Source organism: Saccharopolyspora rectivirgula DSM 43747 (assembly GCF_000497205.1).
In the GTDB taxonomy this organism is placed as follows: Bacteria; Actinomycetota; Actinomycetes; order Mycobacteriales; family Pseudonocardiaceae; genus Saccharopolyspora; species Saccharopolyspora rectivirgula.
This window is the reverse complement of record NZ_AYJW01000007.1, coordinates 1-90043: the sequence shown is the minus strand read 5'-3', so window position 1 is coordinate 90043 and position 90043 is coordinate 1. Positions and strand designations below refer to the sequence as shown.

Sequence of the window (90043 nt, the reverse complement as noted above, 5' to 3'; positions counted from 1 at the left end):
TCGGTGCCGATGTAGTTGTGCCCGAGCTGCAGCGCCTCGCGCAGCGACAGCTCCAGCACCTTCTTCGCCCGTGGGGTGAACGGGATGTGACCGCTCGGGGCCTGCTGACCCTGGCCGATGATCTCCTCGACCTGCTGGCGCACGCCCTCAAGCGCTATACCCAGCGACTCCAACGCCTTGGCGGCGACACCCTCACCCTCGTGGATCAAGCCCAGGAGAATGTGCTCGGTGCCGATGCAGTTGTGGTTGAGCATCCTGGCCTCCTCCTGGGCCAGGACAACCACCCGCCTCGCGCGGTCGGTGAACCTTTCGAACATTCGCACTCCCTGACTGCTGCGCCGGCGGTCCAGTACCGGGACACGGCTCCTGTTCGCCGATGCCCACGACGGGTTTCAGCACTCTCTGGACCACTCTAGTAGCCCCACCCGGTCGCAGTCTGTGCCCGCTGATGACCTACTGCACACATTCTTGTCTGACGCCAGCTGCAACAATGCGCTGGCCTGCGACATTCCGGCCGACTCCCCCTCCGAACGGGTATTCCGCTCAGCGCGAACAGGAGCCCGCCGCCGGTCAATCGGCCTTGTCCAGGACCCTGCGGCCGCCGACCGGCACCACCATCGGGGTACCCGCCACCGGATCCGGGACAACCTTCGCGGACAGCCCGAACACCTCCGCCAGCAGGGCCTCGGTGAGCACTTCTCCCGGCTCTCCCTCGGCCACGACCGCCCCGTCCTTCATCGCGACGAGCCGATCGGCGTAGCGGGCCGCCAGGTTCAAGTCGTGCAGCACCATCACCACCGTACGACCGTTCTCCGCGTGCAGCTGGTTCACCAGCTCCAGCACGTCCACCTGGTGGGAAAGATCGAGGTAGGTGGTCGGCTCGTCCAGCAGCAGCAGGTCGGTGCCCTGCGCCAGCGCCATGGAGATCCAGGCCCGCTGGCGCTGGCCGCCGGACAGCTCGTCCAACGCCCGGTCGGCCAGTTCGGCGATGCCGGTCAGCTCCAGCGCGTCGGCGACCGCGCTCTCGTCGTCCGAGGACCACTGCCGGTACCAGGCCTGGTGCGGGTGCCGTCCGCGGGCCACCAGGTCGGCGACGGTCAGCCCCTCCGGCGCCACCGGCGACTGCGGCAGCAGCCCGAGGACCTTGGCCACCTGCTTGGTCGGCATCTTGTGGATCTGCTTGCCGTCCAGCAGCACGCTGCCCCGGGTCGGCTGCAGCAGCCGGCCGAGCGCGCGCAGCAGCGTGGACTTCCCGCACCCGTTCGGCCCGATGATCGCGGTGACCGTGCCGTCGAGCACCTCGAGGTCGAGGTCGTCGACGATCACCCGGTCGCCGTAGGAGAGCTGCAGCCCCTGCGCTCGCAGGCGCTGGCGCCGGGCGTCACCGGTGGCCTCCGACGGCCTGGTGGAAGCGGCGTGAGCGGTCATGCGCGGACCTCCCGGTACCGACGGACGAGCAGGTAGATCAAGTACGGGCCGCCCAGGATCGCGGTGACGACGCCGACCGGCAGCTCCAGCGCGCCGAAGGCGGTGCGGGCGATCACGTCCGACGCCACCACCAGCACGGCCCCCAGCACCAGCGAAGCCAGCAGCGGCGGGCGGGAAGTGCGGGAGAGCCGCAGGGCGATCTGCGGCGTGGCCAGCGCCACGAACTGGACCGGCCCGGCCGCGGCGGTGGCGATCGAGGCCAGGGCGACCGCGCTGAGCAGCATCGCCGCGCGGGCCGCGGTCATCCGCACGCCCAGCCCGCGGATGGTGTCGTCGTCGAACTGCAGGGCCCCCAGCACGTGCGCGCCGAGCAGCGTCAGCGGGACCACCACCAGCAGCGCGACCGCCACCGGCCCCACGTGCTCCCAGCCGCGGGCGTTGAGGCTGCCGGTGAGCCACACCATGGCCCGCCCGGCGTCGTTGACGTCCCCCACCGACAGCAACCAGTACGTCGCGTTGCCGGCCAGGGCGCTGACCCCGACGCCCACCAGGACCAGCCGGTAGTTGTCCACTCCCCGCCGGTAGGCCAGCAGGTAGACCGCGAGTCCGGTGAGCAGCCCACCGAGCAGCGCGACCAGCGGCAACCCGAGCTGGGCGAGCATCCCGGCGGCGCTGCCGGCAGCGCCGCCGAACACGATGACCGCGGTCGCCGCGGTGCCCGCACCCCACGTGATCCCCAGCATGTCCGGGCTGGCCAGCGGGTTGCGGGCCAGCGTCTGGGTGAGCGCACCGGCCAGTCCCAGCGCCGCTCCCACCAGCAGCGCGGTCAGCGACCGCGGCATCCGCAGTTCCCAGACGATCACGTTGTCGGCGCGGTCCCCGGACCCCAGCAGGGTGGCCAGCACCTGGGCGGGGCTGATCGGGTACTCGCCGAGACCGATGTTGACCACGAACGCGGCCAGCAGCACCACCAGGCTGCCCAGCAGCACCAGCAGCGGCCGCCACCGCAGCACCGCGGACGCCGGCCCGACCCGCAGCGGACGACGGGTGGGTACTTTCACCTGGCTCACAACCGCACCAACTTCCGGCGGCGCACCAAGGCGATGAAGAACGGCGCCCCGACCATCGCCAGCATCACCCCGACCTGCACCTCCGACGGACGAGCGACGACCCGGCCCAGCACGTCCGCCAGCAGCACCAGCGAGCCGCCGGACAACCCGGCGAACGGCAGCAGCCAGCGGTAGTCGGCGCCGGTGAAGAACCTGGCCACGTGCGGCACGATGAGCCCGACGAAACCGATCGGCCCGCAGATGGCGACGGTCCCGCCGACGAGCACCGAGATGGCGAGGATGCCCGTCCGGCGGGCCCACTTCACCCGGTGCCCCAACGACCTGGCGACGTCCTCCCCCAGCGACAGGGCGTTGAGGCTGACCGAGTTGGCCAGCGCGAGCACCAGGCCGACCAGCAGGAACGGAGTCACCTGGGCGATCACCTGGGTGTCGGTGATCGCCACCGAACCCACCTTCCAGAACCGGTAGGTGTCCAGGCTCTGCTGGTCGGTGAGCACCAGCGCGGAGGTGATCGCCTGCAGCAGGTAGCTGATCGCCATGCCGGCGAGGGCCAAGGTCACCGGGGTCGGTCCGCCCCGGCCGCCGAGCGAGCCGATGGTGAAGACCGCCGCAGCGCCGAGCAGCGCGCCGGCGAAGCCGAACCACACATAACCCAGCAGGGTGGTCACACCGGCGGTGTAGACGGCGAGCACGACCGCGACGGCAGCACCGTGGGTGATGCCGAGGATGCCGGGGTCGGCGATCGGGTTTCGGGTGTGGCCCTGCATCAGCGCACCGGCCACGCCCAGGCAAACCCCGGCCAGCACCCCCACCGCGGTGCGCGGGATGCGCAGCTCGCGCACGATCAAGTCGTTCTCGGTGCCGGTCGGTGCCGTCAGGGCGGCCCAGACATCGGCGAGCGGGATGCTCTTCGCGCCCACCGCCACGCTCAGCAGGCAGCTGATCACCAGCAGCGCCAGCAAGGCGCCGAGCCCGGCCAGGCGGCGGCGACGGCGCTGTTGCAGCCGAGTCACACCGGTGGCCGCCGGGTGCCCGCGGTCGGGACGGACGGTCCCGCTGCGACTCACGTTCCTCTCCCTTGCTCAAGCCAGGTTCGCCGTACTTAGGTTAGGACCACCTAAGCTCGAGCGACAGAGGTTCGTCGAATGGCCGGTATCACAATGCGCTGCGCAACCTTCGGCGGAAAACCGAAGAATGTCTTTCCGCCCGCTTAACCGCGCGCAAAAAGTTCGTCCAGCGGGAGAAAACCGAACAAATCACAGCGAGAGGCGCCCGCGCACCCGCCGCGGAACGCCTCCCGCCGAATGCCCAGGACCTCAGCGGGCCTTGTGGTACTTCTCGACGATATCCGCCGGGATGCGGCCGCGATCGGAAACTTTCAGCCCCTGCTTGCGCGCCCATTCCCGAATAGCCTGATTCTGCTCACGGTCCGCAGCCGTGGAGCCGCCGGAACGCGCAGTCCCCTGCCGCGGACCCGGCTTCTTGCGGCCACCGGCCCGCCGCGCGTGAGAAACGTAGTCGGCCAAAGCCTCCCGCAGCTCAGCGGCATTCTCGGCGGAGAGGTCAATCTGATAATTGACCCCGTCCAAACCGAACTCGACAGTTTCGTCGGCCTGGCCACCGTCCAGATCGTCGACAAGGGTTACGGTTACCTTCTGCGCCATCTTCGAGATCCTCCCCGGAGCGAATTGTGCATTAACGGGACAGCGACCATCTCCCGGGAGCACACTCCCTTGCGAGTACGCCAATAGCCGTCACCAAGAACATTCTCGAGTTCAGGCTAGCGCAGCAACTACATTAACGCACTCACCGCTGTCGAGAATTTCTCGGTGACGGCCACGACTCATTCCGGCCGAACAAGCGGGAACAGGATCGTCTCCCGGATACCGAGGCCGGTCAAAGCCATCAGCAACCGGTCAATCCCCATTCCAACTCCACCGGAAGGTGGCATTCCGTACTCGAGGGCACGCAGAAAGTCCTCGTCAACCGGCATAGCCTCCTCGTCCCCGGCCGCCCCCAAACGGGCCTGCTCCTCCAGCCGGGCACGCTCCACCACCGGGTCCACCAACTCCGAGTAGCCGGTGGCCAGCTCAACACCGCGGACGTAAAGGTCCCATTTCTCGGCCACTCCGGGCTGCTCGCGGTGCTGCCTGGTCAGCGGGCAGGTCTCGACCGGGAAATCGCGCACGAAGGTCGGAGCGTGCAAATGATTCCCGACGAGGTGTTCCCAAAGCTCTTCGACGAGCTTTCCGTGGCCGAACGACGAATCGACCTGCACACCGTGCTCGTCGGCGTACTTGCGCAAAGTCTCGACCGGAGTTTCCGGAGTAATCTCCGTCCCCAGCGCCTCCGACAAGGAGCCGTACATGGTGATCGAAGCCCACTCACCGGACAAGTCGTACTCGGTGCCGTCGTACCAGGTGACGACTTGCGATCCGGTGACCCTTTCCGCGGCTTCCTGAATAATGCGCCGGGTCAGTTCGGCCATGTCGTTGTAATCGGCGTAGGCCTCGTAGAACTCCAGCATCGCGAACTCGGGGGAGTGCGATGAATCACTTCCCTCGTTGCGGAAGTTCCGGTTGATCTCGAATACCTTCTCGATACCGCCGACCACGCAGCGCTTCAGATACAGCTCCGGCGCAATGCGCAAATACAGGTCGATGTCGAAAGCATTCGAGTGCGTGACGAATGGCCGCGCCGCAGCACCACCCTGCAAGGTCTGCAGCATCGGTGTTTCCACCTCGACATAACCGCGACCGTTGAGCGAATCCCGCAGCGAACGCTGAACGGCGGCGCGAGTGCGCACCGTCTCCGCGGCCTGCTTGCGCACGATCAGGTCGACGTAGCGCTGCCGGACCCGGGTTTCCTCGCTGAGCTCCTTGTGCATGACCGGCAGCGGGCGCAGCGCCTTGGCGGCCATCCGCCACTCGTCGGCCATCACCGACAGCTCACCGCGCCGCGAGGTGATCACCTCGCCGGCCACGAAGACGTGGTCACCGATGTCGACTTCGGTCTTCCAGGACGCCAGAGACTCCTCACCGACCTGCTTCAGGCTCAGCATCGCCTGGAGCTCAGTACCATCTCCGGCGCGCAACGTGGCGAAGCAGAGCTTCCCGGTGTTGCGCAGGAACATCACCCGGCCGGCCACCCCGACCCGCTCACCGGTGCTCGTGTCCGGCGGCAGATCCGGGTGAGCGGCCCGGACCTCCGCCAGACTGTGCGTGATCGGCAGTTTCACCGGGTAGGGCTCGATACCGGCGGCCAGCAGGCGTTCCCGCTTCTCCCGCCGAATCCGCATCTGTTCCGGCAGGTCATCGGGAGTGTCAACGGTGTTAGGACGGTCCTGGTCTGTCACGGCCACCAAGGGTACGTTTCGTTCCACCGACCCTTGCCACCAGGCTTGTTCATCAGCGGCTCCCACCACGCGATGGGGTCATCGCCGGAAATTGCGCTCGAAGACCAGCCGCAACCCCAGCAGGGTCAGGTCCGGCACGTGGTGCTGGATCGTTTGCGACTCGGCGACCACCAGCGGCGCCAACCCCCCGGTGGCCAGCACCGCCGTCGGCCCGCCGTGCGCCTCCTCCAACTCGGCGACGATCCGCCGCACCAAGCCGTCGACCTGCCCGGCGAAGCCGAACACGATCCCCGACTGCAGGCACTCCACCGTGTTCTTGCCGATCACCGAACGCGGCCGCAACAACTCCACCTTGCGCAGCTGAGCGGCCCGCGCGGCCAGCGCGTCCAGGGAGATCTCGATGCCCGGCGCGAACGCCCCGCCCAGGAACTCGCCCTTGGCCGAGATCGCGTCGACGTTCGTCGACGTGCCGAAATCCACCACCACGCAGTTCGTGGCGTGCAGGTGGTGCGCGGCCATGGTGTTGATCACCCGGTCCGCGCCGACTTCCTTCGGGTTGTCCACCAGCAGCGGAACCCCGGTGCGCACCCCGGGCTCGACCACCACGTGCGGCACATCGCTCCAGTAGCGGGACAGCATCACCCGCAGTTCCCGCAGCAGCGTCGGCACCGTGGAAAGCGCAGCGACCCCGGTGACCTGGTCGACGTAGTCGCCCAGCAGCCCGCGCATCGCCAAGGCCAGCTCGTCGGAGGTCATCCGGGGCTCGGTCCGCATCCGCCAGTCGCGGACCAGCGTCGTGCGCAGGGATCCGCCGGAGGCCTCGGGGCCGTCGTCGTACAGCCCGAGCGCCACATTGGTGTTACCGACGTCAATGGCCAGCAGCACCGCTCCGCCCTTCCGCTCGCAGTTCCGTCAGTGCTCGGGCTGCTGCAGCAGCGCGTCCAGCTTCGCCGCGTCGTCGGTCTCGGCGGCCGAGTCGGCGCTGCCCGCGCTGACCAGGCCGCTCCCCTCGGGAGCCGTGCCGGGGTGGTGCCCGCGCTCCACGATCCTGTTGTCCTCGTCCACGAAGACGACCCTCGGCTTGACCGAGCGGGCCTCCAGCTCGTCCATCACGCCGTAGGACAGCAGGATCACGATGTCGCCCGGGAACACCAGGTGGGCTGCGGCGCCGTTGATGCCGATCACCCCGGAACCGCGCTCCCCGGCGATCACGTAGGTCTCCAGGCGGGCCCCGTTGGTGACGTCCACGATCGTGACCTGCTCGCCTTCCAGCAGGTCAGCAGCGTCCATCAGATCAGCGTCCACCGTCACCGACCCCACGTAGTGCAGGTCCGCCTGGGTCACCGTGGCGCGGTGGATCTTGGACTTGAGCATGGTGCGGAACATCGCAGATCCCTCCGTTTCGCTGCGTCCGCCGCTGATCAGGACGCGTCGGCCGGGCCGAGCAGCACCGCGGCGTTGTCGATCAGCCTGGTGGAACCGAGCCGCGCGGCCACCAGCAAGCGGGCCTTGCCGCCCTCCGGCGGCACCGGGCCCAGCTCCGGGTCGCGCAGCTCGAGGTAGTCCAGTTCCAGCGCCGGTTCGGCGTCCAACACCTCGCGCGCCGCCCGCAGCACCGCGTCAGGACCGCCCGCAGCGGCGTGGGCCCCGGCGGCCAGGGCGGCGGACAGCGCCCGAGCCGCTTCGCGCTGCTCGTCGGTCAGGTACGCGTTGCGCGACGACATCGCCAGCCCATCGGGTTCGCGCACCGTGGGAATGCCCTGGACCTTGGTGTCCAGGTTCAGGTCCCGCGCCATCCGGCGGATCAGCACCAGCTGCTGGTAGTCCTTCTCCCCGAAGAACGCCAGGTCCGGGCGGACGATGTTGAACAGCTTCAGCACGACCGTGAGCATGCCGTCGAAGTGCCCGGGGCGGAACCTGCCCTCCAGCTCGTCGCCCAGCGGACCGGCGTGCACCTTGACCATCGGGTCGGAGCCGTACATGTCCTCCACGCTGGGCGCGAACACCAGCTCGACCCCCGCCTCCCGGCAAGCGGCCAGGTCTTCCTCCAGCTGCCGCGGGTAGCGGTCGAAGTCCTCGTCCGGACCGAACTGCAGCGGGTTGACGAAGATCGACACCACGGTGACGGCGTTGATGTCCCGGCGGGCCCGGCTGATGAGCTCCAGATGCCCCCGGTGCAGCGCCCCCATCGTCGGCACCAAGTGGATCGGGCGGCCGGTGGCCCGCAGCGCGCGGGTCACCTTCGCCAGTTCGGCAGGTTTGCGGTGCACCGTCAACTCCCCGGCCCGGAAACCGGGGCCCGCCCCGACCTGACCGAACGCGTTCATGATCCCTCCTGGTCTATGACCGAGCGGACCTCGACAGCAGCATCGGGGCGGAGGATCCCCGCCCGCTCCGCGCGGTCCGCGGTTCGCCTCGCCATCGCCCGGTAACCGGGCACGGTCTCCGGGCTGGTCCGGTGCAGTTCCTGCAGGTGAGCCGCCACCGTACCGGCGTCACCGCGCATCACCGGTCCGGTGATCGCCCGATCCCCCAGCCGCAACGCGTTGTCCAGCGAAGCGGACAAGATCGGCGCCATGACCCGGTCGGGAACTTCCACCCCGGCCTGGGAGAGCAGCTCAGCGCACTCGTTGACCAGCGTGATCAAGTGGTTCGCCCCGTGCGCGAGTGCCGTGTGGTACAGGCGCCGGTGCTCCTCCCGGATGCGCACCGGCTCCATGCCGAGCTCCAGGGTCAGCGCCTCGGCGACGCTCCAGCCCGCCTCGTCCTGCTCGGCAGCGGTGATCGCCATGCAGGCCGTCGCCAGCCGCTGCACGTCCTCGGAACGACCGGTGAAGGTCATCGCCGGGTGCATGGCGACCGTCAACACCCCGATCTCAGCGGCCGGCTGCAGCACTCCCACCCCGTGAGCACCGCTGGTGTGCACCAGGATCTGGCCGGATCGCAGCGACTGCGTGGCGACCAGGCCGCGCACCAAACCGGAGATCGCGTCGTCCGGGACCGCCAGCAGCACCAGGTCGGCCTGGGCCGCCACCTCGTCCGGCGGTCGCACCTCGACATCGGGCAACAGCGCCTCGGCCCGCCGCAGCGACGCGTCCGAGACCGCGGAGACCGCGGTGACCCGATGTCCCGCACGCTGGAACGCCGCACCGAGCACCGCCCCGACACGACCGGCGGAGATCACGCCGATCCTCAGCCTGGGGCGGGTGCGGCCAGCAGACACCGCCACGTCGTCCTCCCAACCGTTCCAGTCCCGCTCCTCGGGTACCGGACAGCAGCGCGAGAGTAGCTCGCCCGGAGCAGCGCCGGGACACGCAGGTGGCCAGCGCCACGGAACCGGGTCCCCGTCAGGAGCGCGGCGGTCGGCGCACCGCCCGCGTCAACTCGTTGATCTTTATCCGCGCGGTCTGAATGGCCTGCTCGTTCCCCGTGGCAGACCGGCGGGCCTGCTTGAGCTCCTCGATCAGCTGTTCCCGGCGGGCCCGGCGCGCGGCGCTCGTGGTCAACCCGTTCTGCGCCCGGTGCTGCAGGAACGCCAGCTCGGTCACCGCGATCTGGTAGTCCCGCACCGCCCGGGCCGCCTCCGCGCCCGCGCTGCGCCGCACCTTGCGCAGCCAGCCCCGCCGCCCGGCCAGCGAGGTCAGCATCTCCATCTCGCTGCGCACGATCAGACCGGCCCGCAGCAGCACCGGCAGCTGCTCGGCGACGATCTGCTGCTCCCGCTTGCGCTGCCACACCACCAGCCAGCCGGTGCCCAGGAAGATCGGCACCATGATCAGGAAGTAGACGTTGAGGAACTCCGTGCCGCCGAGCAGCGTCGCCGCGTTCCACACCCCGTGCAGCAGCACCGCGGAGAAGTATCCGGCCACCGGGTACAGCACTCGCAGCCTGTTGTCCCGGGTGCGCGCCGCCAGACCGATGCCGATGCCGATCATCGCGCTGAACAGCGGGTGGGAGAACGGCGCCAGCACGCCACGCAGCAGGAAGACCGCCACCACGCCGCCGCTGACCCCGCCCAAACCGCCTTCGGCGAAGGCTTTGCCGAAGTACAGGATGTTCTCGGTGAAGGCGAACCCCGCGGCGGTCAGCGCGGCGTAGACGATGCCGTCCACCAGGCCGTTGAACTCCGAACGGCGCCGGAACCACAGGGCCACCACGAAGAGCGCCTTGGCCGCCTCCTCCACCAGCGGAGCCATCACCGCCCGGGAGAAGAACTGCTGGCTGGTGCCGCCGAGCAGGAAATCGCTGATCCCGGTGACCGCGTCGTTGAGCAGCAGCGCGCAGGCCGTCGCCCCGCCCACGCCCCACAGGAACGCGCCGAGCAGCAGCAGCGGTGGTTCCGGCTCCCACCGGTCGAGCCAGACGATGGCGGCGAACACCAGCCCCACCGGGAGCAAGGCCACCGCCGCCCCCACCAGGGCCGGCAGCGCCCCCACTTTGGACGTGGTGACCCCGACCATGGCCAAGCCGCAGATGCCCAGCACGATCAGGCCTGCGACCGGCCAACCGACAGCGTGGTGCTTGCGCGTCTGGAGCCGACGGGCACCGGAAAGGTCGGCTGCGGCCCCCGGGAGATCGCTCGTCACAACCAGAACCCTAAAGAAGTAGCAGCGCGCCCGCCCGAGAGACCCTGGGGAACTCAGGCCCGTCGACGACGACGGCGTTGCCCGCTCGACGTCGCGCCGTAGGCGGCGAGCAGTTCCCGCACCGAGGTCCCCGCGGTGTGCGCACCGGCTTCCACGTCCAACTCGCCCGATTCGCTCGAATCGGACTTCGGGCGGGCCGGAGACTGCACCGGTCCAGTTTGGACATTTCCGGCGAACGAGGCAGAACGTACTTGTTGCCCCGTCCGGTAGTTGGCCCGGTCCGGCCGGTTCGGCTCCGCCGACTGCGCCACCGCGGACTGCTGCACCGGCGAAATCCGCTGCGTCACCGGCTCCTTCGGACGCTGCGGAACACCGGCGGTCATCCGGCCAACCGCTTGCGCCGCGGGCGGAACGGCCCGAGCACCGCTGGCGGAGAGCGCTTCCTGCTCCGGACGCTGCGCGAACACGTTGCCGCGGGGCTGACCGTGCTCGGCGAGGGACCGCACCCGGGTCGACTCGGCGCGCAGCGCAACGCGTTCGAAGAGGACATCTCCACCGAGGACCTGCTCCAGCACAGAGCGCAACCGCCCCAGCTCTTCCCGCAGTTCCTTCAGCTGCGCGTCGTGCTCCTCAGCGACTTCCCGCCGCGCCTGGGCTTCCGCTTCCGCCTCGAATTCCCGACGGGCCGCGATTTCCTTTTCCAGCTCCAGCTGGTAAATCCGCTGGCGCTCCGCTACCACCCGGTCCTTTTCCGCCAGTCGCTGCCGCAGGTGCGCCACCGCGAAAGCACCTGCCATCGCCGCCCATAACGCGGCCACCAATCCGAGCCGGAGCAGCCGAGCGTCGTTGCTGAGCACCAGGACCGCCGTGGCCGCAGCGGCCAGCACAACAGCCCCAATCCACAGAATTCTAGAGCGCAATGAGGTGTTTTCAGTGCCGCCGCTTTCGGACATGCCACTACGGTACCTTTTCTTTATCTTGTTGAGACCTGAAAAGCAGTGACGTACCTCCACTTTCGTCAGAGAGCACCACGATCCGGGAGTGAATGGCGGAAAACCGAAACCGATCGTGGCTACAGCGCCACACTTCGGAGCGATCGATCAAAAATTGCGGCGATCAGCCAACACGAATAGTGATCACTATTCCTCTTCTTCGTCCTCGTCCTCGGGCTCGTCCGGATTGCGCAGGCAGTTCTCCAACCACAACCCCGCGCCGATCAACGCGCCCGCCGACACCAGACCGATCCCCGCAGCCGCCGCGTCCGACTGCGCCACCACGACCCGCCCCAACAGCGGCAGCAGGTAGATCAGCAGGCCGATCCACGCCCCGGCCATGATCGCGCCCACCATCGAAGAGGCCTTCGCCAACGCCACCGCTCGCGCGGCCGTGAGCGCGTTCACCGGCTCCGTCCCCGGGCGACGCTGGATCCGCGGCCGGAAGTTCAACGCCAGCACCAAGTCGATCGCCGCGATCAGCAACAACGTCACCCCGGCCAGCAGCGGCAGCGGCGGCAGCCCGCCGTAGGCGAACCGAGCGCCCAGGTGCCCCAGCACCAGGGCGACGACCCCGGCCGCCAACAGGTGTCGGGGCTGGGTGAACTGCATGCGCTGTACCTGTCGAGGTGCCACGTCCCCAGCATCCCATTCGGAACGCGGCCGGCCACCGGTGGCCGCGGCCGATCACGCCACCGGCCACCCCGATCACCGGGTGGAAGACCGCCGGCGGTTCAGCGCAGCACCAAGTCCTCGCGGAGCCGCACCGCATCGATGTCCGCAGCGGGCAACCGGTCCACCAAATCGGCGACCCGACCGTGCCCCGGCAGCTCCGCCTCCGGGTCCACCGCCAACCAGGGGATCAGCACCGTGGCCCGGCTGGGCGTGCCCGGGTGGGGCAGCAGCAGCTCGGGGTCATCGCTGCGGACGTCGTCCACCGTCACCACGTCCACGTCGAGCGTGCGCGGGCCCCAGCGCTTCTCCCGGCGCCGACCGGCCTGCTGCTCGAGCTCCTGCCCGCGGCGCAGCCAACCCCAGTGGTCCAGCTCGGCCGACTCCACGACGATCACCGCGTTGAGGAAGTCCGGTTGGTCGGTGACCCCCCACGGCTCGGTCTCGTACACGGGGGACGCCGCGACCAGCTCGGCGGCGAATCCGGAAACGGCCAGCCGCAGATGACCGAGCCGGTCCCCGAGGTTGGACCCGAGGGAAAGCACAGCCCTGCTCATACCGACCCCTCCGCCGTCAACAGCCCGTCAAGCCGGGACGACATTACCGCGCCCGCCCCGGCGCGACCGCCGGATGGTGACCGCCACGTCCGCGAACTCCAGCGGGATCGGCGCAGCCGGCTTGTGAATGGTGACCTCGGTGGCGAAGACCCGCTGATCGGTCATGATCTCGTCGGCCACCTCCGCCGCCACGGTCTCGATCAGGTCCCGCGGCGGACCGGAGACGATCTGCGCCGCGCGCTTGGCGAGCTCGCCGTAATCCACGGTCTTGGACAGGTCGTCGTCCCGAGCCGCGTCCCCCAGGTCGATCCACAGCGTCAGGTCGACGACGAACTCCTGGCCGTCCCGCTTCTCGTGGTCGAAGACCCCGTGGTTGCCGCGGACCTTCAACCCGGTCAACGTGATCCGGTCAGCCAACCGGGCCACCCCCGCTGCGCCACGCGGCCGTGACCGCCACCGCGTCCAGGGAACCGCGCACGTCGTGCACCCGCACGCCCCACGCCCCGCGGTCCGCCGCCAGCGCGGAGACCACCGCGGTGGCCACGTCCCGGCCCAACGGGGGCCGCGGGGTCCCGTCCAGGCCCTCCAGCAGTCGGCCGAGGAAGCGCTTGCGGGACGCCCCGACCAGGACCGGGAAGCCCAGCCCGACGAACACCTCGAGGTTCTGCAGCAGCTTCCAGTCGTGCTCGGCGGTCTTGGCGAACCCCAGCCCCGGGTCCAGCACGATCGCCTCTTCGGACACCCCGGCCGCCAGCGCCGCGTCCACCTGCTGCATCAGCTCGTCGCGGACCTCGGCCACCACGTCCTGGTAGGTGGCCAGCTCGTTCATGTTGCGGCTGTGCCCGCGCCAGTGCATCAGGATCCACGGCAGGCCGGTCTCCGCGGCGACCCGCACCATGTCGGGATCGGCCCGACCACCGGAAACGTCGTTGATCACCGCGGCGCCAGCAGCGGCGGCGGCTTCCGCCACCTCGGCCCGGGTGGTGTCCACGCTCACCGGCACGCCCGCCGCCGACAGCTCCTGCACGACCGGGACCACCCGCTTGATCTCGGTCTCCGCATCGACCCGCTCCGAGCCCGGACGCGTCGACTCACCACCGACGTCGATGATGTCCGCACCCATCCGGTGCATTCCCACGCCGTGCGCGACCGCATCCGCCCGATCCAGGTAACGCCCCCCGTCCGAGAAGGAATCGGGGGTCACGTTCAGCACGCCCATCACGGCGCACCGGGGTGGGTTCGGCAGCAGTGCGTGCATTACTTCCCTCTAATCAGTGACAACGCCTCGGCGCGGGACGACGTGGAGCTGCGGAAAATACCGCGCACCGCCGAAGTCGTGGTGATCGCCCCCGCCTTCCGCACACCGCGCATCCCCATGCACAAGTGCTCGGCCTCGATGACCACGATGACACCCCGCGGCTGCAGCCGGCGCACCAGCGCATCGGCGACCTGCGAGGTCAGCCGCTCTTGAACCTGCGGACGCTTGGCGTACAGATCCACCAACCGGGCCAGCTTGGACAACCCGGTGACCCGGCCCTGGTCGTTGGGAATGTATCCGATGTGCGCCATCCCGTGGAAGGGCAGCAGGTGGTGCTCACAGGTCGAGTAGACCGGGATCTCCCGGACCAGCACCAGCTCCTCGTGGGACTCGTCGAAGGTCTTGTCCAACACGCGGTCCGGATTGGTGTGCAGCCCGGCGAACAGCTCCCGGTACGCCCGCGCCACGCGCGCAGGCGTCTCCTGCAAACCCTCCCGGTCCGGGTCCTCGCCCACGGCGAGGAGCAGCTCGCGAATCGCTGCCTCGGCACGCTGCTGGTCGAATTCGCGCACGTTTGCCGAGCCGTCCGGCTGGAGTTCGTCCTCGTCGTCCAAACCGAACGGCTCTCCGACCACGCTGGTCAATTTGTTGTTCCTCCCCGGCTCACGGCCCCACTGACCCTGGTCCTACGACGCCGGAGTCAGCGGGTGGTGCCGTCGCCGCTGTCCTTGGGCGAATCTGCGTTCTGCTCAGCCCCCGACGAACCACCCTGGGATGTCGACGACGGGCCGGACTGGTCACCGCCCTCCGGCTTGGCCTGCTGCGCCTGCTGCTGGCCGCGTTCCCAGGACGGCACCCAGTTGTACTGGCCGCCCTGGTAGCCGCTGGGCTGCGACGGGGAGGTCGCCGGAGTCCACCCGGGCGGCGCACCGTAGTTCGGCGGAACCGCGTGCGGTAACTGCTGCCCGGAAGCCGGGTTCTGGAACTGGATGGTTCCCGGAGCCCCAGTCCCGGTCGGCGTCGGAGCCTGGCCCTGGCTCGGCTGGGCGCCGTTCTGGCTGCCCACCTGAGCCGGTTCGGGCTGAGCGGGTTTCTCCTCTTCCTTCTTCTCCTCCGGCGGCCACGGTTCTCCGCGCTCCATGGCCAGCTCACCCGGGGTCTTGATCGGGGGCTTGTCCGACGGCGTACGACCGCCGAAGTCGTTGAACGCGGTGATCCGGGGGCGCTTCTTGACGCCGGCGAAGATGCGCTCCAGGTCCTTGCGGTTGAGCGTCTCCTTCTCGATCAGCTCGAGGACCAGGTTGTCGAGCACGTCGCGGTAGGTGTTGAGGATCTCCCACGCCTCGGTGTGCGCCGCCTCGATCAGCCGGCGCACCTCCTCGTCGATCTCGTGGGCCACCTCGAGCGAGTAGTTCGGCTGCTGGCCGGCGGTGCGGCCCAGGAACGGGTCGCCCTCCTCCTTGCCGTACTTGACCGCGCCCAGCCGGGCGGTCATGCCGTACTCGGTGACCATCGCCCGGGCGATCTTGGTGGCTTGCTCGATGTCGCTGGAGGCGCCGGTGGTCGGTTCGTGGAAGACCAGCTCCTCGGCGGAGCGACCGCCGAGCGCGAACACCAGCCGGGCGATCATCTCCGAGCGGGTCAGCATGTCCTTGTCGTCCTCCGGGACGACGAGCGCGTGCCCGCCGGTGCGACCGCGCGGCAGGATCGTCAGCTTGTACACCGGCTCCAGGTCCGGCATCGCCCACGCGGCGAGCGCGTGCCCGCCCTCGTGGTAGGCGGTGATCTTCTTGTCGCGCTCCGAGATGATCTTCGTCTTGCGGCGCGGACCACCGATGACCCGGTCCACCGCCTCTTCCAACGCCGCGGCGGTGATCAGCTGCCCGCCTTCCCGGGCGGTCAGCAGCGCGGCCTCGTTCACCACGTTCTCCAGGTCGGCACCGGAGAAGCCGACGGTGCGCTTCGCCAGCGCGTCCAGGTCCACGTCCTGCGCCAGCGGCTTGCCCTTGGAGTGCACGCCGAGGATGGCGCGACGGCCCCGCAGGTCCGGTGCGGACACCGGGATCTGCCGGTCGAAGCGGCCCGGGCGCAGCAGCGCCGGGTCCAGGATGTCCGGCCGGTTCGTCGCCGCGATGAGGATGATCCCACCGCGCGAGTCGAACCCGTCCATCTCGACCAGCAGCTGGTTCAGGGTCTGCTCGCGCTCGTCGTGGCCACCGCCGAGACCAGCACCGCGCTGGCGACCGACCGCGTCGATCTCGTCCACGAAGACGATGCACGGCGCGTTCTGCTTGGCCTGCTCGAACAGGTCGCGAACGCGGGAGGCGCCGACACCGACGAACATCTCGACGAAGTCGGAACCGGAGATGGAGTAGAACGGCACACCGGCCTCGCCGGCCACGGCGCGGGCCAGCAAGGTCTTACCGGTGCCGGGCGGACCGTAGAGCAGCACACCCTTGGGGATCTTCGCGCCGAGCGCCTGGTAGCGACCGGGGTTCTGCAGGAAGTCCTTGATCTCTTGCAGCTCCTCGACCGCCTCGTCGGCGCCCGCGACGTCCGAGAACATGGTCTTGGGCATGTCCTTGGTGAGCTGCTTGGCCTTGGACTTGCCGAAGTTCAGCACCCGGTTCCCGCCGCCTTGGACGTTGTTCATCATCCACATCAGCAGCAGCACGAGCAGGCCGATGGGGACCAGGTAGAACAACATCTGCACCCAGAACGAGTCCTGGGTGACGCGGGTGTTCCAGTTGTCGATGCCAGCGTTGCGGATCTCGGTGACCACCTGGTCGGTCGCCCCAGCCGGGTACTGGGCGATCAACCGGTTGCTGCCTTCGAACTGCTGACCTTCCCTGAGAGTCAGCCGGACCCGCTGCTCCTTGTCCTCGATGGTGGCCTCGGCCACCCGACCCTGGGCGATCTGCTCGAGGGCCTGCGAAGTCGAGACCTCGCGGTAGGCGCGGGTCTCGTCAAAGAGCACGCTGAAGCCGTAGATCAGCAGGAACGCTGTCAGGATCCACAGCAGCGGGTTTCGGAGCAGGCGCTTTCGGTCCATTCACTTGCGGCCGCGGGCGGCCTCGACCCTCCCTGAGTGCTACTTCGGCCAACGGCATGCTCGGCTCCGGCCGTCAACCCCTTCCGACCAGCGTACCGGGCCGGCGGACGGCTACACCACGGGCGAGCAGCGCGCGAACGCCAGGTTACATGCAACTCGACCGGCAAAACCGGGCACACCGCAGCAAAACCACCACTGATCTGCAGCGCTGGGTGTTCATCCGGACACGTCGGGCGACCGCCGACGTGCCCGACCCCTCAGACACCAGACGTGTAGACCTTGGGGTCGAGTGTGCCGATGTAAGGCAGATCACGGTAGCGCTCGGCGTAGTCGAGCCCGTAGCCGACCACGAACTCGTTGGGGATGTCGAAACCGACGTACTTCACCGGCACGTCCACCTGCACCGCGTCGGGCTTGCGCAGCAGCGTGCACACCTCCAGCGACGCCGGGTTGCGCGAGCTCAAGTTCTTCAGCAGCCACGACAGCGTCAGACCGGAGTCGATGATGTCCTCGACGATCAGCACGTGCCGGTCGGCGATGTCCCGGTCCAGGTCCTTGAGGATCCGGACCACCCCGGAGGAAGAGGTGGAGGAGCCGTAGGAGCTGACGGCCATGAACTCCAGTTGCGCCGGCTGCGGTAAGGCCCGGGCGAAGTCGGTCATGAACATGACCGCGCCCTTGAGCACACCGACCAGCAGCAAGTCCCCCGTGACGTCCTGGTAGTCGTCGGCAACCCGCTTCGCCAGTTCAGCAACCTTGTCCTTGAGCTGCTGCTCGGTGATGAGCACCGAGGCAATGTCGCCGTCATACACGGCCCGGCTTCCCCTCTCCCGACTGAACTCGACATCTGGCGCTCGCACGCCCGGACCCCGCAACCGGTCAAGCAGCCATCGAGCCTACCGGGGCTCCGCCACTCGCAGTAAGAGCGTGCCACGGGACCTGTGCAGCACAAACCCGCCCGGGAGGGCGTGCCCGCCCTGACCACGCCACGCCGCCACCAAGCGGTCCGCGCTCCGCAGGTGCGCGTCCGAGACCTCGGTGACGCCGCGGGCCAACAACCAGTCCCGCAGGACTCTACGCCGGACGGCTGCTGGCGACTCAGCCAGCATCCCGGCGTCCAACCCCTCCCCGGTCTCCACTTCCGACCGCACCCGAGCGGCCACAGCATCCAGCGCTTCCTCGTCTTCTTGCAGTTGACGAGCCGTGCGGGCCAGCGCTTCGCGGACCCCGCCCTGCAGCACCTGCTCCAGCAGCGGCAGCACCTCTGTGCGCAATCGCACACGGGTGAACCGGAGGTCGGAGTTGTGCGGGTCCTGCCACGGCCGCAGCCCCAACGCCCGGCAGGCCTCCAACGTGGTCCGGCGCCGGACCCCCAGCAGCGGACGCGCCCACGGCGGATCCAGCGGGCGCATGCCGGCGATCGACCGCGGACCGGACCCCCTGCCCAGTCCCAACAGCACCGTCTCCGCTTGGTCGTCGAGGGTGTGGCCGAGCAGCACCAGCCCGTTCTCCGGGCGGTGCTGGCGCAGCGCCGCGTAGCGGGCCCGCCGGGCAGCGGCCTCCATCCCGCCGTTCCCGGTGACCGAAACCCCGATGACCTCGACCCCGTCGCAGCCCAGCCGCTCCAGCTGCTCCGCCGCGGCGGCCGCCACCTCGGCGGAGCCCTCCTGCAGCCCGTGGTCGACCACCAAACCGCGCACCTCGCCCCCGCGCCGGTGCGCGACGTGCACGGCAGCGGCCGCCAGTGCCAGGGAATCAGCACCACCGGAGCAGGCCACCGCCAGCGGAGCGCCCCGGAACGGGGCGGCTTCCGGGGAGTCCAGCAACCGCCGCACGGCGGTGCGGATTTCGCTCACAGCACGCTCAGGAGGCACCCCGCGATTCTCGCCCCCGCTCCACCGCTGGCCGCGGCCGGGCGTTCAGCCGTGCACCCGCCGCAGCCACACCGCGGGCTGCTGGATCTCCGCGCGGGTGGGCAGGTGCTCGGGCGAGGTCCACACCGCGTTGAACCCGTCCATGCCGACCGCTTCGACCACCTTGCTGGTGAAAGCAGCCCCCTGCGCGTACTGGCGGATCTTGGCGTCCACCCCGAGCAGGCTGCGCAGGATCCGGTCCAGCAACCCGCCGCCCTTGCGCCGGTCGGTGAAGCGCGAGCGGATGGTGGCCACGCTGGGCACCACCTTCGGGCCCACCGCGTCCATCACGTGATCGGCGTGCCCCTCCAACAGGGTGGAAAGGGCGATCACCCGGTCCAGGGCAGCCCGCTGGCTCGGCGTCTGCAGCAGCTCCACCAGGCCCAGCATGCCGGGGCTGGTGCTCCCCTCCAGCCGGGACGCGCGCGCCTGCCGGAACATCTGGGGCACCCGGGCGAGCAGGTCGCCGGTCGTCCCCTCCATCTCGGCCAGCAGCGTGCCCAGCGATTCGGTGAAGTGCGCGCGCAACCACGGCACCGCGTTGAACTGCAGCCGGTGGGTGGATTCGTGCAGGCACACCCACATGCGGAAGTCGTCGCCCGGCACGCCCAAGGCCCGCTGGGCGGCGACGATGTTCGGGGCCACCAGCAGCAGTCGGCCCACCTGCCCGTCCTGGTGGGGCGGGCCGTACGGGTCGAACTGCCCGAGGACCTTGGTGCCCAGGTAGGACAGCACCACTCCCGCCTGCATGCCGGCGCTGCGCGAGCTGAGCGCGCCGAAGAGATCGCTCTGGCGCAGCTCCGCCGCCCCCGCCGTGAGCATGGCGGCGTCGGTGAGGTCGGCCAGGCCCTGCGCGGCTCCCCGCACCCAGGCCGGCCGGTCCACCACGTCTCCCTGGACGACGGGCAGGTGCTCGCCGAGCCCGGTCACTTCCCGGACGTAGGTCTCGGCTTCCGCGCTGAACCGCCGCAGGGACCGCACGGCCTCCGCGGCTTCTCCGCGCGGCACGTCCGGTCCGGACGGCATCAGCCGGACCGCGGTGCCGACCGCGACGTCCCAGTCCAACGGCAGCTGCCGGGAAGATGCGGCAGCTGGGGCAGGCGATGGAGTGGTGAGGCGGGCGTTCACACGACCGACGGTACCCCACAGCCCGGCCGATTAGCCTGCTCAACGCGGCTGAATCCGGCGCTTCACCGACAGCCGCACTGCTGGATCGCGCTGACCAGGTCGTCCAGTGCGGCCCGGGATGCGTCCCTGCTGGTCCCGTTGGAGATCAGGGCGAACACCAGCAGCCGCCCGTCGGCGGTGACCAGCATTCCGGCCAAGCTGTTGGCGCCTTCCAGCGTCCCGGTCTTGGCCCGCACCCAGCCCTTGCCGGGTTCGTCGGTGAACCGGCCGGCGAGGCTTCCGGTGCCGCCGGCCACCGGCAGCCCGAGCAGCAGCGCACGCAGCTTCGCCGACTCCTCCGACAACCCGCCTTCCGGACTGGCCGGTTCGGTGGCCACCGACAGCAGGTTCCCGAGCACCTTCGAGGACATCCGGTCGTCGAGCGAAAGCCCGCTGCCGTCCACCATCGAGGTCTGGCCCAGCTCGATGCCGTGGCGCTGGAGCACCTGCCGGATCGCCTTGGTCGCCCCTTCGAAGGTCGGTGCGTTCCCGTTGGCGATGGCCACTTCCCGCGCCAAGGTCTCGGCGAGCACGTTGTCCGAGCGCTGCAGCATGACCTCGGTCAGCTCCCGCACCGTCGGGGACTGGACCTCGGCGAGCACCTCGGCGTTCTGCGGTGCCTCGCCCTCGGAGACCTGGGTCGTCCCGAACGCGGCGGCGACCCGCTTGGCGACGTCCAGCGCTGGGGTCTGGCTGCGGGGGCTGGTGTCCAGCTGCGGGTCCTGCCGCGCCCCGTCGAGCATCACCGGTTCGATCGGGGCGATGTAGCCGGCCGGGACGTCCTGCGGCAACCACCCGGGGGCCAACTTGGGGCCCGCGTACCGGGAGGTGTCCACCTGCACGGACACCACGCTGTCCCCGACGGACTGCTTGAGCTGCTGGACCAGGTCGTCCAGCCGGGCCGCCCCGGGGTAGACCGACTCCTGCCCCTCCGGGAGGGTGGTCAGCGTCGGGTCACCTCCGCCGACGATGACGATGCTGCCCGGGGTGCTGCCGCGCACCACCTTGGTGGTGAACCGCTTCTGGTGGTCCAGGGACAGCAGCACGGCGCCGGCCGTCAGCAGCTTCCCGGTGGAACCCGGAACCAGCGCCTGGTCGGCGTTCTGCTGCCACAGCACCTCGTCGGTGACCGGGTCCAGCACGATCCCGCCCAGCTGCCCCAGCGCCGGGTTCGCCAGCTCGTCGGTCAAGGCGGCCGACAGCGCGTTCGGGCCGGGCGCGGGCGCGTCCGCGGACAGCGGCTTGATCGACGGCTCCAGCTGCACCGGGGCGGGCGGGTCGGCGATCAAGGCCTGCCGAACCAGCCCCGGGACCACCGCCACCCCGACGACGAGCACGGCGACGAGCGCCACTGCCGCGAGGACCAGGCCGCGACGGCGGCGGAGCCGGGCCGGGATCTGCGGTTCCGGGGTTTGCTGCCCGGCGAACACCGAAGGCTGCCGGGGCTTGCTCGGCGGCGCTGCCGGCGGCGCGGGCTGGGCGGGCTTGGCCGGTGGCGGTGCTGGTTGGCCGCGCAGCACCTCGGCGAAGTCCTCCGGGGAAGCCGGCCGCGGCGCACCCGTTGTCATCTGCTGCGGGTTCCCACGGGGTCGTCCCCCACCGTTCGGCGGCACCGCAGGAGCCCGGAAACCGGAGGGCGCGGTGTCCTGCAGTTCCCTCAGGTCGATCCGGGCGGTTCTTTCCGAATCGGTCTCCTCCGGTGCGGTGACCGGAGCCAGCTGCTGGGTCTGCTCCGCATCGGTGGCCGGAGGGGCTTCCCGGCCCGCGGTGGGCTGCTCCCCGGCCTGCGGTTCGGTGACGACCACCCGCGGGATGACCTGGGTGGTTTCGCCGTCGTCGGCAGCCGAAGACCGGGTGTCGGCCTGCTCCGCGGGCTCGCCGGAGGACTGCTCGGCGGTCTCCGCCGACCGATCGGTCTGCTGGTCGGTCGAGGTGCTCTCGGCTGCGACCGCCGGTTGCTCGTCGGTCCGCTCTTCCTCCCGCTGCTGCTCCGTCGAGGCGCTTTCCTGCTCGGGCGAGGTGGTCCGCTGGTCTTCAGCGGGTGAGTCCTCGGCGGCGGGCGACGCCGCGTCCTGCTGCTCCGGTTCCTGGTCGTCGGCGGTCTCGTCCGAGCGAGCGCTCTCGCCCTTCTCCTCGTCGGCGCCTGCCGCGGGTTCGTCAGTGCTCTCCTCGGGAGCTCCTGCTTCCGGCCGGGCCGAGGAGTCCTCCTCCGGAGCGCGCTCGGGTTCCGCTCCTCCGCCGCTCTCCTCCGAAGTTCCAGCTCCGTCCGCCGCGGTCGGTTGCTCCGGGCTGTCCTGGGACTTCGCCGGCGCGTTCGATCCAGCGCCCGCTTCTCCGCCGGGCTCGGACCGCTCCTCCGACTCCGGCTGTTCGGTGGCGCTCTGCTGCGACTGGTCGGTGCCGTCGTCCTGCCGAGGGGCCTCGCCGTCCTGCTCCGGGGCGGGGCTCTCCGCCTCCCCCGAGTCGGCCGATTCCTCCGGCTCCTCCTCCGCCCCGGCGGGTTCGGCTTCCGCCTGCTCGGCGTCCTCCCCCTGCTCGCCGGCCTTCTCCGGTGCGCCCTTTTCCGCCTGCTCGGCCGATTCGGCCTCCTCCGGCTCGGCGGTCTTCCCCTCGGCCGCCGAACTCGACCGCTGGGCAGCTCCGGTGTCGGCCTCTTCCCGCTGTTCAGCAGCCGGTCGCTCGGTGTCCGAGTCCGGCTGCTCGGCTGGACCGGTGCTGTTCTCCGGGGCCCCGGAGTCCGCCTCTTCGCCAGCCGCGGGCTGCGGCTCGGCTTCCCGGTCGCCCGTCGCTTCGGCGGTGCCCGGCTCCGCGTCGCTGGCCCCGCTCTCCTCGGCGGGCTCGGCCTCCTCCTGCTCAGCGGTGTCGGTGTCGGAGGGTTCTGCGGTGCTGGACGCACCGGTCTCCGCGCTCTGCTGCTGGGCGTCGGACGGCTCGGCCCCCTCCTCGGACCGGTCCTCCTCGGAGGCCTGCTCCGCTGGCCCGCCGGCGTCGTCCGCGTCGGTGGACGGTGCTGCCCCGGCGTCCGATCGCTGAGCGGAAGATCGATCTGCGCCGGCCTCTACCTGGTCGCGCTGCTCTTCGGAGTCGCTCTCGTCGGAGTCGCTCTCGTCGGAGTCGCTCTCGGCGGCCTGACCGCCTTGCTCAGAGCTTTGGTCCTGGTCGGCGTCCCGCTGCTCGGCCTCCTGCGAGGCGTCCTGCCGTTCGGTGTCCGGTTCTGCGGCGGAAGCCGTCTTCTGCTGCGGTGCGGTGGCGTCCGAGCCGTCTTCGGCAGCGCCGTCGGACGGCTGCGGCGGGGGGGCTTCCGAGCTCGCGGGGGACCGGTCCGCGTCCTCCACCGGCCAATCTGGCTGCGGTTTGGCATTGTCCTGACGGTCTCCACCCGACGCGAGTTCGCCGGTTCCGGAAACCTCACCCCTGGGCTGCTGGGGTCTGGGCACGTGCTCCTCCTCGACGGAACGCCAGATTGCCAGATTGCGAGCTCCCACACGGCAGTGGGGTCTGGAAAGCTGCCGTGGTCCACACTAGACGTGGCCGAGCGCGAGAACGCGCGCCTGCATCCGACGTAAGACGAGTGAGGAACCGCGTGGACTTCGACGTCACCATCGAGATCCCCAAGGGGAACCGCAACAAGTACGAGGTGGACCACGAGACGGGCCGGATCCGTCTCGACCGGACGCTGTTCACCGCCACCCAGTACCCCGCTGACTACGGGTTCATCGAGAACACCCTGGGTGAAGACGGTGACCCGTTGGACGCTCTGGTGCTGGTCCAGGAGCCGACCTTCCCGGGGTGCCTGATCACCGCCCGCGCCATCGGGATGTTCCGGATGCGCGACGAGAAGGGCGGCGACGACAAGGTCATCTGCGTGCCCTCGGACGACCCGCGCCAGGAGCACCTGCGGGACATCCACCACCTGCCCGAGTTCCACCGGCTGGAGATCCAGCACTTCTTCGAGGTCTACAAGGACCTGGAGCCGGGCAAGAGCGTGGAGGGCGCCACCTGGGCCGGCCGCGTCGACGCGGAGGAGGAGATCAAGCGCTCCTACGAGCGCTACAAGCAGCAGGGCCACTGACTGGACGCTGCGGAAGCACCCCCAGATCCCGTGTTCGGGTTCGGGGGTGCTTCTTCTTGTGGCTGTGACCACCGCCACAGCAAGAATTCCACAGGCGCTGAATTCCCCGCTGTGCCAAGCTACTCCCAGGCACACCTGGTCCGGAACGGCGCTGGAGGCAGCCCATGGCCGCGCCCGTCCAGCTGCTCGTCGACCTCTTCCAGACCGACGAGCCAACGCTGGTGCACACCGGGGTCAAAGCAGCCGGCTTCGGCTGGCTCCACGCGCACGGGCTAGCAGTCCCTCCCGGCTTCTGCATCACCACCCGCGCCTACGACCAGGTGTGCCGGCACCGGGTGCGCGACCTCGTCGAACAGCTCCCCCGCGATCCGAACGCGGCCGAGCAGATCCGCGTCCGCCTGGAGAACATCGAGTTCCCTCCCGACCTCGCCAACACCATCGCCACCGCGTACACCGGGATGGGCGTCGACGTCCCCGTGGCCGTCCGCTCGTCAGCCACCGCCGACCTGCCGCGCACGCACTTCGCCGGCCAACTGGACACCTACTTGAACGTGATCGGCGTGCCGGCGCTGCTGGACGCGATCCGCCGGTGCTGGGCCTCGCTGTGGAGCGACCGGGCCCTGGCGCACCGGATCGCCGCCGGCACGTCCAACCGGCAGGTCAAGATCGCCGTGGTGGTCCAGCAGATGGTCGACGCCGCCGCTTCCGGAACGCTGTTCACCGCCAACCCGGACACCGGCAACCGCGGGGAAGTGGTCGTCGAGGCCATCGCTGGGCTCGGGGAACCGATGTCGGCCGGGGCCGTCACCCCCGACCGCTTCGTGGTGCGCGACGAGCGAATACGCCACCGCCGAACCGGCCACCAACCCGTCATGGTGCAGCCGAAGCCCGGCGGCGGAACGGAAACGGTCGTGCAGCCGGAAACCCGGCCGGCGGTGAACGACCGGCAAGTGCTCGAACTCGCCCGGATCGGCACCCAGATCGCCCACCGCAGCTCAACACCCCAGGAAGTCGAATGGGCGATCGACCGGAACGGGAAGATCTGGATCACCCAGCTCCAGCCGATCACCACCCTGTTCCCGCTGCCCACCGAACAGCGCCCGGGCCTGCGGGTGCACCTGTCCGGGAACCTCGTCCAGGGCCTGCACCGCCCGATCACCCCGATGGGAGCGGCCTGCCTGGAACGCCTGCTGACCGGGATCCTGAGGAGCACCGGGGCGGTGCCGCCCACCGGGGAGCAGAACGTCCTGTTCGACGCCGACGGCTGGCTGCACCTCGACGTCACCGGAGCCGTCCACGACCGACTCGGCCGGCTCGTGCTGACCCGGGCGCTCAGCCCGCTGGACTCCCGCTCCGCGCAGCTCCTCGCGGACTTGGCCACCGACCCGGGAACCGGCCGGAGAACCGCGCTCCGACTGCTGCGCGGAACCGTCCGAGCCCTGCGCGCCACCCGGTTGCCACTGGTCCTGGCCACCGCGCTGTGGAACCCCGACCGCGTTCGACGAGACGCGCTGCGGACCGTGCAGCTGCTCCGGACCCAGCTGGCGGACAACCACGGGCGGACCCCTCGCGAGCAATTGGCCGCTGCGCAGCAGGCCTTCCTGCGGATCACCGCTCCCCGAGCGGTCCGCCTCACCGCCCAAGCGCTGCCGGGACTGCTGCTGCACCAGCTGCTGCCGCGCGTGCTCGGTCCCGCCGCCGACGGCGTGGACGCCGAACTGGCGCTCAACGGCGTCCCGCACAGCGCGACCACCGAGATGATCCGGCACCTGTGGGAACTGGCGCTGCGGCTGCAGTCCGACCCCACCACCGAGAAGCTGTTCGGCGAGCACCCCCCGGGCGTCCTCGCCGCGCGCTACCTGAGCGGCAAGCTCCCGGCAACGCTGCAGGACGAGCTGGACCTCTTCCTCGCCCGGCACGGGCACCGCGGCATCGCCGAAACGGACACCGGCCAACCCCGGTGGTCGGAAGACCCCACCTACCTGCTGGGGCTGATCAGCGACTACCTCCACAGCTCCAGCACCGGTTTCCGGGCCGACGAGCAGCTCACCCGGACCAGCCAGCGCGGGGAAGACGAAGCCCGCGAACTCCTCCGCCGGTTGCGACGGCGCAGCCGACTCCGCGCCGCCGTCGGGCGGTTCCTGCTGACCCGGTTCCGCGCCGTGGCCGGACTGCAGGAGTTGCCGGAGCTCTGCGTCGCGCTGGCAGCGGCCAACGCCCGGCGGAACCTGCGCGCGGTGGGGCGCAACCTGGTGCTCCTGGGTCGGATCAACGAACCGGACGACGTGTTCTTCCTCGATTTCACCGAGGTCTCCCGAGCCATCGCTGGGGACGACTTCCAGGCGCTGGCCGTGCACCGCCGCGAGCGCTACGCGCAGGAACTGCAACGCGAACGGGTGCCGGGCGTGCTGCTCTCGGACGGCACCGAGCCGGCAGCGGGGCCGTGCGCGGAGAACGCCGGAAACCAGCTCGTTGGCACCCCCGCATCGGCCGGCACCGTCACCGGCCGGGCGAAAGTGCTGCGGGAACCGGGAGTTCCCGGGTGGACCCCCGGTGATGTCCTGGTGGCCCCGTCCGTCGATCCAGGATGGACACCACTGCTGCTCCTCGCGGGTGGACTGGTGCTGGAAACGGGCGGAGTGGATTCGCCCGGCGCCGTCGCCGCCCGCCAGTGCGGAATTCCCGCAGTGGTGGGGTCTTCCGCCGCCACCGCGCGAATCCGCGACGGTCAGCGGATCACGGTGAACGGGTCGACCGGGACCGTCCTCCTCCGCCCGGAAAACCACGGTGGCCCCAGCGATTGAGATCGGCTGGGGCCACCCGAGCGAACTTTTCCATATCCGGTTGTGGTTCTCAGGGGATCTTCCAGAGCTGAGCGAGGCCGTGCGGCACACCTGACCGACCGGCAGGAGGCCCTGCACGTCGCCAAGCGATCAGCTCGAGCGCTCTTGCCGGTCAGGACCTAGGACAGCAAACGGGAAACCGGGACGACCTCGCTCACCTGGGTGAACACGTCGTTCACCAGCGACTGCTGCTCCTGGGGGGTGAGCTGCTCCTGGTCGCTCGTGCCGTGAGCAGTGGCGATGCCGTTGGCACCGTCCTCCCCGTCCTGACCGTGCTGCGTGACTTCCACGCCGTGCTGGTCGGGCTGCGGGATCCCCTCGGGCGCCGTAGACTCCCAGGCCGGGAGGACGGAGGGCTGTTCCTGAGCGTTGCCCGCGCCGTCGTCCTGGAGGGAGCGCCCCATCTGCGGCAAGTCGAGGAGGGGCGCTTTCCCGCTGAGGACGTCGGCCAGTCCGCTTCCCGGGTTCCCCGGGTTGACGTTGGCGACGTCGCCGAGCGGCAGGGCCAGGTCACGACTGGTCGGCTGCTGCAACGGCACGACGCCACCGACGACTTGCTGGACCGAGTGCACCTGGTCGGTCAGCTGGGAAGCGGTCTGGCCGACTGCGTCGGCACCGGGAAGCAGTTGCGGGGTGGCTGCCGACGCGGCGCCGGTCCAGCCGATGACGCCCGCACCACTGGCCAGCACAGCGGCCGCGGCGGTAAGGCTGCGCTTCATGGCACTTCTCCTTTCTGCACAGGCCGATTCCTGTGCGCACGCCGGAGATTACGGAAATAGCGCTGAACACTATTCAGCGATCTTGTAATCACCGCGGAATGACACCAAGTAGCAGAAGCCACTGCGCAGCCCGCCTTTTCGTGCGATCCGGCTGATTATTCCACTACTACGCGCGCAGGGTCGGAAATCGGCGACCCCATTCGACCGGGGTGTTCACTGCGCAGAGTTTCCACCGACTCGGCGAATTCGGCATATGCCTCGCGTTCGGTGGCGAACCGGCGGTACCGCCCCACGCGCAGTTCGACCGACTCGTACTCCCGCTCCAGCGCGTCAGCGGTCTGCTGGTACACCGAGGACTGATCGCGGTACCGGGTGTAGCCGGCGATCGCCGCGGCGAGCGCCACGAACAGGCTGAGCAGCACGGCGAACCCGTGCAAGCTGGACACGGCCATCGACATGGCGCTGACGGTGGCCGCGACGGCCGAGCCGGCTATCACCGTCAGCTGTAATGCGTTGTCCTTTAACCTGTTCCGCCTGGCCGCCGCCCGGTAGCTGCGGATCAGACCGGGCAGCTGCAGGTGGAACCGCTTGTGCGCGGCGAGCAGGTCGTTGTCGCCGAGCTCTTCCAGCAGGTGCTCCCGGTACTCCCGCTCCAGCGCGCGCAGCTCCCGCTCCACCGCCCGCACCCGGAAGTGCTGCCGGTAGGCCAGAATCGCTGCAACAGCGCTGGAGACCAGCACCACCAACCAGCCGAAAATGCCCGGCCACGGCGAGTCCAGCAAAGCAAGCGCCAGGGACGCGAGCACCAACAGCACCAGGTTCCCCGGGTAGGCCCAGACCAGCAGCAGCCTCCGGACCAGCCGGGCCTGGTACAGCCGCTCGGTGCCCTCGGCGATCTTGCGTTCCCAGTCCTGCGGCCTGACGTCCTCGGCGAGCACGCCTCCTCCGACGATTCCAGCCGCTTCCACTCGCTCCATCACGTTCGATCCCTCCGGCGTCACTGCGATCGAAGTAGCCCCAGAGCACCACGACAATCGGCCGGTAGGGTGATGGTCGGCTGCTCCAACCGCCCTCCTGCCCTTGCACCGGGTAATCACCGCAGGCTGGGCCGTGGAGCCCGGCGAGGACTGCGGCCAGTGGAGCATCGCCGCCGCGTCAACCGGCATTCTCCGGGGCTGCCACTCTGGCAGCCCCCGCCGGAGCGCGAACAACCGGGTCAGCAGAATTCCGCCAATTCTGCTACTGAGCGGTAAGCGGCAGCCGGAGGAATGCTCACCACGTCAATTCAGCACCCGCTCGCTCGTAAAATTGAACTGGGTCGACGGCTTCACTGTTGACTTCGATCTGGAAGTGCAAGTGCGGACCGGTGGACTGGCCTCGATCACCCATTTCAGCGATTACTTGCCCGACTTCCACGTGCTGGCCAACGGAAACAAAACTCTTGTTGATGTGGCCGTAAATAGTGACCACATTTCCGGGGTGCGCAATCCGAACCCACATCCCGTACCCGCGGGCCGGACCGGAACTGATCACCTCGCCGGAACTGGCCGCCCGGATCGGCGTTCCGACCTTGTTCGCGATGTCGACGCCCTTGTGCATTGTGCCCCACCGGGGACCGAACCCACTGGTGATCCGCCCCGTGGTCACCGGACCCCACTGCGGCGCCGCCCGTGACACCGGTTCCGCTGCTTCTTCCGCTGCTCGCGCTGGCGGGGGCTGCACACCGACGAATTCCGCCGCCAGCTCCAGCGGCTTGATCGGCATGACCATTTTCACCGACTGTTCAGCAGTCTGCACAGTCGAGTTGCCTTCGAGAGCAGCAACCGACAGCTGCGGACTGAGCATCAGCACACCGATGAATCCGCCTAGTACGGCTTTCTCTCGCAGTGCCATTTTGGTTGTCACCCACCCAAACCGCCGCCTTTGTGCTCGCGACGGCGAGGAACCGATTCCAATCGGCTCCAACGTTTTTGCGGACGTTTGCCCGGGCTTTTCGGACCGTAGAACGGAATTCAGCGACGCACATGTGGTAACCGAACAAAACACTCAATTCAGACATTGCAGATGAGCGTTGCCCGAATGTGTTGTTCAGCGCCCTCCACAAGGGGGTCGCTCCCTTCACAGAGCGTTGAGAAATCGGCGGGGCGTTGCCAATGTCAGCGACCTGAGGAATGTGAACGGGACACGCAATTCACCCCGCGCACAAGGGCGGTTAATTGTTTTCCGCCAGGGTTCACCCAGCTGATGTTCACGCGAAAGTGTGGAGTCAGCGCGGTGCTTTTTCGGATAAGCCGGGCAAAACCGGTACGCGCACGAGGTCCGCAGCTGTCCCGCGGACACGACTACCGGTCGGTAACCAGCGGCGAAGGGTCCGGTGGAAACGAGCAGGGCGTCCACCGGCGAGCCCTGCGAGGAGCACCGAGCCCACCGGGACACGCGCTCCGAAGCGCTCCGCGATCGATGACTCGCCCAGAAATCACCGGAAAGAGCTATGAGTGGTACGGGATCCGCACTCCCGTGACAGCCGCGCTCCCCATGCGGCGGCACCCGCACCCGACCGACGTGCTGCCGGCCCGGCGACGCCCTCCCGGACCGGCAGCACGCGAACGACGGGCGAGACCTGCTCGCCCCAGCGCATCAGAAGGTCAGCACCAAACGACCGCGCACACCGCCGGCAGCCAACCTGCGGTGCGCCTCGGCGGCGTTGTCAGCCGGAATCGTGTCGGCCACCCGGAGCGTGATGACCCCCTCCTCGACCAGCTTGCGCAGCTCGTCGAGCTTCTCGTGGGACTCGTACTCCTGCGCCACCAGCACCTTGTGCAGCTTGATCCCCCGGTCCACCGGGCCGGACCAGAAGCGCACGGTCGCGAAACCGCCACCGTCCCGCACCGCCGGCACGACCAGCTCGTTCTGCACCGATCCGTCCACCAGGCCGTCCACCCCGTCGGGGTAGATCTCCCGGATCCGGCTGGCCACGTCGTCACCGCGCGGCACGATGTGGTCCGCCCCGAAAGAGGCCACGAGCTCGCGGTCCTTCTCCGCCGCATCGGCCACCACCGTCAAGCCCCGGTGCTTGGCCAGCTGGACCACGTAGCCACCGAGGGTGCCGGCCGCACCGGTCACCGCCAGCGTCTGGCCCGGGGAGAGGTCGAGCTTCTCCAGCGCCTGGTAAGCGGTGAGACCGTTCATCGGCAAGGTGGAAGCGGCCGCGAAATCCACCCCTTCGGGGATCCGAGCCATCGACCGCCACGGGCCCACCAATTTCTCCACGTAGCCACCGCCGTGCTTGCCGCCCACCGGCAGGGCGATCGCCATCAGCTTGTCCCCGACCTGCCAAGGACAGCCCTCGCCGACCTCGTCCACCACTCCGGCGGCATCCATACCGGGAACGTACGGCGGCTCACCGGTGACCGGGTAATCGCCGATGCGCATGTGCGTGTCGGTGGGGCTCACCGCCGCCGCGTGCACCCGGATCCGCACCTCACCCGGACCGGCGTGCGGCTCGGGGACCTCGTGGGGGCCGAGCTTCTCGGGACCGCCGAACTCAGTTACTCCGATGACCTTCATGCCAGGAGCAACCGCCGCACCACGAGGCGGTATTCCAGCACGATCGCGTTCCCGACCAGCGGCCCCGCTGCCGTCGCAGTGCGCGCGGCGGCACCCGGCGCCCCGACCACCGGGAATCCACTTCGGACTCCACCGCGCAACCCGCCGCCAGCACGGGGATCCGCCCAGGTGCAGGCACCTCGCACCCTTCACCCGCCTCGGTCATCCCTCCCGCAGAACCCCGCGGACGAGCGCGCCTTCGTGACCTTCGGCACTCCTCGCGGTGCCCACCTCAGATGTGCACCCCGAGCAGGGTCCCGACCGCGTAGGTGATCGCCATGGCGAGCAGGCCGCCACCGATGTTGCGCAACGTCGCCCGCACCTTCGGCGCCTTGCCCAGGTGCGCCGACACCGAACCGGTGAGGCTCAGCGCGATCACCACCGCCAGCGCGGTCACCGGCACGGCCACCTCGTCCGGGGCGGCCAGGATGGCGATCAGCGGGATCACCGCCCCCAGCACGAAGGACAGCATCGAAGCGAACGCCGCGTGCCAGGGGTTGGTGAGCTCGTCCGGGTCGATGCCGAGCTGGTACCGCGCGTGCGCGGCCAGCGAATCCCGTTCGCTCAACTGCACGGCCACCTTGCGGGCGAGCTCGCGGTCGATCCCCTGCTCTTGCACCAGGTCGGTGAGCTCTTCGATCCCCCGCTGCGGATCCTCGTCCAGTTCGGCCTGCTTGAGCGCCAGCTCCGCGCGCTCGGAATCCCGTTGGCTGGACACGGAAACGTACTCGCCGACCGCCATGGACATCGCGCCGGCGATGATCCCGGCGACCCCGGCGGTCAGCAGCGCGACATCGTCCATGGTGGCGCCGGCGACACCGACCACGATGCCCGCGGTCGACACGATCCCGTCGTTCGCCCCCAACACACCGGCGCGGAGCCAGTTCAGCCGGCTCGCGAGCCGACCGCTCTCCTTCTCCGCGGCGAACTCCTGTCCGGCAATCTCCACAGACAATTCGATCCCTCTTTCGCGCAACGCCGGGAACCGGAAACTCCCCGATGCCGTTGCTGTTCCTGAAAAGCCAGCAGCGCCGCGTTCAGCGTTGACCCGTTCTCGGTCCAAGTTCCTCGCACAATGCTGCGCAGCACCCCCGGTGTTCAATTCGGTCCCCGAAGGGTGCGAACGCCTTCGACGTACCTTTCTACGCCCGCGCAACACCGATTACAAGCAAGGTCAGCCTGGCCTAAAGAATGTTTGCCAAGCCTTTTCTTACTTTTCGAAAGCGAGCCGGAACACAATTGCCAATGGGTTAAATACCCGTTCGGACTGCCGGACGCAACAACTGCCCGACGAGATGACGAAAAATCATCGGCCCGGCGCGTTCGGCCTGCGCGAGCACACCGCCCACCCGGCAACAGCCAGTGCTCCGGTGCCCGGCCCTCTCGCCGAGAAGACCGAGCACCGCTGCGCGCAGCTGCCCGACCAGCGGCCCCGGCTGGTACTGCACGGCAACAGCGTCACCGCGTCCCACCTCGTGCACCTGGCGGCGGAGCCACCCAGCCCAGCGCCCCCCACGTCGGTCGCAAAGCGCCGGCGCGAGCGCTTTCCCGCCAGCTCTCCGCTTCCGAAGCCCGGATGCGGAGCGAGCAACCAACGCCCCTGGGAATCGGCGCGAGATGGTGCCCCCTCTGTTGTTGGCAGATGCGGCGGAAAAAGCCTTCCCAGCGATCCAGCGCGAGCGAGGAACCGCCAACCGTCGCCGCACCTGCTGCGAATGGAGGCAAGTCCAGGAACTTCCGCCATCGCCATGGACGTCATCAGGCGCGCATCGATTCCTTTGCCACCGCAGCTGCGCCGACGAGGAAAGCGATGATTTGGAAAGGAAAGGTTTCCCCGGGACATTCCACCACGGGTCTGGCAATGGCATTAGCGTCGATACCAGTGGTCGACATCGCGCACTGCTCGAATGCCGCCAGCTCCTTCCCGGTCGTCGCACTGGCAGCTGGCCCGCAGTCCCAGTGACCAATTGCAGAAAAAGCAGTGCTCGTGATTCGGTTTGCACCGAACAACGCGCCAGTGTTCGGGAATGGCGCACCCTGCGCTGGTACAGTCCTTCGACGATTCATTCAAAACCGGATCGGCCGAAATCCTCGAGGCTCCTGGCGCGAAGTCGATGCCGAGTCGAGCGAGCTCCTTTCCCGAGCGCACGAGCACGTCAGTTCGCCCTCGGTCGCCCTCCCGGGAGTCGACCGTCCCCCGTTCCGGATCGACGTTCCCGTTGCCTGGCGCGCACGGTGGCGCGAGGTTCCGGTCGGCCAGGCGGAGAACGATCACAGCGGTCTGGCCATGTTCGACAAGCGAGGAAATCCGGTCCGCGCAGTGGAGACCAAGACCGCATGCGGCTCCGGAACGCCGTTGGGTTCCGAATCCGGCAGGACGGATGGACTCGCCCCACCGACGGCGCTGATCGGGGCAACCCGAGCGCCACGTCCACCGCCGCGCGGGGCTCCAGCTGGAGCGGGCTCAACGACTGCCCTGCAGTGCAAGGGATTCGGTGGACGATCGTCGTCCTCGTTGGAACCGCGTGCGCCATCGCCCGTGGGGCCGCGTTCGGAGCGGCGTGCGCGGTCCGCACCCTGCGGTGCTCGCAGCCGCAGCAAGCGCGAGCCACCACCGAAGCACTGCTGCGCGATGCCCGGATGGCGCAGCGGGGTGCTGCGTCGCCCAGGACCATCACCCCGGACGAATGCCCGCACCCGGCAACCGGGGCGAAGCCGAGGAGGTGCGGAACTCGAACCGCAGCGGCCGGCGGTGTTCAGGTCCCGAAAACGACTCCGCGGCGGGAGCCGAGACCCTCGATCTCGCCTCCCGCCGCGGGTCAGCGGAATGCTCCGCAACTGAGCCGCCTGAGGGAATCGAACCCTCGACCTACGCATTACGAGTGCGTCGCTCTGGCCGACTGAGCTAAGGCGGCAGTGCGCAACCAAGTGTACCGGGCGCCCCGCTGCACCGGTGCACCACCCCTCACCGGCAGCGGGCGGCAGAACGACCGTTACCCGCCTCACGAATCGTCGTTAGCAACAAGCGTGACACCAGTCACTGATCACCTGACACCAGTCACTGCGACTGCGCGGCCGGGAGGAAACCGGATGCGAGCGATACGCCGCCTCGCCCTGTGCGCTGCTGTGTCGTTGACCGTGGCAGGACTCGCGGCGCCCGGCGCTCAAGCCCAGGAGTACCCCACTCCGAGCACCCCGATCCCAGTACCCCGGGACCCCGAGCAACCTCCCGCCAGCCAACCTACCCCCGCTCCCGGTCCGGTGGTGGCCGACGCCGGCACGCTGATCGGCGTGGTGCGCGTGCTCCCCGGCACCGTGCCCCCCGGCTCGAAGTTCGACGACCCCGAGTACGACGACCAACTGCCCAAGCAAGCCGTCGCCGAATTCGGACTGGGCCGGGCCATCGCCCAGGCCAACTCCACCGCCTACTTCGCCCAGGAGCGGGCGATCGCCGAAACCTCCCCGGTCGGCGTCGCGCTGTTCGGGCAGATGCCCCAACTGCCCGCCCCCGGCGTGCTCGCCCAAACCGCGCTCCCCGACCACCCCGAACCCGAGACCAGCGGCCTGCGAACCCCACCCGAAACCGACAAGGGATTGCGGCTGAGCGGGCTGACCGGGAGCGTGCACGCCCGCTGGGACGAGCAGCTCGGCCCCTGCGTGCAGCCGATCTCCGACGCGAACCTGTCCCTGGGCAGCATCTCCGCGGTGAACTCCCTGCCCACCGCGGGCACCCTGAACGGCCTGCTCGACGGCGGCACGCCCACCGACGACGGGAAGGGCTCACTCCTGCACGTGCCCGACGCCCTGCAGGCCCACTCCAAGATCGAACTGGTCGACGTGCCGGGCCAGCAGAACAAAGCGGTGCAAGCCACTTCGAAACTGCAGCTGGCCAGTGTGCAGCTGTTCGCCAACACACCGCAGGAGATCCGCATCGAGGTGGTCAGCGCGCCCACGTTGACCGCCACCGCCACCGGCGATCCAGAAACCTCCACTGTGGAGTACACAGCGCCGGTGCTGCGCGTGTTCCACGGCGACGAGGAAGTCGGCACGCTCGACGCCGCACACCCGTTCATGGACCTGCCGTTCGGTGGCGACGGACCGCTGCCCGCCCTCGACCTCGGCATCATCCGGCTGAGCATCGGGGAGCTCGAGAAGCAGATCGACGGCACCGACGTGCGCGGCACCGCCCGGCTGTTCGACCTGAAGCTGCTCAACGGCGAGCACCTCGGCATCCCGACTTCCCTGGTGGAAATGACGTTCGGCGAGCAGGTCGCCCACGCTCTGGCCCCCGAAGGTGGCGTCGACTGCCGGCAGGACGGCACCCCGGCCGCCAACCCGGACCAGGCCACCGCTGACCCGGACGACACGGTTCCAGCCGCCGCCGGCGAGCTCGCCCTCACCAACGGCGCGTACCACGCGGTGCCGATCTTCTGGACCGGCACCGGACTGCTGCTGCTCGGCGCGGTGCTGCTCGCCGCCACCCCGCGACGGCGCAGCGGTCAGCGGGGAACCGATCAACCGCGATAGAGCTCGGCCAGCATCGCCTCCAGGGCGACCACCGGCTTCACGTTGCGGTTGAGCGCTTTCCGGCACTCCAGGACCGCGGTCAACCGGCGCAGGGTCGACTCGGAGGTCCACTCCTGGGCCGCCGCCCGGATCGAGCGCTCGAAATCCGGGTGGGTGAGCGGCACCTGCGCCCCCGACCGCACCACCAGCACGTCCCGGTAGAAGTTCGCCAAGTCGACCAACGCCAGGTCGAGCACGTCCCGCTGCAGCCGGGTGTTCCGCGACTTCTGCCGCTTCTCCAACTCCTTCAACGCCGCGTTCGCGCCGCGATTGGCCGCCGCGGTCCCCTTGCCGGTCCCGCCCGCCCCCAGCGCTGTCTTCAGCTCTTCCTTCTCCGCCTCGTCCCGCTCCTCGTTCGCCGCCTGGGCTTCGGTCTCGGCGAGCTTGACCAGTCCGCTGGCCGCGGTGAAGACGTCGGAAAACCGCTGCAGCCCGCGGGGAATCCGCAGCACCGACTCCCGCCGCTCCCGGGCCTGCTCGTCGGTGGCCAACCGGCGGGCGCGCCCGATGTGCCCACCGCACACCGAAGCAGCCCAATCGGCGAGCCGCGGCTCCACCCCGTCGCGTTCCCGCAGCACCTCGGCGATCGCCCCCGGCAGCGGGGTGCGCAACTGCACCAGCCGGCAGCGGGAGCGGATCGTCACCGACACGTCCGCCGGGTGGTCCGACGGCGCGCACAGCAGGAACACCGTGCGCTCCGGCGGTTCCTCGACCGCTTTGAGCAGCGCGTTGGACGCGCCCTCGGTCAGCCGGTCGGAGTCCTCGATCAGGACGATCCGCCAGTTGCCGGTGCTCGGTCGCCGCGCCGAGGCCTGCACCAGGGACCGCATCTCGGCGACCGGGATCGACAACCCCTCCGGCACCACGAACCGGACGTCCGCGTGCGTCCCGGCCAGCACGGTGCGGCACGCGGAGCACGTGCCGCAGCCGGGCAGGTCCGGGTGGGTGCACTGCAGGGCCGCGGCGAACGCCCGGGCCGCCACCGAACGCCCCGAACCGGGTGGGCCGGTGAACAGCCAGGAGTGCGTCATCGCGCCCGGCGGGGTCGGTTCACCGCGCGACTGGGCCCTGGCCGCCAGCACCGCGCGGTGCAGGGTCCGCACCGCGTCGGGTTGGCCGATCACCTCCGCCCACACCCCAGTCTTGCTGATCTCCGGAGCGATGGTCATGATCCGTCCTCCAGTGCGCCGCTACGCGGGCCCGCCGACCGGGTTGGGCGAAACCGGGTCACGAGGCCGAAGAACTCGCGTTCTTCTTGCTCTTGGCCGAGGAGCTCTTCTTGGTCGTCTTCTTTTTCTTCGCGGGAGCTTTCGCCCGGCGCTCGGCGATCAGCTCCAAGGCCCGCTCCAGCGTCATCGACTCGACCGAGTCGCCCTTGCGCAGCGAGGCGTTGATCTCCCCGTCCGTCACGTACGGGCCCCAGCGGCCGTCCTTGATGACCACCGGCTTGCCGTTCTCCGGCGACTCCCCGAGCTCCCGCAGCGGGGCGGCAGGTGCCCGGCGGGAGCGCTGCTTCGGCTGCGCGTACAGCTGCCGCGCCTCCTCCAAGGTGATCGTGAAGATCTGCTCCTCGGTCTCCAGGGAGCGGGAATCGCTGCCGCGCTTCAAGTACGGCCCGTAGCGGCCGTTCTGGGCGGTGATCTCCTCCCCGGTGTCCGGGTCCACCCCGACCACCCGGGGCAGGGACAGCAGCCGCAGCGCGTCCTCCAGGGTGACGGTGTCCAGCGACATCGACTTGAACAAGCTCGCGGTGCGCGGCTTGCCCTTGACGCCCTCCGGCAGCACCTCGGTCACGTACGGCCCGAACCTGCCTTCCTTGGCCACGATCTCGTGCCCGGTTTCCGGGTCCACCCCCAGGCTACGGCCCTCCATCGGGGTGGCGAACAGCTTGTCCGCGATCTCCTTGGTCAGCTCGTCCGGCGGCAGGTCCTCCGGCAGGTTCGCCCGCTGCGAGGCGCCGTCCACGGTGCGCTCCAGGTAAGGCCCGTAGCGGCCCACCCGGACGTAGACCATGTTCCCGTTGTCGTCCTCGAACATCGGGATGGAGTTGATCTCCCGCGCGTCGATCTCCTCCACCCCGGATCCGACGAGCTTCTTCAACCCGCCGGCCCGGCCGACCGAACCGCCCGGACCGACTTCGCCGCCGAAGTAGAAGCCGTTCAACCAGCGGGTGCGTTCCTGCCGGCCCTCGGCGATCCGGTCCAGTTCGTCTTCCAGGGCAGCGGTGAAGTCGTAGTCGACCAGCCGGCCGAAGTGCTTCTCGAGCAGACCGACCACGGCGAAGGCGACCCAGGACGGCACCAGCGCCGAGCCCTTCCGCCACACGTAGCCGCGTTCCTGGATGGTGCTGATGATCGAGGCGTAGGTGGAAGGCCGGCCGATCCCCAGCTCCTCCAGGGTCTTGACCAGGCTGGCCTCGGTGTAGCGCGGCGGCGGGTTGGTGCTGTGCCCGTCCGGCACCAGCTCCGGCGCCGTCACCTCCTGCCCCTGGGCCAACTGGGGCAGCCGCTTCTCCGCGTCGTCGGCGACCCCACCGGCCTCGCTGTCCACCGACTCCACGTAGGCCTTGAGGAAACCGGGGAAGGTGATCGTCCGACCGGACGCCGCGAACGTGCACTCCTCCCCGCTGCTGGCGGACCCGACGATCCGCACCGACAGGGTGGTGCCCTTCGCATCGGCCATCTGGGAAGCGATGGTGCGCTGCCAGATCAGCTCGTAGAGCTTGTAGGCGTCCGAGTCGAGTTCCGCGGCCACCTCGCCGGGGGTGCGGAAGGTCTCCCCGGCCGGGCGGATCGCCTCGTGCGCTTCCTGCGCGTTCTTGACCTTGCGGTTGTACTGCCTGGGCTGCGGGGAGAGGTACTCGTCCCCGTACAGCTCCCGGGCCTGCGAGCGGGCCGCCGCGATCGCGGTTTCCGACAGCGTGGTGGAGTCGGTCCGCATGTAGGTGATGTAGCCGTTCTCGTACAGCCGCTGCGCGGTGCGCATCGTCCGGTCCGCGGAGAACCGCAGCTTCCGGCCGGCCTCCTGCTGCAGCGTGGAAGTCATGAACGGCGCGTACGGCCGGCGGGTGTAGGGCTTCTCCTCGACGCTGGAGACCCGCAGCTGGGCACCGGTGAGCGCCTGCGCCAGCCGCTGCGCCTCCGCCTCGTTCAGCAGCAGCACGTCGTCGTTCTTCAACCGCCCGTCGGGACCGAAGTCCCGCCCGGTGGCCAGCTTGGCGCCGTCCACGCTGACCAGCCTGGCGCTGAACTGGCGCGGCTCGGCCTGCTGCCCGGCGTCCATGGTGGCCGCGATGTCCCAGTACTCGGCGGACACGAAGCGCATCCGCTCCCGCTCGCGCTCCACCACGATGCGGGTCGCCACCGACTGCACCCGGCCGGCCGACAGCTTCGGCATGACCTTCTTCCACAGCACCGGGCTGATCTCGTACCCGTACAGGCGGTCGAGGATGCGCCGGGTCTCCTGAGCGTCCACCAGGGACAGGTCGAGGTCCCGGGGCTGCTCGGCGGCGGCCCGGATGGCCGACTCGGTGATCTCGTGGAACACCATGCGCCGAACCGGGACCTTGGGCTTGAGGGTCTCCAGCAGGTGCCAGGCGATCGCCTCGCCTTCGCGGTCACCGTCCGTGGCGAGGTAGAGCTCGTCGGCCTCTTTGAGCGCGTCCTTCAGCTCGGTAACCGTGGCCTTCTTGTCCGGGGTCACCAAGTACAGCGGTTCGAAGTTGTTGTTGACGTCGACACCGAGCCGGGCCCACGCCTGGCCCTTGTACTTCGCCGGCACATCGGCAGCGCCCCGCGGCAGGTCGCGGATGTGCCCCCGGGAGGACTCCACCACGTAGCCGGGCCCGAGGAACGAAGCGATCTTGCGCGCTTTCGCGGGTGATTCGACGATCACCAGCCGCCGGGCTCCGGAACCGGTCCCGTTCTGGGACCCCGAAGCTCGGCCGGTACCGCCGCTCTTCTTCGTCCGTGTCGACCCAGCCACGCTTACCTGCTCTCTACTCGCGGAGGCATTCCCATCCGTCGGTCTTGCCCACCAGATTTCTCAATGTGCCCTGCGGGGAAGTGTGCACCACGCCGGGAAAGCACAGGGTTGCATATAACACGGTGCCGCTTGCATCCGTCTCCTTCTACGAACGTAGCCGGTCACTCTCGGCCCCCGGTGCGTGACCTGGCGTGACGTGCGTCAAGCACGGCGCCGCCAAGGGCACCACTTCGCCCAATAGGAGTAGCCGCTGCCCGCCACCGGCGTTACCGCCCACAGCCGCGGTGAGACAGAGCTCTCGTCCACCCGGGGCGCTGCCGGACGAGCAGCACCCCGGGTCAGCGGTCAGCGGGGCTGCTGCGGCTGCTCGGGCTGCGGGGGCTGCTGCTGCTCCGGCGGCGCCAGGAAGATCTGGCACTGCGGCGCCTGCTGCACCGCGCTCCGCAGTTCGGGGTTGCTCTCCAACGCGTCCAGCTGCTCGTTGAAGTCGAGCTGCTCCCCCTTCTTCAACTCCTGCTGGACCTCGGTCATGCCCTGCTGGAAGCTCTCCTGGGTGGAGACGTCCACCTGCTCGGCCTTGCCCTTGGCCGCGAACAGGATGTCCCGCACCTCGGTGAACTTCCGCTCGAAGCTGTCGTTGACCTGGTCACCGCCCTCGAGCGGGGACGGGCCCATCTGCTGCAACCCGCGGACCGTGTCGTCGGCAGCCCGGCTGGCGACGTCGATCTGGCCGAGCGCCGAGTTCTTGAACGTCTCGGTGTTGGTCCGGTCCACCTCGGGGAGGTTCTGCTGAGCCTGGGAGAACTGGCCGACCAACCCGCACAGTTCACCCATCCAGGCCACCCCTTCCGGGGAGGGTTGTGCGGCCTGCGCGGAATCCTGCTGCTGCTGTTCCTGCTGCTGTTCCTGCTGCTGTTGTTGCTGCTGTTGCCCGGAGCCGTCCTGCCCCTGGCCGCAAGCCCCCAACGCGAGCGGGAGGGCAGTCAGCGCCGCTATGGCCGTCGAACGGAATTTCATTCGCACTCCTAACCGGAGTTGCTTGCAACCGTGCAGCCCCGACTGTCTCGCACCCGGTCCGGGCTGCCAGACAACGGGGTGGCGCTCGTCCCCGCCCCTGCACGGCGCAGGGGCACCCGGGCGACACCAGGTGCCCCTGCGCCGGATGCGGAACGCTCAGACAGCACCGTTGGCAACTCTGTTGCCTTCGCTGGCCGATGACTCGGCGATCGCCGTGCCACGCCGCTTGGAGACCACCACCGCCGCGACGATCACCGCGACCGCCAGTACAGCGATACCCGCGCGAACCGGGACCGAAGCCGCTTCGCCGGTGCTGAAGGTCACCACGGCCGGCGCGATGAGCACCGACACCAGGTTCATCACCTTCAGCAGCGGGTTGATGGCCGGGCCCGCGGTGTCCTTGAACGGGTCGCCGACGGTGTCACCGATGACCGTCGCCGCGTGCGCCTCGGAACCCTTGCCGCCGTGGTGGCCGTCTTCCACCAGCTTCTTGGAGTTGTCCCACGCGCCACCGGAGTTGGCCAAGAAGATCGCCATCAGGCTCCCGGTGGCGATCGCCCCGGCCAGGTAGCCGGCCAGGGGGCCGACACCGAGCCCGAAACCGACCGCGATCGGCGCCAGCACCGCCAGCAAGCCCGGAGTGGCCAACTCCCGGAGCGAGTCCTTGGTGCAGATGTCCACCACCCGGCCGTACTCGGGGCGCTGGGAGCCGTCCATGATCCCCGGCTTGTCCTTGAACTGGCGGCGCACCTCGTAGACCACGGCACCGGCCGCCCGGGACACCGCGTTGATCGCCAGACCGGCGAACAACAGCACCACGGCGGCACCGATGATCACGCCGAACAGCACGTTCGGGGCGTACACGAGGTATTGACCGGCGCCGATCGAGCCCGCCACGTCGGCCACCGCCTTGGTGATCGCATCGGTGTAGGACCCGAACAGCGCGGTCGCGGCGAGCACCGCGGTGGCGATCGCGATGCCCTTGGTGATCGCCTTGGTGGTGTTGCCGACCGCGTCGAGCTCGGTCAGCACCTGCGCCCCTTCGCCTTCCACGTCACCGGACATCTCCGCGATGCCCTGCGCGTTGTCGCTGACCGGACCGAAGGTGTCCATCGCGACGATCACCCCGACCGTGGTCAGCAGACCGCAGCCGGCCAGGGCAACGGCGAACAGCGCCACCGGGATGGACCCGGACAGCAGGAAGGCGGCGAACACCGCGGCACCGATCACCAGCGCGGTGTAGACGGCGGACTCGAAGCCCACCGAGATGCCGGACAGGATCACCGTGGCAGCACCGGTGAGCGAGGACTTGCCCACGTCCTTGACCGGACCGTGCTCGGTCCCGGTGAAGTACCCGGTGAGCTTGAGGATCACCGCCGCCAGCAGGATGCCGATGACGACCGCGGCCAGCGCGATGAGCGCCGGGTTGCCGTCGAGTCCGCTGATCTCCGCGCTGACGCCGCGCAGGCCGGCGAAGGTGTCCGGCAGGTACACCAGGGCCGCGGCTGCGCACAGCACCGCCGAGATCACCGCGGAGATGTAGAAGGAGCGGTTGATCGCCTTCAGGGCGTTCTCGCCCGCGCGGGCCTTGGTGATGTAGACGCCGAGCACCGCGGTCAGCACCCCGATCGCCGGGACGATCAGCGGGAACAGCAGACCGTGCACGCCGAACGCCGCGGTCCCCAGGATCAGCGAGGCGACCAGGGTCACCGCGTAGGACTCGAACAGGTCGGCCGCCATGCCCGCGCAGTCGCCGACGTTGTCCCCCACGTTGTCGGCGATGGTCGCCGCGTTGCGCGGGTCGTCCTCCGGGATGTTCTGCTCCACCTTGCCGACCAGGTCGGCACCGACGTCCGCGGCCTTGGTGAAGATCCCGCCACCGACTCGCATGAACATGGCCAGCAGGGCGGCACCGAAACCGAAGCCTTCGAGCACCCGCGGGGCGGCCCCGGCGTAGACCAGCACCACCAGGGTGGCGCCGAACAACCCCAGGCCGACCGTGGTCATGCCCACCACGCCACCGGTGCGGAACGCGATGCGCATGGCCTTCTCCCGGGCTTGCACCGACTCCCGGGCGGCCGCGGCGACCCGCAGGTTGGCGCGGGTGGCCAGCCACATCCCCAGGTAGCCGATCACCGCTGAGAACGCGGCCCCGAAGAGGAAGAAGATCGAGCGGCCGATCCGCTCGGCGGTGGTTTCGGCGGGCAGCGCGAGCAGCAGCACCACCACTGCCGCTGCGAACACCGCCAGGGTGCGGAACTGCCGGTTGAGGTAGGCGGACGCGCCTTCCTGCACGGCTTTGGCGATGTCCTTCATCCGCGACGTGCCCTGCCCGGCAGACAGCACCTCCCTGATCAGGACGTATCCGAAGGCCAGCGCGGCCAGGGCGATCACCATGACCACCCCGACGATTGCGTAGTCCGCACCGGCGAGTTCGATTCCCGCGGGCTGGGCGAGGTAGTTCCGAGATGCCGAACTCGGTGGTGCAGCGCCCTGGGCCCAGCCTGACTGGACCTCGGTGAGCAGGGACATCCGTCCTCCTGGTGTTGTGCTCGGTTCCAGTACCGGAGTCCGGTGGTGCCGTTACGGGCTCCGGATCGGTCGACGGACTCGCCGCGGCATCCCGGCAAGCGCACCGCGGCGGCCGTGGCCGCGAAGTCTATTCACAGCAACAGTGGCTTACCTCACTGTGTGATGTGCGACTCGTTACGACGTGGGAATTTAGCGCTGAATAATCGATTCAGCACGTCACTTGATCCCCCATTTGGGTTGTCTTTGATTTGGCCCAAACGGGTGGATGGTGTATAGGGCGCCTTCCATGATCCACCGGGCCCGCTCGAAAAGCCGGTAACGGCACCGCGGACACCGGCAAGATCACCCCAAGGGGTTACTTGCGCAGCGGGCTCGAACACCGCGGCCCCACCACCCGGGGGTGTGCGAACCTCGAAGCGTGAATGCCGCGGACCAGGCCGGAGGACGACAGCTGCTGCAGCGCATCCTGGCCGGCGCACCAGCTGGCGAATCCCCGGTGCGCCACGTCGCCGAACTGCCCGCCCGACCAGCGCGCACCGGCGACTGGCCGACCTGGGCCCCCGACGAGCTGGTCGACGCGTTCCGCCGCCTCGGTGCCGAACAGCCGTGGGCGCACCAGGTGGACGGGGCCGAGGCCGTCCGGGCGGGCCAGAACGTCATCGTCGCCACCGGCACCGCCTCCGGGAAGTCGCTCGTCTACCAGCTCCCGGTGCTGGCCAGGATGCTCAGCGACCGCCGGGCCACCGCGCTCTACCTGTCACCGACCAAAGCGCTCGCGGCCGACCAGTTCCGCTCCCTGGAGGCGCTCGGGCTGAGCGGGATCCGCCCGGCCAGCTACGACGGGGACACCCCCAAGGACGAGCGGGATTGGATCCGCTCCCACGCCAGGTGGATCTTCACCAATCCGGACATGCTGCACTACGGCGTGCTGCCCGCCCACCGGCGCTGGAGCCAGTTCTTCCGGCAGCTCAGCTTCGTGGTGGTCGACGAGTGCCACACCTACCGCGGGGTGTTCGGCTCCCACGTGGCGCTGCTGCTGCGCCGGCTGCGCCGGATCGCCCAGCACTACGGCGCCGACCCGGTGTTCGTGCTCGCCTCGGCGACCGTGTCCAACCCCGAAGTGCTGGCCGAACGGCTGATCGGCGCTCCGGCGAAAGCCATCACCGAGGACTGCTCGCCCCGCGGCGCCCGCGCGGTCGTGTTCTGGGAACCACCCCTGCTGGACGACCTCTCCGGGGAGAACGGGGCCCCGCTGCGGCGGTCGGCCAGCACCGAAGCCGCTCGCATCCTGGCCGAACTGGTCGTCGAGGACGCTCGCGCCCTGGCGTTCGTCCGGTCCCGCCGCGGCGTGGAGATGACCGCGCTGACCGCCCGGCGAATGCTGGCCGAAGTCAGCACCGAGCTGGCCGACCGGGTGTCGGCCTACCGCGGCGGCTACCTCCCGGAGGAACGCCGCGCACTGGAGAAAGCCCTGCTCACCGGGGACCTACGGGCGCTGGCGACCACCAACGCGCTGGAGCTGGGGGTGGACATCGCCGGTCTCGACGCGGTCGTCATCGCCGGTTACCCGGGCACTCTCGCGTCCTTCTGGCAACAGGCCGGCAGGGCCGGGCGGGACGCGGACTCCGCGCTGGTGGTGTTCGTGGCCAGGGACGACCCGCTGGACACCTACCTGGTGCACAACCCGGCCGCGGTGCTGGACCGGCCGGTCGAGACCGCGGTGCTGGACCCGACCAACCCCTACGTGCTCGAACCGCACCTGGCCTGCGCGGCGGCCGAGCTCCCGCTCACCGCGGACTGCCTGACCGCGTTCGGCGGGACCGCGGCCGAGCGAGCAGCGCAAGCCCTCCGCGAGGCGGGCGTGCTCCGCAAACGCCCGCACGGGTGGTTCTGGGTTTCCCGCGAACGTCCACATCGGAGTGTTGAGTTGCGCGGGACGGGCAGCGATCCGGTCGCCGTGGTGGAAGGGGACACCGGTCGATTGCTGGGGACCGTGGACCCGGATTCCGCTTGCTCCACCGTGCACCCAGGGGCGCTCTACTTGCACCGCGGTGAGTCGTACGTGGTCGACGATCTCGACTTGGAGACCGGTATCGCACTGGTGCACGCGGAAAATCCGGAGTGGACCACTTCGCCGCGCAGCACCGTGGACATCTCCATCCTGCGCACTCTGGAGAGCTACCAACCGAGCGAGGGGATCACCGCCAACCTCGGGGAGGTCGAAGTCACCTCCCAGGTCGTCGGCTACTTGCGCAAGCTCCCGTCCGGCGAAGTGCTCGACCACGTGCAGCTGGAGCTTCCTCCGCAGACCTTGGTGACCAAGGCCGTTTGGTACACGGTGAGCGATGAACTGCTCACCGGCAGCGCCCCGGGGGGCGCCGGGCTGGATCCGGCGCGCATCCCCGGGTCTCTTCACGCCGCCGAGCACGCGGCGATCGGCCTGCTACCGCTCTTCGCGACCTGTGACCGCTGGGACATCGGCGGGGTGTCCACCGCTCTCCACATCGACACCGGGGAGGCAACGGTGTTCGTGCACGATGGGCACCCTGGTGGGGCTGGGTTCGCCGATCGCGGTTATGCCGCTCTGGTCCCTTGGTTGATCGCAACGCGGGAGGCCATCGCCTCCTGCGAGTGCTCGGCTGGTTGCCCGTCCTGCGTTCAGTCGCCCAAGTGCGGGAACGGCAATGAACCGCTGGACAAGGCGGGGGCAGTGGCAGTGCTTGACACTGTGTCGGCAGCGTTCGGGGACAGAGCCGCCGGGCCGGCCGGACTCGAAGGTAGTCCACAAGGGAAATGAGCACACGGGGCGGGGATCGTGCTCGGCGGGGACATGGACTGCTCTCGAATCACTGGGCGCGGTGCCGGCCCGGGCGGCTCCACTGCCGAAAGCGGGATCGATCAGCTTCCCGCGACGGCAAGCTCTGCCACTTCGTATGACTTGCTGTCAACGGACAGGCCAGCGCAGAGCACCTCTTGCACGAATGCTGGAGAAGGCAGCTGCCAATCGCACACCTCGGGCTTCACTCGCCAGTGAACCGTTCCCTGCGGGAATGCGGTCGGCGGCATGGGGATCCAGCTCCCTGCGCCATGCACCCGGACACCGGAGATCTCGGCGAGTTCCGGACGCAGCTGAGCTTCCTCAGCGGTCAGGAAGTACCAGCGCCTGTCCGGGGTGGCCACGATGGGCACCGGGGTGTCCAGCTTGCGCAGCACCTTCGCGGCCTGGTGACCGAGGTCGGGGCCAACCTCGATCGCATTGACAGCTGTGCCGGTCGCGACCAGAACGCCGTAAGGCTTCTCGGACCACCAGGACGCCACTTCATCAAGCGTCGAACCGATCAACTCCTGCCAATCCTGCCGCACAGGGGCAAGGCCTTCGCTATCACCACCGATCCACTTCTCCCCGTCCGGGTAGGTCCCGGGAAACGCCGGCCAGCCACGGGATGCGTAGTTGATGGCCTGCACTCGAAGTTGGATCCGACTGGTCGTGAGACCAGCCGGGAAAACCGGAATGCCGCGGAAGGCGTTGCTCCACCCGTCCGCCGACGAATCCATTTCCTTTCGCCTCCTCCAAGCAATACGCGCTGATCCAGCAGCTCCCAGATCCCATATCGGGCAAATAGGTCATTCTGTTAGCTGCTCGCGCCCAACGACACCGTTGTCGTGGACTTCAGATCGCGCGCTGACACTTCAAATAAACGTCAACACAGCGATTCCGTACACCCCTGCGTCGACGACCGGTCGATGAATAGCGACGAATCGCGCGTCACCCGACAGAGCCACTAAAAGTCGAGAACAACATCCAACTCGTCAGTAGAGAGCTATTCACCAGCGAATATCCCGTTCCAGCCGCACTGGTCATTCATCGACCGCTCATCGCAGCGCTGTCGACAGCCGTCTCCACCGGACCGGCGTGCGCCCGCGACGAAGCGGGCGGGAATCCGGGGGCCAGGCCGGGGACGGGAACGTTGACCACGATCCGCGCGTGCGAGTTCCGCAGCGAACACGTTTCGAGAACCGCCTGCATCCGCTGCACCACCCGCGCTGCCCGAGCGCATGCGGCCACCTCCCCGCTCGAGGCGTGGGCAGCCGCGGCCAACGCGGCCAGATCAGCTGCACCAGCTGCCCGCTGCCGAGCCAGCACGGCGCTGCCCAGCTGCACGAGAAGAGCGGCGAGGACCACCAACGCCGCCGACAGCAATGCCGCCGGAATGGTCGCGCTACCACGATCATCACCCATTCGGCACCTGCCCCGGTTCCACGACCGCGGCAGCGCTACCGCGCAACCAGCGGCCGGGAACGATCCCTCCTGGCAACGGGGCCTCGACCTCGGTGCTGACCTGCTCGCCGCGGACGGTCACGGTGAGCTCGGCCCCCGACGGGGCCAACTGCGCCACCGCGCGCTGCGCCCCGTCCCGATCACCGCGCGCGACCAACCGCGCCGCCTCGACAGCGGCATCGATGCAGCGCAGCTGACCGGTCAACGCCGTGAAACCGGTGGCGATCAGACCGAAGACCACGACAACGGTGCACACTCCCAGCGCCGCTTCCACCGTTACCGAGCCACGCTCGCGTTCCCGGTCTCCGCCTCGCCCCATCAGCCGCCCCCTCCGGTCTGCAAAGCACGTTCGATGAGCGCGGTCAGGGCGCCTTCCACCGTGTCACTGGTGACCACGGTGTAGAGCAAGGAGGCGAAACCGACCGCGGCAATGGTTCCCATCGCGTATTCCGCGGTGCTCATGCCGTCCTCACCGCGCACCGCATTGCGCAACCGAACGAGCCAACGCCACCAAAACGGAGTTCCTTTTTCTCCCACTGCCCTCATCCCTCCACTTTGACCACACGTCACCAAATGACGGACAATTTTTGAGCAATTCCAGAAACAGCCGGAAGAATTCCAAGGCACAGAAAAGCCGGGAGGAAGCAAAGCCCCAAGGGCATCGATATCCACACGGCAGCCCGCTGCGCTTTTCGCTGGGCCTGCTCCTCGGCTTTGCGACGGATGTCCGCGGCGAGCTCTTCGGCCGCCTCGGCCAGCGCGCTGCCGGTGCGCGCGGTTCGCCTGGCTGCTCGCGCCAGCGGGGCCGTGTCGGGGTGCTGCAGCGCCGGCTCCCAAGCTGCTACCGGGTCTGCTCCGAGCGCCAAGTGGTCGGCGACTTCTCCGAGCAGTGCCCTGGCCGGGCCGGTGATTTCCGCGCTCGCGGTCTCCAGGAGAGCTGACGCGGGCAGTCCGGCGCGCAGCCCGGCCGCCAGCAGTTCCCAACCGGCTGCCAGCAGCAGTGGATCACTGCGTTCCTCATCGCGGTTGCCCCGCCGGTGCATCCAGGCTGCTGCCGCGCACGCGAGCGCGCCCAGCGCACCGCCCACCGGGCCGAACACCGATGCCGCCAGGGAAACCGCGGCCACCGCAGCAGCTGGCCAAATCCAGGTGCTGCGCAGGAGTTGCCGGGGGCGTCGAGCCGGCAGCAGCCCCGTTCCCCGCAGTCGGGAGCGTTCCCGGTTCACCGGGAAGACCACCACCGCGGCGGCCAGCGCAGCGACCGCGACGGGGCTCATGGCGCCACCACCGATGTGGTCAGCCGGATGGTCCAGAGCATTCCCGCGCACAGCAGCGCTGTCCCCACCACCAGCAGCAGTTGTCCGTACCAGGTTCCGGTGAGGAGCGCCAACGGTGCCGCGCCGATCCCCTCCCCCAGCACCAGGCCCAGCACGGGCAGCACCACCAGCACACCGGCCGTCGCTCGCGGCCCGGCCAGCTTGGCCGCGGTGTCCCGCTGGAAGGCGCAGCGCCTCGCCAGGTCTCGGCGCACCGATTCCAGCAGGTCCGCCAGGGGAGCACCGTGCCTTTCCGCCAGCTGCCAGGCGCGGGCGAGTCGCCGCAGCGGCTGCTGCAGCCCACGAGCGGCCGGGTATTCGGTGAGCGTCGCGGCGACATCGCCGCCCAGCCGGGCGGCGGTGGCCATCTGCCGGAAGAGGTCCGCGGTCTGCGCCCCCGCCTCTTCCGCGGCGCCTTCAGCTGCGGCTGCCGGGTGGGCTCCGGTGCGCAATTGCGCGGTGAACAGCCGGAGTCCGGCGGCGAGTTCTTCGGCGAGGGCGAGCTGGTTCCGCTGCTGTCGTTAAGCGCGCCAGAAGTGGCGCGCGGTCAACCCCAGCGCCAGGGCCGCTGCCGTTCCGGCGGGTCCGGCGATCAGCAGACCGGTGACCGCTGCGGCGAGCAGTCCTGCGCCGGTCACCGGGAAGCGCACGCGCAGCGAGGTCTTCTCGGGCGGGAAGGTGTTCGTCAGCCGCCTGCGGGCACCGCCGGTCGGCCAGACGAGCATCCCGCCTCCAGCAGCCAGCAGGGCGGGGCTCAGCACGGCAGCGCCTCCCCGCGGTCTTCCAGCAGCTCGACCAAGCGTTCGCGGCCGGTGCTCCACCCGAGGCCCGCCTGCCAGGCCGGTTCGACGTGCACCCAGTCGCCGTCCCTGCGCAGCACCCCGATCGCGCTCAGGTGCCTCCCCCGGTCGGCTGTTCGCCGCATGTGCAGGACGACCTGCACCGCAGCGGCGAGCTGGCTGTGCAGGGCTGCTCGGGACAGCCCGCCCAGCGCGGCGAGGGCTTCCACGCGAGCTGGCACTTCCTGCGGGGAGTTCGCGTGCAGCGTTCCGCATCCACCGTCGTGCCCGGTGTTCAGCGCTGCGAGCAGTTCGCAGACTTCGCTGCCCCGCACTTCTCCGACGACCAGCCGGTCCGGGCGCATCCGCAGGGCTTGCCGGACGAGCTCCCGGACCCGGATCTCCCCGGCTCCCTCCACATTGGGCGGACGGGTCAGCATCCGCACCACGTGCGGGTGCCGGGGTTGAAGCTCAGCGGCTTCTTCGATGCAGACGATGCGTTCGGGGCGCGGCACTTCGCTGAGCATCGCGGCGAGCAGCGTGGTTTTCCCGGCAGCCGTGCCGCCGACCACCAGGAAGGCCAGTTTGCTGGCGATGATCGAACGCAGCACAGCGGTGATCGCGGGCTCGAAGGTCCCGCTGCGCTGCAGCGCATCGAGGCTGTGCGCGGCGGGGCGCAGCACTCGCAGGGAGATGCAGGTGTGCCCGGCAGCCACCGGGGGCAGTACCGCGTGCATGCGAACGGACCCGTTGACGCCGTCCAGCGTCAGCCAGCCGTCCACCCAGGGTTGCGCGTCGTCGAGCCGGCGTCCGCAGATCATGGCCAGTCGTTGGGCCAGCCGGCGCACGCTTTCTTCGTCGGGGAAGCGCACCGCGGCTCGTTCCAGCCCCCCGCCGCGATCCACCCAGACCTCGTCCGGGGAGGTCACCAGCACGTCGGTGACCGCGCCGGAGCGCAGGAGGGGTTCGAGCGCTCCGGCGCCGAGGAATTCCTGCTGCATCAGCTGGATCGCGGTGAGGATGTCCGCGTCGGAGACCAGCCCGCCGGCCTCTTGCCGCACCGCGGCCGCCACCGAGGCCGAGGTGGGCGCAGCGCCGCTGCCGACCAGTCGGGCCCGGACCCGTTCGACGAGCGATTTGTCCACGGTCCCGGATCGGGGTGCGGTGGAGCCGGCGGGGTCAGTCGCAACGAGCGAAGAATCCATTGTGGTCGCTTTCGGTGTCGGGTGCGGGGTTCTGGAGGTCGGCGGTGGTGTTCGGGGAGAGTTCGGCGAGCACGTCCTGCGCTGCTCGGACGAGCGGTCCGCGGCGTCCCGCTCTGGACAGGCCGAGTCCGCTTCGGTCGAGCGCGGTGGAGAGCCCGGGGTACGGCCGCAGGACCGTCAGCACGTCAGCGCCGACCGCGCGGCGGATGTCCGCCAGCCGCAGGCCGCTGGCGGCGGGACCGCGCACCGCCAGCTTGACCGCGCCCGAGGTGTGCCGCTGCACCGCTGCGACCGTCTTGGCCGCCGAGGCGCAGGCCCGCACTTCCGCGGGCACCACGACGACCACCAGCTCGGCTTGGCGCAGTGCGGCGATCACCGGTTCGGTCGGCGTCCGCGCCAGATCGCAGACCACGACGTCCCCGGCCCTGCGGCCGGCGGCGAGGACGGCTCGCACCGCTTCCGAGCTCGGGGGGCGGGCTCGTTGATCGCGGTCGCAGGCCAGCACGGCGAGGGTTCCGGAACCGATTTGCCTCGCTGGTAGCGCTGAATGCATGGCTCCGGCGGCCAGTCGGCCGCCGTGGACGGTGAGGCCCGACCAGCGCAGCCCGGGGACGAGTTCGGTGCCGACGGTGAGATCGATGCCCCCGCCGTGCGGGTCGCAATCCACCAGCAGCGCGGTGTTCCCGCGCCGGGCGGCGGTCACCGCGGTCGCCGCGGCCAGGACCGAGGCTCCGGCACCGCCACAACCGCCGATGACGGCGAGCGCTCTGCCCGGTTGCCGGGCGGTCGAGTCGACCGCATCGCTGAGGATGCCGATCAGCGTCCGCTCCGCGGCCGGCAGTTCCAGCAGCTGCTCCGCGCCGAGTTGGATCGCCGCTCGCCAGAGCGGCTCGGTGGGCGAGCGGCACAGGACGATGACACCGGGGCGTTTGCGCAGTCCTTGGGCCGCGCACTTGAGCGCGCCGCCCTCGTCGAGCAGCACCACCGGTGCTTCGCGCCACGCTCTGCCCAGTTCGTCCGGCTCTGCCCGGTGTTGGAGTTCGCATCCGGAGGCGGCGGCGAGCCGCAGCGCTTCCCCGGCCATGTCGGTGTCTTGGGCGATGAGCAATGGGGGTGCCATTGGTTCTCTCCTCCATTGGTCCGGCCCGGTTGCCCCGAGCCGCGTGCGTCACCCACAACATTCGTCTTGCGACGCCGATTGAGTGGAGGAGCGAATAGCAGGCCTGTGGATAAGCAGGAGTGCTGTGGATATCTGAACCCCGAAACCGAAATGAAAAAAAGTCACGTCTTCCGGGGGACCGCGACTGGAAATGAGACGACCCCCGCCAGGGGGAGGGACGGGGGTCGTCACCAGTTCAGCCCCGGGGGGTAGAGCTGAACCGGTCCGGCGCCAGCCGGACACAGACACTCTATCGTCCTACCGAGGAGCGATGTCGCCCCACTATTAGCGAGATGTATTCACCCCGGGTGTCAAAGGCCTAACGCAACCCGCCGTTCGGGGCACAAAACGATCGCATTTACCACCGATTCACCGTGATCGAATGCACGAAACGTAAAACTGTGGCGAATGGCTCGCAGCTTCCCACCGCGTCTCCGCAACGCCTCGCCGACTCGTATGCTGGGCGCGTGACTGAGCCCGCGTCCGCAACGTCCGCCGCCGGAACCCGGGCGGCAGCGTTCTTCGACCTGGACAAGACGGTTATCGCGAAGACGAGCACGCTCGCCTTCAGCCGCCCGTTCTTCCAAGAGGGGCTGATCAACCGACGCGCCGTCCTCAAAAGCGCGTACGCTCAGTTCGTCTTCATGCTCGCCGGCGCCGACTCCGACCAGATGGACCGGATGCGCGCCCACATCACCGCGCTCTGCGCCGGCTGGGACGTCGACCAGGTCAACTCGGTCGTCGAAGAAACCCTCAACGACATCGTCGATCCCCTGGTGTACAAGGAAGCCACGCAGCTCATCAAGGAGCACAAGGACAAGGGGCACGACATCGTCGTGCTGTCCTCCTCCGGTGAGGAAGTGGTCACCCCGATCGCCAAGCTGCTGGGCGCGGACCGCTGGGCGGGCAGCCGGATGGCGGTGGACGAGAACCGCTACACCGGGGAGATCGAGTTCCACTGCTCCGGCGAGGACCGGGCCACCGCGGTCCGCGAACTGGCCCGCGAGCACGGCTACGACCTCAGCCGCAGCCACGCCTACTCCGAATCCGCCAGCGATTTGCCGCTGCTGGAGAGCGTGGGCCATCCGACCGTGGTGAACCCGGACCGGGAGTTGCGCAAGGAAGCCGCCCAGCGCGGCTGGCCGTCGTTGACCTTCGAGCAGCCGGTCTCGCTCCGGGCGCGCATTCCCACCCCGTCCCGAACCGCGGTCACCGCCGCCGGTGTCGGCATGGGCGCGGTCGCCGCGGCCGGAGCCGCGTGGTGGGGGTTGCGCGCCTGGCGGCGCCGCCGTTGATCCGCTGCGCGGAGCTCGAACGGCAGTTGCGCATCGCAACCAGCCAGAACCCTTGCAGTGACCAGGATCACGGGCTACAAAGGAGTTGCGGACCCGTACCAGCTAGGGACGTTACGGAGGAGAAGTGGCGTCCCCCCTGGACGGCTCCGTGCGCGGGGAGCGGAGTACCCACGCGTCGCCGCACTAAGGCTGGTCGTTGAAACGGAGCTGCGTAGCCGGGACGCCGGACGCCGAGCTCGTACCGTACGACAATTGAGCACGCTTGGTAACCCGTGCACCCGCGCACAACGCCCGCCGATGCCATCGGCGGGCGTTCTCATGTGCGATCGCACATCCGCGAAAACCGTGTGCATTCGATCGTATGCGCCGCGTTGACCGCCACCTGTGTTGTGGGTAACTTGCGAACTCACACAGTTCGTGGTGAACACTTCCCCCCAGGTTAGCCCGCGCAGGGAGGCCGCATTGGCCAGGATCCGATTGCACCGTGCCGCAGCCGTACTCGCCGCCATCGCCCTCGGCTACACCACGCTGACCTCCACCGGGAGCACGGCCTCCCCCGGGACCACGCCAGCCGAAATGGTCGATTCGATGAGCTTGGAGGAGAAGGTCGGCCAGCTCTTCGTGGTCCCGGTCTACGGCGCCGAGGCCAACACGGCGCACCCGAAGAACCGGGAGGAGTTCGGGGTGGACACCCCGGCCGAGGTGGTGCAGAAGTACCACCCCGGCGGCGTCATCCACTTCACCTGGACCGACAGCCTCCAGGACCCCGAGCAGATCGCCGAGCTCTCCAACGGGCTGCAGACCGCGGCCACCTCTTCCGGCGCGGGCATCCCGCTGCTGATCTCCACCGATCAGGAACAGGGTGCGGTCACCAGGATCGGCGCTCCGGCCACCCAGTTCCCCGGCAACATGGCCCTGGGGGCGAGCAGGAGCCAGGAGGACGCGGAACGCGCGGCCGCGATCACCGGCCAGGAGCTGCGCGCCATGGGCATCAACTTCGACCTGGCGCCCAGCGGGGACGTCAACGTGAACCCGGAGAACCCGGTGATCGGGGTGCGGTCGTTCTCCTCGGACCCGCGGCTGGCCGCGCAGCTGACCGCCGCCCAGATCCGCGGCTACCAGGACTCCGCGGCCACGACCGGAACGGTTTCCGCTTCGGTGAAGCACTTCCCGGGGCACGGGGACACGAACCTGGACAGCCACACCGATCTCCCGGTGATCGAACACGACCGGGCCCAGTGGGAGCAGCTCGACGCCCCGCCGTTCGCCGCCGCCATCGCGGCGCGCGTCGACTCGGTCATGAGCGCCCACATCGTGATGCCCAAATTGGACGACTCCGGTGAGCCGTCCACGCTCTCCCCCAACGTGCTGACCGGAATGCTGCGCTCGGAACTCGGCTTCGACGGCGTGGTGATCACCGACTCGCTGCGCATGGAAGGGGTTCGGCAGAAGCACTCGGACTCCGAGGTCCCGGTGCTGGCGCTCGAAGCGGGGGCGGACCTCCTGCTGATGCCGCCGAACCTGCAGACCGCGATCGACGGGGTGATCGACGCGGTGCGCAGCGGGGACCTGACCGAGGAGCGGATCGACAAGAGCGTGGAGCGCATCCTGGAGATGAAGCAGCGCCGGGGCATCCTCAGCTCTCCGCACACCGATCCCGCCCGCGCGGTGGAATTCGTGGGCAACCCGGAGCACCGCAAGGACGCCCAGCGGATCACCGACCGCACGACCACGTTGCTGCGCAACGAGAACGGCGTGCTGCCGCTGCAGCAACCGGGCAAGGTGCTGGTCACCGGATCCGGAGAGGACGCCACCGCGGCGCTGGCGGAGAGCGTTCGGACGCGGGGCGCTCGGGCCACCGCGCTGCCCACCGGCAACGCGCCGACCGCCGAGCAGATCGACCAGGCGGTCGCCGCCGCCGGCCGCAACGACGTGGTGGTGGTGCTCACCAACGGCGCCTGGCAGACCGACCGGGCGGCCCAGCTGGACCTGGTGCGAGCGCTGCAGGAGACCGGCAAGCCGGTGGTGGCGGTCGCGACCGGTGATCCGTACGACGCCGGGCACGTCGACGCGCCGGCGTGGGTGGCCACCTACTCCGACAAGGCGGTGGCGATGGAATCGCTGACGAAGGTCCTGTTCGGAGAGATCAGCCCGACCGGCGAGCTGCCGGTGCCGGTGCCCGACCCGAACCAGCCCGGTGCGGACAAGTACCCCTTCGGGCACGGATTGGCGTGGTGATCGAGTGGTGTCGGAGAGGACTGCTCCGCGGCTGAGCCGGCGCGGTTTCCTGGCTGCCAGCGCGGCTTCCGCGACCGCTGTCGGATTGGCCGCCAACACCGCGTGCGCCTCCCCCGAACCGGACGGGCCGGGCGGGGTGCGGGCCGGAGCGGACGTGCTCGCCGCCCGCGACTGGCAGGACGTCCGGGGCCGCCGGATCGGCGTGGTGACCAACCCGACCGGGGTGCTGCGCTCGCTGGACCACGTCGTGGACGCGATGCGCGAATCCGGTGCCGTGGACGTCGTCGCGGTGTTCGGCCCGGAGCACGGTTTCCGCGGCACTTCGCAGGCGGGGGGTTCGGAGGGCGACTACCGCGACCCGCGGACCGGCATCCCGGTGTACGACGCCTACGGGGCCGACGCCGACAAGCTCGCCGGCATGTTCGCCAAAGCCGGCGTCGAGCAGGTGGTGTTCGACATCGCCGATGTGGGCGCCCGGTTCTACACCTACATCTGGACGATGTACACGGCGATGCAGGCGGCCCAGCGGACGGGTGCCGGGTTCGTGGTGCTGGACCGGCCGAACCCGCTCGGGGACCGGGTGGCCGGCCCTCGCCTGGACCCGCGGTTCAGCTCCGGCGTGGGGGTGCTGCCGATCGTGCTGCAGCACGGGATGACCGTCGGCGAGCTGGCCCGGATGTTCGACCGGGAGTACCTGCCGGCTCCGCTGGACGACCTGCACGTGGTCGAGGTGCGCGGGTGGCGCTCCCGGAGCGCCGCGCCCGGGCTGCCGTGGATCCCGCCGAGCCCGAACATGCCGACCCCGGACACGGCGGCGGTGTACCCGGGAACCGGGTTGTTCGAGGGCACCACGCTCTCCGAAGGCCGCGGCACCACCCGACCGTTCGAAACGATCGGCGCCCCGGGGATCGACTGGCGCTGGGCCGAGGAGCTCAACGCCGCCGATTTGGGCGTGCGGTTCCGGGAAACCTACTTCGTGCCGACGTTCTCCAAGCACGCCTACACCACGTGCGGTGGGGTGCAGATCCACCGCAGCGGAGAGGTCGACCCGGTCCGCGTCGGGGTGCACATGCTCGTCACCGCGCGGCGCTTGTACCCGCGGGTCTTCGGCTGGCGCGAGGACATGATGATCGACAAGCTCGCCGGGTCGGATCGGCTGCGCACGATGGTCGACGCCGGGGCCAGCGCCGACGAGATCATCGACTCCTGGCACGACGACGTCGTCGGTTTCCGCCGCCAGCGGGAGCCGTACCTGCTCTACCGCTGAGAGGTTCCCATGGGCAGATCCGTTCTGGCGCTGATCCTGCTGTCGATGACCGTGCTCACCGGGGCGGCTTCGGCCCAGCCGGTGGAGCACGTCGACGGTCACTTCGACCGCCCGCAGGAGGGGTTCGCCCCGCCCGGGACCGTGCTGCGGCTCGGTTCTGCCGAGGAGGCCGGCCTGGACCCCGCGCCGATCGAGGCGGCGTTGCGGAAGATCGCGTCGTGGACGGAGCGCACTCCGGAGCTGGACCACCCGATGTACGCGGGCGCGGTGAGCCTGGTGGCGCACGACGGTGTCGTGGTGCGCCACGAAGCGACCGGCTACGAGGTGCGCTACGTCGACGGGCAGGGTCGGGAGCTGCCCCGGGAGCAGTGGGAACCGATGCGGCCGGACACCATCTTCGACGTCGCCTCGGTGAGCAAGCTGTTCACCTCGATCGCGGCGCTGCAGCAGGTGGAAGCCGGCAAGATCCGCTTGGACGCGCCGGTGGCGGAGTACTTGCCCGAGTTCGGCAACAACGGCAAGGAGCGGATCACCGTCGAGCAGCTGCTGACCCACACCTCCGGTCTCCCGGCCGTGGTGCAGCTGTGGAAGATCCCGGAGGAGCAGCGCATCCCGTTCGTCATGCAGCTGGCGCCGGAGAACCCGCCGGGGACCCACTACAACTACTCCGACCCGAACATGATCACCCTCGGCTTGCTCGTCGAGCGGGTCGCGGGAGCGCCGCTGGACGAGGTGGTGGCCCGGGGGATCACCGAACCGCTGGGGATGGAGGACACGGGCTACAACCCGCCGCGGGAGAAGCTGCACCGGATCGCGGCGACCGAGTACCAGGTCGATCCGCCGCGCGGCATGGTGCGGGGCGAGGTGCACGACGAGAACGCCTGGGCGCTCGGCGGCGTGGCCGGCCAGGCGGGGGTGTTCTCCACGGCCCGGGATCTGGCGGTGCTCGGGCAGACGCTGCTCAACGGTGGCACCTACCGCGGGGAGCGGATCTTGTCCGAGGAGAGCGTCCGGTTGATGCTCACCAACTTCAACGAGGAGTTCCCGGGCAACGCGCACGGGCTCGGTTTCGAGCTGGACCAGCGCTGGTACATGGCGGGGTTGAGCAGCCCGCACACCGCCGGGCACACCGGTTACACGGGGACTTCCCTGGTGATCGACCCGATGTCCCGTTCGGTGGTGGTGCTGTTGACCAACCGGGTGCACCCGTCGCGGGAGTGGGGTTCGAACAACGCGGCTCGTCGGGAGCTGGCCCAGGGATTGGCGAAGTCGCTGGCCGTCTCCCCCGCGCGGGGTTCGGCTTCGTGGTACGCCGACGAGGACGAGGAGGCCGTGCTGCGCACCGTGCCACTGCCGGCGCGCGGCCCGGTGCGGGTCTCCTTCTCGGCTTTCGTGGACACCTGGGCCGATGCGGAGGGCACCGCTCCGCTGCTGCTGGAGGCCAGCACGGACGGGGTGCATTGGCGACCGGTGCCGGTGCGGGCCACGGGCCCGGGGGCTCCGGAGGGGCCGGTGGAGCAGTTGGCCGCGTCCGGGCACCGGCGTTGGTGGGAGGTGTCCGCTGAGGTGCCGGCCCAGTCCGGACAACCGGTCCAGCTGCGCTGGCACTACGTGCCCGATGCGAGCAACCCGGGGCGCGGGGTGAACCTCGACGGCATCCTGGTCGCGGATCGCCAGGGCGTGCTGCTGGACGGGGAGCGGGAATCGGACCGGTTGATCCCCCAGGGCTGGGTCAGCGTTTCCCGGTGATCCGGCCCCGCGAGTCCGGTCCGGCGCGCGCTTCGGGGTTCCGGTGGCCCTTCGGCGGTCGTCGCGTGCTTCTTCCCTCGGTCGGACCGCGTTCAGGCGCTGTTCGTCGCTCCGCGGCGGGTCGACGCGTGGACCTCCTGCCGCCCGGTCGGGTGCGCTGAAGCTACCGGGATGAGCGACAGTGCCCTTCTTTCTCCTATTCAGGTGAACTGCGACTCACCAAGAAAGACTAATCTGCAGTAGAGGCAACTCGATCACCTGGTTGGTCCGTCATTCGGAATGAACCCTATGATGCGGATTGACCACCGTAACGAATGGTTAGTAAGTTTCCCACATGGCCACTCCAGGAACCCCGCAGCAATCGGACGAGACCAGCCCGCTCGTCAAGATCCGCTCCTTGCTGCCGGGACTGGCCAGAGCTGAACAGCGCGTGGCCAGCATCGTGCTCGCCGATCCGGCTTCCATCGCCCGGCGCAGCATCACCGAGGTCGCCGAAGCCGCCAGCACCAGCGAGACCACCGTCACCCGCTTCTGCAAGGCGATCGGCTTCAACGGCTACCCGGACCTGCGGATAGCGCTCGCCGCGGACACCGCCCGCACCACCACCCGGGAACGCCAGCTCGGGGGCGACATCTCGCCCGACGACAGCATGGCCCAGATCATCGAGAAGATCGGCTACACCGACGCCAAAGCGGCCGAGGAGACCGTGGGCCAGCTGGACCCGGAGGTGCTCGGCCGCCTGGTGGACGCCGTCGTGCGCGCCCGGCGGGTGGACGTCTACGGCGTCGGCGCCAGCGCGTTCGTCGCCATGGACCTGCAGCAGAAGCTGCACCGCATCGGACTGGCCTGCTTCGCCTGGTCGGACACGCACGCCGCGCTCACCTCCGCCGCACTGCTGCAGGAAGGCGACGTGGCGATCGCGGTCTCGCACTCCGGAGCGACCACCGACACCGTCGAAGCATTACGCGAAGCGAGCCGGCACGGCGCGATCACCGCGGCCATCACGAACTTCTCCCGCTCCCCCATCACCGAGGTCGCCGACCACGTGCTGACCACCGCGGTGCGGGAGACGACCTACCGGTCCGGGGCCATGGCCAGCCGCATCGGTCAGCTGACCGTCATCGACTGCCTGTTCGTCGGGGTAGCGCAACGACAGCTGGACAAAACCCGGGCTGCACTGGAAGCAACCTACGAAGCGGTCGAAGGTCATCGCCTTGGCACCCGGCCGGACCGCAGGCGGCAGAAGGAGTTCTCGTGACCCAGGACCGCGCAGTCCGCGTGGAAGCCCCCACCGAGCGGAGCAACCCGCGGACCAAGGACATCGACCTGCTCCCGACCCTGGACGTGCTGCGCGTGCTCAACGCGGAGGACCGCACCGTCCCCGAGGCGGTGAGCCGAGCGCTGCCGGAAGTGGCGCAAGCGGTGGACCTGGCGGTGGACACCCTGCGCGCGGGCGGCCGCGTGCACTACGTGGGGGCCGGCACGTCCGGTCGGCTCGCGGTGCTGGACGCCGCCGAACTGGTCCCCACGTTCAACGCTCCCCCGGACTGGTTCGTGGCCCACCAGGCGGGCGGGGAGGAAGCCTTCGTGCGCGCGGTGGAGAACGCCGAGGACGACACCGACTCCGGGGCCGCGGTGATCCGCCGGCACGCGAGCAGCGCCGATTTCGTCATGGGCTTGGCCGCCTCCGGCCGCACCCCGTTCGTGCTCGCCGCGCTGCGGGAGGCCAAGCAGCTCGGCGCGCGCACGGCGCTGCTGACCTCCAACCCGGATCCCGGTGACGTGCCGGCGGACATCGTGATCGCCGTGGACACCGGTCCGGAACCGATCGCGGGCTCCACCCGGATGAAAGCCGGCACCGCCCAGAAGCTGGTGCTGAACTCCTTCTCTACCGCGGTGATGATCCGGTTGGGCCGCACCTACTCGAACCTGATGGTGAGCATGCTGGCCACCAACGCGAAGTTGCGCGGACGCACGCTCAGCATCCTGCAGGAAGCGACCGGCGCCGGCGACGAGGAGTGCGCGGCGGCGCTGAACTCGGCCGGTGGCGACCTGAAGGTGGCCCTGGTGCACCTCTTGTCCGGAGTGGACACCGAGCGGGCCGCCGCGGCGCTGCGCGAGACCGACGGGCACGTCCGGCAGGCGCTGGACCTGGTGGGGGCCTGAGGGCCGGCGCCGCTACGGCCGCGGACCACGGCGCTTCCGGCGGCGCTTCCCGCTGCGACCACCGGCGGCCGCGGTGCAGCGGCGGCAGACGGCCACCGGTCGCGGCGCCGTGCCCGCGAACCACAGCACGTCGACCCACAGCACGTGCGGGAACTTGCTCAAGCCGGCGCGGCGCAGCGGAACGCCGCACAGCGTCTGGTTGGTTCCGGGCTGCCAGGCGTGCACGTCCCCGCCGGGCAGCCGCACGCCTTCCTCGTCGGTCCACTCGCTGGAGCCGACCGCGGCCGGGAGCTGTCGCGACATGGGACCGGCGTTCCCGCACCAGGGGGCACCGCAATCCCGCGCCGCCACCGGTCGGCGGCCGGCGCGGGACACCGCACCCCGTCCTTCCCGGGTGGACTACTCCGGGAGGTTCTCCTCCACCCGGCGGAACGCGTCCACGACCAGGTCCCAGAAGCTGTCCACGTCCAGGTGCTGGGCGACGAGCGCGTTGTGCTCCTCACCGGGCGCGGTGAAGTCGGTGACGGTCATGCCGCTGGTGAAGCGCCCCTGGGTCTCCACGTCCACCCGGGCGGAGACGAGGCTGAACAGGCCGGGGTCCGCGGCGAACGCGATCGCGCAGGCGTCGTGGATGGCCGGCCCCTTCTCCCGGTACTGGTGGTGCCGCCCGTAGTGGTCGAGCGCCGGGGTGAGCAGCTTGCTGTCGAGCCGGGTGAACTCGCTGAACCGCTCCTGCACCTGACCGGTCACCCGGGCCTGCAGGGTGAGGTCCAAACCGATCATCACGGTCTGCCAGGGCGCGGCGAACACCGCGGCGGCCGCCTCCGGGTCCGCCAGCACGTTGAACTCCGCCGCCGGGGTCACGTTCCCCCGGGTGTAGGACCCGCCCATGATGACGAATTCCCGCGCCCACTCGGCGATGCGCGGTTCTTTCCGCAGTGCCAACGCGATGTTCGTCAGCGGGCCGACCGCCACCAGGCTGATCTCACCGGGCGCGGCCGCCAGCGAGTCGACGATGAAGTCCACGGCGTGCGCACCGGACGGTTCGCGGGTCGCCGGTGGCAGCACCACGTTGCCCAACCCGGACTCGCCGTGCACGTGCCGGGCCGCGCGGGGTTCGCGCAGCAGCGGGCGGCTGGCGCCGCGCGCCACCGGGACGTCCATGCCGTAGAGCTCGGTCAGGCACAGCGCGTTCTCGGTGGTCCGCTCGATGCCCACGTTGCCGGCCACCGTGGTGATCCCGACGACCTCCAGGGCCGGGCTGCCGTGCGCCACGGCCAGCGCCAGCGCGTCGTCCACACCGGGATCGCAGTCGATGAGAACCTTCTTGGTCACCGTTCTTCCCCACCTGCGAATCGAACTCAGCCGGCCTGCGCGGCGTCAGCGATGGACTTGGCCTCCCGGGCCCCCGCCTCCAGCGACCGGCAGCAGTAGACGATCCACTCGGCCAACCGGGCCGGATCACCACTGGCGTATCCCGCGGCCTTCTCGACGTACTCGGCCTGCCGCCGGAAGTACGCGACCTCCGGAACCACCAGTCCCTTCGGGTCGAGCCCGCTGCCGATGATCGTCAACCTGGCCGCGGCGCGGGCGATGATGCCGTCCGCGGTGCCGAAGGGCTCCAGCGCGAGCAGTTCCCCGTGCACCACCGCGGCCACCACCGGCCCGGGCACCTCGGAAGAATTGGTCACCACTTCGGCGAGCAGGTCCAGTCGTTCCGCGACCGCCGGGGCCGTCCGGGGGCGGCCGAGCTGCTCCGGGTCGGAGACCAGGTCGACCGCCGCGAGCATGTGCATCTTGGCCAAGGCCTGCCGCGGCGCCCGCTGCCACGTGGACAGCATTCCGCCCAGCTTCTCCGCCACCCGAAGCGATCCGGCCAGCAGCGGATCGGTGACCTCCCCGGACTCGGGGATCTCGGCGGAGCCCCCGGCGATGGCAGCGGACGCGCGGGCGGCGCGCACCGACGCCTCGGCTGCGGTGGTCGGCCAACCCCGCCGGTTCGCCGGGTGCCAGTGGACCTCGTCGATGGCCGACCTGGCTGCGGCCACTGCTTCCTCGACCCCGTCGAGCTCCAGCAATGGCGCCAGTGATGGCTTGTCACTCACGACAGCCGACGCTACCGTCCGGTGCATCCACACCTGTAGGCGTGTACTGCGACTTGCGCCACACCCCACGGCGCAATTCCACTGTGCAGCAGGTCAATCGCAGAACGCATTTCCAAATTGGTATGGACCAACGGATGGAAGCACTGTTGCCGTGGCCCAGATCGCATTACGGTTCGCATAGCAACAGGCGTCCCATCAGCCAGGGAGGTTCTCCGGAATGAGCCAGCCCGAAGGACAGCACAGCGCACTGTCCAACCTGCTCAACGAAAGCAGGACGTTTCCGCCCTCTGAGGACTTCGCGGCGCAGGCCAACGCCAAACCGTCGCTCTACGACGAGGCCAGCGCCAACCGGGAGGAGTTCTGGGCCAAGCAAGCGGAACGGCTGCACTGGGGCACCAAGTGGAGCCAGGTGCTGGACTGGTCCAACGCACCGTTCGCGAAGTGGTTCGTCGGCGGCAAGCTGAACGTCGCCTACAACTGCGCCGACCGCCACGTCGAAGCCGGCAACGGTGATCGGGTCGCCATCTACTGGGAAGGGGAGCCCGGCGACACCCGGGTCATCACGTACGCCGACCTGCAGCGCGAGGTCAGCAAGACCGCCAACGCCCTGGCCTCCCTCGGCGTCGGCGCCGGCGACCGGGTCGCCATCTACCTCCCGATGATTCCGGAGGCCGTCTTCTCGATGCTGGCGTGCGCCCGGCTGGGTGCCATGCACAGCGTGGTGTTCGGTGGCTTCTCCGCCGAGGCGCTGCGGTCCCGCGTCAACGACGCCGAAGCCAAAGTGGTCATCACCAGCGACGGCCAGTACCGGCGCGGCAAGCCCCTGCCGCTGAAGGCCAACGTGGACGAAGCGCTCCGCGAAGCGCCGAGCGTGGAGCACGTGCTGGTGGTCAAGCGCACCAACATCGACGTGGACTGGACCGACGGCCGCGACAAGTGGTGGGACGACGTCGTCTCCAACCAGTCCGACCAGCACACCCCGGAGGCCTTCGACTCCGAGCACCCGCTGTTCATCCTCTACACCTCCGGCACCACCGGGAAGCCGAAGGGCATCCTGCACACCTCCGGTGGTTACCTGACCCAGGCCGCCTACACGCACTACAACGTCTTCGACATCAAGCCGGAGTCGGACGTCTACTGGTGCACCGCGGACATCGGCTGGATCACCGGCCACACCTACATCGTCTACGGCCCGCTGGCCAACGGCGCCACCCAAGTCATCTACGAGGGCACGCCGAACACCCCCCACGAGGGGCGGCACTGGGAGATCGTGCAGAAGTACGGCGTGAGCGTGTACTACACGGCTCCGACCTTGATCCGCACCTTCATGAAGTGGGGCGCGGACGTGCCCGCCAAGTACGACCTGTCCTCGCTGCGGGTGCTGGGCTCGGTGGGTGAGCCGATCAACCCGGAGGCGTGGGTCTGGTACCGCGAGCACATCGGTGGCGGCCGCACCCCCGTCGTGGACACCTGGTGGCAGACCGAGACCGGCGCGATCATGATCTCGCCGCTGCCGGGCGTCACTTCCGCCAAGCCGGGGTCGGCGCAGCGCCCGCTGCCCGGCATCTCGGCGAAGGTGGTGGACGAGCAGGGCCAGGAAGTCCCGAACGGTGGCGGCGGCTACCTGGTGCTGAACGAGCCGTGGCCGTCGATGCTCCGCGGTGTCTGGGGCGACGAGCAGCGCTACAAGGACACCTACTGGTCGCGGTTCGCCGAGCAGGGCTTCTACTTCGCCGGTGACGGCGCCAAGTACGACGACGACGGCGACATCTGGCTGCTCGGCCGGGTGGACGACGTCATGAACGTCTCCGGGCACCGCATCTCCACCACCGAGGTGGAGTCGGCCCTGGTGTCGCACCCGAACGTGGCCGAGGCGGCGGTGGTCGGCGCCAGCGACCCGACGACCGGCCAGGGCATCGTCGCGTTCGTCATCCTGCGCGGCGGGGTGGACGACGAGGCCAGCGGCGAAGCGGCGCTGAAGGAGCTGCGCGAGCACGTCTCCAAGGAGATCGGCCCGATCGCCAAGCCGCGGCAGATCATGGTCGTTCCGGAGCTGCCCAAGACCCGCTCCGGCAAGATCATGCGGCGCCTGCTGCGGGACGTCGCGGAGAACCGGGAGATCGGTGACGTCACCACGCTCGCCGACTCCTCGGTGATGGACCTGATCTCGAAGGGCATGAAGAGCAGCTCGGACGACTGACGACGCATCGACGGGTGCCCTCCTCCGAAGATCGGAGGAGGGCACCCGTTGCCGTCCGCGGCCCGCACGCGAGACGCGATCACCAGAACGGGTGTTAAGGTCGAGGCGGGGCGTGCCGGGAAGTCTGGTCGGCAAGACATTGCAACCTGTCCACTTCCGGGAGCCGACGCGTGTCCAAAGCCGCCCGCAAGAAGTCCGACGCCGAAAACCGCGGTTTCGACCTCGCCGAGCACCTCCGCACCGAAACCACCGGTGGGCTGGTGCTGCTCGGCGCCACGGTCCTCGCCCTGATCCTCGCCAACTCCCCCGCCAGCGGTCTGTACCAGGCGGTGCGCGACTTCACCATCGGTCCGGAGTCGCTGCACCTGGACCTGACCGTCGGCGAGTGGGCCAAGGACGGGCTGCTGGCCATCTTCTTCTTCGTGGTCGGCTTGGAGCTCAAGCGCGAGCTGACCATCGGTGAGCTGTCCACCCCGAAGAAAGCGCTGCTGCCGGCGATCGCGGCCGTGGGCGGGATGATCGCCCCCGCGGTGCTGGCGTTCCTGATCAGCAGGAACGAGCCCGAGGCCGGACTGGCCTGGGCGGTTCCGGTGGCCACCGACATCGCCTTCGCGGTGGGCGTGCTGTCCCTGGCCGGCTCGTGGCTGCCCACCACTGCCCGGGTGTTCCTGCTCAGCCTCGCCGTGGTGGACGACCTCGGCGCCATCATCGTCATCGCGGTGCTGTTCACCAGCGGCCTGAACTGGATCGCCCTGCTGGTCGCCGGAGCGCTGTGCGCCGGCTACTGGTACCTGCAGCACAAGCGGATCACCACCGCGTGGCTGTACGTCCCGCTCGCGGTGGCCACCTGGGTCGCGGTGCACACCAGCGGCATCCACGCCACCATCGCCGGTGTGGCGCTGGGCCTGCTCACCCGGGTCCGGCGCGACCCGTACGAGCCCGCCGCCCCGGCAGCGCGCCTGGAGCACCGGCTGCAGCCGTGGTCGGCCGGGCTGGTCATCCCGGTGTTCGCGTTCTTCGCCGCCGGGGTCCCGGTGGGTGGCGAGGCGTTGCGCGCGATCTTCACCGACCGCATCTCCATCGGCATCATGGTCGGCCTGGTGGTCGGCAAGTTCATCGGCATCTTCGGCAGCTCGCTGCTGGCGGTGAAGCTGCGGCTCGGCGACCGGCCCGCCGGGGTCGGTTGGACGGACCTGGCCTCGCTGGCGCTGCTCGGCGGGATCGGGTTCACCGTCAGCTTGCTGATCGCCGAGCTCTCCCTCACCGGGGACGCCGCCGAGCGCGCCAAGGCCGCGGTGCTGATCGCCTCCGCGCTGGCCTCCGTGCTGGGTGCTCTGGTGCTGGTGGTGCGGCGCCGACTGGCCCGGGCGAACAGCAACGGCACAGCCAACTAGCTGTTTCCCGGTGGTAACAGCGCAGAGCCAATCCAGCCTCCGCTGATCCTCCGTGGCACGATTGGCACCGTGACTAGCGCCCAGAACAACGATCCCCGCGGTACCGCTCCCGGCAGCGTCACCTCGATCCCGCTGTCGGAGGAGAGCCCGGTCGGAGACGGCCAGACGGTCGGCAGCCTGGTGCGGGAGGCCACCACGCACCTGTCCACTCTGGTCCGGGCCGAAGTGGAGCTGGCGAAGAACGAGATCGCCAGCGAGGCGAAGAAAGCGGCGAAGGGCAGCGCCTTCTTCGTCCTGGCGCTGACCGTGCTGGCCTTCAGCATGTTCTTCTTGTTCTTCACGCTCGCTGAAGCGCTCGCCCAGATCGGACTGTGGCGGTGGGCCGCGTTCGGCATCGTCTTCCTGGTGATGCTGCTGGCGGCTGGTTTGCTGGCCCTGCTCGGAGTGCAGCGGGTCCGCAAGATCCGCGCTCCGCGCCGCACCATCGAGACCCTCAAGGACACCAAGCAGCTCGCCCGCCGCGGGCGCGGGGAGAAGGCGGAGGACACCTCGGCCGCCTAGGCGCGCGTCAGCCGGTGCACTCCCCGGTGGACACCGGTTCGGTCAAGCCGGCCGCTGCGGCCACTTCGTCCGCGACTTCCTCGGCGGTGAGCGCGAACCCGGTGTCCGGGGTGTCCACCGCGGCCCCGAAGATCACGCCGACCACCTGACCGGCCTCGTTGATCAGCGGCCCGCCGGAATTGCCGCTCTGCACCGTGCCGCGCAGCGTGTACACGTCCCGCAGCACGGTCTGCTGGTCGTAGATGTCCGGTCCGCGCAAGTTGATCCGCTCCCGGATCCGCGCCGGCGCGGCGGTGTAGGGGCCGTCCAGCGGGTACCCGAGGACGATCACGCTGGTCCCGGACTCGACCGGGGCGCGCACGAACGGCATCGCGTCGGCGTCCAGATCCGGCACGGCCAGGATCGCCAGGTCGGTGGCCGGGTCGTAGTGCACGACCTCCGCGTCGAACTCACCGGGGCCGATCTCGATCGACACGTCGTCGGTACCGGCCACCACGTGGGCGTTGGTCATCACCCGGTGCGGGGCGACCACGAACCCGGTGCCCTCCAGCGCGCGGGCGCACGTGGTCGCGCGGCCGCGCACCTTCACCACGCTCGGCCGGGCGTTGCGCACCACCTCGCTGTTGGCCAGCGCCGGGTCCGGCGGGGCTATCTCGGCGACCGGGGTCTCGGAGAACGGCTCCAGCGGATCCGGGAACCCGTAGATGCCGAGCCGCTCCCGGAGCTCGGACGGGAGCTGGCGGGCCGCCGACGGCATCAGCGAGTCGACGGTGCTCAGCACTTCCGAGCGGTTCAGCGACGACGCCAGCCAGGGCATCGCAGCGGCCGAGGTGAACGGCAGCGCGACCAGCCACGCCACCACGAACACCGCCGCGCCCTGCAGCACCGAACCGAGCACGTTGTCCAGGCCGGTCAGCTTGCGGGAGGTGATCCGGTCCCGCAGCTCCCGGCCCACCCACATGCCCAGGGTTTCGCCCAGGGCCACCAGCAGCACCACGACGCCCACGCCGAAGCCGAGCCGGGCCGGGGCGCTGTCCACCCGCTCCAGCAGCGCCGGAGCCAGCTTCAGGCCGACGACCGCGCCGACGAACACCCCGAAGAACGAGAACAGTGCGGTGACCAGGCCGCTCCGCGCACCGGAAACGGCCGCGACGAGTGCGAGCAGCACCACCAGCAGGTCGACCCAGTTCACCGTTCACCTCTCCGCTGACCGCCGGCCCACCCGTCAGCCGCAAACCTCGTCAATGCTTGCCGAAACCGACGTCCTCTGCTTCCCGCACGGCTCGCCAAGCGTCCTCCAGGTCCCGCACGTCCTCCTGGTCCCAGTGCCGGGCCCAGCCGCCCAGTTCGAGCAGGCCGGACAGCAGCCCTCCGGTGAAGCCCCACACCAGCATGCCCGGAACCAGGAACGCCGGGCTCGAGTACCGGTCGCCGATGCCGACCCGCAACCGGTTGTCCGGGTCGGTCAGCCAGGAGATCGGCACCCGGGCCACCGCCGCGGTTTCCGCCGGGTCCACCGGGGCCACCGGGGACGGCCGCCACCAGTGCGCGATCACCGGCGTCACCCGGAAACCGCTGTGCGGCACCCACAGCTCGGGCAAGGTAGCCAGCGGGCGGATCCCGTCGCGCTCCACCCCCACTTCTTCCTCCGCTTCGCGCAGGGCGGCCTCGACCGGCCCGTCGTCGGAGGGGTCCAGCGCGCCGCCCGGGAAGGCCACCTGCCCGGGGTGGGAGTTGAGGTTGTCGGCGCGGCGCAGCAGCAGCACGTCGGGTTCCCCATCCTGCTCCCCGAACAGCACCAGCACCGCCGCTGGGCGAGCGGTGCGGGGCGGGTTCACGCGGGGCAGACCGAACTCGTCCGGCTTGCGGCTGGCGGTCTGCTCCACCAATTCGCGCAGCCAGTCCGGCACCTGCGCCGGGTCGACCAGGGGTCCGGGCTGGGTCATCGGGGCTCCAAGGTTCGCTGCACGGCCTGTCGTACCTCCTCGGGGGAGGTGAAAACGGTGGGTGGTTCGATCGGGCGCACTTGCCCGGAGGTCGTCACGACGTAGCTGACCGGCAGCACGTTGGGCCCCGGCAGCGCGGTGCGGCTGCGTCCCGCTGGGTCGTACACGTTGGGGTAGTGAACGCCCAGCTCGGTGAGCAGGTCAAGGCCGTCCGCCTCACCGCTCTCCACCTGGACGCCGACCACCCGGATGGCGTCCGGCTGCTCGCTGTAGGCCTGCAGCGCGGGCAGCTCCGCCCGGCACGGGGCGCACCAGGTGGCCCAGACGTTGACCAGCGTCGGTTCTCCGGCGACGGCCTTGCCCAGGTCGACGGGCTCCCCGGTGGCCAGGCAGGTGGCGGTGACGCCCTCCAGGCCGGCCGCGGGCTGCGGTGCCGGCGAGCAGTCGGCGAGCGCGGCGGCGTCCCGCTGGGCCTGGCTGACCGGCTGGCTGGCCTGCTGCGGTGGCGGCGCGGTGCCCTCCGACCCCGGTTCGGGGCTGCGCGGCCACAGCGCCACGACGCCGAGCACCGCGAACACCAGCACGACGAGGGTCCAGCGGATTTCGTTGCGGTAGGCACCGAGCCGGCTCACGCCAGCGGCTCCTTCTCAGCTGCTTTCTCGATCGTCTTCTCCGGGACTTCCTCGGCGATGCCGGCCAGCTGCAGCAGCCGCCGGGCTTCCGGACCGCGGACCAGCTTGGCCGCTTCCTCGGGGACGGTGGGGCCGGCGCCGTAGGAGGGGCAGTCCTTGGCCAGCAGGCAGGCGCCGCAGGCCGGTTTGCGGGAATGGCACACCCGCCGGCCGTGGAAGATCACCCGGTGGGAGAGCATGGTCCACTCCTTGCGCGGGATCAGCTCGCCGACCGCGTGTTCGACTTTGACCGGGTCCTCCTCGGCCGTCCACCCCCAGCGGCGCACCAGGCGGCCGAAGTGGGTGTCGACTGTGATTCCTGGCACGTCGAAGGCGTTGCCGAGGATGACGTTGGCGGTCTTGCGCCCGATGCCGGGCAGTTTCACCAGCTCGTCGAGGGTGCGCGGGACTTCCCCGCCGTGCTTCTCCAGCAGCGCGGCGCCGAGGCCGATCAGCGAGGAGGCCTTGTTCCGGTAGAAGCCGGTGGGCCGGATCATCTCTTCCAGCTCGGTGCGGTCGGCGGAGGCGTAGTCCGCGGCGGTCCGGTACCGGTCGAACAGGGCCGGTGTGACCTGGTTGACCCGCTTGTCGGTGCACTGCGCGGAGAGGATGGTGGCGACGGCGAGCTCCAGCGGAGTGCGGAAGTTCAACTCGCAGTGCGCATCGGGGTAGGCTTCGGCGAGCGCCCGGTACATCCGGCGGGCGCGGCGCACGAGCCCCAGCCGGGTTTCCTCCGTTCGACGGCGGGCGGCCTTTCTCGGCTTGTTAGGAACTGGGTCCGACACCCCACCAGACTACGGATTGAGCGGATGCGGAGAGTAGCTGGACCTCTGTAACGGACGGTATCCCCACCCCGGTTGCAGCCCACCCGAAGGCATGAGCGAGGATTTAACCATCATGGCTGCCTGGTTCGTAATCGTTGTACCGCTCGTGATCATGTTTTTCACGCTGTTCATGGAACGCGTGGAAGCGAAGCTCCGTCACGTGGCGGTGCAGGAGAACGAGGTAGAAGAACTCCTGGAAAACGCCCGCCCCGACGAGGTGCGGGCGCTGTTTCGGCAAGGCATTGGACGCGCGCTGGAGCTGTTCCAGCTACGCAGGGTGGGACGCGCCGGTAGGCTGCGTACTCGCCGCTCCCGCGACCAGTCTTAAAATTGCTGGTAGTGATCGGCGGCACACCGCCAGACGCGCAACCGCGGGTCCGGCAGCAAAGACAGCCGCCGCGTCTCAACATGGAGGGACGAGGTGGACGAGACCCTAGCCCGGGCCGGGATCTTCCAAGGCGTTGAGCCGGCTGCAGCGGAGGCACTGGCCCAGTCGCTGGAACCCGTGGAGTTCCCGCGGGGACACGTGATCTTCGCTGAGGGCGAGCCGGGAGACCGGCTTTACATCATTCAATCCGGCAAGGTGAAGCTCGGACGCAAGTCCCCGGACGGCAGGGAGAACCTGCTGGCGATCATGGGCCCGTCGGACATGTTCGGCGAGCTGTCGATCTTCGACCCGGGGCCGCGCACTTCCACGGCCACCACTGTGACCGAAGTCCGGGCCCTGAGCATGGACCGCACTGCTCTGCGGCAGTGGATCGCTACTCGCCCGGAGATCTCCGAGCAGCTGCTCCGAGTGGTCGCACGCCGGCTGCGCCGCACCAACGGCATGCTGGCCGACCTCATCTTCACCGACGTTCCCGGGCGCGTTGCCAAGGCGCTGCTGCAGTTGGCCCAGCGCTTCGGCAGCCAGGAAGCTGGCCTGCTGCGGGTCACCCACGACCTCACGCAGGAGGAGATCGCCCAGTACGTGGGCGCCTCCCGGGAGACCGTGAACAAGGCGCTGGCCGACTTCGCCCACCGCGGCTGGCTGCGGTTGGAGGGCAAGAGCGTGCTCATCCTCGACCCGGAGCGGCTGGCCCGCCGCGCTCGCTGAGAGCACGCGCCCGAGAACACGAGAACGAGGACCGACGCGCGTCGACCGATGGACCCGGGCACACCCTGGGTTCTTCAGTCGGCGCGCGTTGTCTTCCAGCGGGTCGCCCGCACCGCCTCACCAGGCCAGCCGTCGCTGCGGCCGGCTTTCGCGGTGGAAGCGCTCGCTCGATTGAATAGTACTGGCGGGACGGCGCCGGGCAACTGTTGCGCGCGGCCGGTGGGAGGCGCTTGCCGCGAACCGGCGCCAGACGCAGATGAAGGAGCTGGCCGCCACCCCCGACGCAGCGATCCAACTCCTTCATCCTCCGCGTGGTTAATCCCCCGACGACCAACCACGCTCCCCGATCCCTCCGATGCGTCGGCCCCGAATCCCTTACATCAGAGGAGAACCTTTTCCAGCTTTAACAATCCTCCACCGGGAGGCTTCCCGGCAAGACCCTTCATTCATAAAGACGGTAGGAATCCGGCTCGGGTTGCTCGCTTCACCCGGATTTCCCAAACCCGCCACCACCAGTATGCCCCCATTCACCCGCCGGCAACCAGGACATAGGTCCTGACCTGGCCTCTTGGCCAGCATCGGACGGTTCGTCCGCATCGCGAACGAGCTCGACGAGCGCCACAGGAAAATAGTTGGTACGGACGTACCACAATCTGGATACTGGGCAGCGTGTCGCAATCCATCTCGCTGTCCGACTACCGCAAGGCACTGTCCGCGCCGGGCGCCGCTGGCCCGGTGATCACCTCACTGCTGGCCCGGCTGCCGATCGCCATGATCGGTCTTGCGCTGATGCTGTACGTGCAGCGGGAGACCGGGTCGTTCGCCGCCGCCGGTCTGGTCTCCGCGAGCGTGCTGATCGGCGTCGCCTGCGGCTCGGTCGTCCAAGGCCGCGTGATGGACCGACTGGGGCCCAGCAAGCCGCTGTACCTGATGGCCGGCGTGTTCGCCGTGCTGGTGGCCGCCGAGGTCCTCGCCATCGAAACCCACTCCCCGGTTTCGGTGATGACCACGGCCGGCTTCCTGGTGGGCCTCTCCCAGCCCCAGGTCGGCCCTGCCTCCCGATCCATCTGGTCGGTGCTGCTGCCGCCCGGCACGACGCGGAGCGCCGCCTACTCCTACGAGGCGATCAGCATGGAGGTGTTCTTCATCCTCGGCCCCGGTCTGGCCGGCGTGCTGGTCGCCATGCCCTGGCCCGGCACCGGCTTGGCGGTCGGAGCGGCGTGCATGGTGGTGGGCAGCATCGGCTTCGCCTCCACCAGGGCGGCCCGCAACTACCGACCCGCCCCGCCGGCCACCGGCGGCGGGGGCAGCATGCTGGGCGCGCTGAGCACCCCGGGGATGCGCACCCTGGCCGTGGCCGCGCTCGCGTTCGGCGTGCTGGTGGGCTTCATCGAGGTCGGGGTGCCGGCCGCCGCGGTCAACGCCGGCCAGCCCACCATGGGCGGCATGCTGCTGGGCATCATGTCGATCAGCTCGGTGGCGGTCGGCGTGGTGTACGGCGTCCACCCGTGGCCGCGTCCCCTGCACCTGCGGGTGCCGGTGCTGGTGCTGCTGTTCGGGCTGCTGATCGCCCTGCTGGCGGTGCCCACCACCCTGTGGGGGTTGACCTTGGCGCTGCTGCTGGTGGGCAGTCTGATCACCCCGCAGTCCACCACGCACTCCGTGGCCATCGAGACCGCCGCCCCGGCCGGGACCGCGACCGAAGCGTTCGGCTGGGTGGTCACCGCGGTGACCCTCGGCTCGGCCGTCGGCCAGTCCGTCAGCGGGCAGCTGGTGGAGCTGAGCGGGCCACCGCTGGCCTTCCTGGCCGCCGGCGGCGCCGGGCTGTTGTTCACCGTCGTGCTGTGGCTGCGCCGGAGCACGCTGCGCAGCTCCCAGCGGCCCGAACAGCCGGACGTGCCGGTGGCCGCCTGAGACGGCGGGGCCGGCCCCGGGCGGGCCGGCCTCACAGCTCCCCGGTCTCCCGCAGGTAGGTGAGCTGGGCCCGCACCGACCACTCCGCGGCCGGCCACACCGAGCGGTCCACGTCCGCGTAGACCACCTCGACGATCCGGCGAGCGGTGATCTCCCCGTCCAGCTGCCGCGCCGCCGCGCGGACCTGGTCGAGCCGCTGTTCGCGGTGCTGCAGGTACGCCACGGCGGCGGCGCGCACGTCCGGCCGCTCGGGGCCGTGCCCGGGCAGCGCCCGCACGCCCGGGGGCAGCTCCGCCAGCCGCCGCAGCGAGCTCAGGTAGGAGCCGAGGTGCCCGTCGGGGTCGGCGATCACCGTCGTGCCCCGCCCCAGCACCGTGTCACCGGTGAACACGACCGGTTCGGCGGACTGCTCGAGCGCGAAGCACACCGAGTCCCGGGTGTGCCCGGGGGTGGCCAGCACCCGCAGCCGGACGCCCGCGGCCGACACCACCTCGTCGTCGGCGAGCGGCTCGGCCCCCGCGCACAGCTCGGGGTCGAGGGCGCGGACCGGGGCGCCGGTGAGCTTCCGGAACTCCGCCACCCCCTCGGTGTGGTCGCCGTGGTGGTGGGTCAGCAGCACCAGCGACACCGGGCCGCAGTCGGCCAGCCGCTGCAGGTGCTCGGTGTCCTCCGGACCCGGGTCGATCACGACGCAGTCCGCCGAGCCGGGTGCCCGCACCACCCAGCTGTTGGTGCCTTCCAGGGTCATCGGGGACGGGTTGTTGGCCAACAGCACCGAGGCGTGCTCGGTGACCGGGCGAAGTTCGCCGTGCGCGGGGTGTTCGTTCACCGCTCCTCCTGGTATCCCGGCTCCCCGGGGAGCACTATCCGCCACCTGCCGTCCTGCTTGATCATCTTCGGCAGGATCTTCACCAGTTCCCGCTCCGCGCGCAAGGCGCTGGCCAGGCTGTCGTGGCCGGCCACCTCGGTCAACGTCACGTGGGTCGGCGGGAGCAGCTGGCACTTGCCCTCCGCCCAGTCCTGCAGCGCCCGCTGCGGAGTCGCCCAGTAGGCCTCCACCGCCTCCGAGGTCACCCCGTCGGCGCGCTGCCCGTCCGGCATCGCGGCGAGGAAGAACCTGGTGTCGTAGCGGCGCGGCTCCTCCTCGGGCGTCACCCAGTTGGCCCAGGGTCGCAGCAGGTCGGCCCGCAAGACCAGCGAGTTCTCCTCCAGGAACCGGGCCAGGGACAACTCCCGGGACACCAGCGCGGTCCGGGCCTCGGCGTACGGTCGGGTGTCCGCGACGACCCGCTGCTCGTCCGGTCCCGCCAGCAGCACCCCGGACTCCTCGAAGGTCTCCCGCACCGCCGCGCACACCAGGGCCCGCGCCAGCGCGGGGGAACAGCCGAACCGCTCGGCCCACCACTGCGGCCCGGGGCCAGCCCAGGCCACCGAGGCGTCCGCGTCCCGCTCGTCCACTCCCCCACCGGGGAACACCGTCATCCCGCCGGCGAAGGCCATCGCCTTGACCCTCCGCTGCAGGAACACCTCGAGACCGGACGGGCCTTCGCGCAGCAGCACCACGGTCGCCGCGTCCTTGGGCTCGACCGGGGTCTCGGGCAGCGGTTCCGGGACGAACCCCTCCGGCAGGACTCTTTCCTCGGGCAGTCGCATGCCGGTCACCTTATGCCGAAAATGCACCCGAAAGTGGATCTAAGGCCCACACCCCGCGCAAAAAGCGGAATTCCCGTCGGCTCCGGCCGGTATAACCGGGTTCGTCCTCAGCAAGAATGATCAACCAGAGGCACTATTGGACCCATGACCGAGCTGCTGCGGGTTGGCGTCGTCGGGGCCGGTTCCTGGGCCCAGCGGATCCACGTACCCGGACTGCACGCACACGGGCGGATCCAGCTGACCGCGGTGTGGTCCCGCCGGCCTGCTGCGGCGCGGGCGCTGGCCGAACCGTACGGCGCGCAGGTGGCCACCGACTTCGACGAACTGCTCGATTCCTCCGATGCCGTCGTGTTCGCGGTACCACCTGCGGTGCAAGCCGAACTCGCCCCGCAAGCGGCCTTCGCCGGCAAGCACCTGATCCTGGAGAAGCCGTTAGCCTCCGACGTCACCGGTGCGCGCCGGATCGTCAAAGCCGCGGAGGCCGCCAACACCGCCGCGCTGATGATGCTCACCCGCCGGTACGCCCCGGAAGTCCGGGAGTGGTTGGCGAAGCTGCACAGCTCGACGGGATGGCAAGGCGGTTCCGGCCGGTGGCTGGCCAGCGGTCTGCTGCCCGGCGAGCACCCCGGCTCCCAGTGGCGGCACGAAGAAGGCGCGATGCTCGACGCCGGCCCGCACGCGATCGACCTGCTGGACGCCGCGCTGGGGGAGATCGTCAACGTCCGCTACGCCCACCGCAACAGCCACGACCTGTGGCAGGTGGTGTTCGACCACATCAGCGGGGCGAGCAGCATGCTCACCCTCTCCCTGCGGATGCCGATCCAACCCGCCGTCGTGGACTTCGCCGTCTACGGGGAGAACGGCTACGTGCAGCTGCCCAACGGGCGCACCTTCGCCCACCACTGCTACGCGCGGATGCTCGACGAGTTCCTGTTCATGATCCGCACCGGTCGGCACTGGCACCCGTGCGACGTGCGCCGCGGCCTGCACCTGCAGGAAGTGCTGGCCGAAGTGCACAGCGCGGCGTTCGTCCACTGAGGCTGGTCAGTTCGACTGCCCCGGATAACCCGGCTGGTTCACCGAGGACACGCCGATCGGCGGGAAACCGCCGGTACCACCGGGCATGGTGCTCGTCCGCGGATCCTGCGCCGGCCTGGCCGGTCGCTGCCGGCGGGCACCGGAGCGGTCCTGCTCCCGCTGGGCCAGTTCCTCGTGCAGCTTGCGCAGCAGGTTCCGCTCCCGGTCGGTGAGCTTGGCGTCCACGGCGGGCGGCACCCGCATGGACTTGTTCTCCGCGTCCTCCTTGGCCGGTTCCGGTTGGGCGGCCTGCGAGCTGGTCGCCACGGGCTCGTCGGCGGCCGGCGCGGCGGTCTCCTCGTCGGTGCTCTCGGGAACGCCGGTTTCCTCCGCGGTGTCAGCGGTTTCCACCGGCGCCACCGCTTCCGGGCGGCTCACCGGTTCCGGTTCGGGTTCGGGCTCGGGAACCGGTTCCGGGTCGGCTTCCGGCTCGACAGCGGCCGGTACCGCGGGAGCCGGTTCGGCCACCCCTTGCCCGGTGGATAACCGCAGCGGCAGCTGGTGCGCGGCAGCCAGCGCGTTCTGGTGGTAGCTGGGCAGTTCGGCACCGCTGCTGAAGACGTCCACCGCGCAGGACACCCCAGCCCGGCGCAGCGCGGTGATCAGCTGGTAACCGACCGCGGAAACGGAACCTCCCGAGTCCACTTCGGCCAGCAGCACCCGCTGCGGGACCGCGCCGTAGCTCGCCCCGGCCGGTGTGGTGCGCCAAGCGCACCAGACGTTGCGGACGCCGTGCAGACGACCGCTGACGTTCTCCAGCGCCTGCAGCACCTCGTCGTCGGAGATGTCCTGGCTGGCGAAGCGGTGGGGCTCCTCGGGCACCGATTCGACGACGTTGAGGCCGTCGGCCAGTTCCGCGGACGAACGGGTCTCCCGCAGGACTTCCTGCAGCTGGTGCTGCTCTTCCGCGCTCACCGGGAGCTGGCCGGCCAACAGGCATCCGGTCAGGTATTCGGCTGCGGTGTCGGCCCGGCCGCTGCCGAGCAGTTCCCGGGCGGAATTGATCGCGTCGTCGTCCACCCGGCCGGTCAGCGCCAGCAGGAGATTGTGCAGCCGCTCCACTGGACCGTTCCCTTCAGCCTCGGTCACCACGCTTGCCTCCCTTACGGATGTCCACCGCCGCTGCGGTGTCCGGCGAGTTCTTCAGCTCCCGTGCACACCAGTGCCGATTCCTCCAGTGCGTCCCGGTGGTACGCGGGGAGTTCCACGTCCGGCGGGAGCACTTCGACGCGTGGCTCGGCTTCACCGAGTGCGCGCAGCACCCGCTGGATTTCCCCGGTCAGCGCGACGAACTCCGCGGAAGCCGTGACCAGCACGATCCGTCGCGGCTCGCCATCACCGACGCGGCGCCAACTGCAGCGAACCTCCCCGACGCCCGGCCGGCCGCGCAGGGTGGCGCCGAGCACCAGGGCTTCGGTGTCGCCTCGGGAGTCGACCGGTGACTCGGCGCTGAACTTGTAATTCGTGACGGTTCCGTCCGAAGGGAGCACGGCGTTGATCACCGCCGGGTCACCGCCGAGCGGCAGCAGGGCGTCGGACATCAGCTGGTGCTCGTCATCGGTGATGGTGATCCGTTCGCTGACCAGCGTGCTCGGCAGCACTCGAGCGACCACCCCGGCCGCTTCCCCGGCGAGCCAGTCGCGGTAGCGCCAGAGGTGCCTGTCGGGTAAACGGCCGGCGAGTTTGAGCAGTAATTCGTGGCATAGCAGTTCGGTTTGGCGCACCGCCACGTTGGCCCCTCCCAGTACTTACCCTCACGTTGCGGAGCTCCGGCCCCCCGCATCTTCAGCCGCACCCATACAGGTGAACTCTGACGGTGCCGACCGGATGAATCAACCCCGAAAGTCGCCATTTCGGCCACAGGCTGGAATCGCAACCCGACCGTACAGGTGATCACCGTGCCACTTCACCCGTAATCGGTGTGGCCACAGCGTACTGGGCCGAGCCAGCCCACCGGCACGAAGCCGTCAGAAACGGAGTGCGGGGCGGGCCGCAAAACAAACGCGGCGTCCACAGTGACGCCGCGTTTGCCCGAAAAGTCATTCCACCTCGACGATCATTTCCACTTCGACCGGTGCCCCGAGCGGCAGCTCAGCGACTCCCACCGCGGAACGCGCGTGCTCGCCGGCGTCGCCGAAGACCTCCGCCAACAACTCCGAAACACCGTTGATGACCGCCGGCTGTCCGGTGAACCCCTCCGCGGAGGCCACGAAGCCGACCACCTTCACGATCCGCGCGACCGAGTCCAGGCCGACCACCGAGTCCACCGCGGCCAGCGCGTTCAGCCCGCAGATCCGGGCCTGCTCCTTGGCCTGCTCCGGGGTCACCTGGTCACCGACCTTCCCGGTGACCTGGAGCTTGCCGTCGACCAGCGGCAGCTGCCCCGAGGTGTAGACGTGCGAACCGGTGCGGAGCGCCGGCACGTACGCCGCCACCGGCGCGGCCACCTCGGGCAGCGCGATGCCGAGCTCGCTCAACCGCTGCTTCCACCCAGCCATGATCAGCCTTCCTTCGGCCGCTTCATGTAGGCCACCATCTGCTCCCCGGTCGGACCGGGCAGCACGGCTACGAGCTCCCAGCCGTCCTCACCCCACTGGTCGAGGATCTGCTTGGTCGCATGGCTCAGCAACGGCACAGTCGCGTACTCCCATTTCTGCATGGCTTCAGCCTAAGGGCCGGAGCCGGTGCCGCCCGTGGCATCCCTCGCGGGAGGACGACCGGGCAGACAGACGCGCCACGGCGGCCTAGGCTGATCGTGTGACCGACTGGGACGAGGTACTCAGCCAGACCAGACTGCACATCGTCAGCGGCAAGGGCGGCACCGGGAAAACGACCGCCGCCGCTGCGCTGGCGCTGGCCCTCGCTTCCGGCGGTCACCGGGTGCTGCTGGTGGAGGTCGAAGGCCGGCAGGGCATAGCCCAGCTCTTCGACACCTCCCCGCTGCCCTACTCGGAGGAGTGGATCGCGGCCGCCCCGGGCGGCGGCGAGCTCCGCGCGCTGGCCATCGACGCCGAAGCCGCGCTGCTCGAATACCTCTCGATGTTCTACAACCTCGGGTTCGCCGGCCGCACCCTGCGCCGGATGGGAGCCATCGAGTTCGCCACCACCCTGGCGCCGGGGCTGCGGGACGTGCTGTTCACCGGGAAGATCAAGGAGTGCGTGACCCGCACCGACGAGCACGGCCGCTACGTCTACGACGCCGTCGTCGTGGACGCCCCGCCGACCGGTCGGGTGGTCAAGTTCCTGGACGTCACCCGGGCCATGGCCGACCTGGCGAAAGTCGGCCCCATCCGGGAGCACAGCGAGGGCGTGGTCCGGCTGCTGCACTCCGAGGCCACCGCGGTGCACCTGGTGACGCTGCTGGAAGAGCTCCCCGTCCGGGAGACCCTGGAAGCCGTGGAAGAACTCGACCAGGCGGAACTGCGGCCCGGTGGGGTGCTGTTCAACCGGGTGCGCCCCAACCGGCTCCCCGCCAGATCCCTCACCAGCGCGGCCGCCGGCCGGGTGGATCGCGCCAGGATCCGGTCCGGCCTGCGGGAAGTCGGGTTGCACGTGGACGACGACGTGCTCGACGGCCTGGTGCAGGAAACCGTGGAGCACGCCATCCGCGCACAAGCCGAGGAGGAGATCCGCCAGGAGCTGGAAGCGCTGGACATGCCGGCCGTGATGCTGCCGGACCTGACGGGCGGCGTCGACGTGGCCGAACTCTACGAGCTGGCTGAAGTGCTGACCGAAAACGGCATCCGGAGCATGCGATGAACAAACCGATCCGTCCGTCTCCGGTCGACATCGACGCGTTGCTGGACGACGAGAACACCCGGATCCTGGTCTGCTGCGGCTCCGGAGGCGTGGGCAAGACCACCACCGCCGCCGCGCTGGCCGTGCGCGCCGCCGAACGCGGCCGCAAGACCGTGGTGCTCACCATCGACCCGGCTCGGCGGCTCGCCCAGGCCCTGGGCTTGAAGGAGCTGGACAACCAGCCGCGGCAGGTGGTGCTGGAGGGGTTCGAGCCGGCCGGAGCCCTGAACGCGATGATGCTGGACATGCGCCGCACCTTCGACGACATGGTGCGGACGCACGCCGGGCCGGAACGGGCCGAGCAGATCCTCAACAACCGCTTCTACCAGACGATCTCCACGTCCTTCTCCGGCACCCAGGAGTACATGGCGATGGAGAAGCTCAGCCAGCTCGCCGGTACCGGGGAGTGGGACCTGATCGTGGTGGACACCCCGCCCAGCCGGTCCGCGCTGGACTTCCTGGACGCCCCGCAACGACTGTCCACAGTGCTGGACAGCAAGCTGATCAAGATGCTGGCCAGCCCGGCCCGCGCGGGCGGCAGCAGCCTGCGCAAGCTCGTCGGCGCCGGTTTCGGCGTGTTCGCCAAGGTCGTCTCCACCGTCATCGGCGGGCAGCTGATGGCCGACGCCTCGGCGTTCGTGCAGGCCTTCGACTCGACCTTCGGCGGGTTCCGGGAACGCGCCGAGCACACCTACCAGCTGCTCCGATCACCGGGCACCTCGTTCCTGGTGATCGCCTCCCCCGAGGCCGATGCGCTGCGCGAAGCCTCCTACTTCGTGGAGCGGCTGGCGACCGAGCGCATGCCGTTGGCAGGGCTGATCGCCAACCGCACCCACCCCGTCTTCGCGGACCTGCCGGCAACCCGCACGTTGAGCGCGGCCGAGGAGTTGGAAGCGAAGGGCTCCGCTCCGCTGGCCACCGCGGTGCTGCGCATCCACGCCGACCGAATCGCGCTCGCCGAACGGGAAAAACGACTGCTGGCCCGGTTCACCCGAGCGCACCCGGAGGTTGCGCTGACCGGCGTACCGGCGCTGCCAGCCGAGGTGCACGACTTGGCCGGACTGCGGGAAATCGGCAGACGCTTGGCGGGTGAATAAAGCACGTCGGCCGGGTTATTGCAAAGCAAATTCCCGGCCGACAATTCTGCTCAGCTGGCCTGCTCCTGGTAATTCACGTATTCCTGCCGGGCAGCTTCGAGCAATTCCCGCCAGCTTCGGACATCCGGGCGACGCCGTAACAAAGCACGGCGTTCCCGTTCTGTCATTCCACCCCAGACGCCGAATTCGATCTTATTGTCGAGCGCCTCGCTGAGGCATTCGGTGCGGACCGGGCAACCGAAGCAGATCACCCGGGCCTTGCGCTGCTCAGCTCCGCGAACGAACAACTGATCCGGGTTCTGGTCGCGGCAAGCCGCACGAACCCGCCAGTCCCCCTGCTCAAACATAAAGTCCCCCAGCTCCTCACTGGATCGTCGGCGACTGTTCTTTCATCCGGACCCCCTGGCACCGGATGTCGCGCTCCAGCGGAGCGCAACAGTGCTGTCGCTAGACGTGGACGAACTCTAAGGCCCACCGGTTCCACAACCAAACAACGGTTGTCGCTCCGTTATCTTTGGACCTCATCACATCGGGCGGAAGTTCCACATGACTCTGCGTTACATCGAGCGCCGGTTTTAGGCTGGCGAAGTGCGAGTCCGAGACGGCCTGATGAAGCTTTTCGGCCTGTGCGTGCTGGCTGGCGTCCTGGTGGCCGGAATGCTGTTCCCGGCCGCGGGATCACTGGGCGTGATCTCCAACCGCGCCAGCGACGCGGTGAACGCCACCGCCGCGGAGATGATCACCCAGGAACCCCCGTACGTGACCACGATCACGGACATGCACGGGGACCCGATCGCCTACCTGTACACCCAGAACCGCACGCCAGCCGCCCCAGACCAGATCGCCGACACCATGAAGGCGGCGATCATCGCCATCGAAGACCGCCGGTTCTTCGACCACGACGGCGTCGACTGGGCTGGCACCATGCGCGCCGCCGTCACCAACCAGACCTCGGGGGAGATCTCCCAGGGCGGTTCCACCCTCACCCAGCAGTACGTCAAGAACCACCTGGTGCACGTGGTCGCCGGGGACGACCCGGTCAAGCAGGCCAAGGCCATCGAGCAGACCCCGGCCCGGAAGCTGCGGGAGATCCGGATCGCGCTGCAGATCGAGAAGCAGCTGTCCAAGGAAGAGATCCTGACCCGCTACCTCAACGTGGTCCCGTTCGGCAACGGGACCTACGGGGTCGCCGAGGCCTCCCGCGCCTACTTCGACACCACCCCGGACAAGCTGACCGTCTCCCAGGCCGCCCTGCTGGCCGCGGTCGTCAACAGCCCCACCTCGCTGAACCCGGTGACCAACCCCGAGGAGGCGCTGTTCCGCCGGAACCTGGTCATCCAGGCCATGCTCGACCAGCACCGGATCAGCCCGAAGACCGCCGAGGAAGCCCGCAAGGAGCCGCTCGGCATCGTCGAGCCGGTGCGCACCCGCCCGAACGGCTGCGTCGGCGCCAACCCGTCCGACGGCTTCTTCTGCAAGTACGTCATCGACTACCTGGAGAGCGCCGGCTTCACCGAGGAGCAGCTCAAGAACGGCGGGTACACGATCCGCACCACAATGGACAAAAGGGTCACCCGGGCGGCCAAGGAAGCGGCCGAGCAGCACGTGCCCAAGCGCACCAAGGGCATCGCGAACGTGATGAGCGTCATCGAGCCGGGCAAGGAGAAGCACCGGGTGCGAGCCCTGGTGGCCAACCGCGACTTCGGCCTCGACCAGTCCAAGGGGCAGACCGCGTACGCGCTGCCCAGCGGGGTCGTGAAGTTCGGCGCCGGCTCGGTCTACAAGGTGTTCACCGCGGCCGCGGCCCTGGAGGCCGGGATGGGCATCTACACCACCATCCCCTCCCCGGCCACCTACACCTCGAAGGTCTACCGGAACGGCGCCGCGCCTTACACGGTCAGCAACGCCGAAGGCGTCGGCGCCGGTGCCCGCACCATCCAGATGGCCCTGGCCACCTCGCCGAACACGGCTTTCGTCGCGCTCCAGGAGCGGGTGGGCCTGGACCGCACCGTCGACATGGCGGTGCGGTTGGGCATGCGGCAAACCCTGCTGTTCCACAACGGCAGCGGTGACCCGCTCGCCCCCAACGGGGCCAACGGCCCCTCCCAAGCCGAGCTGGTCAAGGAGAAGCAGATCGGCGCCTTCACCCTCGGCTACGCCCCCACCAGTCCGCTCGAGCTGAGCAACGTGGCGGCGACCATCATGAGCGGCGGCGTGTGGTGCCCGCCCACCCCGATCGAGGAGATCCGGGACCGGCACGGCAACCCGGTGGTGATCACCGAGGAGCCCTGCGAGCAGGCGGTGGACGAGGCGTTGGCGAACACGCTGGCCGTCGGCATGAGCAGGGACGACCAGGCCGGTGGCACCGCCGCCGCGGCGGCCAGCGGTGCCGGCTGGACCCGCCCGATGGCCGGCAAGACCGGGACCACCGAGGCCCACCAGTCGGCGGGCTTCCTCGGCGCCACCCCCCAGTACGCCGGCATGGTGCTGACCTTCAGCGACGGCTCGTCGCCGCAGGGCATCTGCGACACCGATCCGCCATCGCTGTGCGGCGTCAACGGCGGGAACATCTACGGCGGCAAGGTTCCCGCGCGGACCTGGTTCGACGCGATGAAATCGATCCACGAAGGACTGCCGGTGGCCCCGCTGCCGCCGACCACCGAGCGGTACGAGAGCGGTGGTGACGAACCGCAGGCGCCGGACGTGGTGGGGCTGGAGCGCCAGCGCGCCGTCGAGGTGCTGGAGCAGGCCGGCTACCAGGTGGAGGTGCGCTCGATCAACAGCCAGCGCAAGGAGGGCACGGTCACCAGCCAGTCCCCGCGGGGCGCGGCTCCCCCGGGGAGCACGGTGACGCTCCTGGTGAGCACCGGGTACGTGCCGCCGCCGTCGGTGATCGCACCGCCACCGCCTCCACCGCAGGCGCAGGGCGAGCCGGACGAGGACGCCCCACCGCGGCTGCCCACCCGCGTCTTCCCGCCGTGACCTGCGGCGCGGTGCGGGACCGGGGTTTCTACACTCGTCGGATGTGACGAGCATGCCCACCACCCGACGTGCCCGGTCCCGCTACCGACTGCTGGATGTGCGGAAGGTGGAGCGGATCACCCCGCGCATGGTCCGCGTCACGCTGGGCGGCGAAGAACTGTCGGACTTCGTCAGCAACGGCAGTGACCAGCGGATCAAGCTGTGCCTGCCGCAACCGGGACAGCCGGTGCCGCTGGGCCGCACCCGGGCGGAGGTGTACGCCCTGCCACCGGACCAGCAGCCCAAGCAGCGGACCTACACGGTGCGCTCGTTCGACGAGCAGCGCCAGGAGCTGGCCGTCGACCTGGTGGTGCACGAGCACGGCGGCCCGGGGAGCTCGTGGGCGGCCACGGTCCAGCCGGGCTCGCAGATCGTCACGGTCGGCCCCAGCCCCTCGTACCAGCCGCAGCCGGACGCCGATCCGCTGGTGCTGGTGGGGGACGAAACCGCGCTGCCGGCCATGGCCGCGATCGTGGAGGAGCTCCCGGCCGGTCGACCGGTGAAGGTGTTCGCCGAGGTCGCGGACGCCGCCGAGGAGCAGCAGATCGGTTCCGCGGCGGACGTGGAGTGGACGTGGCTGCACCGGGACGGGACCCCGCCTGGGGAGAGCTCCCTGCTGGTGGACGCGGTGCGGAACGCCGACCTCGGCGCGAACCCGCACGTGTGGGTCGGGGCCGAGGCCGACGTCGTGCATCAGCTTCGCGAGCACTGCCAGCGGGAATTGGGGTTGGACCGCCGGCGGCTGTACGCGCTGGCCTACTGGCGCCGGAACGCCGCGGGATCCTGATCAGCCGGCGAGTTCGGCTTTCACCAGGGACGCGACCTTCGCTCCTTCGGCCCGGCCGGCGACCTTGGCGTTGACCACCTTCATCACCTGGCCCATCTGCTTCATGCCGGGCTTGTCCCCGAGTTCGGCGGCGACCTGCTCGACCCCTTCCCGCACCAGTTCCGCGAGTTCGTCGTCGCTGAGCGGTTCGGGCAGGTAGCGGCGCAGGATCTCGGCTTCCTGGCGTTCGCTGGCGGCTTGCTCGGCGCGGCCGGCGGAGTCGAACGCCTCGGCGGCCTCCTCGCGCTTCTTGACCTCGCGGGTGAGCACGCGCTGCACCTCTTCGTCGGTGAGCTCCCGCGCCTGCTTGCCGGCGACTTCTTCCTTGCTGATGGCGGCCAGCGCCATCCGCAGCACCCCGGTGACCGAGGTGTCGCGCTGCTTCATCGACGCGGACAGGTCCTCGCGAAGCTTGTCCTTCAAGTTGGGCATGCGGGAATTATCCCGCGGGAGGGACTGGTGCCGGGCGATCGCCCACTGGAGAGCCGTAGGGTTGATGGGGTGAACAAGCTTGGGCGAATTCTGCTCACCGGCGGCGCGCTGGGCGCCGCGGCCGTTGCCTACTCTGCCGGCTACGAGCGGTCCCGCTGGACGCTGCGGCGGGCGACCCTGCCGATCTTGCCTTCGGGCACACCGGAGGTGCGGGTGCTGCACATCTCCGATCTGCACATGATGCCGAACCAGGAGTCGAAGCAGCGCTGGGTGGCGGGGCTGGCCGAGCTGGAGCCGGACCTGGTGATCAACACCGGGGACAACCTGGCTCATCCGCAGGCCGTTCCGGCGGCGCTGCGGGCGTTCGGGGACCTGCTCGACGTGCCCGGCGCTTTCGTGTTCGGCAGCAACGACTACTACGGCCCGAAGCCCAAGAACCCGGCCCGGTACCTGCTGCCGGCGTCGAAGATCAAGCGGGTGCACGGTGAGCCGCTGCCGTGGCGGGACCTGCGGGCCGCGCTGACCGAGCGGGGTTGGCAGGACGCGACGCACCGCCGGCTGGAGCTCGAGGTCGGCGATTTGCGAGTGCACGTGGCCGGGGTGGACGACCCGCACCTGCACCTGGAGCAGTACGACCTGATCGCCGGGGCGCCGAAGGAGGACGCCCAGCTGAGCATCGGGTTGACGCACTCGCCCGAGCCGCGGGTGCTGGACCGCTTCGCCGAGGACGGCTACGACCTGGTGCTGGCCGGGCACACCCACGGCGGCCAGTTGCGGCTGCCGGGCTACGGGGCGCTGGTGACCAACTGCGACTTGGACCGCTCGCGGGCTCGCGGGGTGTCCGACTGGGGGGACATGAAGCTGCACGTCTCGGCCGGGTTGGGCACGTCTCCGTACGCGCCGGTGCGGTTCGCTTGCCCGCCGGAGGCCACGCTGCTCTCCCTGGTTCCCCGGGACGTGGACCTGACCAGCGAAAACGACTCAAACGAGACCCCCTTCGAAGCGGGTGAGAGCGTCCGTTAAACTGTGACAGGCGGTTGAACGAGAACCCGAGATGTTCACCGTCTGGATCGGGGTGTGGCGCAGCTTGGGAGCGCGCTTCGTTCGGGTCGAAGAGGTCGTGGGTTCAAATCCCGCCACCCCGACGGGCAAGAGGGCCTGGCCAGAGTTTCTGGCCAGGCCCTTTGTCGTTGGTGCGGTGACCGGCATGCCCCCCTTCCGCGCTGCGGTCAGGAGCACCAGGTGCCGATGCGGTTCAGGCGGCGCCGCTGATGGCGGGCGGCCGCCGCGTCGAACCCCCGCCCGCGCGGTGCTCGACGGGTTCGCGCTCGTCGTACCCGAACTTGGCCACGACCTCGCGTCCCCCGGGGAGACCAGCACGGTCGTCCCCTCCCCCGGCTCGCGATCAACGAGGTCGTTCCACCACCGCGCAACGCCCGGGGCAACGCGGTTCCGGAGTTCCCAGCACCTGCGGACGCTCCCCTTCCCGCACCGCTCCGGCAGCGCTGAGGTGCTCCTCACGGCGGGCTCCACCGCGGGGACGCGGCGGTCTCCGGCAGGGCTACGGTGATGCTGCGAAGCGAACTCCCCGGCAGGCCCTCGCGGGTGCTGCCCGCCGCGTCCGAGGCGGGCGCACGATCATCCCGAGCCGTCGACCGGCCGCCGGGACGGCGATCCCGTGCCGCGAGCCGCTCGCTGCTGCACGACCTGGCCAACGAAGGAGGCGCAAGCCTGCATGTTCACGCATCCTCGCCGGAACCGGTTCCGTAGCCGCATGCTCGTGGTTGCTGCCCTCTCCGCCGTCGCACTGGTCGGCGCGGGTTGTTCGGGGGAGGCCGGTCCCGGCGCCAAGCAGGGAGCGCGCAGCGAGTCCCTGGAGGACCTGTCCACCAAGATCGGCCTGATCCAGCAGGACGCCTGCTACCGGGCTCCGCAGACGCACCACGGCCCGACGTGCGACCGGTACATGACCCAGTTGCGCAACATCGCGGGCGCGGCGGTCTCCGGCCACCAGTCCACCCCGCCGATCAACGAAGCCGGCCGGGAGCTGCAGCAGAAGCTGGACCGGTGGTGGGAGCACGGCTGTGCGCAGAGCACCGTCCCGGACGAGCAGCAGTGCACGGCCGACATGACCGAGATCGCGCAGGGCCTGCGCGACCTGCGGCAGCTCCTGCCGAACGGCAGCTGATCGGCCGTTGGGGCGGCGAGCTGGCGGTTGTGCCCGCCCGACGAGTCGATTTGGCAAGATCTTCTCCGTGGACGAGCGCGGCAACCAGCACCAGGACCGCGCACAGGTGTGGGAAGAACGGCTGAACGTCCCGGTGCTCATCGCGGCCGGGGCATCGGTTCCCGCGGTGTTCCTGGAACGCATGCCGGGGTTCGCCGGCACCGTCGGCACGGTGCTGAACTACGCGTCCATGCTGGTGCTGACCGCCGAGTCGGTCCTGCTGCTGGTCCTCAGCGCCAAACCGCTCGCCTGGCTGCGCAAGCACTGGTGGACGGTGCTGGTCGCGCTCCTCTCGGTGCTGGCGGTGGTGTTCGCGGTGGGCCCGGCCCAGCTGCTGCGGGCGGCTCGGGTGGCGAGCGCCGTCCAACTGCTGCGGGTCAGCCGGTTGCTCAAAGCGGCCCGCATCCTGCACCGCAGGCGCTCGACGTTCGGCCGCTTCCAGAACACGCCCTGGATCGCGGTGACCACCGCCGCGGCGCTGTTCGCCCTGCTGCTGCTCGCCGACTCCACCGCTGTCCAGTGCGTGGCCGAGGACGTGCTCGACTGCGCCACCCCCGGGCTGGTGGTGGCCGCGCTGTTCGGGGCGACCGCCGTCGTCGGGCTGGTGGTGACCGCGCTGGTGCTGCGCAGGCGCGGCCGCGATTGACCGGCGCGCGCCGGAACGGGGTTTTTCCGGCACGATGAGCGGTATGACCGAGCAGCAGCGGCGGCTGGAACTCCGCGATCGGCTGTACGGCGAGAACGACCTGAGCAAGCTCGAGCTGTTCGCCGGGTCGTACATCAACTTCGGCTACTGGCGATCGGTTCCGGCCAACGGTCCGCTGACCATCGAGCACCGGGTGGTCAGCGAGGAGTCCCTGTACCGGCTGGTCCTGGAGGCGTTGGAGGTCCAGCGGGGAGATCGGCTGCTCGAAGTGGGTTGCGGCCTGGGGCGGGGCACCGCGCTGGCCGCCGAGGAGTACCCGGCGGCCAGCATCTGCGGGGTGGACCTGCTGCCGGTGCAGGTCCAGCGGGCCCAGCAGCTCAACGACACCGCGCTCAGCGCCATGCCGCGCCGGTTGAGCTACCAGGTCGGCTCGGCCGAGCACCTCCCGTTCGCCGACGAGTCCCTGGACGGGGTGTACTCGGTGGAAGCCGCCCAGCACTTCGAAGACCTGGCGGGGTTCGCCCGGGAGGCGTTCCGGGTGCTGGCGAGCGGTGGGCGGTTGTCGCTGGCCTCGTTCCTGCTGACCGATCCCGGTCACGCGGAGGCGCTGGCCGAGCGGTTGGAGACGTTCGCGCAAGGCATCGACCTGCCCCACGCGGTTTCGGAGCTGCTGGCGGAACTGCGCGCCGCCGGGTTCACCGGGGTCGCGGAGAGGTCCATCGGCAGCTGGGTGTTCCCGGGCTTCGACCGGTGGCTGGCCCGCACTCCCCACGCCGGCAGCTGGGTGCGGGAGTGGCTGTGCACCTACCGGGACGGGCTGATCGACTACTACCTGGTGACCGCCCGCAAGGACTGATCGCTCGGCGCCCCGTCGGACATGGCGCCGATCAGGCAGGATCGGTGCTGTGAGCACCTATCCAGAAGCGAAGATTCCCGAGAAGCTGTTCGACGACCCGGAGCGGGAAGCCCGGTGGCGGGCCCGGTTCTCCGCCCCGCGCGTGTCGCTGCCCTCCTGGGCGCGGGACGCCCCCCAGCGCAACCTCTACGTCTCCAACGCCAGCGGCAAGTGGGAGATCTACGCGTGGGACCGGGACGCGGACACGCACCGCCAGGTGACCGACCGCCCGGAGGGCACGTTCCACGGTGCGCTGTCCGCGGACGGCGAGCAGATCTGGTGGTTCAACGACACCGACGGGGACGAATTCGGCAGCTGGGTGGTCGAGCCGTTCTCCGGGGGCCAGCCGCAGCCGGCGCTCACCGGGGTCCACCCGGGCTACTCGTCCGGGTTGGAACTGGGCACCTCGGTGACCGGGGTGGCCATGTCCACCGACGACGGTGTGACGGTGTGGGTGGCTCGCGACGGCGGGCAGCCCGAGGTGATCTACCAGCACCAGCAGGACGGCGGGTTGGCCGCGATGTCCCGCGACGAGTCCCTGCTGGTGATATCCCACTCCGAGCACGGCGACAGCCGGCACCCGGCGCTGCGGGTGGTGCGCACCGACGGGACCACCGTTGCCGAGAAGTGGGACGGCCCGGGCAAGGGGTTGGACGCGCTGGAGTTCGCCCCGGTGCCGGGCGATCCGCGCTTGCTGGTGGTGCACGAGCGGCGCGGCAAGGAAGAGCTGCTGATCTGGGACGTGGTGGCCGACACCGAGACCGAGCTGCGCGCGCTGTTCAAGGACGAGGTTCGCCGGGTCGGCACCGAGTTGGGCC

Annotated in this window: 81 protein-coding genes and 2 tRNA genes; 27 read left to right on the top strand and 56 right to left on the bottom strand. The window is 69.7% G+C overall.

The genetic code is table 11. The annotated features are described in order from the left end of the window. From SREC43747_RS0103785 to dacB, 22 genes are all read right to left on the bottom strand, one after another. The coding region (locus tag SREC43747_RS0103785) for a Clp protease N-terminal domain-containing protein (RefSeq protein ID WP_306413764.1) at positions 1 to 317 on the bottom strand (317 nt) is incomplete at its 3' end. 253 nt (positions 318 to 570) lie between these two features. Further along, positions 571 to 1428 (bottom strand): ABC transporter ATP-binding protein, encoded by an 858-nt coding sequence (locus tag SREC43747_RS0103780; protein WP_029719818.1) that lies wholly within the window; start codon positions 1426 to 1428, stop codon positions 571 to 573. Beyond that, positions 1425 to 2498 carry a FecCD family ABC transporter permease gene (locus SREC43747_RS0103775; protein ID WP_029719817.1) on the bottom strand — a complete coding sequence of 358 codons (1074 nt, stop codon included), beginning with the start codon at positions 2496 to 2498 and terminating at the stop codon, positions 1425 to 1427. Before SREC43747_RS0103775 ends, SREC43747_RS0103780 begins: the two co-directional genes overlap by 4 nt. Beyond that, positions 2495 to 3565, bottom strand: a complete 1071-nt coding sequence (locus tag SREC43747_RS0103770; protein WP_029719816.1) for a FecCD family ABC transporter permease — start codon at positions 3563 to 3565, stop codon at positions 2495 to 2497. Before SREC43747_RS0103770 ends, SREC43747_RS0103775 begins: the two co-directional genes overlap by 4 nt. Positions 3566 to 3814: 249 nt before the next feature. After that, positions 3815 to 4162 (bottom strand): histone-like nucleoid-structuring protein Lsr2, encoded by a 348-nt coding sequence (locus tag SREC43747_RS0103765; RefSeq protein WP_029719815.1) that lies wholly within the window; start codon positions 4160 to 4162, stop codon positions 3815 to 3817. 179 nt (positions 4163 to 4341) lie between these two features. Continuing rightward, on the bottom strand, positions 4342 to 5796 hold the full coding sequence (gene lysS / locus SREC43747_RS0103760; protein WP_037331278.1) for a lysine--tRNA ligase: 1455 nt from the start codon (positions 5794 to 5796) through the stop codon (positions 4342 to 4344). Between the two features lie 135 nt (positions 5797 to 5931). Beyond that, positions 5932 to 6738: a type III pantothenate kinase gene (locus SREC43747_RS0103755; protein ID WP_029719813.1), complete on the bottom strand. Its 807-nt coding sequence runs from the start codon at positions 6736 to 6738 to the stop codon at positions 5932 to 5934. A gap of 27 nt (positions 6739 to 6765) precedes the next feature. Next, positions 6766 to 7239 carry an aspartate 1-decarboxylase gene (gene panD, locus SREC43747_RS0103750; protein WP_029719812.1) on the bottom strand — a complete coding sequence of 158 codons (474 nt, stop codon included), beginning with the start codon at positions 7237 to 7239 and terminating at the stop codon, positions 6766 to 6768. Positions 7240 to 7274: 35 nt separating this feature from the next. Then, complete coding sequence (gene panC / locus SREC43747_RS0103745; RefSeq protein WP_029719811.1) at positions 7275 to 8180, bottom strand: pantoate--beta-alanine ligase; 906 nt, start codon at positions 8178 to 8180, stop codon at positions 7275 to 7277. Further along, positions 8177 to 9076 (bottom strand): Rossmann-like and DUF2520 domain-containing protein, encoded by a 900-nt coding sequence (locus SREC43747_RS0103740; protein ID WP_029719810.1) that lies wholly within the window; start codon positions 9074 to 9076, stop codon positions 8177 to 8179. The genes panC and SREC43747_RS0103740 overlap by 4 nt, the downstream gene beginning before the upstream one ends. Positions 9077 to 9200: 124 nt before the next feature. After that, on the bottom strand, positions 9201 to 10439 hold the full coding sequence (locus SREC43747_RS0103735; RefSeq protein ID WP_029719809.1) for a PrsW family intramembrane metalloprotease: 1239 nt from the start codon (positions 10437 to 10439) through the stop codon (positions 9201 to 9203). Positions 10440 to 10492: 53 nt separating this feature from the next. Continuing rightward, entirely contained in the window at positions 10493 to 11326 is an 834-nt protein-coding gene (locus SREC43747_RS0103730; RefSeq protein WP_051387662.1) for a DUF6779 domain-containing protein, read from the bottom strand. Positions 11327 to 11578: 252 nt separating this feature from the next. Beyond that, on the bottom strand, positions 11579 to 12043 hold the full coding sequence (locus SREC43747_RS0103725) for a DUF3180 domain-containing protein (protein ID WP_029719807.1): 465 nt from the start codon (positions 12041 to 12043) through the stop codon (positions 11579 to 11581). Positions 12044 to 12165: 122 nt separating this feature from the next. Continuing rightward, on the bottom strand, positions 12166 to 12660 hold the full coding sequence (gene folK / locus SREC43747_RS0103720) for a 2-amino-4-hydroxy-6-hydroxymethyldihydropteridine diphosphokinase (RefSeq protein ID WP_029719806.1): 495 nt from the start codon (positions 12658 to 12660) through the stop codon (positions 12166 to 12168). A 27-nt stretch (positions 12661 to 12687) separates the two neighbouring features. Continuing rightward, on the bottom strand, positions 12688 to 13077 hold the full coding sequence (gene folB, locus SREC43747_RS0103715; protein ID WP_029719805.1) for a dihydroneopterin aldolase: 390 nt from the start codon (positions 13075 to 13077) through the stop codon (positions 12688 to 12690). Then, positions 13070 to 13918 (bottom strand): dihydropteroate synthase, encoded by an 849-nt coding sequence (folP, locus tag SREC43747_RS0103710; RefSeq protein ID WP_029719804.1) that lies wholly within the window; start codon positions 13916 to 13918, stop codon positions 13070 to 13072. Before folP ends, folB begins: the two co-directional genes overlap by 8 nt. Then, complete coding sequence (gene folE / locus SREC43747_RS0103705; protein ID WP_236623006.1) at positions 13918 to 14532, bottom strand: GTP cyclohydrolase I FolE; 615 nt, start codon at positions 14530 to 14532, stop codon at positions 13918 to 13920. The genes folP and folE overlap by 1 nt, the downstream gene beginning before the upstream one ends. Before the next feature lie 86 nt (positions 14533 to 14618). Continuing rightward, the gene (gene ftsH, locus SREC43747_RS0103700) at positions 14619 to 16970 is read right to left on the bottom strand and encodes an ATP-dependent zinc metalloprotease FtsH (protein ID WP_236623005.1); all 2352 of its coding nucleotides are present in this window, start codon (positions 16968 to 16970) and stop codon (positions 14619 to 14621) included. A 257-nt stretch (positions 16971 to 17227) separates the two neighbouring features. After that, positions 17228 to 17782 carry a hypoxanthine phosphoribosyltransferase gene (hpt, locus tag SREC43747_RS0103695; RefSeq protein ID WP_029719801.1) on the bottom strand — a complete coding sequence of 185 codons (555 nt, stop codon included), beginning with the start codon at positions 17780 to 17782 and terminating at the stop codon, positions 17228 to 17230. Between the two features lie 84 nt (positions 17783 to 17866). Beyond that, the gene (gene tilS / locus SREC43747_RS0103690; protein ID WP_029719800.1) at positions 17867 to 18844 is read right to left on the bottom strand and encodes a tRNA lysidine(34) synthetase TilS; all 978 of its coding nucleotides are present in this window, start codon (positions 18842 to 18844) and stop codon (positions 17867 to 17869) included. A 45-nt stretch (positions 18845 to 18889) separates the two neighbouring features. Beyond that, on the bottom strand, positions 18890 to 19954 hold the full coding sequence (locus tag SREC43747_RS0103685) for a zinc-dependent metalloprotease (RefSeq protein WP_269077926.1): 1065 nt from the start codon (positions 19952 to 19954) through the stop codon (positions 18890 to 18892). A gap of 119 nt (positions 19955 to 20073) precedes the next feature. Next, complete coding sequence (gene dacB / locus SREC43747_RS20170) at positions 20074 to 23385, bottom strand: D-alanyl-D-alanine carboxypeptidase/D-alanyl-D-alanine endopeptidase (RefSeq protein WP_051387660.1); 3312 nt, start codon at positions 23383 to 23385, stop codon at positions 20074 to 20076. A 248-nt stretch (positions 23386 to 23633) separates the two neighbouring features. On the opposite strand from dacB, the gene SREC43747_RS0103675 reads away from it, so the two are divergent. Both SREC43747_RS0103675 and SREC43747_RS0103670 read left to right on the top strand, forming a co-directional pair. After that, positions 23634 to 24122 (top strand): inorganic diphosphatase, encoded by a 489-nt coding sequence (locus tag SREC43747_RS0103675; RefSeq protein ID WP_029719797.1) that lies wholly within the window; start codon positions 23634 to 23636, stop codon positions 24120 to 24122. A 164-nt stretch (positions 24123 to 24286) separates the two neighbouring features. After that, a complete protein-coding gene (locus tag SREC43747_RS0103670) occupies positions 24287 to 26926 on the top strand; it encodes a PEP/pyruvate-binding domain-containing protein (protein WP_037331277.1) in 2640 nt (879 codons plus the stop codon). 158 nt (positions 26927 to 27084) lie between these two features. Here SREC43747_RS0103670 and SREC43747_RS21510 read toward each other — a convergent pair whose 3' ends face one another. From SREC43747_RS21510 to SREC43747_RS0103630, 6 genes are all read right to left on the bottom strand, one after another. Then, complete coding sequence (locus SREC43747_RS21510; protein ID WP_051387658.1) at positions 27085 to 27684, bottom strand: hypothetical protein; 600 nt, start codon at positions 27682 to 27684, stop codon at positions 27085 to 27087. A 155-nt stretch (positions 27685 to 27839) separates the two neighbouring features. Further along, complete coding sequence (locus SREC43747_RS0103655; RefSeq protein ID WP_051387656.1) at positions 27840 to 28661, bottom strand: DUF4231 domain-containing protein; 822 nt, start codon at positions 28659 to 28661, stop codon at positions 27840 to 27842. 295 nt (positions 28662 to 28956) lie between these two features. Continuing rightward, positions 28957 to 29649 carry a M23 family metallopeptidase gene (locus tag SREC43747_RS22205; RefSeq protein WP_306413763.1) on the bottom strand — a complete coding sequence of 231 codons (693 nt, stop codon included), beginning with the start codon at positions 29647 to 29649 and terminating at the stop codon, positions 28957 to 28959. A 672-nt stretch (positions 29650 to 30321) separates the two neighbouring features. Then, a complete protein-coding gene (locus SREC43747_RS0103645; protein WP_029719792.1) occupies positions 30322 to 31251 on the bottom strand; it encodes a quinone oxidoreductase family protein in 930 nt (309 codons plus the stop codon). A 271-nt stretch (positions 31252 to 31522) separates the two neighbouring features. Continuing rightward, positions 31523 to 32239, bottom strand: a complete 717-nt coding sequence (locus tag SREC43747_RS0103635) for a VIT1/CCC1 transporter family protein (RefSeq protein WP_201768618.1) — start codon at positions 32237 to 32239, stop codon at positions 31523 to 31525. Between the two features lie 1892 nt (positions 32240 to 34131). After that, positions 34132 to 34205, bottom strand: a tRNA-Thr gene (locus SREC43747_RS0103630). A 175-nt stretch (positions 34206 to 34380) separates the two neighbouring features. On the opposite strand from SREC43747_RS0103630, the gene SREC43747_RS0103625 reads away from it, so the two are divergent. Next, positions 34381 to 35817: a hypothetical protein gene (locus SREC43747_RS0103625; RefSeq protein WP_029719790.1), complete on the top strand. Its 1437-nt coding sequence runs from the start codon at positions 34381 to 34383 to the stop codon at positions 35815 to 35817. Here the strand turns inward: SREC43747_RS0103625 and SREC43747_RS0103620 are convergent. The 4 genes from SREC43747_RS0103620 to SREC43747_RS0103605 form a co-directional block, all read right to left on the bottom strand. Next, positions 35805 to 37025 (bottom strand): DNA polymerase III subunit delta', encoded by a 1221-nt coding sequence (locus tag SREC43747_RS0103620; protein WP_029719789.1) that lies wholly within the window; start codon positions 37023 to 37025, stop codon positions 35805 to 35807. The two genes, SREC43747_RS0103625 and SREC43747_RS0103620, sit on opposite strands and share 13 nt — an antisense overlap. 58 nt (positions 37026 to 37083) lie before the next feature. Then, positions 37084 to 39840, bottom strand: coding sequence for a type I DNA topoisomerase (topA, locus tag SREC43747_RS0103615; protein ID WP_029719788.1), 2757 nt, complete (start codon positions 39838 to 39840; stop codon positions 37084 to 37086). A gap of 345 nt (positions 39841 to 40185) precedes the next feature. Then, complete coding sequence (locus SREC43747_RS0103610; RefSeq protein WP_029719786.1) at positions 40186 to 40857, bottom strand: hypothetical protein; 672 nt, start codon at positions 40855 to 40857, stop codon at positions 40186 to 40188. A 156-nt stretch (positions 40858 to 41013) separates the two neighbouring features. After that, positions 41014 to 43389, bottom strand: a complete 2376-nt coding sequence (locus tag SREC43747_RS0103605; RefSeq protein WP_029719785.1) for a sodium-translocating pyrophosphatase — start codon at positions 43387 to 43389, stop codon at positions 41014 to 41016. 418 nt (positions 43390 to 43807) lie between these two features. Here SREC43747_RS0103605 and SREC43747_RS0103600 point away from each other — a divergent pair, with 418 nt between their 5' ends. Next, entirely contained in the window at positions 43808 to 46186 is a 2379-nt protein-coding gene (locus SREC43747_RS0103600) for a DEAD/DEAH box helicase (protein WP_029719784.1), read from the top strand. A gap of 101 nt (positions 46187 to 46287) precedes the next feature. Here SREC43747_RS0103600 and SREC43747_RS0103595 read toward each other — a convergent pair whose 3' ends face one another. The 9 genes from SREC43747_RS0103595 to ssd form a co-directional block, all read right to left on the bottom strand. After that, positions 46288 to 46944, bottom strand: a complete 657-nt coding sequence (locus SREC43747_RS0103595) for a bifunctional DNA primase/polymerase (protein WP_029719783.1) — start codon at positions 46942 to 46944, stop codon at positions 46288 to 46290. 307 nt (positions 46945 to 47251) lie between these two features. Continuing rightward, the gene (locus SREC43747_RS19570; protein WP_037331273.1) at positions 47252 to 47629 is read right to left on the bottom strand and encodes an Rv3654c family TadE-like protein; all 378 of its coding nucleotides are present in this window, start codon (positions 47627 to 47629) and stop codon (positions 47252 to 47254) included. Further along, complete coding sequence (locus SREC43747_RS0103585; RefSeq protein ID WP_029719781.1) at positions 47622 to 47987, bottom strand: TadE family type IV pilus minor pilin; 366 nt, start codon at positions 47985 to 47987, stop codon at positions 47622 to 47624. The genes SREC43747_RS19570 and SREC43747_RS0103585 overlap by 8 nt, the downstream gene beginning before the upstream one ends. Next, the gene (locus SREC43747_RS22145) at positions 47987 to 48214 is read right to left on the bottom strand and encodes a DUF4244 domain-containing protein (RefSeq protein ID WP_051387650.1); all 228 of its coding nucleotides are present in this window, start codon (positions 48212 to 48214) and stop codon (positions 47987 to 47989) included. Before SREC43747_RS22145 ends, SREC43747_RS0103585 begins: the two co-directional genes overlap by 1 nt. Positions 48215 to 48234: 20 nt before the next feature. Next, complete coding sequence (locus SREC43747_RS21835) at positions 48235 to 48945, bottom strand: type II secretion system F family protein (RefSeq protein ID WP_236623002.1); 711 nt, start codon at positions 48943 to 48945, stop codon at positions 48235 to 48237. Next, on the bottom strand, positions 48942 to 49451 hold the full coding sequence (locus SREC43747_RS21830; RefSeq protein WP_269077862.1) for a type II secretion system F family protein: 510 nt from the start codon (positions 49449 to 49451) through the stop codon (positions 48942 to 48944). The genes SREC43747_RS21835 and SREC43747_RS21830 overlap by 4 nt, the downstream gene beginning before the upstream one ends. Positions 49452 to 49505: 54 nt before the next feature. Continuing rightward, positions 49506 to 49745, bottom strand: a complete 240-nt coding sequence (locus SREC43747_RS21825; RefSeq protein ID WP_051387646.1) for a hypothetical protein — start codon at positions 49743 to 49745, stop codon at positions 49506 to 49508. Beyond that, positions 49739 to 50908, bottom strand: a complete 1170-nt coding sequence (locus tag SREC43747_RS0103565; protein WP_029719778.1) for a TadA family conjugal transfer-associated ATPase — start codon at positions 50906 to 50908, stop codon at positions 49739 to 49741. Before SREC43747_RS0103565 ends, SREC43747_RS21825 begins: the two co-directional genes overlap by 7 nt. A gap of 34 nt (positions 50909 to 50942) precedes the next feature. Then, positions 50943 to 52088, bottom strand: coding sequence for a septum site-determining protein Ssd (ssd, locus tag SREC43747_RS0103560; protein ID WP_051387643.1), 1146 nt, complete (start codon positions 52086 to 52088; stop codon positions 50943 to 50945). Positions 52089 to 52594: 506 nt separating this feature from the next. Here ssd and SREC43747_RS0103555 point away from each other — a divergent pair. The 6 genes from SREC43747_RS0103555 (at position 52595) to murQ (ending at position 60842) form a co-directional block, all read left to right on the top strand. Further along, entirely contained in the window at positions 52595 to 53422 is an 828-nt protein-coding gene (locus SREC43747_RS0103555) for an HAD-IB family hydrolase (protein WP_029719776.1), read from the top strand. Between the two features lie 462 nt (positions 53423 to 53884). Next, positions 53885 to 55660 carry a glycoside hydrolase family 3 protein gene (locus SREC43747_RS0103550; RefSeq protein WP_236623001.1) on the top strand — a complete coding sequence of 592 codons (1776 nt, stop codon included), beginning with the start codon at positions 53885 to 53887 and terminating at the stop codon, positions 55658 to 55660. Positions 55661 to 55691: 31 nt separating this feature from the next. Continuing rightward, complete coding sequence (locus tag SREC43747_RS0103545) at positions 55692 to 56927, top strand: exo-beta-N-acetylmuramidase NamZ family protein (RefSeq protein WP_029719774.1); 1236 nt, start codon at positions 55692 to 55694, stop codon at positions 56925 to 56927. 9 nt (positions 56928 to 56936) lie between these two features. Next, entirely contained in the window at positions 56937 to 58676 is a 1740-nt protein-coding gene (locus SREC43747_RS0103540) for a serine hydrolase domain-containing protein (protein WP_029719773.1), read from the top strand. A 334-nt stretch (positions 58677 to 59010) separates the two neighbouring features. Continuing rightward, entirely contained in the window at positions 59011 to 59934 is a 924-nt protein-coding gene (locus SREC43747_RS0103535; RefSeq protein WP_029719772.1) for a MurR/RpiR family transcriptional regulator, read from the top strand. Continuing rightward, a complete protein-coding gene (gene murQ / locus SREC43747_RS0103530; protein WP_029719771.1) occupies positions 59931 to 60842 on the top strand; it encodes an N-acetylmuramic acid 6-phosphate etherase in 912 nt (303 codons plus the stop codon). The genes SREC43747_RS0103535 and murQ overlap by 4 nt, the downstream gene beginning before the upstream one ends. A gap of 12 nt (positions 60843 to 60854) precedes the next feature. Here the strand turns inward: murQ and SREC43747_RS0103525 are convergent, their stop codons facing one another. The 3 genes from SREC43747_RS0103525 to SREC43747_RS0103515 all read right to left on the bottom strand — a co-directional run bounded on the left by SREC43747_RS0103525 (position 60855) and on the right by SREC43747_RS0103515 (position 62974). Further along, entirely contained in the window at positions 60855 to 61145 is a 291-nt protein-coding gene (locus SREC43747_RS0103525; protein WP_029719770.1) for a hypothetical protein, read from the bottom strand. A gap of 96 nt (positions 61146 to 61241) precedes the next feature. Continuing rightward, on the bottom strand, positions 61242 to 62177 hold the full coding sequence (locus SREC43747_RS0103520) for a nucleoside hydrolase (protein ID WP_029719768.1): 936 nt from the start codon (positions 62175 to 62177) through the stop codon (positions 61242 to 61244). 26 nt (positions 62178 to 62203) lie between these two features. Continuing rightward, positions 62204 to 62974, bottom strand: a complete 771-nt coding sequence (locus tag SREC43747_RS0103515; RefSeq protein ID WP_408005223.1) for a Fic family protein — start codon at positions 62972 to 62974, stop codon at positions 62204 to 62206. Between the two features lie 190 nt (positions 62975 to 63164). On the opposite strand from SREC43747_RS0103515, the gene acs reads away from it, so the two are divergent. The 3 genes from acs to SREC43747_RS0103500 all read left to right on the top strand — a co-directional run bounded on the left by acs (position 63165) and on the right by SREC43747_RS0103500 (position 67102). Continuing rightward, the gene (gene acs / locus SREC43747_RS0103510) at positions 63165 to 65147 is read left to right on the top strand and encodes an acetate--CoA ligase (RefSeq protein ID WP_029719766.1); all 1983 of its coding nucleotides are present in this window, start codon (positions 63165 to 63167) and stop codon (positions 65145 to 65147) included. A 170-nt stretch (positions 65148 to 65317) separates the two neighbouring features. After that, positions 65318 to 66541 (top strand): Na+/H+ antiporter NhaA, encoded by a 1224-nt coding sequence (gene nhaA, locus SREC43747_RS0103505; protein ID WP_029719765.1) that lies wholly within the window; start codon positions 65318 to 65320, stop codon positions 66539 to 66541. A 60-nt stretch (positions 66542 to 66601) separates the two neighbouring features. Further along, complete coding sequence (locus tag SREC43747_RS0103500) at positions 66602 to 67102, top strand: phage holin family protein (RefSeq protein WP_408005224.1); 501 nt, start codon at positions 66602 to 66604, stop codon at positions 67100 to 67102. Between the two features lie 7 nt (positions 67103 to 67109). On the opposite strand, the gene SREC43747_RS0103495 is transcribed toward SREC43747_RS0103500, so the two are convergent. Genes SREC43747_RS0103495 through nth form a run of 4 tightly spaced genes read right to left on the bottom strand, consistent with a single transcriptional unit; the run spans position 67110 to position 70414 of the window. Then, positions 67110 to 68294: a MarP family serine protease gene (locus tag SREC43747_RS0103495; RefSeq protein ID WP_029719763.1), complete on the bottom strand. Its 1185-nt coding sequence runs from the start codon at positions 68292 to 68294 to the stop codon at positions 67110 to 67112. Between the two features lie 49 nt (positions 68295 to 68343). Continuing rightward, entirely contained in the window at positions 68344 to 69048 is a 705-nt protein-coding gene (locus tag SREC43747_RS0103490) for an NUDIX hydrolase (RefSeq protein WP_029719762.1), read from the bottom strand. Further along, the gene (locus SREC43747_RS0103485; protein WP_029719761.1) at positions 69045 to 69680 is read right to left on the bottom strand and encodes a TlpA family protein disulfide reductase; all 636 of its coding nucleotides are present in this window, start codon (positions 69678 to 69680) and stop codon (positions 69045 to 69047) included. The genes SREC43747_RS0103490 and SREC43747_RS0103485 overlap by 4 nt, the downstream gene beginning before the upstream one ends. Continuing rightward, positions 69677 to 70414 (bottom strand): endonuclease III, encoded by a 738-nt coding sequence (gene nth / locus SREC43747_RS0103480; RefSeq protein ID WP_029719760.1) that lies wholly within the window; start codon positions 70412 to 70414, stop codon positions 69677 to 69679. Before nth ends, SREC43747_RS0103485 begins: the two co-directional genes overlap by 4 nt. A gap of 202 nt (positions 70415 to 70616) precedes the next feature. On the opposite strand from nth, the gene SREC43747_RS0103475 reads away from it, so the two are divergent. From SREC43747_RS0103475 to SREC43747_RS0103465, 3 genes are all read left to right on the top strand, one after another. Further along, positions 70617 to 70871, top strand: coding sequence for a hypothetical protein (locus SREC43747_RS0103475; protein WP_029719759.1), 255 nt, complete (start codon positions 70617 to 70619; stop codon positions 70869 to 70871). Positions 70872 to 70964: 93 nt separating this feature from the next. Next, complete coding sequence (locus SREC43747_RS0103470; RefSeq protein WP_029719758.1) at positions 70965 to 71639, top strand: Crp/Fnr family transcriptional regulator; 675 nt, start codon at positions 70965 to 70967, stop codon at positions 71637 to 71639. Between the two features lie 669 nt (positions 71640 to 72308). Continuing rightward, the gene (locus SREC43747_RS0103465; protein WP_029719757.1) at positions 72309 to 73553 is read left to right on the top strand and encodes an MFS transporter; all 1245 of its coding nucleotides are present in this window, start codon (positions 72309 to 72311) and stop codon (positions 73551 to 73553) included. A gap of 31 nt (positions 73554 to 73584) precedes the next feature. Here the strand turns inward: SREC43747_RS0103465 and SREC43747_RS0103460 are convergent, their stop codons facing one another. Further along, entirely contained in the window at positions 73585 to 74382 is a 798-nt protein-coding gene (locus tag SREC43747_RS0103460) for an MBL fold metallo-hydrolase (protein WP_029719756.1), read from the bottom strand. After that, positions 74379 to 75206, bottom strand: coding sequence for an NUDIX hydrolase (locus SREC43747_RS0103455; RefSeq protein WP_029719755.1), 828 nt, complete (start codon positions 75204 to 75206; stop codon positions 74379 to 74381). Before SREC43747_RS0103455 ends, SREC43747_RS0103460 begins: the two co-directional genes overlap by 4 nt. 144 nt (positions 75207 to 75350) lie before the next feature. Between SREC43747_RS0103455 and SREC43747_RS0103450 the strand changes: the two genes are divergently transcribed. Beyond that, complete coding sequence (locus SREC43747_RS0103450) at positions 75351 to 76244, top strand: Gfo/Idh/MocA family protein (protein ID WP_029719754.1); 894 nt, start codon at positions 75351 to 75353, stop codon at positions 76242 to 76244. 6 nt (positions 76245 to 76250) lie between these two features. On the opposite strand, the gene SREC43747_RS0103445 is transcribed toward SREC43747_RS0103450, so the two are convergent. From SREC43747_RS0103445 to sp36, 4 genes are all read right to left on the bottom strand, one after another. Further along, entirely contained in the window at positions 76251 to 77372 is a 1122-nt protein-coding gene (locus tag SREC43747_RS0103445) for a hypothetical protein (RefSeq protein ID WP_029719753.1), read from the bottom strand. Between the two features lie 14 nt (positions 77373 to 77386). Next, positions 77387 to 78013, bottom strand: a complete 627-nt coding sequence (locus SREC43747_RS0103440) for a hypothetical protein (protein WP_081722404.1) — start codon at positions 78011 to 78013, stop codon at positions 77387 to 77389. A 309-nt stretch (positions 78014 to 78322) separates the two neighbouring features. Beyond that, entirely contained in the window at positions 78323 to 78781 is a 459-nt protein-coding gene (locus SREC43747_RS0103435; RefSeq protein ID WP_029719751.1) for a RidA family protein, read from the bottom strand. A 2-nt stretch (positions 78782 to 78783) separates the two neighbouring features. Next, the gene (gene sp36, locus SREC43747_RS20920) at positions 78784 to 78942 is read right to left on the bottom strand and encodes a Sp36 family protein (RefSeq protein ID WP_152528303.1); all 159 of its coding nucleotides are present in this window, start codon (positions 78940 to 78942) and stop codon (positions 78784 to 78786) included. A 98-nt stretch (positions 78943 to 79040) separates the two neighbouring features. On the opposite strand from sp36, the gene bagA reads away from it, so the two are divergent. Beyond that, positions 79041 to 80042, top strand: coding sequence for an ATPase BagA (bagA, locus tag SREC43747_RS0103425; RefSeq protein WP_029719750.1), 1002 nt, complete (start codon positions 79041 to 79043; stop codon positions 80040 to 80042). Further along, positions 80039 to 81178: an ATPase BagB gene (gene bagB / locus SREC43747_RS0103420; RefSeq protein ID WP_029719749.1), complete on the top strand. Its 1140-nt coding sequence runs from the start codon at positions 80039 to 80041 to the stop codon at positions 81176 to 81178. Before bagA ends, bagB begins: the two co-directional genes overlap by 4 nt. 50 nt (positions 81179 to 81228) lie before the next feature. Here bagB and SREC43747_RS0103415 read toward each other — a convergent pair whose 3' ends face one another. Further along, on the bottom strand, positions 81229 to 81525 hold the full coding sequence (locus tag SREC43747_RS0103415; RefSeq protein WP_029719748.1) for a WhiB family transcriptional regulator: 297 nt from the start codon (positions 81523 to 81525) through the stop codon (positions 81229 to 81231). Between the two features lie 262 nt (positions 81526 to 81787). Between SREC43747_RS0103415 and SREC43747_RS0103410 the strand changes: the two genes are divergently transcribed. Together SREC43747_RS0103410 and SREC43747_RS0103405 are read left to right on the top strand one after the other, a co-directional pair. Then, positions 81788 to 84160 (top strand): penicillin-binding protein, encoded by a 2373-nt coding sequence (locus tag SREC43747_RS0103410; protein ID WP_029719747.1) that lies wholly within the window; start codon positions 81788 to 81790, stop codon positions 84158 to 84160. A 52-nt stretch (positions 84161 to 84212) separates the two neighbouring features. Continuing rightward, complete coding sequence (locus SREC43747_RS0103405) at positions 84213 to 84986, top strand: siderophore-interacting protein (protein ID WP_029719746.1); 774 nt, start codon at positions 84213 to 84215, stop codon at positions 84984 to 84986. Here the strand turns inward: SREC43747_RS0103405 and SREC43747_RS0103400 are convergent, their stop codons facing one another. After that, positions 84987 to 85457 (bottom strand): GatB/YqeY domain-containing protein, encoded by a 471-nt coding sequence (locus SREC43747_RS0103400; RefSeq protein WP_029719745.1) that lies wholly within the window; start codon positions 85455 to 85457, stop codon positions 84987 to 84989. It lies immediately after the preceding gene. A 69-nt stretch (positions 85458 to 85526) separates the two neighbouring features. On the opposite strand from SREC43747_RS0103400, the gene SREC43747_RS0103395 reads away from it, so the two are divergent. The 6 genes from SREC43747_RS0103395 to SREC43747_RS0103365 form a co-directional block, all read left to right on the top strand. Beyond that, positions 85527 to 86480 (top strand): metallophosphoesterase, encoded by a 954-nt coding sequence (locus SREC43747_RS0103395; RefSeq protein WP_029719744.1) that lies wholly within the window; start codon positions 85527 to 85529, stop codon positions 86478 to 86480. 48 nt (positions 86481 to 86528) lie between these two features. Then, a tRNA-Pro gene (locus tag SREC43747_RS0103390) sits at positions 86529 to 86602 on the top strand. Positions 86603 to 87231: 629 nt separating this feature from the next. Further along, the gene (locus SREC43747_RS20145) at positions 87232 to 87645 is read left to right on the top strand and encodes a hypothetical protein (RefSeq protein WP_051387642.1); all 414 of its coding nucleotides are present in this window, start codon (positions 87232 to 87234) and stop codon (positions 87643 to 87645) included. A gap of 67 nt (positions 87646 to 87712) precedes the next feature. Next, positions 87713 to 88330 (top strand): hypothetical protein, encoded by a 618-nt coding sequence (locus SREC43747_RS0103375; protein WP_029719742.1) that lies wholly within the window; start codon positions 87713 to 87715, stop codon positions 88328 to 88330. A gap of 43 nt (positions 88331 to 88373) precedes the next feature. Next, positions 88374 to 89186, top strand: a complete 813-nt coding sequence (locus tag SREC43747_RS0103370; protein WP_029719741.1) for a class I SAM-dependent methyltransferase — start codon at positions 88374 to 88376, stop codon at positions 89184 to 89186. Positions 89187 to 89235: 49 nt separating this feature from the next. Continuing rightward, positions 89236 to 90043 (top strand): TolB family protein (locus tag SREC43747_RS0103365; protein ID WP_497707034.1); only part of this gene is annotated, 808 nt, incomplete at its 3' end.

What these genes read in the sequence shown, in the direction of transcription:
- nth (WP_029719760.1), bottom strand. Translation starts at nt 70,414, where the DNA reads ATGTACCGGGCGCTCGCCGAAGCCTACCCCGATGCGCACTGCGAGTTG.
- SREC43747_RS0103540 (WP_029719773.1), top strand. Translation starts at nt 56,937, where the DNA reads ATGGGCAGATCCGTTCTGGCGCTGATCCTGCTGTCGATGACCGTGCTC.
- ssd (WP_051387643.1), bottom strand. Translation starts at nt 52,088, where the DNA reads ATGGCACCCCCATTGCTCATCGCCCAAGACACCGACATGGCCGGGGAA.
- SREC43747_RS0103370 (WP_029719741.1), top strand. Translation starts at nt 88,374, where the DNA reads ATGACCGAGCAGCAGCGGCGGCTGGAACTCCGCGATCGGCTGTACGGC.
- lysS (WP_037331278.1), bottom strand. Translation starts at nt 5,796, where the DNA reads ATGCGGATTCGGCGGGAGAAGCGGGAACGCCTGCTGGCCGCCGGTATC.
- SREC43747_RS0103450 (WP_029719754.1), top strand. Translation starts at nt 75,351, where the DNA reads ATGACCGAGCTGCTGCGGGTTGGCGTCGTCGGGGCCGGTTCCTGGGCC.
- sp36 (WP_152528303.1), bottom strand. Translation starts at nt 78,942, where the DNA reads ATGCAGAAATGGGAGTACGCGACTGTGCCGTTGCTGAGCCATGCGACC.
- SREC43747_RS0103535 (WP_029719772.1), top strand. Translation starts at nt 59,011, where the DNA reads ATGGCCACTCCAGGAACCCCGCAGCAATCGGACGAGACCAGCCCGCTC.
- panD (WP_029719812.1), bottom strand. Translation starts at nt 7,239, where the DNA reads ATGTTCCGCACCATGCTCAAGTCCAAGATCCACCGCGCCACGGTGACC.
- SREC43747_RS22145 (WP_051387650.1), bottom strand. Translation starts at nt 48,214, where the DNA reads ATGAGGGCAGTGGGAGAAAAAGGAACTCCGTTTTGGTGGCGTTGGCTC.
- bagB (WP_029719749.1), top strand. Translation starts at nt 80,039, where the DNA reads ATGAACAAACCGATCCGTCCGTCTCCGGTCGACATCGACGCGTTGCTG.
- SREC43747_RS0103475 (WP_029719759.1), top strand. Translation starts at nt 70,617, where the DNA reads ATGGCTGCCTGGTTCGTAATCGTTGTACCGCTCGTGATCATGTTTTTC.
- SREC43747_RS0103610 (WP_029719786.1), bottom strand. Translation starts at nt 40,857, where the DNA reads ATGAAATTCCGTTCGACGGCCATAGCGGCGCTGACTGCCCTCCCGCTC.
- ftsH (WP_236623005.1), bottom strand. Translation starts at nt 16,970, where the DNA reads ATGGACCGAAAGCGCCTGCTCCGAAACCCGCTGCTGTGGATCCTGACA.
- SREC43747_RS0103415 (WP_029719748.1), bottom strand. Translation starts at nt 81,525, where the DNA reads ATGTTTGAGCAGGGGGACTGGCGGGTTCGTGCGGCTTGCCGCGACCAG.
- SREC43747_RS21510 (WP_051387658.1), bottom strand. Translation starts at nt 27,684, where the DNA reads ATGAAGCGCAGCCTTACCGCCGCGGCCGCTGTGCTGGCCAGTGGTGCG.
- SREC43747_RS0103670 (WP_037331277.1), top strand. Translation starts at nt 24,287, where the DNA reads ATGGCCGCGCCCGTCCAGCTGCTCGTCGACCTCTTCCAGACCGACGAG.
- SREC43747_RS20145 (WP_051387642.1), top strand. Translation starts at nt 87,232, where the DNA reads ATGCTCGTGGTTGCTGCCCTCTCCGCCGTCGCACTGGTCGGCGCGGGT.
- SREC43747_RS0103725 (WP_029719807.1), bottom strand. Translation starts at nt 12,043, where the DNA reads ATGCAGTTCACCCAGCCCCGACACCTGTTGGCGGCCGGGGTCGTCGCC.
- SREC43747_RS0103655 (WP_051387656.1), bottom strand. Translation starts at nt 28,661, where the DNA reads ATGGAGCGAGTGGAAGCGGCTGGAATCGTCGGAGGAGGCGTGCTCGCC.
- SREC43747_RS0103765 (WP_029719815.1), bottom strand. Translation starts at nt 4,162, where the DNA reads ATGGCGCAGAAGGTAACCGTAACCCTTGTCGACGATCTGGACGGTGGC.
- SREC43747_RS0103490 (WP_029719762.1), bottom strand. Translation starts at nt 69,048, where the DNA reads ATGACCCAGCCCGGACCCCTGGTCGACCCGGCGCAGGTGCCGGACTGG.
- SREC43747_RS0103405 (WP_029719746.1), top strand. Translation starts at nt 84,213, where the DNA reads ATGCCCACCACCCGACGTGCCCGGTCCCGCTACCGACTGCTGGATGTG.
- SREC43747_RS0103435 (WP_029719751.1), bottom strand. Translation starts at nt 78,781, where the DNA reads ATGGCTGGGTGGAAGCAGCGGTTGAGCGAGCTCGGCATCGCGCTGCCC.
- panC (WP_029719811.1), bottom strand. Translation starts at nt 8,180, where the DNA reads ATGAACGCGTTCGGTCAGGTCGGGGCGGGCCCCGGTTTCCGGGCCGGG.
- SREC43747_RS19570 (WP_037331273.1), bottom strand. Translation starts at nt 47,629, where the DNA reads ATGGGTGATGATCGTGGTAGCGCGACCATTCCGGCGGCATTGCTGTCG.
- SREC43747_RS0103515 (WP_408005223.1), bottom strand. Translation starts at nt 62,974, where the DNA reads ATGCACCGGACGGTAGCGTCGGCTGTCGTGAGTGACAAGCCATCACTG.
- folP (WP_029719804.1), bottom strand. Translation starts at nt 13,918, where the DNA reads ATGCACGCACTGCTGCCGAACCCACCCCGGTGCGCCGTGATGGGCGTG.
- folK (WP_029719806.1), bottom strand. Translation starts at nt 12,660, where the DNA reads ATGAGCAGGGCTGTGCTTTCCCTCGGGTCCAACCTCGGGGACCGGCTC.
- SREC43747_RS0103620 (WP_029719789.1), bottom strand. Translation starts at nt 37,025, where the DNA reads ATGACCATCGCTCCGGAGATCAGCAAGACTGGGGTGTGGGCGGAGGTG.
- SREC43747_RS0103625 (WP_029719790.1), top strand. Translation starts at nt 34,381, where the DNA reads ATGCGAGCGATACGCCGCCTCGCCCTGTGCGCTGCTGTGTCGTTGACC.
- SREC43747_RS0103780 (WP_029719818.1), bottom strand. Translation starts at nt 1,428, where the DNA reads ATGACCGCTCACGCCGCTTCCACCAGGCCGTCGGAGGCCACCGGTGAC.
- SREC43747_RS0103595 (WP_029719783.1), bottom strand. Translation starts at nt 46,944, where the DNA reads ATGGATTCGTCGGCGGACGGGTGGAGCAACGCCTTCCGCGGCATTCCG.
- SREC43747_RS0103645 (WP_029719792.1), bottom strand. Translation starts at nt 31,251, where the DNA reads ATGAAGGTCATCGGAGTAACTGAGTTCGGCGGTCCCGAGAAGCTCGGC.
- acs (WP_029719766.1), top strand. Translation starts at nt 63,165, where the DNA reads ATGAGCCAGCCCGAAGGACAGCACAGCGCACTGTCCAACCTGCTCAAC.
- SREC43747_RS0103525 (WP_029719770.1), bottom strand. Translation starts at nt 61,145, where the DNA reads ATGTCGCGACAGCTCCCGGCCGCGGTCGGCTCCAGCGAGTGGACCGAC.
- SREC43747_RS0103585 (WP_029719781.1), bottom strand. Translation starts at nt 47,987, where the DNA reads ATGGGGCGAGGCGGAGACCGGGAACGCGAGCGTGGCTCGGTAACGGTG.
- SREC43747_RS0103410 (WP_029719747.1), top strand. Translation starts at nt 81,788, where the DNA reads ATGAAGCTTTTCGGCCTGTGCGTGCTGGCTGGCGTCCTGGTGGCCGGA.
- SREC43747_RS0103455 (WP_029719755.1), bottom strand. Translation starts at nt 75,206, where the DNA reads ATGCGACTGCCCGAGGAAAGAGTCCTGCCGGAGGGGTTCGTCCCGGAA.
- SREC43747_RS21835 (WP_236623002.1), bottom strand. Translation starts at nt 48,945, where the DNA reads ATGAGCCCCGTCGCGGTCGCTGCGCTGGCCGCCGCGGTGGTGGTCTTC.
- SREC43747_RS0103605 (WP_029719785.1), bottom strand. Translation starts at nt 43,389, where the DNA reads ATGTCCCTGCTCACCGAGGTCCAGTCAGGCTGGGCCCAGGGCGCTGCA.
- SREC43747_RS0103400 (WP_029719745.1), bottom strand. Translation starts at nt 85,457, where the DNA reads ATGCCCAACTTGAAGGACAAGCTTCGCGAGGACCTGTCCGCGTCGATG.